A 115343-nucleotide genomic window follows, 5' to 3' on the forward strand; every position below is an offset into this window, starting at 1 on the left:
CCGTGCCTGGTCAGGCCGGACGCCCGTTACCGGGGCCCGGAGAACCAGCTGTACCGGGTGGAGGTCCACCAGGGCGGGTCGGCGGAGGACGCCACGTTCAAGTGGTCGCGGGAGAACGGCTCGGTGGCCTTCGCGGTCGACGGGCTCGACGGTACGTGGGTGGAGCTGGCCTCGCTCGGCGGTGACGACAAGCTGGACGTGAACGTGGGCGACTGGGTCGAGTTCGCCGACACCGGCTACGTCAGCCGCGGGGAGCCGCTGCCGCTGCTGCGGGTCGAGGAGGTCGACCTGCCGGGGCGGCGGGTGCGGCTGTCGGCGGAGCCGGACCCGTCGGTGGGCCGGCGCCCCGAGCTGCAGCCGTTCCTGCGGCGCTGGGACCACCGGGCGGTGAGCGGCCGTACGCACAAGGGCGCGCCGAAGCCGCGGGGCGGGGCGCTGCGGATCGAGGAGGGCCGCTGGCTGCCGCTGGAGGACGGCGTCGAGGTCTGGTTCGAGCCGGGCCGGACGTACCGTTCCGGCGACTTCTGGACCGTCGCCGCGCGGACGGCGACGGGTGATGTGGAGTGGCCGACGGACGCGGCCCGCCGGCCGCTGCTCCGGGCCGCGAGCGGGATCCAGGTCCACTACGCGCCGCTGGCCTGGGTGTTCGGCGAGGGCTCGGTCTCGGATCTGCGCCTGGCGTTCGGGCCGCTGTCCGGTCCGGTCCCGGCGGCGAAGGAGGAGGAGCTGGCGGCGGAGGCCGAGGCCGAGGCGGAGGCGAGGGCCGCCGAGACGTCCGGTGCGCCGTCCGGTCCGTCCGCGCAGGGCGAGAACTGACGGACCCGGCCCGAACCGACCCGAACCGGAAAGGAGCACCACGATGGCAACTCCGCTGTCCGCCTCCCAGCTGCTCAAGGTCCTTCGTGACGAGGGCCTGAAGGTCGTGGAGCACCGCGACTGGCGTACGCACAACCGCAATCACAAGGGCCCGTGGGGGCCGGTGCACGGGGTGATGATCCACCACACCGTCACCTCCGGCACCCAGAACTCCGTCAATATCTGCTACAACGGCCATTCCAGCCTGCCGGGGCCGCTGTGCCATGGAGTGATCGCCAAGGACGGTTCGGTGCACCTGGTCGGCAACGGGCGGGCCAATCACGCGGGGCTCGGCGACGACGACGTCCTCCGCGCGGTGATCGACGAGCGGGCGTCGCTGCCCGCCGACAACGAGGCCAACACCGACGGCAACCGGTACTTCTACGGCTTCGAGTGCGTCAACCTCGGCAACGGCACCGACCCGTGGCCGGCCGCCCAGCTGGAGGCGATCGAGAAGGCGGCGGCCGCGCTCTGCCGGGCGCACGGCTGGTCGCACCGCTCGGTGATCGGGCACAAGGAGTGGCAGCCGGGGAAGATCGACCCGCGCGGGTTCACCATGGACTCGATGCGGAGCCGGATCGGACAGCGGCTCGGGAGAAAGCCGGACGGTCCGGCGAAGCCGCCCGCGCCGAAGCCCCCGTCGTCGTACGAGCCGTTCCCCGGTGCCGCGTACTTCGCGCCGGGCCGGCGCAGCCCGGTCATCACGGCGATGGGCAAGCGGCTGGTGGCGGAGGGGTGCGGACGGTACGAGGTCGGCCCCGGCCCGGAGTGGAGCGAGGCCGACCGGAAGTCGTACGCCGCCTGGCAGCGCAAGCTCGGGTACGCGGGGAGCGACGCCGACGGCATCCCGGGCAAGACGAGCTGGGACAAGCTGAAGGTGCCGAACGTCTGACCCTCCGCTGGTCGGGGCGCCCGCCGACAGGTGGGCCATGCGCCTGCCGCTGCCGGTCAGCACCCTGGCCGGCGGCTCGGCGCCGCCCTGGCGGTCGTGGCGGTGTCCGGGACCGGGGCCGCCGCGTACCACCCGGAGGGCTTCACCGCCGCGGCCCTGGTGGTCCCGGCCGCCGGGGCGGGCGGCCCGGACCACTGCACGGTCGCGCCATGCATTGCATAACCATGCAGAACCTGGCAAACTTACCCATACCGCTTTGTATGAGGAGTTTCACCGCATGGCCCACGAAGCCGACCCGACTACTCCCACCCCGGCACTCCGGATAAACATCGCCCTGGCCCGCGACTGCCACGACTGTGGCGAGTGGGGCACCGTGATCAACGCCCACGGCCAGGACGAACCGTGCCCGACCTGCCAGAAGCCGGGCCGGACGTGACCGCCCTGGGAACTACGAGCTCCGCCCGCAGCGTTGACCGGGCGGTGAAGAGGCGGCCGAGCGGCGCGAGTTGGGGCGCACCCATGTCGTGCCCCCGCGCGAGGGGGCACGAGCCGCTCCTGAACTCCCCTTCCAGCCACGCTGGTTGAGCGTTGCCCACAGGGGCGCAACGCACCGGAAACCCGGCTCCCGCCGCCCATGTCCGCTGCGGCGACGGCAGGTTCGGCCGGTTCGGCGGGGCATGCCCGCATCATGGCGCGGACGTGATTATTTCACGCACATCGCGTGACAGCCGGTGGTGTTCCCGATGGCACAACTCTGCAATCGTCGCTGCTGAGGCGGTGCCACAGCGACATCGGAACGGACCTTCCCTCCGCATCTGCGCCGCACAGGTGACACCACCCGGTTCAGGGGCCGACCGGTCCCGGGGACGGGAGGAACAGGTGGACAAGCGCTACGAGGCGTACTGCCTCATGGACGCCGACTTCTACGACACACCGGGCCTCGTGCACGGCGGTGACACCGCCTTCGCACAGGCCCGGCGTCCGGCACCCGGCACCTGGCGCCGCTCCGAGGTCGACGACTGGATCGTGCTCCGTCCCGACGACGTCCCCCTCCCCCTCCAGGGCTGGAAGATCCACGTGTCGGCGTGCCTCGACAACGCGGCGCGGACCCTCACCGACGTCTGGGACTACTGCGTCCCGCGCCGGATCACCTTCAAGTTCCTGCCCAGCCAGGACGTACTGCTGCTGGCCAACGCCAAGTACGCGCACCGCGGGTCGAGCGGCAAGTTCGTGACGATCTACCCGGCCGACGAGGCCGCGCTGGAGCGGGTGCTCACCGAGCTGGGCACGGTGCTCGCCGGGCGCCCCGGGCCGTACATCCTCAGCGATCTTCGCTGGGGAAAGGGCCCGCTGTACGTCCGGTACGGCGCCTTCGCCGAGCGGTACTGCGTCTCGCCCGACGGTGAGGTGGAGCTCGCGATCGAGGACGGCGAGGGCCGGCTGGTGCCGGACGTCCGGGGGCCGACGTTCCAGGTGCCCGAGTGGGTGGAGCTGCCCGGTTTCCTCGCCCCGCACCTGGCCGCGCGGGGTGGCGGGGCCATGCTCGCGGACCTGCCGTACCGCTTCGAGAGCGCCCTGCACTTCTCCAACGGCGGTGGCCTCTACGCCGGCGAGGACCTGCGCACCGGGGAGCGGGTGGTGCTGAAGGAGGCCCGGCCGTACGCAGGGCTGACGGCCGACGGGCGGGACGCGGTCGCCCGGCTGCGCAACGAGAAGGAGATGCTGGAGCGGCTGAGCGGCCTGGACTGCGTACCGGCACTCCACGACCACTTCGTACGGGCCGAGCACCACTTCCTCGTCGAGGAGTTCGTCGAGGGAACGGAGCTGGAGCACCTCTTCGTCGACCGGTACCCCCTCGTCATGTCGCAGCCCGATGCGGCGGCTCCGGCCGGCTACACCTCCTGGGCCATGGACCTGTACGACCGGGTACGGCGGGCCGTCACGGCGGTCCACGACCGTGGCGTGGTCATCGGTGACGTACAGCCGTCGAACATCATGGTCCGCCCCGACGGCCGTATCGTCCTGATCGACTTCGAGGGCGCGACGGACGTGGCGGAGGAGCGGCGGCAGGTGCTCGGCGCCGAGGGGTTCACCGCACCGAGGGAGCGGCGCGGCTTCGCCGTCGACGACTACGCCCTCGCCTGCCTCAAGCTCTACCTCTTCATGCCCCTGACCGGCCTGTTCCTCCTGGAACCCGGCAAGGCGGCACACCTCGCCCGGAAAGCGGCGCGCGCGTTCCCGGTCCCCCGCGGCTTCTTCGACGACGCGGTACGCACCATCACGGGTGACGGCGGGCCGTCAGTGGGCCCGGAACCGCGGCTGCGGCCGGATCGCGGCGGCTGGGCCGAGGCCCGTGCGTCACTGGCGGGCGCGATCCTCGCGGAGGCCACGCCCCACCGGGACGACCGGCTCTTCCCCGGCGACATCGAGCAGTTCGACACACCGGGCGGCGGTCTGGGCGTGGCGTACGGTGCGGCCGGGGTGCTGTACGCGCTCGACGTGACCGGCGCCGGCCGCCACCCCGAGCACGAGGAGTGGCTGATCCGGCGCGCCCTGCGCCCGCAGCCCGGGACCCGTCTCGGCTTCTACGAGGGCCTGCACGGTGTGGCGTACGTACTCGACCACCTCGGCCACCGGCACGAGGCGCTGAAGATCCTCGACCTGTGCGCGGGTGAACGCTGGCAGGAACTCGGCCTGGACCTGAAGGGCGGCCTGTCGGGCATCGGCCTGAGCCTGCTCCACTTCGCGTCGGTCACCGCAGACCCCGCCCTCCACGACGCCGCCGTGCAGGCGGTGGAGGCCGTCGCCGACCGGCTCGGCCCGGCCGACGCCGTACCTGAGACCAGCGGCGGGCAGAACCCGTACGCCGGTCTGCTGCGCGGCTCCTCCGGCCCCGCGCTGCTCTTCCTCCGCTGGTACGACCGCACGGGTGAACCGGCGCTCCTCGACCTCGCCGCGACAGCCCTCCGGCAGGACCTGCGCCGGTGCCTCGTGCGCGAGGAGGGCGACATGGAGGTCAACGAGGGCTGGCGGACGATGCCGTACCTCGCCGACGGCAGTGTCGGCATCGGCCTCGTCGTCGACGACTACCTCGCCCACCGCCACGACGACCGGTTCGCCAAGGCCTCGGCCGCGATCCGCAAGGCCGCCGAGGGCGGGTTCTACATGGAGCCGGGCCTCTTCGACGGCCTGGCCGGGATGATCCTCCACCTCAGCCGCGCGCACCCGCCCGGTACGGCGGCCGCACACGACCCGGTCGTCGCCGAGCAGATCCGGCGGCTGGCGCGGTACGCCGTGGTGCGCCGCGGCCGCCTGATGTTCCCGGGCGAGCAGTTGCTGCGGCTCTCCCTCGACCTGGCCACCGGCAGCGCCGGGGTGCTGCTGGCGCTCGGCGCCGCGCTCCACGACGAGCCCGTGCACCTGCCGTTCCTGGAACGGCCCACCAGCCACGAAGGTCCCCGTCCCCACGGAGTAGCAGAACGGAGGTGAGACAACATGACGATCCTTGACCTGCAGGGCATGGAAACCAGCCACCACGGCAAGCCCAGGAGGAGTGGCGCCAGCAAGTACTGCGGCGGCGCCAGCAGGCTCAGTGTGTTGCTCTGCTGAACCACCACCGGGGCGAGGACGCCCACGGCGTCCCCGCCCGTCTCGCATGTGCAGGCGCATGTGCAGGCGCATGTGTCACGGGAGACGCCCATGGACCGACGTGCCGCGGACCGGCTGCTGTGGACGGCAGCGCGGCGGGGCGGGCCCTGGGTGGCGGTCATGCTGGCGACCGCGCTGCTGCTCGCCGGTGTGTACACGGTGCTGCCGACCCTCATGGGCCGGACGCTCGACGCCGTGCTCAGCGGGGGTGACACCGCTCTGTGGCTGTCCCTGAGCGTCGCGGCGATCTGCCTGCTGATGGTGTGCGACATCGTCGACGACCTCGCGGGCAAGCTGGCCGAGGCGCGGTCCGTCGCCTGGCTGCGCCACACCCTGCTGCGCAACGTCCTGGGCCTCGGTCCCCGCGCCACCCGCCGCTTCACGGCCGGGGACCTGGTGAGCCGGCTGGTCGGCAACACCGCCCGGACCGGTCAGGTGGCGTCGACCCTGGTGTGGGCGGTCATGGACCTGGTGCCGCCGCTCGGCGCGATCGTCGCGCTGGCGCTCATCGACCCCTGGCTGTGCCTCACCTTCCTGGTGGGGCTGCCCATCGTGCTGTCCCTGGTGCGCACCTTCATCCGCGACGCCTCCGACATCAACGAGCGCTACTTCGACGCGCAGGGCCGGGTGGCCGCCCGGCTCGTCGACGCCCTGGCCGGCATCCGGACCATCGCCGCGGCCGGGACCCTGGACCGCGAGGAGCGCCGCGTGCTCGGTCCGCTGCCGGAGCTGCGCCGGCACGGGTCGGGGATGTGGCGGGCCCTCGCGCGGGTGTCGTCGCGGGAGGCGCTGGCCATCCCGCTGCTGGAGGTCGCCGTGCTCGCGGTCGCCGGGCTGGAGCTCGCGCGCGGGCGGATCACCCCGGGGCAGGTCCTGGCGGCCGGCGAGTACGTGGCTCTGGCCACCGGTATCAGTGGCCTGGTGTCGTCGGCGAGCCGGCTCGCCCTGGCCCGGGCGACCGCGAGCCGCGTCGCCGAGGTGCTCGCCGAGCCCCCGGTGCCGTACGGGGGCGAGAGGCTGCCCGACGGGCCGGGACGGCTGGAGTTCCGGGGCGTCACCGTACGCGGGCCGGGTGGCGCCGCCGTCCTGGAGGACCTGTGGCTGACCGTCCCGGGAGGGGCGCTGGTCGCGGTCGCGGGGCGCTCGGGATCGGGCAAGTCCGTGCTGGCCGCGCTGGCCGGGCGGCTCATCGACCCCGACGAGGGCGAGGTGCTGCTGGACGGTGTGCCGCTGCGCCGCCTCGACCGGTCCGCGCTGCGGCGGGCGGTGGCGTACGGCTTCGAACGGCCGGTGCTGCTGGGTGAGACGTTCGCGGACGCGATCGCCTTCGGGCCGGGGCGGGCGGACGGCGCGGAGGAGGTGTCGCGGCAGGCCGCGGCGGCGCGGGCGGACGCGTTCATCCGGCGGATGCCGGAGGGGTACGGGACGCGGCTCGCCGACGCGCCGATCTCGGGGGGCGAGGCGCAGCGGGTGGGGCTGGCGCGGGCGTTCGTCCAGTTCGTGCCGACGGGCCGGCTGCTGGTGCTGGACGACGTGGCCGCCAGTCTCGACACCGTGACGGAGCACCACATCAGCCGGGTGCTCACCGGCACCGGCGCCCTGGCGGGCCGTACCCGCCTGGTGGTCACGCACCGGGCCTCCACGGCCGCCCGGGCGGACCTCGTCGTCTTGCTGGACGGCGGCGGCGTACGCGCCCGCGGCACGCACCGCGACCTGTGGTCGGACCCCGCGTACCGGGCCGCGTTCCAGCCGGTGGACCCGGACGCGGCGGGCGGCGGGTCGCCCGCCGGGCTGCGCGAGGGGGCCGCGGCGGCGGTCCAGGACCCGCCGTGACCGGCCGGGCGGGAGAGCTGCTGCTGTCGTCGCTGCGCAGGCGGCGCGGGGCGTTCGTACGGCTCACCGGTTGGTCGCTGCTGCAGGGCGTGCCCGCGTTCCTCTCCGGGTGGGCGGTCGCCCGTGCGGTCGACGACGGCTTCCTCGCCGGCCGGACCGGGACGGGCCTCGCCTGGCTGGGGGCGCTGGCGGCCGCCGTCGTGGTCGGGGCCTGGGCGACACACCACGCCACGCTGGGGCTGTCCGCCCTCGTCGAGCCGCTCCGGGACGAGCTGGTCACCCTCGTGACCTCGGGCACGCTGCACCGGTCCGCCCAGGTGGGCCGGCCGGCCGACACGGCGGGCGTGGCCCGCCTGACCGAGCACGTGGAGATCGCCAGGGAGGCGTACGGGGCGGTCGTCGTCTTCGTACAGGGGTTCGTCGTCACGGCGGTGGGCGTGCTGCTGGGGCTGGCCACGCTGGACCCGGCCCTGCTGCTGTTCGTGGTGCCGCCGCTGCTCGCCGGACTCGGGCTGTTCGCCGGGGCGTTGCGGGCGCTGGCCGCGCGGCAGCGGGCCGTGGTGCTGGCCGACGAGGGGACGGCCGAGAGCGTCGGCACGCTGACCGGCGGGCTGCGGGACGTGGTGGCGTGCGGCGCCGAGGATCTCGTACGGGAGCGGACGGGCGCCCGCATCGACGCCGCCGCCCGCGCCACCCGGGCGCTGGCCCGGGCGACCGCCCTGCGCACCGCGTCCCTGGGCATCGGCGGCTGGCTGCCCCTGGTCCTCCTCCTGGCCGGCGCACCGTGGCTCGTCCAGCGGGGCGTGACGGCGGGAGCGGTACTGGGCGCGGTGACGTACGTCTCCCAGGGCCTCCAGCCCGCGCTGCAGGGCCTCGTCCAGGGCGTCGGCGGCAGCGGCCTGTGGCTGCTGGTGACGATCGGCCGCATCGCGGAGGTGGCCGGCCCCACCGCTCCGGTACCTGCGGGCGGCGGCCCGGCGGGTGGCGGCCCGGCGGCCCCGGCGGGTGACAGCCTGGCGACCCCGGCGGGTGACGGCCCGGCGGCCCGGGAGCGAGGCGGCCCGGAGGGTGTCGGCCCGGTGGCCACGGCGGGTGACGGGCAACGGAAGCCGGCGGGTGGCGTGCCCGCGAACCCGGCATGCGGCAGCCGGAGGGGCCCGGCAGGTGACGCGCCGACAAAGGCGGCGGGTGACGGCTTCGCCGACCCGGCACGTGGCGGGCTCGTGAGGGCCGGCGGCCTCGGGGCGGGGGCCCCCGGCGGGCGGGCGGCTCACCGGCCGCGTGGCGCACGGGTGGAGCTGGACGGGGTGACCTTCCGGTACGCGCGGTCCGCCGAGCCGGTGATCAACGGGCTGGACCTGGTGCTGCGACCGGGGGAGCACCTGGCCGTCGTGGGGCCGAGCGGGGCGGGGAAGTCGACGTTCGCCGCGCTGGTGGCGGGCGTGCTCGAACCGGGCGCCGGGCAGGTCCGCCTCGACGGCGTACCGGTCCGGAGCCTGGCCACCGACGGGCTCGCCCGGCGGCGGGTGCTGATCCCGCAGGAGGCGTACGTGTTCGCCGGGACGCTCTGGGAGAACCTCACGTATCTGGAGCCCGGTGCCGCCCCGGAGGCGGTCGACGCGGCCGTGGACACCGTCGGCGCGCGGCCGCTCGTGGAACGGCTGGGCGGCTACGACGCGCCCGCCGATCCGCGGGAGCTGTCGGCCGGTGAACGTCAGCTGCTGGCCCTCGTACGCGCGTACCTCCCGCCCGCGGGGCTGGTCCTGCTGGACGAGGCTACGTGCCACCTCGACCCGGGGGCCGAGCGTCGCGCGGAGGAGGCGTTCGCGCGCCGTGCGGGCACGCTGGTCGTGTGCGCGCACCGGATCAGCTCGGCGCTGCGGGCGGACCGCGTCCTGGTGCTGGACGGCGCGCGGGCCGGCTTCGGTACGCACGAGGAGCTGATGGCGGGCTCCGCCCTCTACCGGGACCTCGTCGGGCACTGGGAGGTCACAGCCAGCCCGACTCCCGGGCGATCCTGATGGCGTCGATCCGGTTCCGCGCGCCGATCTTGCGGGTGATCGCCGACAGGTGGTTGCGCACCGTGCCCACGGACAGCGACAGCCGGTCGGCGATCTCCGTTCCCGGGGTGCCGTCGGCGGCGAGCCGCAGGACCTCCCGCTCGCGTGGCGTCAGGGGGTTCTCCACGGCGTCGAGCACTTGCAGCGCCAGCTCGGGGTCGATGTACCGCTGTCCGCCGACCACCTTGCGGATGCCGTCGAGGAGCCGGTCAGGGGGGCCGTCCTTCCCGATGAGGCCGGGGGGCCGCAGGGCGAGCACCCGCCGCAGTCTCTCGAGCGTCGGCGCCCCCGCCACCAGCAGCGTGCGGCACTCGGGGAGCCGTTCGCACAGCTCACCCGCCGTGGCGAGAGCCTGGTCCTGGTGGGCGTCGACGTCGATGACGACCACGTCGGGCCGGTACGACAGCGCCCGCGCGAGGATCCGGCCGTTTCCGCCGGACTCCGCGACGACCTCCATGTCGTCCTCGTGCGTCAGGAGAGCGGCGAGCGCCCCGCGCAGCAGCCCGTTTTCCTCGACGAGAAGAACACGGATCACTGGCACTCCCTGCGGTGGGACCGGTAGGACCTGCCCTACGACGGATTATCCCCGCTCGTGCCGGGACGTGCCCGGTCAGTAGTTCCGCCACTCGTGGCGGGTGTACTCCAGCACCGCCGGGTCCATCAGCGTGCTGGCCCGTACGTCCTGGGGGCGCCGGTCCACCGGGAAGACGGTGGCGGCCGCGAGGACGTCGTCGTCCAGGAACCGCAGCGGCGGGGCGCCGGCCGCCAGGCGCAGGGCGGGCGGTGGGCCGTCGGCGCCGGGGGTGGCGAGGATGAAGCCCCAGTTGCCGAAGCTGGGGACGTCGACCTGGTACGGGGTGGTCGCGTAGCCGGCCTCGCGGATGGTGGCGGCGATGGACCAGTACGACTTGGGCGCGAAGAACGGCGAGCCGCCCTGCACCATGACCCGGCTGTCGGGGTTCAGGACGCGGCCCAGCAGGTGGTAGAACTCCACGCTGTAGAGCTTGGCCAGAGCGGCGGTGTCGGGGTCGGGGAAGTCGATGAGGACCGCGTCGTAGCGCCGGGTGGCGTCCCGCAGCCAGGTGAAGGCGTCGGCGTGGACGACGGTGACGCGCGGGTCGGACAGCGCGTGGTCGTTGAGGTCGAGCAGCGGGGCGAAGGTGCGGGCCAGCCGCGTCACCGCCGGGTCGAGATCGACCAGGGTCACCGTGTCGACGTCGTCGTACCGCAGGACCTCCCGGAGGGCGAGCGCGTCGCCGCCGCCGAGGATCAGTACGGAGGACCGCTCGCCCGACAGGGCGGGGTGGACGAGCGCCTCGTGGTAGCGGTACTCGTCCACGGAGGAGAACTGCAGGTCGCCGTTGAGGAAGAGCCGGGTGTCGGGCTCCCCGGTGAAGGCGGTGGACCGGGTGACGACGATGTCCTGGTACGGCGTGGTCTCGGCGTGGACGATCGGGTCCCGGTAGAGCTGCTGCCGGGCCGTGACCTCGATGTCGTCCGCCAGGACGTACACCGTGCCCAGTGCGGCGAGGACCCCGGCCGCGCCGGCCAGCAGCGCGTTGCGCACCGCCGGGCGGGTCTCGCGGCGGAAGATCCACAGGACGACGACGACCCCCGCCACGGCGTTGACCGCGCCCACCACCAGCGCGCCCTTGAGCTGGCCGAAGGCGGGCAGGAGCAGCAGCGGGAAGCACAGGCCGCCGACGAGCGCGCCGACGTAGTCCGCGGCGAACATGTCGGCCACGGCGCTGCCGGCCTCCTGACGCCTGATCCGCTGGAGCAGCGTCATCAGCAGTGGGATCTCGGCGCCGACGAGGAGGCCGACGACGAACGAGACGACCACCATGGCGGGCATGTAGAGACGCAGCCAGGCGAACGCCACGTACAGGATGAGCACCGAGAGGCCGCCGACGAGCGCGAGCAGGATCTCGACGAGGGCGAAGGCCCCGACCGCGCGCCGTTGCAGGGGCTTGGCGGCCAGGGACCCGATGCCCATGGCGAAGACCATGACGGAGATGACCACGGAGGTCTGCATCACGGAGTTGCCGATGAGGTAACTGCCCAGCGCCGTCAGCGCCAGTTCGTAGACCAGGCCGCAGGCCGCGCAGATGAACACCGCGAGCAGCAGCAGGAAGCGTGTCCCGCGTGCGTGGGCCCTCGGCGGTCGGGGGGTGGCGGCCTCAGTGGTGGGGTCCAGGACGGTGGTGCTCATGGTGTGGGTGGTGCCGTTCAGGAAACGGCGGCGCCGACCATGAAGGCCGTGCCGAGGTACATCGCTGCCTGGACCCAGGCGGCGGGGTGGGGGCTGGTGCCGTTGTCGTCGAGCACGGCGTGGCCGAGGCGGCCGGGGGTCAGCAGGCCGACGACGACGGAGATCAGCGTCATCACGGCGACGCCGGCGAGGCCGTACAGCAAGGTGCTGAACAGTCCCTCGGCGAGACCCTGCTCGGACTCGCTGGCCCGGATGGACTGCTCGATGACCAGGCCGATGGCGATCGTCTGGCCGGCGAGGAGCACGGCGGCGCCGCGGTTGCGCTCGGTCCACACCACATGGACGAGCTTGCCGGGGGTGACGAGGTCGAGTGCGATGAAGCCGACCGCCATCACGACGAAGCCGACGAGGCCGTAGAGCAGGGCGGTGCCTGCCGACTCGAAGATCTCTGCCACGGTGTGCCTTTCGGAGGGAGAAGTGAGCGTGATCGTGAGCGGGTGCGGGTTCGGCGGGTCACTTCCCGGAGCCGGGGCCGCCACCGCGGAACGCGGCGCTGTCCGGGTCCGGCCACACGGAGCCGATGTGGGTGCGCCAGCGGTGGTAGCCGCTGCGGTAGTCCGCGATCTCGATCACGCTGCCGCGACCGCTGCTGTGCGGGCTGATCGCGACGATGTCGTCGCGGTAGCGGAGGAACTGTTTGTCGCCGTCGGTGAGGCGGTCGACGGCCGAGGTGTTGCCGTCGATCTCCTCGGCGACCCGTGACGTCGGGTCGGTCCTGTCGACGTAGCCGGCGCCGCTGGAGGAGTACTCGCTGCGGATCCAGCCGGACGGTACGGCGTTGCCGTCGTCGTCCGGTTCGTCGGCACAGGCGGCGAGGGCCGCCGTGGCGAGGATCAGCGCGCTGATGCGTCGGGCGGTCTTCATCGGGCCTCCAGCCGGGTGTGCGTCGCCACGATCCGGCGGCTCTGCGGGTAGGTGTGCCAGGTGCGCCAGCTCAGCCCGGCGCTCTCCGGCTCGACGGTCAGCGCGGTGACCGCTTCGGGTGAGCCGGGGAAGATGCCGTACAGGGCCTGGGGATGGTCCTCCGCGCGGTCGCGGATCCGGGCGACCCGGGCGCTGAACTCCTGGGGGCGGAAGCGCCGGACGTGGGCGCGGAAACCGTAGGTCCAGTCGTCGAAGTCCTGCGTGGCCGCCTCCGGGAGGCCGCCCTCGACGCCGGGCAGGCAGGCGACGGTTTCCCGCACGGGCCCCGCGAACACCTGGTGGGAGGCGCCCAGGAGCCTGAGCTGTACGTCGAGCCCGGCGACGGTGAGGTCGCGTACGGCGAGTGCCTCGTGCGCGGGGCGTCCCAGCACGAACGACAGCTGGTCTGCGTCGGTGTCCTGGTACGGGGTCGTCAGCGCTATGCCGCTCATCGGGCGCCGCCCGGACCTCTGACCAGTACCGTGCCGAGGACGGCAGGCTCGACTCTCAACGATGTTCCCCCGACTGCGAATGTGCTTGGAGCGCGGCTGAGTATGGCACAAGCGGAAAACGCGCCACCTCCGGGGTGTCAGCCCTCGCCGCGGTGGGAGTGGTGGCCGGAGTCGCGGTCGGAGCCGGGCCACACGTAGGGCAGGTCGTCCGGGACGCCGGCGAAGCGCGCGGCGTAGAAGCCGGGGTCCTTGCGCAGCAGGGCCGACTGGTGGCTGCGGTGGAAGTGGGGGTCGCCCAGCCAGGGCGGCAGCTCGTCGTCCTCGGCGAGTTCGGCCTGCGGGCGGACGGGCGCGCCGGGGCGTACGGCGTGGAAGCCGGCGAGCAGGGAGGCGGCGCAGGTGTCGCGGTGCCCCTTGGCGGTCCAGGCCCCGCACACCTCCAGTCCGTAGCGGACCAGGGCCTCCTCGTAGCCGGTCCACATCCGTACGGCCGGATGGCGCCGCCAGCCGTAGCCCGGCACGGTCAGCCCGCGCAGCACCTGGAGCGCCTCGACCCGCTGTTTGCCGAGGCGGCGCGGGTCGAGGACCTCGGCGCACTCCGAGAACCGCGGGAACGGCAGGAAGGTCTGCACACCCCTGTGTCTACCGCCCCCGGGCCGTCTCCGCACGCCGGCCCATGAGCGACGCGTCCGGCCGGGGCAACGCCCGCTGGGGTCAGCCACTCACCGGCCCCCAACTCCGTTGCCCGGCACTGCACATGCTCTGCGCCTCGACGTGATGAACGTCGAAAGAAAGGGCGTGGCCCGACGACGTCGCCCTGGTGCGCCGGCTCGGCACCGCGCGTTCGGCGAGGGCGGCGATGGTGAGGGAGGGGTTGGCGCCGCCGGCGTTCCCGGGGATCAGGGACCCGTCGAGGACGTAGAGCCCCTTCACGCCGTGGATCCGGCCTTCGAGGTCCGTGGTGCGGCCGATGACGCAGCCGCCCAGGGGGTGCCCGGTGAACGGGTGCGGCGTGACCGTGACGGGGAGGGTGCCCGGGTTGGCCTCGATGACGCGGGAGCTGCGCTCCAGCGCGGACCTTGCCGCCACCCCGGACTTCTCGGTCGACCAGTCGGCGAAGCATGTCGCAGGTGAACTCGTCGGTGCCGAGCACGGCCCCGCCCGTGGTGAGGCGGCGGACCTCCGCCCGGCGGCGTCCGTCGCGGCGCCGGCCGATGGACCGCACCTCGTGCAGGGGACGCAGCTGTACGTGTCCGGTGGCGAGCGCCTCGGGCAGGTAGCCGCGGGTCAGCGGCTTCTTGGCGCCGTTGGCGCAGCCGAAGTCGGATTCGCCGACGGCCGCGGAGAGCGGGGCGGCGTGGGCGAGTTCGCGCCGGACGACGTCCCAGTCGAACGTCGAGTCCAGGGGGAAGGTCCGCAAGCCCGCGGTGGCCAGGTGCTCGTCCCACGTCCGGGAGTGGGTGAACGGCAGGGACCGGTAGACGTCCCGCGGCATCGGGGAGGCGCCCAGCATGCGGCGCACCGTGGGGAACCACCCTCGGGTGAACTCCTCGTAGTGCAGGCCGGCCGGGTAGAGCCGTTCGAAGTACCGCCTGGGCTGGGCCACCGTGACACCGGTGTAGACGATGGACCCGCCGCCGACCCCCGCCCCGCGGGCGATGTCGAGCCCCCGCTCCTCGGACACCTCCATCACCCCGGGCGCGGGTCGGACGGGCGTGGGCAACGGCCCCCGCCAGCGTGTGGTGCGGCGGAACCAGAACATGGTGTCGGTGACACCGTTCATCGACCCGAAGTGTGCCTGCGCGGAGCGACGGGTCACTCACGGCCGCGCTCCACCACCAGGGTGTCCACCCCCGCCTGCCCGAGCCGCAGCGCGGCCACCGAACCGCCGAACCCGGAACCGATCACCAGCGCCCGGAAGTGCGTCCGCGACGCGGCGGCCGCGAACGTACGGCTGCCGGCCCCGCCCAGCACCGCCGCGCCGGGACCGGCCAGTGTCGCCTGGCCCGCCAGGCCCAGGATTTCGTCGACGGTGGATGGGCATGGGCCACTCCTGCGCGGGTTCGGGTCGTGCCGCTCTCATGTGCGGCGGCGTCATGCGGCGAAGCGACGGCCCCCTTTCGCCGGACACGCGCTTGCGTGGGGAAGCCGTCGAGGCCCGCCGGTGCGGGGAGTTCCGGTCAGATCACCCTGCGCTCCTCGAGCGGCGCGGCGTGGAACGCCGGGCCTCGTTCGCTCGGGAGCCGCGGCGTGTGGTTGACCAGCCGTGCCGAGTTGCCGACGACAGCGATGCTGCTGGTGTTGTGCAGCAGGGCGGCCACGACGGGGTTGATGGACCCGCCGGCACCGGCGCCCAGACCGATCAGGTTGACACCGATGGCGAGGCCGTAGTTCTGCCGGACGACGCGCAGAGTGTGGCGGCTGAGTTCCACGACGGCGGCGACCTGCCGCAGATCGTTGCCCGCGAGCGCGATGTCGGCGGTTTCCAGCGCCACGTGGGAGGAGTGCGCGCCCATCGCGATGCCGACGTCCGCCAGGGCCAGGGCGGGTGCGTCGTTGGTGCCGTCGCCGACCATGGCCACCAGGTGGCCCTCGTCCTGCAGGTCGCGGATCAGCTGGAGCTTGCCCTCGGGCAGGGCGTGGGCGTGCACCTCGGTGATGCCGAGGGCGTCGGCGACCGACTGGGCCGTTTCCGGGGAGTCACCGGTCATCAGGATGATGCGCTGGACCCCGAGGTCCTGGAGTTGCCGGACGACGGTCTCGGCTCCGCCGCGTACGGCGTCGGAGAGGCCGAGCATGCCGATCAGGTCGTCGTCGTGGGCCAGGCAGATGACGGTCTCGCCCTGCGCGCGCAGGTTGTCCGTCCACTGCCGGGCCCGCTCGGGCAGTTCCATGCCGTGCTGGCGCAGCAGCGCGGGGCTGCCGACGAGGAGGCGGCTGCCGTCGAGTTCGGCCCGCATGCCCATGCCCAGGACGACCTCGCACGCCTGGTGGATGGGGACGTGCAGGTGCTGCTCCTCGGTACGGCGGACGATGGCCTCGGCGAGCGGGTGGCGGGCGTGCAGCTCCCCCGACGCGGCGAGGCTGAGCACCTCGTCCGCGGTGAACCGCTCGTGGAAGGTGACCACGCTGGTGACCAGCGGGCGGCCCAGGGTGAGCGTGCCGGTCTTGTCGAAGACCACGGCGGTGACTCGTCCGACGCCTTCCAGGTGGGTGCCGCCCTTGATGAGGGTGCCGTGGCGGGCTCCGTTGCCGATGGCCGCGCTGATCGCCGTGGGGGTGGCCAGTCCGGCGGCGCACGGGCAGGCGATGAGCAGCATGGTCATCGCGCGCCGCGGGTCGCGGGTGAGCGCGTACGTGCCGGCTGCCAGCGCGAAGGAGACGGGGACGAAGCGGCGGGTGAAGCGGGTGGCCACGGTCTGGATCGGTGCCCGGTCGGCCTGGGCTTCTTCGACCCGTCCGATGATGCGGCCGACCGTGGTGTCCCGGCCGACGGCGGTCGCGCGGATGGTGAGGGAGCCGTTGGTGACGATGGTGCCGGCGTAGACCTCGGCTCCTTCCTGCACGTAGACCGGAAGGGCCTCACCGGTGATCGCGGCCTGGTCCACCAGCGCCGCGCCGGTGGCGGCGGTGCCGTCGACCGGGATCCTGTGGTGTTCGTAGACCGCGACGAGGTCGCCCGGTTCCACGTCCTCGAGGGCCACCTCGATCTCGACACCGTCCCGTACGAGCCAGACCCGCTCCTCGCCGACGCTCAGCAGTTCCTCGATGGCGCGGCGGGTCCGGCGCAGCGTGAGGGTCTGCAGGAACTCGCCGATGTTCAGCAGCCAGAGCACGGTCAGTGCCACCACGTTCTCGCGTAGGACGAGCGAGATCAGGGTCGCGGCGCTGACGAGGGTGTCCGTACCGGGATAGCGGCGGCCCAGGACGGTGTGCAGCGCCCCGCGGAAGAAGGGCAGGCCGCTGAAGACGGTGGCGACGCGCAGGAAGCCGAGCGGGGCGCCCGCCGTCCATGGCGGGCGGCGCAGCAGGAGCCGGTGCACGGCTACGAGGGCGAGTACCGCGCCACCGACGACCAGCCGGGCGACCTCGCCCGTGGAGGAGTCGGGTGTGCCACGGGTCGCCTTGGCCACGGCGGACGGTGGTGGCGCCTCCTCCAGAGCCGCTACGAGCCCGTCCACACGCAGGCGGTCGGGGGCGACCCAGACCACCACGCTCCCTGTACGGGGGAAGATCCGCAGCGCGCGGAAACCGTCCAGGTCGGCGAGCCGGTCATCGACCAGCCCCGCACAGCCGGGCCGGGCCCGCAGCCACGGCACGGTCAGGCGTACCCGGCCCGCGGCGACGGAACGTACGACGATGCCGGCCATGATCAGTGGGCGTGGTCGTGGTCGTGGGGATGGCCGTCGACATGGACCGCGGACGGCGGCGGTGCCTCCTCGCCCAGGGAGGACCGGGCCTCGGCCAGCATGTCGCCCGCCTTGAGACGGGCCTCCTCGGTGGCGGAGCCCAGCCACCGGCCCGCCACGATTCCGCCCGCGATGCCGCCGACGAGCGCCTTGCGGGCGGCGGGCCGGACCGCCGGTGCGGCTTTGGCCGCCCCTCGGAAGATCAGTCCTCCGACCACGCCGGAGACGGCGAAGTGTGCCACGCGCCCCGCGGTGGCACCGACCAGAGCAGCGGGATGCATCGGGCGCTCCTTCACAGCGACGCGCCCCCATCGCCCAACCTGAGTCCATTGTCCCCTGCCGGAGGACGATCGTGAAGTCCCCGGCCGGCCGCCGGGGGGAAGGTCGGTGCGCGGCGGGGCGTGCCTCCGGCGGACGCCGTCGGCTCCACCGGGGCCCCGCGCGGCCGCCGTGGGCCGGACCACCCGGCTTGCGGGTGGCCGGCCCCGTCCGGCGGCCGCCCGGTGGCCGCTCGCACGGGCCGACGGCTTGGGCGGTGGCGGTCCGGACCCGGGCGGTTCCGCCCGTCAGTGCGCCCGGGGAGTTCCCGCGACGGCCCTCACCGCGTCCGACAGGATGGCCAGCCCCTCGGTGAGCTCGTCATCGGTGCTGGTCAGCGGAGGCAGCAGTTTCACCACCTCGTCCGACGAGCCCGACGTCTCCACGAGCAGTCCACGGGTGAACGCGGCGCTGCTCACGCGCGCTGCCAGGGTGTGGTCCTCGAAGGCCAGGCCCCACACGAGGCCGCGGCCGCGGGCTCGGGCCGCCACTCCGGAGGCCGACAGCTGTGCGGCCAGGTCCGTCAGGTGTGCTTCGAGCACCTCGCCCTTGCCGGCGGTCTGCTTCTCCAGCGTGCTGTCGGCCCAGAACGTCCGCAGTGCGGCCGCCGCCGTCACGAAGGCGGCGTTGTTGCCGCGGAAGGTTCCGTTGTGCTCGCCCGGGCTCCATACGTCCAGCTCGCCGCGGAACAGGGTGAGCGCCATGGGCAGTCCGTATCCGCTGATGGACTTGGACAGGCAGACGATGTCCGGGATGATGCCCGCGGCTTCGAAGCTGAAGAACGGGCCGGTGCGCCCGCACCCCATCTGTACGTCGTCCACGATGAGAAGGATGTCGTGCTGCCGGCACAGATCGGCGAGCGCCGCCAGCCACTCCGCGCCGGCGACGTTGACCCCGCCCTCTCCCTGCACCGTTTCCACTATCACGGCGGCGGGCAGGTCGAGCCCGCTGCTGGAGTCGCCGAGCATCTCCCGCAGCAGGTCGATCCCGGACAGGGACGGGTCGCCGAACCCCTCGAAGGGGACGCGGTACACGTGTCCCAGGGGCACTCCGCCTCCGGCACGCTTGGCGGCGTTGCCGGTGACGGCCAGGGAGCCCAGCGACATCCCGTGGAACGCCTTGGTGAAGGCCACCACCGTTTCCCGGCCGGTGACCTTGCGGGCCAGCTTCAGCGCGGCCTCGACGCTGTTCGTACCGGTCGGGCCGGTGAACTGCACCTTGTAGTCGAGGTTGCGCGGTACGAGCACGAGGTCGTGCAGCGCCCGCAGAAGCTCGGCCTTGGCGTCCGTCGTCATGTCGAGGCTGTGGACGATGCCGTCGTCCTGGATGTAGGACAGCAACGCGTCTTTGAGGACGGGGTGGTTGTGACCGTAGTTGAGGGAACCGGCACCGGCGAAGAAGTCCAGGTAGGAGCGGCCCTCCCGGTCCTGGAGACGGCTGCCGCTGGCATGGGTGAAGACGGTCGGCCAACTGCGGGAGTAGCTGCGGACCTCGGACTCGATGGTCATGGGGTCGAAGTCGGTGTATGGGGGGTTCACCATGCCTCCTAGGCAGGTTGACGGGAGGTGGAGTCGGGCCGCGAGCCGTCGGCGGACACTTTCGCCGCGAGCTGGCAGCGGGGCACCAGGTAGAAGAGACCGCCGGCGGTGATGACGAGCACGACGGCGCACATCGCCCAGGGCAGTGAGGTTCCGTGGCTGTAGGCGAACACGCCGGCCGCCGGGCCGATGGACATGCCGGTGGTCTGGCACAGACCGAGGAAGGACAGGTACTTGGAAGCAGCCCCGTCGGGCGCCACCTCGGTCGAGAACGCCGCGGCGACCGGGGCCACCAGGATTTCGCCCAGGGTCCAGATGAGGACTCCGGCGATCAGCACGCCGAGGCTTATCCCGAAGAGGTTCACCGCGTAGCCGCCGCAGACGCACACCGCGCCGAAGACCACGGTCGTACGGCGGGCCCAGCGCGAGGAGTACCGGCTCAACGGTATTTCCACCAGGATCACGAGGACGGCGTTCAGCGTGAGCAGCCAGCCGTAGAGCTTCTGGTCGTGGTCCGAGTCGTGGATGGCCAGTGCCAGCGACCCGGTCTGCTGGGCGTAGACGAGGGAGATCAGGCCGAACAGCACCGCGGCACCGATGAAGCCGCGGTTCATGCGCACGGCCGGCCCGGTTCCCCGCCGCTTGCCCTCGCCGTCCGGGACGGCGGCCGCCCGGCCCAGACGCCGGGGCAGTGCGAGCAGCAGCAGTGTCGCCGCCGTCGCGGCGATGCCGTTGCCGACCAGCAGCGCCGTCATGGACCAGTCCATGAGGAAGGCGCCGAGCAGCGGGCCGACCGTGACTCCCAGGTTCATCGCGAGGCGGTAGACGGCGAACATGCCGACGCGCCGGTCGTCGCTCGCCTCGACGCCCACGACCGTCTGCGCGGCCGGCCCGTACGCCTGCACACCGGCGTTGAGCAGACACGAGACCACGACCGTCAGCGCGAATTGCTCCACCACGGCCGACGCGAAGGCGCACAGCGCGGTGAGCGTGCTGGACAGCAGGAGCGCGCCCCGCAGCCCCAGCCAGTCGGAGAGCTTGCCCGCGACGCCCGCGCCGGCCATGCCCGCCACCGCCACGGCCACCAGGGCGAAGGTGATGTGGCCCGGCTCGTACCCCCGGTCGGTGAGGATCAGCGTGAGGAACAGGGTGAAGAAGCCACCCAGGCGGTTGATGAAGACACCGAGCGAGACGATGGCGATGGCTCGGGTGACCCCGCCGAAGTAACTGCGGAAAAGTCGCGTCATATGTCAGCCAAGGAGAAGGAGTCGGATGGGTTCGACCACTGCCGCGAGCGCCACCACGAGCGGCCAGGCGAGCCAGCGCGTGACGTTGCCGATCCGGCGGAACGCGGCGACCGCGCCCATGACGTAGCCGACGGTCGCGGCGCAGGCGGGAAGCAGGAGCAGCCAGACCACCGAGCCGGGCAGGGCGCCGGCCGTGGCGAAGGCCGCGCAGAGCAGGCCGACGACCGCGAGCTGCCGCCGCCGCGCGCCGGGGTCGGTGGAGCCCGTCACACGGGCCACGATCCGCCCGGCCGCACGGATGTTGGTGAAGCAGTACGAGGTGATGACGGCGAGCAGGGCCGTGGACAGGGCGTAGCGCAGCCACCCCGGCGGTGTTCCCTCCGGTCGCCCGGCGGCCGCCCCGTACAGCCATGCCAGGGGCAGGTAGACGGCCGCCACCGCCGACGCGCCCAGCGCGACCCCCGCCAGCGTCACCCCGGGCCCCGCCTTCGTGCGCGGGACCAGGTCCGTGACCGATTCCCAGCCGACGCCCGCGAAGTACAGCACCAGCAGCGCGATCCCGGCCGCCGCCGCGGCGCCGGGCACCGAGGCCGGCGTGAGCGCGCTCCCCGGTGCCGCCGCGGGCCAGGCGGCCGCGGCGCACGCGAAGGCGAGGAGGCCCACGACCGGCAGGCGCAGGCGCAGCAGGGCCGGCGGCGTGGGCACGTCCAGCAGCGCGAGGACGAAGCCCACCCCCAGCACGCCGAAGGCGACGACCGGGCCCAGCCAGGCAGCGGCGTGACCGTCCTCCGCCACGGCCGCCACGACGCTCTGCGCGGCGAACCAGGCCAGAGCGGCCTGGCCGGCGGAGAAACCAATCGTGTACGCCAGGTCGACGCACCGCTGCGACGTACGGCCGAGGACCGACCCCACCGCCGCGGCCAGCGGCATGGGCGGCAGGCCGGTGCGCGCCAGCAGCGTCAGGAGCAGGGCGACCGCGGCGCCCAGCGCCACGTGCGCCCCCCAGAGCAGCGGAGCGCTCGGGCCGGCCAGCCCGTGGACGACGGCCGGCATGACGAGCATGCCGGCGCCGGCGACGCCCTGGAACACCCCGGCGGCGAGACGGGGCGCGGGGTGCCGCGGCCGGGTTCCGCCGTCGGTGTCCCCTGCCGTGCCGGCGCCCGGAACCCGCTGGGTGTCGGCGGTCATCGGGCGCGCTTGCGCAACCTGTCGAGGAGGACGCCGGCGCGCAGGGACAGCAGGCTGAACGAACCGGCGTCGCCGATGCCGTGGGAGGACTCGCACAGCCCGTTCAGGTACAGGTCGGGCGTGTCGGCGTCCATCGGCGTCAGGAGGTAGTCCGCGCTGATGTCCAGGTAGCCGTCCTCGTCGAAGACGAAGGAGTCGGCGATGCCCTCCATGAGCGGCGGTACGCGCTCCTGGTGCGGGCCGGGGCCCAGGTCGCGGAAGCCGGTGGCGAGCACCACGACATCGGCGCGTACGTCCTCGGTCTCCCCGGTGTTCAGCTCCTTGACCTGCAGGCGGACACCGTCCGGGCCGTCCTGCACCGCCATGGTCTGGCGGTTGCCCCGGACGAAGACCCGCTGGTCGCCGTCGAGCTTCTGCTCGTAGATCAGGGCGTACAGCTCGTGCAGTACGTCTCCGTCGGCGGCCGAGTAGTTGGTGAGGCGCATGTAGTCGTCCAGCACCTTCTTCCGGTGCCTCGGCGCCTGGTAGTAGTACTGGGTGAACTCGGGGAAGTACCCCTCCTCGCTGAAGGGGCTGGTGTCCTTCAGCCGCAGCCCGTACGGGCGTACATAGGTGGTGACCGTCGCGTCGGGGAAACGCCGTGACAGGTCGAGGGTCAGCTCGACGGCGCTCTGGCTGCCGCCGATGACGGCCACCTCCTTCGGCGGCCACTGGCCCTCGCCCCGCTCCGCCGCTTCCCGCAGCGCGTCGAGGGCGGGCAGGTAGCGCGTCAGGTGGAACACCCGGGGCGACTCGACGCGGTCGAACGGTTCGGGGACGAAGGCGGAGCGGCCCGGGCCGAGTACCAGGGCGTGGGCGTGGCGGACGACGCCGTCGGACCCGGTCACCCGGTATACGTTGCGGCCCTCGTCGCCCGGGACGATGGCGATGTCGGTCGCGGCGACGTTGTATTCGACGACGTCGTCGAAGTACCGGGCCACCCAGGAGATGTACCGGGTGTACTCCTTGCGCAGCGGGAACTCCATGGGGAGGTTCAGGAACTCGAGGAGCCTGCCCTCCTCGTGGAGGTAGTTGACGAAGCTGTACCGGCTGCGCGGGTTGCGCAGGGACACGAGGTCGCGTATCGGGTTGTTCTGGATGTCGGAACCGTCGAGCAGCATGGCGCTCTGCCAGGCGACCTCCGGCTTGGCCTCCAGGAAGGAGACGCTGAGACCGGCGTTCTCCTCCTGCAGCGCGATGGCCAGGGCGAGGTTGGCGGGACCGAAGCCGATCCCGAGCACGTCATAGTGTTCCGGTTGTTCGGAACGCGCCGGAGTCGTCGTCACTTTTCCCCCTTGGGTCGGGCGTTGATGGTGTGCGAGTAGTGGATCCAGGTCGACGACGCGCCCGGTTCTCCGGCGTCCTGGAGGAAACGGTCGTACAACGTCCGCGCCCGGTGGTTGTCGGGCGCGGTTTCCCATACGAGGGACCCGTACCCGCGCTCGCCGGCCGCGTCGGCGGCCGCGCGCAGCAGCGCGGCACCGACCTGATTCCCGCGGTGGCCGGGCCGTACGTAGAGGTCGTTCAGCAGGGCGACCACCGTGGCGCGGGTGGACACGCGGACCCAGTAGAGGGTCGCGAAGCCAACCGCCTGGCCTGTTTCGTCGTCCGAGGCCAGGAGCTGGAGCCCCTGGGCGGGGTCGGCGAGCAGGTCGCCGAAGAACGCCCTGTTGCGGGCGTCGTCCGGCGCGCAGCCGTAGAAGTTCTGGTAGTCGGCGATCAGCGGGAGCACCGCCTCGAACGTCGATTCATCGACGTGGCTGATGCGATAGGGCATGTCTTGCTGCCTCTTACTCTGTGTTGCCCAGGGGCGTGCCCCGGTGGGTACGGCGTGCGGGGCCGGCGGGCCGGCCCCCGGCGCCTCGGCCCGTGGTTCAGGACGGCGACTCGGCCGGGTCGCCTTCGAGTACGACGGCCTGCTCCAGGGCGTCGAGGCGGCTCGCCACCTCGTCCTGGTCGCCGCCTTCCGCGATCAGGTAGGCGTAGCGGGACACGTAGTCACCCGGAGGCGGCTGCAGGGTCGCGCCGGGGAGGGCCAGGGGTTCGGCTTCCAGGAGGTGGGGGTGGTCGGCGGCGGACGGCAGGGAGACGCCCGTCATGGTGGTCGGCTCGGTGGGGCAGCAGAAGCGGATTCCCACCGTGCGGGGGTTCTCGGGCTCGGCCGTCGGCCGGTCCTGCCGTACGCCCAGGGCCACCTCCGCCGCGATCCGGCCGAGGTCGACACCGCCGGCGAGCCAGCCGAGTTTCGGGATGAGGTCCCCGCCCGGGCGGCCGTTGATCTCGATGACGACCGGGCCCCGCGGCGTGAACTTGATCTCCGCGTGGGTCATGCCGTGGTGGAAGCCCAGCGCCTTGTGGGCCCTTTGCAGCAGGTCGGAGATGTCGGGGTCGTGGAGGTAGGGGTCGTCCGGGGAGACGATGTGGCCGGTCTCGATGAAGAACGGCGGTTGCCCGATCTTCTTGCGGGCGACGATGTGGGCGGTGAACGCACCGTCCACCACCGACCCGTCGACGCTGATCTCCGGCCCGTCGAGGAACTCTTCGACGACGATGTCGGGGTACAGCTGGATCCCGGGGTACGTCGAGGCCGCCACCGTGATCCGGTACGCCTCGTCCGTCTCCTCGGGCCCGGTCACCTTGATGACCCCGGAACTGGCGCCCATGGAGCGCGGCTTGAGCACCAGGGGGTAGCCGAACTCCTCGCCCACCGCCCGCAGTTCCTCGGCGGAGGTGACGCTGGTGTGCCGGGGCTGCAGCAGTCCGGCGTCCGTCATGAGCCGTCGGCTGAGCTTCTTGTCCCGGCACGCCGAGATGGCGTCGACGGACGCGCCCGGCACTCCGAGGGCGGCGATGAGGTGCGCCGAGGGCAGCAGGAGGCCTTCGTCCGGTGCGAGGACCCCGATGATGTCGCGCTCCGCGGCGACCTGGCGGGCGGCGGCGACGAGGTCGTCCGGGGTACGCCCGCTCAGCACCGTGCTGCCGGTGGCGTACGGGGCCTGCCAGGTGAGCTCGTCCGTCTCCAGCAGCCACAGGGGGCAGGCGCGGGCGGCTCCGGCGAGCAGGTGTTCACGGTAGGGGCGGCTGTCCCGGTCCTTCTGGCTGCCGATGCCGACGACCAGCAGCACTCCCTCCTGCCCGCTCATGCGAGGTCCTTGGTGGCGGCGCGGCCGATGCCGGACAGCTTGGTGGGGCTGCCGTCCGGGGTGAAGGGGTGGTGGAACGTGAAGGACTCCGGGGTCGGGCCGTGGTCGTGGAGGTGCTCGATCCGGCGGCAGGCGTCCTCCCAGGTCGGTACGGTGTCGTCGCCGACCCACCACATGGCGTAGGAGGGGCACTCCGGCTTGACGAACCACTCGTGGCGCTTGCGCAGGGCGTCGCGGTGGACGCCCGAGTAGGAGAAGGAGAAGACGGACTCGATGTCCTTCCACAGGGACAGCGTGGACGCCCGGCTGTCGGTACCGGCGGTGCGGCCGCCGGTGTAGAAGCGCGGGACGGCGAACCGGCCCCACTGTCCCCAGTCACGTTCGAAGTTGGTGAGGTCCTCCCGGTCGTCGACCGCCACCGCCCGGTCGATGAACCCCGGGCTCAGCTCGGCTTCTCGGAAGGTGGACGGTGTCCGGTCGTCGAATTCCTGGACGACCGGGTGGCCGTAGGGCTCCTTCAGGATGTTGAAGGTGGTGAAGGCGATACGGGGCATTTCTCTACTCTTTCGGTGCGTCGACAGAAGAGTCGTCGGCGACGTCACGGGCGAAGTCACGGACGAGGGCGATGACGTCCCGCGGTTTCTCGAACAGTGCGAAGTGGCCTGCGTCGATCTCCGCGTAGCGGCTGTGCGGGATGGCGTCGTGCAGGGCGCGCGCGTAACCGACCGGGACGATCTGGTCCTGGGTGCAGCCGATCACCAGCGTCGGGACGGTGATCCGCGGCAGGAGGCCGCGGATGTCCACGCGCGTGTTCAGATCGATGTGCCGGACGATCCCGGGTGGCACCCGCTCCTCGGCCACGAGTTCTTCGATCCCGGCGGTGCCCAGCCGGTTCAGGTGCTCCGTGGTCCAGCCGCTGAGGTGCAGGAACCGGGCGAAGGCGTCGTGGTCGAGCGCTTCGAGGCGACGCCACAGGTCGAACGCGTGGCGCTGACGGTCGTCGGTGACCGCCCACCCGGCGAGGAGCACCAGGCCCCGCACCAGGCCGGGGTGGGCGGCGGCAGTGGCCGCGGCCACCACCGCCCCCAGCGAATAGCCCATCACGACGGCCGGTCCGGCACCGGCGTCCCGCACCGCCGCGGCGGTCTGTTCGGCGAGCAACTCGACCGTCAGCGGGTCTCCTGGGTCCTTGGTGCCACCGGCTCCGGACAGGCAGGGCCGCACGACGGTGTGCCGGTCGGTGAACGCGTCCAGCACGTGCCCGAAGGTGGATTCGGGCGAGCCGCCGGTGCCGTGCACCAGAGCGAGGCAGGGGCCGGTACCGGCGACGGTGTAGTCGACCGGACAGCCGGAGGTCGTGACCGTTGGCAAGGCGTACAGCTTTCAGGAGAGGAGGGTGAGGGGGGTTGTCCGGCTACGCGTCCACAGGGCGGAAGAACACCGGTACGCGGTCGGCGATACGCCCGCCGGCCGGCAGGAAACGCCCGGTGCCCACCGGCCACGGCGGAGTGCCGCGGAAGGCGTCGGCCGGGGCGATGCCCAGCCGGTCGAGCAGTGAGGAGGACCACGCCGGTGTGATCGCCCAGGCCGCCGCGGCGAACCGGGCCAGCAGCTCCAGGTGGGTGGCGAGCCGGCTCTCGTACGCCGCGCGGTCTCCCGACCGTGCGGCCTCCAGCCCGGGCAGGTCGGCGACGGCTTCCGAGACGGCGCCGGCGAGCAGCGTGGCCGCGCGCTGGGGCGAGAAGTGTTCGGGCGCCAGGGCGTCGGCCACGGCGTCGGCCACCTTCGCCGTCGTACCGCCGAGCGGCCCCGTGGTCCAGTCCGCCGCCGGTACGACGCCGCCCATGTCCTCGCGTACCAGCCGCACCACGGTCTCGACCCACTGCTCCAGGCCGTTGACCAGAACCCGGTCGACGGTGTCCTGGAACTCCTTCATCGCGAAATTGGTCTGCGAGAGCTCGGGGCCCGTCAGGCACAGGTGCATACGGAGCGCGTCCGCCGACACCTGGGTCAGGAACTCGCTGCCCCAGATGGCGTGGTTGCGGCTGGTGGAGAACTTGTCGCCCTCCAGCCGGTAGAACTCGTTGGTCACCACCTGTGCGGGCAGTGTCAGGCCGCCGTGCGCCAGCAGGAGGGCCGGCCACAGCACCGCGTGGCTGAAGCTGCAGTCGAACCCGATGAAGTTGATCACTTCGGTGGCGGGGTCGCTCCACAGCCGCTCCCACAGCTCCGGCTCCCCCTCGGCACGGGTGAGGCCGGCGGTCGCCGCCACATAACCGAAGATCCCACTGAACCAGGTGTCCAGGATGTGACCCTCCCAGCCCGGCAGCGGCACGGGGATGCCGTAACCGTCCTCACGGCTCACCGGCGTCAGCGGGAGGGGCCCGGAGAGCAGCGTTTCGAGGTAGGCCTTCAGCCGGGGACGCCACTCCGCCTTGCTCTGCGCCTGGGCGTAGTACTCCGTCAGGGCGTCGCGCATCGCCTCGAGCGGGAAGGAGATGCGGCGCAGTGTGCGGAGCTCGGGGGCGGTCCAGCACCGGGTGCAGCGGGGGGCGGCCAGCCCGGCGGGCTCCTGGGGCAGCCCGCACTCCTCGCAGTAGACGCCGTCCGACGGGGCGGCGCAGAACTGGCACTCGCCGCGGACCTCCGCCTCGTACAGATGGCGGTCGCAGTCGGCGCAGTGGAAGACGGGCAGCTCGTGGACTTCGAAGGCGCCCTTGTCCCACAGCTCCAGGAAGAACCGCTGGACTATGTCGGTGTGCAGCTGTTCGCGCAGGGGACGGGTGAAGTAGTCGTGCCGCATCCCGGCCATGGCGAGGGTGTTCTCCATGCGCCGGCCGAAGACGTGAGCCGTCTCGTACGCGCTCTTGCCGCCGAGCTCCTCGCCCCTGCGGGGTACGTAGCAGGAGTGCTCGTCGGAGTAGCCGACGTACCGCACGTCGTGGCCGCGCTGTACGAGGTGGCGGCGCATCACGTCGGCGCCGAGGAACGGGCCGGAGAGGTGTCCGAGGTGCAGGTCACCGTTGGGGTTCGGTGGTGCGCTGGTCACCACGAAAGAGCGGCTCTCGACGTCAAGGGCGTTCATGTACGGGCACTCCTGTTGGTGCGTGATGGTGGTGTGGCGCCGCGCTTCGGCATCTTCTGCGGCGCCGGCGCGGCGGCCTGGCCCGAGGGGGCCGGGTCCGGGGACGCCGCTGCGGAGACGGCCTCGCCGGTCGTCGACGTGGGGTCTGGCGTGATGTGACATTCCCTGGCGCTGCCCGAGACGCGGCTGTGCGGCGGCACGTCCACGGCCACCACGGCACCGGCACCGATCCTGGACGCCGTACCGACGGTGACGGGCCCGAGGACGCTGGCACCGACGCCGACGATCACCTTGTCCTCCAGCCGTGGATGCCGGCGGGTGCCCGGCGGACGCTTGAAGTCGCGCCACCAGCCCACCGATCCCAGGGTCACCTGGTGGTAGAGCATCACGTCCTCGCCGATGACCACGTCCTCACCGATCACCACGGAGGCCCCGTGGTCGATGAAGAACCGGCGTCCGATGACGGCTCCGGGATGGATCTCGATCCCGCTGACGAACCGTGCCAGCATCGAGACGGCCCGCGCCGTCACCCGGAATCCGCGGTGGTAGAACCAGTGGGAGACGCGGTGGGCCCACAGGGCGTGGATGTGCGGGTAGAGGAGTACCTCGCGTGCGCTGCGGGCCGCGGGGTCCTTCTCCATCACCACGGAGATGTCCTCCCGCATGTGCGCGAGAACGGCCCGGAGCCCGCGTCTGGTTCTGCCGGAAGGTATCGGACCGTCCGACTTACATGCGCTCATAGGTGAAGTCCCCCACTACAGGTCGGCCGGCGACGAACCGACCCGGACGGTACGGCGTGAGCAGAGGCTCTTCGGCTCGCCCGGCCACCCCCGCACCCCCCAGGAGCTCGGCGGCCACCAGCTCCCCCACGGCTGGAGCGGTCTTGAAGCCGCCGCCGCTGAATCCGGTGGCGAGGTAGAGCCCGTCCGGCCCGGCGGGCCCGATGAGCGGTCTCCTGTCGGGTGTGTAGCCGTCGAACCCGGCTTTGCTGCCCAGTAGTTCCGCACCGCCGACGGCCTTCACGCGGGTGGCGACGGCGTCCTTGGCGGCGGACACCTCGTCCGGGGTGAGGGGTTCGACGTCGGTGCCCAGGCTCACAGCGGGATGGCTGGGTACGCCGAAGTAGAGGCCGTCGTTCCCGGACGGGCGGAAGTACGTGCCCGTGGTGTCGTCGATGCAGGTGGGCAACCCCGCGCCCGAGTTCCCGGCCCCGGGTACGGCGGCGAGCGCGAGCCCGATGCGGCGCGGTGCCACCTCGACGGTGACGCCCACGGCTCCGGCCAGGTCGCGACCGCTCCAGGCTCCGGAGGCGAGCACCACCACTGGCGCGGACACCTCTCCGAGGTTGGTCTCGACGCCGCTGATCCGGTCGCCGGTGGTGAGCAGCCGTCGTACGCACATCCCGTCGGCGACCCTGGCACCGCGGCGACGCGCGGCCGCGAGCAGCGTACCGGCCGCGGCGACGGGGTCCGCGTACCCGCCCTCGGGCTCGTATGCCGCCGCTCCGACGCCGTCCACGCCGAGCCCGGGATAGAGCTCCGTGAGATCGACGGGGTCGATCAGCTCGCTGCGCCCGCCCGACTCCTCGACCGCCGCTGAGTTCCGGCGCAGGCTTTCGGCGTACTTCTCGGCGACGAGCATCACGAAACCCGTCCGGCGGTAACCGCATTCGCCGCCCACGGTGTCCTGCCAGTTCTGGAAGACCGGCAGGCTCCGGGCGGCCAGACGGGTGTCGCAGTGTGCCGTGTGGTGCAGCCGCAGGAGCCCGCCGGACCGGGACGTCGCGCCCTGGCCGGGCGCGATGCCCTGTTCGCACAGCAGGACGTCGGCAGAGCCGGCGGCGGCGAGGTGGTGGGCAATGCTCGCACCCACCACCCCGCCTCCGACGACAACGACATCGGCGCGCATCTGGGAGCTCGGACTCACGCCGAGGCTTCCTCGGCAGCGGCTCGCTTCGCCTCGGCCTCCGCACCGCCCCACCAAATGGTGAGGAAGATCAGCGGCTTGTCGGTGTCGTTGGTGAGGGTGTGATCCTTGAAGGGGGTGATGAAGATCGTGTCACCCTTGCTCACACGACGCTCCTCGTCACCGATGCGCATCACACCGGTGCCCTCGAAGATGAAGAACATTTCGTTCTCGTCGTGATTGTGGCTGGTGGAGGTCTCCCCTTCGGGAACCGACACCCAGGCCCCGCCCCAGAAGGGCTCCGGCACACCGGGCCAGGGGAAAAGCCGGCGGCCCGCAACGTTGTATTCCGCTTCGAAGACCATGTCGTCCGGCGTCCAACTGAACGCGTGCATGCCTGCTTGCTCCCTCTTTTGGTGGTGAATGGACGGGGCGTCATGAGCGACCGAGCCGGGGCGTCCGGCTGGGGCAGTTACCGTCCGGGAAATGATCTTGCCGCCCGCACAACACGCAGCGCAAGAGGTGAATCGCTCCGCTTGCCATTGAATGCCCGTTTCAGTCCCGCGTCGGCGGGGCGTGAACTATCCCACAGCGAGCGCTGATTGACTGGCAGTCAGATGAGTTCGCGCGTCTGTCGGCTACGACGCCACGATCGGCGTCCACGTGAAGGCGACCGCGTCGCCCGGCTTCAGGTGGAACTGGCAGCCGCCGACCGGGATGGACGTGCCGTTGACCGAGATGTTCCAGTAGGCGGAGGACGAATCGAGCTTGACGCCCTTGATGGTGTCGACGAAGTAGTCGTCGAAGCTGGGGTACCAGACACCGTCCCAGGTGAAGCCGTGGGCACGTGCGGCGCTGTCCAGGGCCGCGGTCGGCGTCGCGCCCGGCGTGGAATTCGCTCCCCCGTTGGTGCCGTCGCACTTGTGCGTCCCGCCGGTGGCGGTGGTCACGTCGTGGCCCTTGGTGATGACGCCGCCCGAGAAGAGCTTGCCATCGGGCCCCTGCACCTTCAGGGCCACCAGGATGGGCCGATTGACAGCCGCCGCATCCGCATGGGCGACAGCGGGGGCCGCGGTGACGGTCAGGCCAATCGCGGCCGCCGATATCACAACGCGGCGAATCAGCGTGCTTCGCATCGATGTCTGCCTTTCTGAAGTGCCGAAGACTGTCTCGTTACCCGTACGGTTCGCGCCACGGCCTCAGCCGCTGACACCTGTTCCGGTGTGGCGGCTGCGGCCGAGCGGTGATGAGGCATGCCGGGACAGAACAGCAGGGAGAGGTGACAACCGCGTGAAATCACAGCGTCCACAGCGCGACCGCGCTGCTCACTGCTGACGGTCAGCGCCAAAACGGCTTTCGCCGGCCTCCCCCTCCAGTCACGCACACGCTAATCCCCCGGCCCCGTACGGGGTTTGAGATGCGATCATATGCCGGGCGCACAGGCGAACCAAGAGGATGGAGTCACTCCGGTTGTGTGGCCGAAGAGACCCCCCGCGAACCGTGTCGACGTCCTCGTCGATCACCGCTCTCCGCGTGCCGGGCGCCCAACGACTTCATGTAAATGCGTTACGCCGCAAAGGAATTCGCCTTTTCACCGAAGAAGAGAAGGTGGAACGCGGGTAATTACCGCCATCACAGGGCGTGAGCCGGTCGCCACGGCGTTCCGTCCGGGCCCCCGCCGGGGCCCGATGTGCGGACCGCGCGCTCGGCCGGCCCGTGCCGGAGGTGATCCGCGAACACCGCGCCGTACTCGCCGATGCCGTGCAAAACTTGCTTCATGGGGGACGTGAGACTCACCTTCGACGATGGTTCCGAAGTACGCCTGCACCTCGCGCCCGGCGGCGACATGCCCGCCGGCGCCGACGACGAGCTGGACCTTCCGGCGGGCTTCGGCACCGCCCGGCCGGTGAGCGCGGACGGGCGCGCCGCGCAGGCGCTGACGCGGGGCGGCGAGGCGCTGACGGCGGCGCTGCGGCCGCTCGGGGGCGTGCTCGGCGGGATCCACCGCAGCTTCGCGCAGTTCGCCCAGCGCCCGGACGAGGTGACGGTCGAGTTCGGCGTCACGCTGGGAAGTGATCTGAGCCTGGGCGTCTTCTCCGGGAAGGGCGAGGCCAGCTTCACCGTCTCGGCGACCTGGAATCTCGCGGCGGAGGGGCAGGCCGCGCAGGACGCCCCGGCCGTGGAACCCCCCGCCGTCGTGCCCGGCCGGGTGAACGGCTCCTGACACCGTGCGGCCGCTGGTGGACCCGGACCGGGACGACGCCCCGCTGCACCGGGCGTTCGTGTCGGTGCTCGGCGAGGCCCGGCCGGTCGGCGCCGGTGTCCTGATCGCCCCGCGACTGGTCCTGACCTGCGCCCATGTCGTCAACAGCGCGCTCGGCCTGCACCGTTTCACCATGCCGGCGCCCTCGCGCGGGCAGCCGGTCACGCTGCGGCTGCCGCATGCCGACCGGGACCGCGCGCTGACCGGCCGGGTCGTCGAGGAGATGTGGGTACCGCCGCGCTCCCGCCCCGCGCCCGGCCGGCCCTCTCCGCCGCCCCCGGGCACCCTGCCGTACTACGGCGATCTGGCGGTGATCGAGCTCGACACCGACGCCCCGCCGGGCGCCGAACCCGCCCCCTTCCTCCCCCACCGGGACGGCAACGAGGTGGTGGCGCAGTGGGCGAGCGGCCATGCCCTGACCACGCTGCGCGCGATGCCGCGCGTGTCGGCCCATCCGTGGATCGCTCTCGACGTGCTCGGCGGCAGGGTGACAGAGGGGTTCAGCGGGGGCCCGCTGTGGGACCGGGACCGTCAGGCCGTGGTCGGTCTGGTCGTCGCCGCGCACGAAACCGGGCACTCCGCGGGGCGGCACCAGGGGCCGCCCGCCGCCATGTACGCGATCGGCCTGTCGTCCATCGAGGCCGAGCTGCCCGGCCTGCCGCCCGTCGCGGTCCCCGCCGCCGGGCGCGGCCGCCAGCAACTCCTCGCCGTGCTGGAGCAGTTGCTGCCGTCCCGTCAGTCGGTCAGGGAGTGCGAGGAGCGGCTCGCCGCACGGCTCGGCAGGCGGTCGGCGGGCGCGGCCGCCGACGTCGAGCGCCTCGCCGGGACGGCCATGGGGGTACGACGCGGGGTGCCCGAGCTGGTCGACCTCGTGCACGACCAGCTGGCCGAGTGCCGGCCGGGCGCCCTCGCGGAGCCGGGCGGCCGGGAGCAGCTGCTGCGGATCGCCCGCATCGTCAGCCCGCGCGAGCAGCTCTCGCTGGGCCGCCGGCGGAATCTGACCGCGCTGCTCTCCCAGTGCCGGGTCACGGACCCCGCCGCGCTGCTGCGCGCGGTGCTGCCGTACGCCGAGCGGCTGCCGGCTCCGTCCGACCTCGCGCAGGCCATGGACGTCCTGGAGGGGTACGACGCCCCGCCGGGCCAGCCCATGCCCCCCTTGCTGCAGGGCGTCGTCCGTGTCGCTGTCGAGGAACGGGCGGCGGCGGGCGCGGGCGGGGAGCATCTCGCGGACGACCTGGACGCGTGGGTGCGCTCCACGGCGCCACGGCTGGGCGTGGCGCCTGCCGCGGTCGACCAGTTCCGGGCGGACGCCTCCGCCGCCCATGCCGCGGCGGCCACCTGCACGCAGGTCGCCGCCGCGCCCCGGGTGCAGGTCGAGCTGCTGCCCGTGGCGCCCGGGCATCTGTTCACGTACCAGATCTGGGTGTGGAGCGAGGACGGCCGGCACGAGGTGGTGCTGACCGAGGACACCGAAGTCACCAGCCACCAGGTCGTGGAGGCGATCCGACGGGTTCTCCGTACGGAAGTGCGGGAGCATCCGGAAACGGCGCTCGTGGAGTTCTTCGTCGCGCATGCCTGGCTGCGGCTCGACGTGGACACGTGGGAGTTCCCGGGCGACGCCGACGACATCGGCTTCCACCCCGGCGTGACGCGGCGCGTGGTGCTGCGCAGTTCGGAGCGGACGAGGGAGACGTACGCGGGGTGGAAGCGCCGCAGCAGCGCCCTGGCGGCCTCGCCCCGGCTCCTGCTCGACGAGCGGTGTGCGAACCCGACCGTCGCCCTGGCCCGCCTGGAGGCGAGCCCGCAGGCGGGAATCGTCGTGGTGTGCTGCGACCGGCAGCAGCAGGGGCGGGTGCTGCGCCAGTGCATCCAGGCCGGGGTGCACACGGTGCTGTGGCACCGCGAGGACCACAGCGGGGAGACCGCCAGTGACCTGCTGGCGCTGGTGGAGGGCGTCGACCACGCCCATATCCCCGAGGCTGTCCGCCTGGAGCGGGCCAAGGCGCTGGCCGACCCGGACTGTGCCACGCACCGCGGGCGCCGCCTGTCGCTGCTGCACGACGGCCCCGACCACCGGCCACCGCCGCTCGCGCCGGACGCGTGGGCCCTCACCCAGCCATGAGCCCGCCGCGCAGTGAGACCGTTCCCGCCATCCCCGACAAGGAGACCGCGCCCGTGCCCGACCCGCACGCCACCGAGCCCGCCGACCTTGAGGGCAACAGCGCGCCCCCGGAGCACTGGTGGGCGTTCCGGGGTCCGGCCGAGCTGCCGGAGCCGCCGCCGTGGCGGCGCTTCCCCGCCTCACGCCGCCGCCCCCAGGCACAGCGCTACCTCATGAGCACCGACGAGATCTCCGTCGTCAACGCCGCGCTGCACCTGCGTCGACCGCTGCTCGTGACGGGGCGGCCGGGTACCGGCAAGAGCTCGCTGGCGCGGGCCCTCGCCGAGGACCTCGGACTCGGCGACGTACTGCGCTGGTCGGTCAACAGCCGCTCGACGCTCGCGGACGCCCTGTACCGGTACGACGCCGTGGGGCGGCTGCGCGAGGCCTCGCTGCAGCGGGAGCGGGAGCCGCTGCGCGGTCCCGCGCGCAGGCTGAGGAAGCGTACCGCCGGCAACAGCTCGGACATCGGGAACTATCTGCGCCTGGGCCCACTCGGCACGGCGCTCGCCGCCACCGGCCGGCCGCGTGTCCTGCTCGTCGACGAGCTCGACAAGTCCGACATCGACCTGCCCAACGACCTGCTGGTGGTGCTGGAGGAGGGCGAGTTCGAGATTCCCGAGCTGGCGCGGCTGCCCGAGCACCAGCAGACCGCGGACGTCCTGGTCACCGGCAGCCGGGAGCGCATCCGGGTGCAGCGCGGGGTGGTGTCCTGCGCGCACTTCCCCGTCGTGGTGATGACCAGCAACGGCGAGCGCGAGTTCCCGCCCGCCTTCCTGCGCCGGTGCGTACGGCTCGATCTGCGCGACCCGGACGAGGCGAAGCTGCGCGACATCGTCCGGCAGAACCTCGGCGAGGAGGCCCTCGCCGATTCCGACGACCTGATCGAGGCGTTCCTGCGCAAGGCCGCCGTGCAGAGCCTGGCCACGGACCAGCTGCTCGCGGCCATCCATCTCCGGGGCACCGGCGCCGACTTGAGCCGCGAGGAGCTGCTCGGCGCGGTCATGCACCGGCTGGACGAAGCGTTCCCCGCATGATCGAGCGGCTGCGGCGGGTCCTCGACGGGATGGGCTACGAGCTCGGCGGTCCCGAGCTCCTCGACATCCTGTGGCTGGCCCGTGCCATGGACGGCGGCGCGACGCGGGAGGGGGACGGCGCCCCGGCGCCCACCGGCGGGGGGCGGGGTGGGCAGCCGGGTCCGGAACCCATGGGCGGGGACGGCCCGTTGACCGCCGTACCGCCTTCCGAGCCCCTCGACTCCGCTCTCCCGGACCGCTCCCGGCAGCCCGCCGGGGGGCGGCCGGCGCGCTCGCACGCCCTGTTCACCGCCGACGGGGCCGAGGGCCCGGCGGCCGGCCCCCGCGCCCGCGCCGTCCGCGCCCCCGGCCCGCGCGCCCTGCCGGGCATGCAGGGCCTGGCCCGTGCGCTGCGCCCACTGCGCCGCCACCGCGACCACCGGCTCCGTACGGTCGCGGACATCGAGGCCACGGTGCGGGTCACCGCCGAGTCGGGGGTCCTCGATGTGATCGACCGGCCGGAGCAGGAGCTGCGGCACACGGCCGTGCTGCTCGTGGACGACGCGCCGTCGATGCGGGTGTGGCAGCCGCTGGTACGGGACGTACGGCGCCTGCTGGAACGTGGTGGTGTCTTCCGGTCGGTGCACGTCCACCGGTTCGACCTGCGCGAGGGGCACCGGCCGGCCACCACTCCGCGTACCGAATCGCCCCTCACCTTCCTGGTGACGGACGGCGTGGACGCCGCGTGGCGGGAGTCCGCGGCGGCGCGCTTCCTCACGGCGTGGGAACGGTGCGGCCCGTTGGTGGTCCTGTCGCCGCTGCCGCGCCGCCTGTGGCGCGGCACCGCGTTCGACGCGCGGCCCCACCTCCTGGTCGCCGGCCGCCCGTTCGCGCGCAACGGGGAACTGGGCGTGCTCGACCCCCTCGACGGCGCCACCGCCGAACGGCCCGCGGGCCGGCTGCCGGTGCCGGTGGCCGCGCTCTCGCCCGCCTCGCTGGGGACGTGGGCGCGGCTGCTGACCCGGCCGGGGGCGCCGCGGTTGCTGGACACCGTGCTGGTCGCCGACACGCCGCCCGTCACCGCCGCCGAGGGTGACACACCGCCGCGCACTCCGGAGCAGCTCCTCGAACGTTTCCGGGCGTCCTTCTCGCCGGACGCCTACCGGCTGGCCGTGCGGCTCTCCGCGATCAGGCCGCTGAGCGCCCCCGTCATCCAGCTGGTCCGCATCGCGACCCTGCCCGGTACCACATCGGCCGTCGTCGCGGAGGTGCTTCTGGGCGGGCTGCTCCAGCCGCTGGACGGCGGGGAGTCGCCGGGCCGCCTCCTGCCGAGGGTGGCGGGGGGCGACGCCGGTGACCTCCTGTACGACTTCAGGCCCGGCGTCCGTGAACTCCTGGCCGGGGGGCTCAGCACCGAGCAGTCGCTCGACGTGGTCGACGCGGTCGGCCAGGCCCTCGAACCGTATCTGGGCCGCATGCCCGACTTCGCCGCACTGCTCGCCGACCCGCACGGCAGCGCGCGGCTCACACAGGGGACGACGGCGTTCGCGGTGCTGGTGAGTCCCGTGCTGGACCGGCTGTACGGGGCGCCGGTGGACGTGGCCGGCGACACCGTCGCGACGCAGCGGCGCGGCGTCGCCGCCGCGCCGTTGCGGTTCACCGTGTTCGGGCCGGAGCTGGCGCGGCGGGGCGACGAGGCGGTGCCCATGGGGCCACTGCGGCAACGGGCCGTCCTGGTGGCGCTGCTGCTGCGGGAAGGCCGGCGGGCGACGCTCGAGGAGCTGATCGACGCGCTGTGGGGCGAGGACGCCCCGCCGTCCGCCTCCCCCACCGTGCAGGCCTACCTCTCCCGCCTGCGCCGTACCCTCGCACCCTCGGGGTTCGTCATCGACCGTACGCCGGGCGGCTACCGGCTGATGGCCGAACAGGCGGACGGTGCCGTCCCGTTGGACCTCACGGAGGCCGAGGGACTGCACGCGGCAGCACGGTCGGCGCAGTCGTCCGGCGATCTCGCGGGCGCCCGGCGCCTCCTCGGCGAGGCGGTGGAGCTGCTGCGGGGGCACCCCCTCGACGGCGTACCGGGCCCGTACGCCGAGACTCAGCGCACCCGCCTGGAGGAGTGGCGGCTCACGCTCGTCGAGTCCCGTATCGAACTCGACCTGACGCTCGAAGGCCACGCCGAGGTGATCCCGGAACTCACCGCCCTGACCGCCGCACATCCGCTGCGCGAGCAGTTCCGCGCCCTGCTGATGACGGCCTTCTACCAGGCCGGGCAGCAGGTCCGGGCATTGCAGGTGTACGCGGACACCCGCCGGCTCCTCCGCGACGAACTCGGCCTCGAACCGGGCCCCGAGCTCCGGCAACTGCACCAGCGCATCGTCGACGGCGTGCGCCCCGAGGACCTGCGGGTGAGCCGGCGTGCCCTGGTCACCCCACCACCCCCGGCGACCACACCGGCCGGGCCACCGTCCGAAGGGCTCCACTTCGGCGTGCTCGGCCCCGTACGGGCCTGGCGCGGCTCCGTAGCCCTCCCTTCGGGTTCACCACAGCAGCGGGCCCTGCTGGCCGTCCTGCTGCTGCGCGAGGGCCGAACGACCACCGCGGCCGAAATCATCGACGCCATCTGGGGCCGCGATGCCCCCTCCCAAGCCCTCGCGGCCGTGCGCACCTACGCCTCCCGGCTGCGCAAGGTCCTGGACCCGGGAGTCCTGGTCAGTGAATCCGGCGGGTACTTCATCCGTGTCGGCCACGACGCACTCGACCTCCACGTGGCGCATGCCCTCGCCTCACACGCGGAGGACGCCCGGGAGGCCGGTGATCCGCGGCGGGCGCGGGAGCTGCTCAACCAGTGCCTCGGCCTGTGGGACGGCGAGTCGCTCGCCGGCGTGCCCGGGCCGTACGCCGAGGCCCACCGCTCCCGCCTGGAGGAGTGGCGTCTCGAACTTCTGGAGACACGGCTCGACCTGGACCTTGAGGCGGGGGGACACGCCGAGGCGGTCTCCGAACTGACCGCGCTCACCGCCCGGCACCCGCTGCGCGAGCGCCTGCGCGAACTGCTGATGCTGGCGCTGTACCGCTCGGGCCGGCAGGCCGAGGCCCTCGCGGTGTACGCGGACACGCGCCGCCTGCTCGCCGACGAGCTCGGTGTCGACCCGCTCCCCGAACTGTCGGCGCTCCAGCAGCGCATCCTCCGGGCCGACGCGGATCTGATGACCACGACGGCGGCCGCACCGGAACGACCGGCCACCCCGGCTCGCCCGAGCCACCTTCCGGCGACGGTCCCCGACTTCACCGGCCGAAGCTCCTTCCTGCAAGAACTGGCCGACCGGTTGACGAGCGCCGCCGAGGCCGAGGGCTCCGTCGCGGCCATCTCCTCACTGGCGGGCATCGGCGGGGTCGGCAAGACGACCCTCGCCGTCCATGTCGCCCACCAGGTCCGCCCGCACTTCCCCGACGGCCAGTTGTACATGGATCTCCAGGGGGCCGGTCACCGGGCCGCGGAGCCGGAGACCGTCCTCGGCGCCTTCCTGCGAAGTCTGGGCACGCCCGACTCGGCCATCCCCGACACCCTCGAAGAGAGGTCGGCCCTCTACCGCGCGACCCTGCACGGTCGCCGCGTCCTGGTCGTGCTCGACAACGCCCGCAGCGCCGCCCAGGTCCGCCCGCTGCTGCCCGGCACGGCCGGCTGTGCCACCCTCATCACCAGCCGCGTCCGCATGGTCGATCTGGCCGGTGCTCATCTGATCGACCTCGATGTGATGTCCCCGGAGGAAGCCCTCCAGCTCTTCACCCGTATCGTCGGCGAGCAGCGGGTCGGGGCCGAGCGGGCGGCTGCCCTGGACGTGGTCGCGTCGTGCGGCTTCCTGCCGCTGGCCATCCGCATCGCGGCCTCGCGCCTGGCGGCGCGCCGCACCTGGACCGTCTCCGTACTGGCGGCCAAACTCGCGGACGAGCGCCGGAGGCTGGACGAACTCCAGGCCGGCGATCTGGCGGTCAAGGCCACCTTCGAACTCGGCTACGCCCAACTGGAACCCGTCCAGGCCCGCGCCTTCCGCCTCCTGGGCCTCGCCGACGGCCCGGACATCTCCCTGGCCGCCGCGGCCGCCGTCCTCGGTCTGTCCGACCACGAGGCCGAAGACCTGCTGGAGTCACTGGTCGACGCCAGCCTCCTGGAGTCGGCCGCACCAGGGCGCTACCGCTACCACGACCTCCTCCGCCTCTACGCGCGCGCGTGCGCCGAACGGGCCGACAACCCCCCGGGCGAAGGCGAGACGGCCCTCTCCCGCCTGCTCGACTTCTACCTGTCCACGGCGGCCGGGGTGTACGCGATCCAGCACCCGGGCGACCGGCTGGTCGACCACCTGGAGCCGACGACGCACCCGGGTCTGTCCTTCGCCGACGAGGGCGCGGCACTGGACTGGCTGTTCACCGAGGCCGACTGTCTGCTCGCCACGGTCCGTCGCGCCACGAGCCCCTCGTTCCTGCGCCGGGCGGTGGACACGTCGTGGGCATGTCTGGCGCTGGCCGAGTCGGGCGCCGCCTCGGCACCGTACGAGAGAGTGGTGAGAGGTCTGAGCGAGGCCGCCCTGCAGGCGGGGGACGCACAGGCCGAGGGCCGGGCCCTGCTGTGCCTGGCCCAGGCCGAGCTCGTCGCGGGACGGTTCCACGAGGCCGACACCGCGGCGACCGGTGCGGCGGAGGCGGCCCGGGTGTCCGGGGACGTGCCGGCCGCCGGCTGGTCGGCGGACCTCCGTGGCACGATCGCCCTCCACCACAACCGGGCGGAGGACGCCGAGGCGTACTACTCGGTCGCCCTCGACTCCTTCCGGGCCGACGGCGACCGTCCCGGTGAGGCGAGGGTGCTCTGCGACCTCTCCCGCGTCCATCTGGCGCGGGGCCGGACCTCCGAGGCGCTCCGCCTGGCCCGGCAGGGTGTCGCCCTCTACGACCTCCTCGGCACCTCCCTGCGCGGTGCGAACGCCCGCTACGCCCTGGGCCTCGCACTCACGCAGGCCGCTCGGTACGACGAGGCCACGACGGTCCTCCGGCAGGCCCGGGACATCTTCCACAACGGCCGCCAACGGATGTGGGAGGGGCTCTCCTTCTACCGTCTCGCCGAGGTCGACCTGGCCGCCCACCGCCCGGCGCAGGCCGCGGCCCATGCCGAGCAGGCGCTGTCCCTTCTCCGGGGGCTCGGCGGGGAGTGGCGGCGCGCCAACGTGGTCGTGGTCCTTGGACGCGCGCTCCACGCCCTCGGCCAGAACGACCGCGCCCGCGCCTGCTGGCAGGAGGCGCTGACCGTCTACGAGGAGCTGGGCTCCGCCGAGGCCGGCGAGCTGCGCGACCTGCTGGCGAATGCCGCGACCGGCTTCCGGAGCACCTAGCACGTAGCCCACGCGGGTCGCCCGTATGCGGTGTTTACGGCGTATGCGGGTCTCTCGCTCGATCCGGTTCGGCTCGCCTCGGCCACGAGACAGCCCATTGTCCATCGCCGTCATGGAGCTCAATGGACAACCTGATCACCGCCCTCACCCCCGGCGCCCTGGACGCCCACCTGTCCGACGGGCTGTTCTGGGGAGCGCTGCTGGGCGGCTTTGCCGTGCCTTCGTGATCACGACGCCGCTGAACAAGTGGATGAGCGACCGCGGCAAAGGGCACGCCGTCGTCCACGCCTGCCACTGACGTCGGACGTCCCGCCGCGGTACGGGTGGCGAAGGCCGGGGGAACAGCGGCGTATTGAGCGCGCCCGGCGAATGCACCACGTGGGTGACGGGCGGACGGGAGAGGCGTGGGAAAGGGGAGTACCCACTCCTTTCCACTCTCAACGTATAGCGCACCGGGGGGCTTGCGGCAAGACCCGGTTCGTGGCGCAGAATCTCCGGCCTGAGCCAGGACCAATGGACATGGGGGAGTCACGACATGCGTGTGTTGTTGTCGACGTACGGGTCGCGCGGGGACGTCGAACCACTGGTGGGGCTCGCGGTGCGGTTGCGGGCACTCGGCGCGGAGGTGCGGGTGTGCGCGCCGCCCGACGAGGACTTCGCGCAGCGGCTGACCGGTGTCGGTGTGCCGCTCGTGCCCTTCGGCCGGTCGGCGCGCGCGCTGACGACCGCGGCGCCGCCGCCGTCGTCCCTGCCCCGGTACGCGGCCGAGTTGATCGCCGGTCAGTTGGACGCGGTCACCGCGGCGGCCGAGGGATGCGACGTGCTGGTGGCGGCCGGTGTGATGCCGGCCGCGGCCGGCGCGCGGTCGGTGGCCGAGAAGCTGGGCATCCGTTATGTGTACGCGACCTTCCAGCAGCTCACCCTGCCGTCGCCGCACCACCCGCCGTTGGCGTATCCGGGCCGGCCGTTCCCGCCGGGGGTGACCGACAACCGGAGGCTGTGGGACCTGGACGCCCACAGCATCGACGTGCTGTTCGGTGAGGCGCTCAACACCGCCCGGGCGTCCATCGGTCTGCCACCGGTGCACAACGTGCGCGACTACGTCATGGGCGACCGGCCGTGGCTGGCGACGGACCCGGCCCTGGACCCGTGGCAGGAGACGCCGGACCTCGACGTCGTACAGACCGGAGCGTGGATCCTGCCGGACGAGCGCCCGCTCCCGGCCGAGTTGTCGGCGTTCCTGGACGCCGGCGCACCACCGGTGTACGCGGGCTTCGGCAGCATGCCCATGCGTGCCGCGAAGGACGTCGCCCAGGTGACCGTCGAGGCGATCCGCGCACAGGGCCGCCGGGCACTGGTCGGGCGCGGCTGGGCGGACCTGGGCCCGATCGACGACCGGGACGACTGCTTCGTCGTCGGCGAGGTCAACCACCAGGCACTGTTCGGCCGGGTGGCCGCCGTCGTCCACCACGGTGGTGCCGGTACGACGACGGCCGCCGCCCGCGCCGGCGCGCCCCAGGTGGTGGTGCCCCAGGCGGTGGACCAGCCGTACTGGGCCGGCCGGGTGGCCGAACTGGGCATCGGCACGGCACACGACGGTCCGACCCCGACCACCGAGTCCCTGTCCGCCGCACTCACGTCGGCCCTGACGCCCGGAACCCGGGACCGGGCGAGGGCCGTGGCCGGCACGATCCGCGCCGACGGCGCGGCGGTGGCGGCGAGGCTGCTGCTCGACACGGTCGGCCGGGAACGGCCGCCGGTGTCCGCGTGAACCACCCGGAATCGTCGAGCCGGGACCCGGAACACCAGAACCCGCACACCAGTGGCGACCTGAACCGACAACGGCCGCGGGCCCGACACCTTGCTGCGCGCGCCATGGTCGCGAGCGACCTCAGATCGGAGCCGATGACATGAACACCCTGACCACCAGCGCGTTCGACCTTCCCGACCACCTCTCCCCCAAGGCCGACCCGGCGCTGATCGCCGGCGACGAGCAGCACTTCGCGGCCGTCGCGGAGAGCCTCGAGCAGGCGATCGCCGAACTGTCCGATCGCCTCGATGCCGAGCGCATGGCACCCGGCGGCATCGGCCGGGAGGCGATGGAGCGGGACGTGGAGATCCACCGGCTGACCGGTCGCCTGCGCGCGTTGCGCCGTTTCGGTCTGGACCTGTGCCTCGGACACATGGTCGGCGCGGACGACCCCGAGCCCGTGTACGTCGGACGACTTGGCCTCACCGACAGCGCGGGGCGCCGGCTGCTGCTCGACTGGCGCTCCCCCGCGGCCGAGCCGTTCTTCGCGGCGACCCACGCCAGCCCGATGGGTCTGGCGAGCCGCCGCCGATACCGCTGGACCGGCGGCCGGGTCAGCGACTACTGGGACGAGGTGTTCACCGCCGACGGGCTCGAAGGGCATGCCGCGCTCGACGACCAGTCCGCCTTCATCGCCAGTCTGGGCAGCAACTGGTCCGCCCGGATGCGAGACGTGCTCGCCACCGTCCAGGCCGACCAGGACGCCATCATCCGGGCGGGATCCCGCGGCGCTCTCGTCGTCGACGGCGGTCCGGGTACGGGGAAGACGGTCGTCGCTCTGCACCGCTCCGCGTACCTCCTCCACTCCGACCCCCGCCTCGGGCACCGTCGGGGCGGCGTGCTGTTCGTCGGCCCGCACCGGCCCTACCTGGACTACGTCGCCGACGTCCTGCCCAGCCTCGGAGAGGAGGGCGTGCAGACGTGCATCCTGCGGGACCTCGTCGCCGAGGGAGCCGGAGCGGCGGTCGAGACCGACCCGGACGTGGCCCGCCTGAAGTCGTCCGTGACCATGGTGAAGGCGATCGAGACGGCCGTCCGGTTCTACGAAGAGCCGCCCACCGAGGGGATGACGGTCACCACCGACTGGGCGGACATCCACCTGGGCGCCGATGACTGGGCCGAGGCGTTCGAAGCACCGGAACCGGGGACTCCGCACAACGAGGCGCGCGACCAGATCTGGGAGGAACTGGTCACGATCCTGATGGGCAAGCTCGACGGCGACGTACCGCCCGATCTCTTCCGAACGTCGCTGCTGCAGGACGAAGAGCTGACCCGGACCCTCCACCGCGCGTGGCCGCTGCTCGAAGCGGCCGACCTCGTCGGAGATCTGTGGTCGGTACCCGCCTACCTGCGGAAGTGCGCTCCCTGGCTCGGCCCCGATGACGTGCGGAAGCTGCGGCGCGCGGACGCCCAGGCCTGGACGGTGTCCGACCTGCCGCTCCTGGACGCGGCACGGCAGCGGCTCGGCGACCCGGAGGCGTCACGGCGCAAGCGCCGGCACGACGCCGCTCTCGCCGCCGAACGCGAGCGCATGGCCGGCGTCATCGACAACGTACTGGCGGCCGATGACGACGGTGAAGGAGCGGTGACGATGCTGCGCGGACAGGACCTGCGGGACAGCCTGATCGACGAGTCCGCGCTGCCCGGCGCCGACCCGGACCGGCTCGCCGGCCCGTTCGCGCACATCGTCGTGGACGAGGCTCAGGAACTGACCGACGCGGAGTGGCAGATGCTGCTGCTGCGCTGTCCGTCCCGCAGCTTCACCATCATCGGGGACCGAGCCCAGGCCAGGCACGGATTCAGGGAGTCGTGGCGGGAACGGCTCGGGCGGATCGGGCTCGACCGGATCACCGTGGCCTCCCTGAGCATCAACTACCGGACACCGGAGCAGGTCATGGCGGAAGCCGAGCCGGCCATCCGCGCGGTGCTCCCGGACGCCAATGTGCCGGTCTCCATCCGCAGCGGTGACGTCCCCGTCGTACACGGATCCGTTTCGGACCTCGGCTCGATCCTCGGCACCTGGCGCGCCGCGCACGCCGACGGGATCGCCTGCGTCATCGGCGATCCGACGTTCCGGGCGACGTCCCGCGTCCGGTCGCTGACCCCCGAGCTGGCGAAGGGGCTCGAGTTCGACCTGGTCGTCCTCATCGACCCGGAGGCGTTCGGCACGGGTGTCGAAGGAGCGGTGGACCGCTATGTCGCGATGACCCGAGCGACCAGGCAACTCGTCATCCTCACATCCGGATGATCAGGAGCGTTGTTGCTGCGGCAGCGAGCGCCGTGCACGGACGGGAGAAAGGAAGGCGGGCAGGAACGCCGTAGCCAGGAAGGCACCACCCACCCACAGGGTGGTACGCACGGTGGTCAGTTCGCCGATCAGGCCGGCCACGGCGGCACCGATGGCGAGTGCGCCGGTGAGCAGGAAGCGGAAGGTGGCGTTCATCCGGCCGAGGAGGTGGTCCGGAGTCATGTGCTGGCGCAGGCTCACACCGAGTACGTTGTCCATGCCCGTCTTGAACAGGGCCGGCAGCCAGCCCGTCCCCGCCAGCCACAGCCAGGGACCGTGGTCGACGAGCGGTACGAGCAGTCCCGCGGGCGCCAGGCACAGGCCGACGATGCCGAGAGCACGACCGTGGCCGAGGCGCGTGGCAACGGGGCGGGCCCAGCGGGCGCCGAGGAGGAGGCCGGCTCCACCCGCAGCCCAGAAGAGGCCCAGTACGCCGGCCGGGTAGTGGAGTTGGCGGACGAACAGCACGGGAAGCATGGTGTTGATGATCTGGGAGCCGAGGTTGCTGAGGGCCGCGGTGACGGCGAGGGCCTTGAGCTCCCGGTTGCCGAAGACGTGTCGTAGTCCCTCGGCGATCTGAGCCGACAACCGGGCGGGCTTTCCGAGGAGAGCCGGGGTCGGTACGGGTGTGCGGTGCACGGCGGTGAGCCGCAGAGCGGAGGCCAGACAGGCCGCCGCCGCGCACGCCACGGCCACGGGCGCCGTGAGCAGTTGGACGAGCCCTCCGCCCGCGCCCCGTCCGGCGACATTGCCGGCGGCGATGAGGCTCACCACCGCGGCGTTCGCCCGTACGAGGCCGTCGCGGCCGACCAGGTGCGGCAGTACGCTCTGCGAGCCGACGTCGAAGAACACGGTGGCGCAGCCGGTCAGCAGCACGACCACGTAAAGGTGGCCGAGCGTGAGGGTGTCCAGCCACCAGCTTCAGGGGGATCGAGGCGAACAACGCGGCTCTGGTCAGATCCGCGGTGATCAGCACGCCGCGATGGCGCATCCGGTCCACCCAGGCCCCGGCCGGGAGGCCGGGGCCAGGAAGGCGGCGGTGCTCAGCGCGGCGAGTGCGCCGACCTGGCCGGGAGTGGCGTCGAGCGCGGACACGGCTATGAGCGGGACGGCGACGTACCCGGTGTTGGTGCCGAACTGGCTGAGGAGGGTCGCGGTGAACAACGTACGGAAGTCGCGTATGCGCCAGAGGGAGTCGGGTTGTTGGGATTCTTCCGCCCGCGACCGGCGGGCGTGTCGGCACCAGCGGTGTCGCATCGCGCTCACTTCCCCGGAGCCTCGAGCGCCGGTGTGCCGGCCCGGTGCGAGGGCGACGGCGGACGTTTGCGCCATCGCGTCGCCGCGACGCCGGCGAGCACGACGGCCGCCCCCACGATGACCCGCGGCCCGAGCTCCTCGTCGAGGACGATCGCCCCCAGCCCCACCGAGACGACCGGCAGGAGGTACCCGACGGTGGCCGTGCTGGTGGCTCCCTCGTCCGCGATGAGCCGGTAGCTGAGGTAGAAGGTGAATCCGGTGCTGCAGATCCCGAGGACGGCGACGGCCATTACGCCCCGCACGTCGAGGTCGACGGGCGTCACGCCGTCGACCAGCACGGCGGGCGCGGCGAGTGCCGTGGCGGCGACGAGCTGCGCGGCCGAGAGAGCAAGGGGGTCGGTGCCGCGCCGGTCAGCCCGCTCCCCATGTAGGCGAAGCCGACGGCATAGCTCGCCGACGCGCCGAGCAGGGCCAACGCGCCGCCGCCCAGGAGTCCGGTGGTCTGGGCATACGGGTCGACCTCAGGATGACCGACCCTCAGGACCCGCTGCCCGAGGTGACGGAAGGCCGGGCCGACCTTGCCGTGGTGGTCCGGCCACGCGGCCGGCTCCACGAGGGCATTCACTTCGTCCATCTGCTCGACGACCCCTACCGCGCCATCCTGCCCACAGGGCACCGGCTCGCCGCGAAACGCGTGCTGGACCTGACCGACCTCGCCGGCGAGCCGTGGGTCCGCGGCGACGGGCCCGGCCCCTGCCTGGACGCCGTGGTCGAAGGCTGCGCCGCGGCGGGCTTCAGCCCGGACTTCGTGGTGGAGAGCGAGGACTACGCGACGGCACAGGGCTTCGTGGCCGCCGGCCTCGGCATCAGCCTCATCCCGGCCATGGGGCTGACGAACCGTCACCCGGGTGTCGTCGTACGCAAGGTGCGCAAGCCGGAACCGATCAGGGTGATTCACGCGGCGGTGCGGGAGACGTCCCTGGACAGGCCCGCGCTCCGCGGACTGCTCGCCGCACTCGGGGACGTGCCCATGCGCAGCCGGCCTCGCACATCCGGACTCGGCCCCGATGCGCGAACCGCTCCGGCGTAGGCTTCGCTCAGCACGGACGCGGCAGGGGGCGGAGCACATGACGGCTGAGAGAGCACCAAGGTGGGGGTCGACCCTCGATTCTGTCGTGGTGTACGCGCAGGGCGCGGTCTGCCGCCGCCTGGCCCGGGGCAGTGTGCCGCCGGACGGCCGGGTGCGGGTGACGGGACTGCCCCGCTCGGTGGACCCCGGCTCACTGCGTGCCCGGGTCCTGAGCGCCCCCGGGGTGCGCGTCACCGAGGCCCGAGTGGATGTCGAGGCCGAGCCGCTCGACACCGGCACGCCCGACGCGTTGCGGCGCGAGGTCGAGCGGCTGAGCGACGAGTACGCGGCGGCGCAGGGACGCCGGGACCGGCAGCTGGGCCTGATCGAGGAGGTCCGGGCCCTGCGTCCGGTCCCGTCGGCCCGCAAGCGCGAGGACCCGCACCGCCGCACCCCGGTCGACGCGTGGCTGGAGCTCGCCGACTTCGTCGACGAGCGGCTGACGGGACTGCACACGCGCCTCGTCGAGCTGGAGGAGGCGCTGCGCCGCGTCGAGCACGAGTTCACCGTCGCCACGGACAGGCTCTCCCGCGCCTCCACCGACGCACCGTCGGCGCACGTGGACACCACGGTCTCCGCGGTGCTGACCCTCGACGGCACCGGTGACGCGGAGACGGTGGTGGAGGGGGAGGTGGAGCTGGAGCTGGAGTACGGGGTGCCGGGCGCCGTCTGGGTGCCTGCGTACCGTCTCACCCACCGTCAGGGTGACGACACCGGCCATCTGGTGCTGCGCGCCTCGGTCGCGCAGCGCACCGGCGAGGACTGGAGCGGCGTACGCATCGGCCTGGCGACCGCCGACCTGCGGCGCCGCACCGACCTGCCGAGGCTCCGCTCCCTCCGGATCGGACGCCGACAGCCCGCCCCCGCGCCTTCCGGCTGGCGCGAGCCCCCGGCCGGGCTCGCCGACCTGTTCACCGGGTACGACGCCGCCGGCCCTCGCCCTGCCGCGACGGCCGCACCGGTGGCTGTCGGGGCCGGCTCCGCGTCCGGTCCCCTTCCGCCACCGCCGCCGGCACCACTCGGCTACGGCGGGCCGGCCACCGCACACCCGGTGCCCGGCGGCGCGGACGGAGCCGCCCCGGACGACCGCGCGCAGCCGGTTCGGTCACGACCGGGCGGCAGGCCGCGTACCGGCGGCAGGTCCTTCGCGGGGTCTCCCGGCGCCATGGCGCCCGCCGCTCCTGGCCGGGCCGCGCCGCCACCGCCACCGTCTTCGTCACCGCCACCGTCTTCGTCACCGGCACCGGCACCGGCGGTCGGCCCGCCGCAGCCGAGCGGCGCCGAGCTCGACTACGCCGCCCTCGTCCTGTGCGGCCCCGACGAGCAGGGCGGCCGCAGAGGAAGGCTGTTCCCCGGCTCTCCCTTCGACGCGGTGGCGGCCGAGTACCGCCGCCGCGCCGAAGCGGTGGCCGCGCTGCCGCTGCCCGGACACGCCGTGCGGCCCCGCGAGTCGGCGGGCTCCTTCGACCACCGCTTCGATGCCACCGCCCGCGCCGACATCCCGTCGGACGGCACCTGGCACACCATCAGCGTCGGCGAGATCCCGGTGGGGCTGCGCACCGAGTACCTCTGCGTGCCGTCCATGGAGCAGACCGTGTACGCGACGCTGGTGCTCTCCAACGCCACCGACCAGGCTCTGCTGGCCGGCCCGGTGGAGGTCACCGTCGACGACGACTTCCTGCTGACCGCCGCACTGCCCACGCTGGCCCCCGGCGGTGTCCGCCGGGTGGGGCTCGGGCCGGCCGAGGGCGTCCGGGTGACCCGCCGTACGAACCTGCGGGAGTCGGCCTCGGGCCTGCGCGGCAACACCACCGTGCTCGACCACCGCGTCCACGTGGAGCTGGCCAACCGGCTCGCGAGGCCCGTCACCGTCGAAGTCCACGAGCGGGTGCCGGTCACCTCCGAACCGGACGTCCGCATCGAGGAGCGGGCCGACTGGACGGCACCCGAGGACGGTGCCGGCCCCGAGGACCATGCCCCCGGCACCCGCGTCTGGCGGGTGAACCTGCCCGCCGGCGGCACCGCCGCCCTCGACGGCGGCTACGAGATCCGCATCCCGGCCGGCAAGGCCCTGGTCGGCGGCAACCGCAGGAGCTGACGCACGCCATGTCCACGGCACCCAAGCCGATCGCCCTTCCCCCGATCGCCCTCCCCGTCACCGCCGTCACCTGCCTGGAGGATCGCGCCCACGTCGAGCGCGCCGTCGTACTGGACCTGGAGGCCGGGGTCCAGCGGCTGCGTCTCGGGCCGGTCAGTGCGCTGGCCGTCGACCGTACGCTCCATGCCGAGCTGACCGCCGATCACTCCGCGTCCGTGCTGGACGTACGGATCGTCCGCACCTGGACCCCGCGCGGGCCGCTGCCGTCCGCCGAGGACGACTCCGCCCTGCGCCTCCGCGTGCACGCCCTCGAAGAGGAGCGGCTGGCCCTGGGGCAGCGGCGCGATCGCCTGCAGGCCCGCCTCGGCCTGCTCGGCCGCCTCGCCACCGATCTGCTGCGGGAGATCGGCGAAGGCGCCGGCTCCGGGGAGACCGAAGGGCCCCGCTGGGCCCGCGAACTGGACCGGGTGGACGACGAGCGCGATGCGTACGGCGAGCGGCTCCGCGCCGTGGAGGCCCGGCTGGCCGCCCTCGCCGTCGAGCTCGGGGAGGCTCAGCGCGCCATGGACCTCACCGAGGAGGAGCCCGCCGAGCTGGTCGCCCATATCGAGCTGACCGTGCGGGCCGCGGTCGCCGGGCCGGTTCGGCTGCGCCTGAGCCACCTCACCCCGTGTGCGCTGTGGCGGCCCGCCTACCGGGCCGTGCTCGACGGGGACTCCCTGACGCTGGAGACCGACGCGATGGTCTGGCAACGCACCGGCGAGGACTGGTCGGACGTACGGCTGACGCTGTCGACGGCCCGGTCGGCGACGGCCACCGAGCCACCGCGGCTGACCGAGGACCGGCTGACGCTCAAGGACCGCACTGCCGCCGAGCGCCGCACGGTCGACGTCGAGCTGCGCGAGGAGGAGATCGGGGACCTCGGCCCCGCCCCGGTGCTCGGCCTGCCGGGGGTGGACGACGGCGGAGAGGCGCGCGTGCTGCACTCCCCCGCGCCGGTGTCCGTGCCCGGAGACGGCCGCGCCCACCGGGTGCCGCTCTCCGCCTTCACCACGGCCGCGAGCAGCGAGTACGCCTGCTCACCCGAGCTGTCCCCGCTGGTCACCCAGGTGGTGCGGTTCGACAACCGGTCCGGCCACGCGCTGCTCGCCGGCCCTGTGGACCTGGTCCGCGGCAGCGGATTCAGCGGCCGCGGCACGCTGGACTTCACCGTTCCCGGCGCCTCCGTCGAGCTCGCCTTCGGCAGCTGCGACGACCACCGGGTGGTCCGGCACGCCGAGGAGTCCCGCGATTCCTCCGGGCTCACGCAGCGGACCGTGGTCACTCGCACGGTCCGGCTGCATCTGTCCCGGTTCTCCGCCCCCGGGGAGCACGACGAACGGGTGGTCGTCCTCCGGGAGCGCATCCCGGTCTCCGAGGTCTCGGCGGTGGAGGTACGCCTGCGCAAGGAAGCCTGCTCCCCGGCACCGGACGTGGTCGACGAGGAAGGCATCGCCCGCTGGGAGGTCCCCCTCCCGCCCGGCGGCCGCCGGGCGGTCACCCTGGTCTACGAACTGTCGGCGAGCTCCAAGGTCTCCGGAATCTGAGCCCCGTGGTCCGCTGATCGTGTGCTGGTGGATGGCCGGGTCCGTCGGGTGACGGGCCCGGCCTTCGCGGTCGCCGGGTCGGTCAGACGCGGTCGGCCGCAATCAGGAGGTACTGGAAGGAGCCGTCCCTGTAGGAGTTGATGAACGCCTCCTCGATGCCGGTGACCAGGGAAGACGTGGCCCGCAGCTCCCAGTAGGGCAGGGTCGCGGCCGTCAGGTCGACGACTGCCTGCGGTACGAGACGGTTGTCGGCCATGGCGCGCAGGTACTCCCGACGGGAGTGGATGTTGCACTCGAAGTGCGCGTTGATCTGGGAGACCCACTTCGAGGGCTGGCCATAACGCGGGTTCCAGCAGCCGGTGATGGTCACATAGCGGCCGCCGACCGCGAGGATGCGGGAGTGCTCGGCGAAGAGGTCGTGCAGGTCGACGTACATGCTCGACTCGTTGTTCCACGAGGCCGCGGCCTGGCCGGTCTCGAAGGGCGTGGCGAGCATGTTGCATACGCGGGCGCGGACATGGTCCGCGATGCCCAGTTCGTGGGCGCGCCGGTTGGCGAAGTCGGCCTGCTTGGCCGAGAGGGTGACGCCCTCGACCTTGCATCCGAATCGCTGGTGGGCCATGACCATGGAACCGCCGCGGCCGCAGCCGGCGTCCACGAGCGTGTCGTCACGCCCGATGGAGCCGAGGTGGCCCAGGAGGACTTCGGCCTGTGCCGACTCCAGGCGGTGGAGCTCGGCGATCAGCTTCTTCTCGTACTCGCTGTCCTCGGGGTCCCCGAGGGAGGCGTGGTCGACGTCGCCGATGCCGTAGTGGTGGTGGTACAGCCCGTCGACGTCACCGAGACGCAGGTTCACGGGCCTGGCCTCCTGGTCCCAGTAGCGGGCGATGTCACCCTGGTAGGGCGACGCCGGGGCGGGGAGGAACGCGGAGGTGCCGTTGACGGTGTTGAGTTCGGTGCTGGTCACAGATAATTCCTTCTCACCAGAAATCGGGCAGGCTGTATCGGTAGGTGTTGGTCTGGTGCCAGTAGTGGTTGCCGTCGACCCACACGGCCACTCCGCGCAGGAAGCGCAGCACGCTCGGGACGGGGCAGGCGGCGGCCAGGGCGGCGGCCTCGGCTTCGAAGGCGTGCATGAGGTCGTTGTGGACCTCGACGGCCTTCAGGTAGGCGTCCCGTTCTGAGCGGTCCTCGCGTTCGGCGATCACCACGGGCAGGTTCAGGTGCCGGCCGGGGCTGTCGAGCTCCTTGGTGTACGAGTACAGGTCGTTGACGATGGTGGTGGCGTTTCCGGCGAGCGCGATGACCCGCTGCATGGCGGGCTGGGCGTGCAGGTCGGCCGGCAGTTCGTACCCTCCGACGGCGTCGGTGATGGTGGGGCAGGGGCGGAAGTTGTTGAACTGGCGCATCGCCAGGTACTCCCACACCTCGGGGACGTGATCCGTCTCGGCCCACGCGGCCTCGGCGAGGTAGCCCATGTGCAGACGGGCCATGTCGTGCCGGAACCGGTCGGCCTGGGAGGGGGTGGCCAGCTCGGCGAAGTACTCCATGGCGGACCGGTAGGCGCGCCGGGGGGCGTCCGAGTGGAGCGACTCCGCCCACTCCGGCTCGTACTCCTTCGTCGTGTGCAGCGGGTCGAGAGCCGTGTGGGCCAGCAGGAGACGACCACCGAGACCGATGGGTGAACCGCCGTGGTCCTCGCAGTAGCAGTCGTCGACCGCGTTCTCGGCGACCATCAGCCGCGCGGCCATCATCAGGTGCTCGATGGTGGGGGCGTCCGGGTGGCAGGCGACCATGTAGCGGCCGACGGAGAAGCCGTCGAACTGGTCCTCCCACTCGGGGGGGTACGCCTGGACCTCGTCCACCGCCCATGCCTTGATCCTGCGGCTGACCTCCGCGACCCGCACGGCGTCGGGCTCCGGCACCGGGTGGTGGTAGAGGCCCGGGATCGGTTCGCCCTCCGCCGCCTCGGGAGCCGGAGGCCCCGGTGGCTCCTCGCGCGGGGCGAGGTGCAGGCCCGCCGTGCCCAGACCGCTGGGGCCGCGGAGGATCCTGTCCAGCGCGGGATTCGGCTGAACCGCTGTGGCAATGCACTCCGGCTCGTGCTGAGCGGGTACGGATACGGGTACGGAGGCCGGGCCGGGCAGGGTGGGTGGTGCGTCGGCGGTGTGAGCCTGTTCGAGGACGTGGTTGGCGAAGCGGGCCGCAGCGGCAAGCAGGCTCGACTGCAGAGGGGAGAGCCCAGGATCGGGCATCCGTAACTCCTTGGTGAGGTGGGGGGCTGCCCCGGGTCCGGGCATGCTGGGACGGACCCGGGAGGGTCAGGAGCCGTCGTGGCCGTCGAACGGCGCCCCTAGTCTGGCCTTCGAGCGATCTGCACGTTTTCCAACACGCCGAGCGCGTCGGGCACCAGGATGGCGGCGGAGTAGTACGTGGTGACCAGGTACGAGATGATCGCCTGCTCGCTGATGCCCATGAAGCGCACCGACAGGCCCGGCTCGTACTCCTCCGGCAGGCCGGTCTGACGCAGACCGATGACGCCCTGGTTGTCCTCGCCCGTTCGCATGGCGAGGATCGAGCTGGTGTTCTCCTTGCTGATGGGGATCTTGTTGCAGGGCAGGATCGGAACCCCGCGCCAGGCCGGGACGTGCTGCCCCCCGACGTCGACGTGATCCGGGTAGATCCCGCGGGCGTTCCACTCCCGCCCGATCGCCGCGATCGCCCTGGGGTGGGCGAGGAACAGCTTGGTGCCGCGGCGGCGGCAGAGCAGCTCGTCGAGGTCGTCCGGGGTGGGCGGGCCGGAGTGGGGCTGGATCCGCTGCTTGAAGGCGGCGTTGTGGAGCAGACCGAACTCCCGGTTGTTGATCAGTTCATGTTCCTGGCGCTCGCGCAGCGCCTCGATGGTGAGCCTGAGCTGCTCCTCTGTCTGGTTCATCGGTCCGTTGTAGAGGTCGGCGACCCTCGTGTGGACCCGCAGAACGGTCTGCGCGACGGAGAGTTCGTACTCGCGCGGGTTGAGTTCGTAGTCGACGAAGGCGCCCGGCAGCTCGACTTCACCGGTGTGGCCGGCCGACATCGCGATCTCGGCCTCGCCGTGACGGTTCTGCCGCTGATGGGGCAGCGAGCTGAACCGCTCAATGTGGGCCTGAAGGCTGGGCGCCGCGGACAGCACGGCGGCGAAGTCGGCGCGGGAGAGGGTGAGCAGGGTGCCGGCGGTCTCGGCGGTGGCGGTGCAGTCCCATGTGGCGTCGGCGTCCAGGAGGGCGTTCTCACCGAACCGGTCGCCGTCGGCAAGTACGGCGACGGTGACCTCGTCGCCGTACTTGCCGACGGAGGTCTGGTTGATCCGGCCGTGGGCGATCAGGTGGATCCGCTCGACGGGGGTGCCTCGCTCGGCCAGCACCTCACCGGCCCGGAAGTCGCGCTGGACGCACCGGTCGGCGATCGCGGTCAGCACCTCCACGTCGTCGAAGCCGCGCAGCAGGGCCAGTTCGCCGAGCTCACGGGGGATCACCCGGACGTCGGCGCCGTCCTGGACGAACTCGATGTGCCCGTCGCCGACGGTGTAGGTCAGCCGGCGGTTCACCCGGTAGGTGCCGCCCTTGGTCTCCACCCAAGGCAGCATCCGCAGCAGCCAGCGAGAGGTGATCTCCTGCATCTGCGGGGCGGACTTGGTCGTGGTGGCAAGGTTGCGGGCAGCCGCGGTGCTCAGGCTGGACTGCTGGGGCGGCTCGGTCGGTACTGCCGGGCTGGTCTCAACGGTCATCGGGCGAGCTCTCCTTGGCAATGGTGGTGATCGGCGTGCGCGCGCCGACCCGTGAAAGAGGAGAAAGAGAAGTGATCCGTGGGATCCGTCCAGATCCCCGGGAACACTAACGGCCGGTACGCCCCGCTCGCCCGATGAGGCCGTTGGCATTACCTCGATGCAGTGATCTTGGTTCACACGGGTTTATCCGACCGACCGACGACATCCGGACAGAGCACCCGCCGCCCTCTCCCTGCACGGGCGCACGTGAGGTGACCACCCATCAGCCGGCAGCTGGAGGTCACCGGCACCTTCCGGTACGCCCATAGGACCCGGGCGGTGTGGCCAGGGCGGGAGCCCACAAGAGGGGGCCGCGCCACGGCCGCCCAGCGGGAACAGGCCGGCAACAACTGACCGCCGGCGAGGGCCGTGAGGAAGCACTTCAAACGGACGGCGGCCACCCGGGGCACCGGCCGGGTCGTCCCGCACCGCCCCGGACGCGGCCAGGCCGGACTACGAACGCGTGATCGCTTGCTCGAGCAGGCCCTGAAGAGCGCGCTGCTGCTCAGGGGTAAGGCCGGCCAGCGGTGAGTCCTGGGCGAGGAGTTCGAGGAGCCGTTCTCGGAGGGCGCTGCCCGCTGCGGTGAGGACGAGGTGCTTCGCGCGCCGGTCGGTGGGGTGCGCGCGGCGCTCGACCAGGCCCTGCTTCTCCAGTTTGTCGACGACGAAGGTGGCGTTGGAGGGCTCGCAGCTCATGCGTTCGGCGAGCTCTCGCATGGTCATCGGCCCGGTCATCTCCCGCAGCGCGGTCGCCTGGGCCGGGGTGAGGCCCAGGGCGACGGCGCGTTCGCGTACGTGGTCGGCGATCTGCTGGGCCAGTCCGTTCACCAGCCCGCACAGCTCCCGCTCGGCGATGGCGTGCGAGTCCGAGGGCGTCGTCATGCACCCACCCTAGCAAGTCCATCAAGCCAATATATTTCAAGCTTGCATAGTTCTGGCTTGATGCTTATTGTGGTGAACGTCGCCTCCACGAGGACATGCGACGACCCGACACCGAAGAAGGAGAGACGGACCATGACGTACTCCGCGACAGACCGGGATGAGCGACTGCGGCGGCCTGCGGGTATCCGTTCGATGCAACTGGGCGACACGAGGATGTCCTATGTGCCGGACGGGGCGGTGCAGCTCAGGCCGCGCCACCTGCTCCCCGACACCACTGGCGACGTGTGGGCCGCCCACCCCGAGTTCCTGGACGACTCCGGCTTCCTCGTGGCGAGCATCGGCAGCCTGCTGGTGGAGAACGCCGGCCGCGCCCTGCTGATCGACGCGGGGTTCGGGCCCCGGTCACTGCCGGCCGATCCGGACGGCCCGCGCGGCGCGATCCACGGGGGCGCGCTCATGGACAGTCTGGCCGAACTGGGCCGCCGACCGGAGCAGATCGAGGCAGTGGCCTTCACCCACCTGCACCCCGATCACATCGGCTGGGCCCTCGCGTTCCCCCAGGCCGACTACCTTGTGTCCGAGCCGGAGTGGGCCCAGCGCGACGTCCTGGCAGCGGACAGCATGACCAAGGAGGTAGCCGGCCTGGCGCCGCGCGTCCGTACGGTGACGGACGGGCAGGAGATCTTCCCGGGTGTACGCATGCGGATCACCGCCGGTCATACGGCCGGGCATGCCGAGTACACCATCACCTCAGGGGGCCGACGGCTGATCGCGTTCGGCGACGCGCTGCACTCGCCGCTCCAGATCGACCACCCCGAATGGTCCTCGGCCTTCGATCACGATCCCGCCCGGTCCGCCGACCACCGCCACCAACTGGTCGCCGAGTTGGAAGAGCCCCACACGATCGGCTTCGGTATCCACTTCGCCGACGTGGTGTTCGGGCACGTTCGGCGGGACGACGACGGCCCCGCCTGGCGCCCCCTGGATGCCTGACCCGCCTGGGGCGACAGCCGGCTGAGGGCGTACCGGCGAAGTGAATCCACCACCCTGAACGCTTCGCCGATCGGCACGATGTCCTGGTTCGGGTATCCGTCCTGCTGCCTGCCGGCGAGGACGAACCCCTCGCCCTGTCCGTGGGCTCCCAGCTCACACAAGCCGCCTGCCCCGGACTCAGCCGTACCGATCACGACGTCAGAGCCACATGACGGACCGTCACGCAAGGTCGCGGCTACCGCCTGCTCGCGGCTACCGCGACGGTGCCGCTGAGGGCGGCGAGTGCCACACACAACGGCGAGTACAGGAAAGTGTTCAGCCGCTGGAATTCGATGGCGGCTCCGGAGTTCATGAAGTATCCACCCAGGCCGCGGGTGAGCAGAACCACCGCCAGGCCGTACATGCCCACCAACCTCAGCCATGCCGGGCCTATCCCCGGGATGGACTCATTGACCATGAGGGTGAGCACAGCGCCACCGATCAGTGCCAGCCCCACCAGCACGGTGCTCGGTACCGGCGGCATCACGCCGTCGTCGCTGCCACCAATCGTCTTGGTGAATGTCATCACGTCTTTGAACGGCCAAGGTGAGAACACCCAGATGAAGTGCAACACCCCGATTGCCGTCAGGGCGATCGCCAAGGCCATGGGGGCCACGGTGCGGACCATATCCTGTTCCTCCAACTCAATGACAGAGCGTGAGCGAAACCAGTACGGCGACAGCACTGCCACCTCCACACGCAGTGGGCCGGACACTCATCTCTCGCGTCGCGCCACGCTGCAACGCGGCGCATTCATTGCTGAGGGAAGAGAACGCACGGGCCGCCTTCGCGTGCATGATGTTACGCGGCGGGGGTGAGGGACCCGCGGGCGCGGGGTGCCAAGTGGCTCCCATCGCTGTCCGGCAGCAAGTCGATGGGCGACCGGGCGAGTTGACGCCAACCGGCGGGGCCGGCTGCGGCGGGGCCTCTTCGGGGCTGTTGCTCACAGGGCAAAGCCGCGCGGGACGGCCGCCGCCAACTCACCACCGGCCGGCCCCCCATCGGCGCCGACGAGCGACTGGGACGCCACCGCTGGGTCGTGGAGCGAACAGTGCCCTGACCGGCCGGCTGCCACCACCGCCTCGCTCTATGACGCCGTTTGCAGCGCCTCACTCCTCGGGCAGCTGGGAGGCGCTGCCCTCCAACGGGACGCGAATCCTCTCCCCCGAACGATCGATGTGGCCAGCCGGATCACGCCGCAGGCGAACTGGACGGTTTCGCGCAGTGTCGCGCTGCGGCGGAGGGCCGGCCCAGGGCCGGTGTGCCTTGAGCGCAGCGGCCGGGTGGGCGGCGTGGCGGTGCCCACCCGGCGGCCGTGCCTCAGAGCCGGGTCTCGGGGCTGTCCAGGTCCGGCAGGTCGGTGGTGGGGATCGGCTCCCTGACGTCGACGGCGTTGGCTCCGATCTCGACGGTCATACGGTCCAGACCCATGTGGAGCGGGCCGGCGTAACCGGCCTTTCGCGTACGGGACATGATGACGTCGTCGCCTGCCTTGCCGTGCAGGCCCTTCTTGGCGATGTGCGAGAAGACGGCGACCTGCGGTCGGGCCTCGGAGAACACCCGCGCGGCCTGCTCCGGGGTGGTGAGTTTCTCCTCGACGGCCTTGAGCTTGCCCGACCTGGTCAGCTCCTCGTCGAAGGCGATGACGTTGTGAATGAGGACGTCCACGCCCTTGCCGTGCTCGACGACGTTCCGGTGGTAGGTGGTGTCCCCGGAGAGCAGCACGGACTTGCCCGCGTGATCGAAGCGGTAGCCGTAGGCAGGGTTGCCGTCCTTGTGCTCGACCGTGAAGGCGGTGACCTTGATGCCGCCCTTGTCGTACACGACCCCGGGCCGTATCTCGTGGACGCGGATGTCCAGGTATTCCTCCTTGAAGAGGTCGTTCGAGCGGTGCTCCAGGTCATGGGCGTACATCGCCCGCATGCCGGTGACCATCCCCGCGGTCCCCGGAGGCCCCCAGATCTCCAGTCGCTCGGTCCGCCCGAGCATGAACCACGGGTTGAGCCAGAGGGTCGGCAGGTCCTCGTAGTGGTCGTTGTGGAGGTGGGTCAGGAAGACCTTGGTGACGCCCTTCGGGTTGACCCGCGACTCGTACATGTTCTGGGTCGCCCCGCGCCCCACGTCGAAGAGCAGCCGCCGGCCTCCGGCCTCGACGAGGGTGGACATGCCCTTGCGCGTGGTCGACATCTCCGGTCCCCCGGTGCCGAGGAGGTAGACCTTCACGACCGGGGGCTTCCCCTGTGCCGCGGTTGCCCGGGCGGCCGGTACGGGCTGCTCCTTGGAGCCGTTCGACGTACAGCCAAGGAGGCCCAGGGACAGGGCTGCCGCTCCTCCGAGCAGAGGGCGCCGGGCGATCGCGGAGTGGGGGGCGGATCCGGAACCGACGGTCGTGGGTTCCGCCTTCTTGGTACTGCGCAGGAAGCTCATGATCGTTCCTTGGGGAGGCAGGTGAGCGGCGGCGGGGGGCGGCTCAAGTAGAGCAATGTGCGATTCCGGGGGACATCAACGGTTCGTACGAGACCGGGGACCGAATCCCGACCGCTCGTCGTCGGTTCCCACAGCGACGTCGTACGTCGGTCGTCAGCTTCGGCCGGCCGAGCACCGGGGACTGTCGAGGGCAGGGCGAGCACCCGGGCCGCTGCGCTCGTGCGCTGAAGTACGGCTGGGCTCAGGCCGCTTTCATGGCCCGGCCCTTCAGGTAGGAGGAGACGGCACCGTGGCGGCGCGTGTTCGGCCTCAACTGACCGCAGTGGCCCTTACGCCGCGCACCCGTCGCCGTACGAAGGCGGTCAAGCGTCCTTCCGCCCCAGTGTTCCAGCGCCCCACATCGCGCACCCGGCAGGCAAGGACGACGTCCCACTCCGCCCCGCCGGGTCCTGTCCGGGCCATGTGTGCGGCGCCGAAACGGCTGGTTTCGCGCCGGCAGAGATCAGCCGGCTGTGAACGGTTCCGTTGCAGTGTCGGCTTCCTGGGTGGCTGCCCAGGAGGCGAGGAGGCGGAGGCGCTCCTCGGAGGTGGAGCCTGGTTCGGCGGTGTAGATGGTGAGGGTGAGCCCGGGTTCGGCGGCCATTTCCAGGCCCTCGAAGGCGAGGGTGAGTTCACCGACGGCCGAGTGGTGGAAGCGTTTCGTGCCGGTGCCGTGATGGCGGACGTCGTGGGCGCCCCAGCGGGTGCGGAACTCATTGCTGCGGGTGGACAGCTCCCCGACCAGGTCGTGCAGGTCCTTGTCGTGAGGGTTACGGCCGGCCTCGGTGCGCAGGATGGCGACGGCGACGTCGGCGAAGGTCTCCCAGTCGGGGTAGAAACGGCGCGAGGCAGGGTCGAGGAAGTTGAAACGGGCAAGGTTCGCCTGATGGGAGGGCGTGGCGTAGACATCGTGGTAAAAGGCGCGGGCCAGCTGGTTGGCGGCGAGGATGTCCATGCGTCCGTTGCGGACGAAGGCCGGTCCGGCGGTGATGGCGTCCAGGGTCCATTGCAGGCTGCGGTGTGGCTTCCATTGCCGAGTGGTGCGGCGCCGGGGGTGGGTGAGGGCGCCGGAGCCGTCGGCGGCCTGGGCCAGATTCAGCAGGTGGGCGCGTTCGGCGTCGTCGAGCTGGAGGGCGCGGGCGACGGCTTCGAGGACGGCCGGGGAGACTCCGGCGAGGTTGCCGCGCTCCAACTTGGCGTAGTACTCCACGCTCATGTCGGCGAGCGCGGCGACCTCGCTCCTGCGCAGGCCGGGCACACGCCGCCGGCTGCCGGACGGTAGCCCCGCCTTCTCCGGGGTGATCTTTGCACGCCGCGAGGTGAGGAACTCGCGGGCCTCTTCACGGTTGTCCACGTCATCGACCGTACGCCCTGTGCCGGGGCGTGGGGGTGTACTGCCAGTACACCCCTCGCCAGTGACTCGCTGCCCGCGCGAGATGCCGGTTACCTGGAAGCCGTAGCCCCAGCCATCCGGCCGCCGAACGCGACCGGCCCCCACAGGTAAGGAGCAGCCCCTATGCGTCGTGTCGTGATGTACGTCCCCGGCGACTTCCGGGTGGAGGAGCGCGAGGACCCGAGGATCCTGCGACCGAAGGACGCCGTCATCCGGCTGCGGCGACCTGCGTGTGCGGCTCGGACCTGTGGCCCTGTCGCGGAGCCGAGCCCATCGACGGCCCCTCCCCGATCGGCCATGAGTATGGGGGCGCCGTGGAGGAGTTCGGTTGTCGGCGCGGGCCCCCGCCTGGGGCTCGCGGCCGCCCGCCGCTTCGGAACCGCGGGCCACGGCGTCGCGCCCCTCTCCCGTTCCGCCGGGAAGCGGGAGGCCGACGACCTCGACGCGCCGCTGTGCTTCGCGGTCAAAGTCCCGGTCACGTGCGTGAACGCGGTCCTGCCCAGGATGGGGCGCTCGGGCGCGGCACCCTGCTGTTCGTCAACGGCGGCAGCGCGGTGCGCCCGCACCCCAGCGCGCTGGCCCCTCGATCACGCCAGCTGTTCACCCCCGGAGCGATCCGCCCTGACGCCGAGCACAGCAGTCCCGCCGTTCGGGCCGAGCGCCTGTACGCCCCGCACACCGAGCGCACCGGCTTCCGGCACCACGCCGAACCGCTGCCGGAGTGACGCCCATTGGATGCCCCTCATGAAATCCGCACTCCGCCGAGCCCTGGTCCGCACCGCCCCGGCAGCCGTTCTGCTGCTGGCCGTGACCGCCTGCTCGAACGACTCACCACACGGCGCTTCGCCGTTCACGCCACCCTCCTCGTCGGCGGGGCGGCAGGAGACACCCGCATCCGCCATCCCGTCCGGCTCCGACAGGAACACCCCCATGGACATCCGGGTCACCCTCGACGGCCGCCCCGTCGACGCCACCCTGAACGACAGCCCTGCCGCCCGCGACCTCGCCTCTCTGCTCCCGCTCACCCTGGACCTGGAGGACTTCCACGGCACGGAGAGGATCGGCTACCCGCCACGCAAGCTGAGCACCGCGGGTGCGCCCGAACCCACCGCGCCGAGGGCCGGCGACCTCGCCTACTACGCGCCCTGGGGCAACCTCGCCCTCTTCTACCGCGGCGGTCCCGCCGCCTCCGCCGACCTTCTCGTCCTCGGCCACATCGACGCCGACACCGACCAGCTCGCCGGGGCCGACCGCATCACCATTGAAGCCGCCTCCTGACCCCGCCCACCCCTCACACGGAAAGACGTCTTCGCATGCCTTCCGTATCCGGGACCGGCCCCGGCAGGCTGCCCTTCGTCCTCCGGGTGCTCGCCACCGGCACGTTCCTGATGGGAACAACCGAGTTCGTCATCGCCGGAATCCTGCCCGAGATGGCCTCTGACCTCGGCGTCAGCGTCTCCCCCGCCGGCCTGCTGATCACCGCCTTCGCCCTCGGCATGATCGTCGGCGGACCGACCATGGCCCTTGCCACCCTGCGCCTGCCCCAGCGCCACACCCTGATCGGCGCCTTGGCCGTCTTCGGGCCCGGCCACGTCGTCGCCGCGCTCAGCACCTCCTTCACCGTCGTCCTCGCCGCCCGCGTCGTCACCCAGCACACCGACGCCACCGGGCAGCGGAAGGTGGCCGGCACGCCGATGACGTCCACGCGCTGACGCCCTGTTCCGCATCGCACACCTCTCGTTGGGAGAGACCGTCATGAACCCCACGTACGACTTCACCGGGCAGGTCGCCTTCGTCACCGGTGCCGGCTCCGGGATGGGCCTGGCCACCGCCCGCGCCTTCGCCCGGGCCGGGGCCGCGGTCGGCCTCGCCGACATCGACGAGAACGCCGTGAGCGTGGCCGGCAGACAGCTCACCGACGAAGGCCACCAGGCCCTCGCTCTGGTCTGCGACGTCACCGACGAGGACCAGGTCGCCGCCGCGGTGGACCGTACCGTCGCCACCTTCGGCCGGCTCGACATGGCCTACAACAACGCGGGCATCCAGATCCCGCCCGCCGACGCTGCCGATGAACCGGCGGAGCAGTTCGACCGCGTCCATGCCATCAATCTGCGAGGGATCTGGGCGAGCATGAAGCACGAACTGCGCCACATGCGCGCCCAGCGCAGCGGCGCCATCGTCAACTGTTCCTCACTCGGCGGGCTCGTCGGACTGCCCGGTCGTGCCTCCTACCATTCCTCCAAGCACGGCGTGATCGGCCTGACCACCAGCGCCGCCCTCGAGTACGCCCCGCGCGGCATCCGCATCAACGCCGTCTGTCCCGGCACCATCGACACCCCCATGGTCAGCGACATGATCGCCAAGGGAGAACTGGACCGCGCCGAGGCCGAGGCCAACCAGCCCATCAACCGGCTCGGCACCGCCGACGAGATCGCCCAGGCCGTCCTGTGGCTGTGCAGCCCAGGAGCAGGCTTCGTCGTCGGCGTCGCACTCCCCGTCGACGGCGGCTACACCGCCCGCTGACCACCCCCGCGCCCGTCGACACCAGCGCCGGCGCCCTGGTGCACGGCCTGCACACCCTCGGCGCCAAGAAGATCGCGCTCGTCGCCCCGTACATGCGGCCGCTGACGAAGACGGTGGTGGATACCTGACCCACGAGGGCATCGACGTGCTCGACTACGAAGCCCTCGAAATCCCCGACACCCTCGCCGTCGCCGCGCACGACCCCGCCGCACTGACCGGCATCGCCCTCGGTCTGAAGTACACCGACGCGGACGCCGTCGTCCTGTCCGCCTGCGTCCAGATGCCCTCCCTCGGCGCGATCGAGGAGGCCGAACAACTCCTGGGCGGACCGATCGTCTCCGCGGCCGTGTGCACCGCGCACCAGATGCTGCGCACCCTCGGCCTGCCGGCCATCCCCCCCGGGGGGGGGCCACCTGCTGTCGGGCGCGTACGCCGGCACGCCCCTGCCTTCACGGGAGACCACCGCCGCATGACCTGCCCGACCGGCTGCTCGGTAGGATCGCCACCGCACACGACGGAAGTCGATCATGTCGGACAGCCCCATCAGGCCCAGCTCCTTGATCAACACGGTCTACGGAGCCTTCCTGCGCCGTGCCGGGGGACGGATCTCCATCGCCGACCTGATCGTCCTGATGGGCGAGCTCGACGTGGACGGTCCGGCGGTACGCTCGGCGATCTCCCGGCTGAAGAAGCGGGGCATCATCGAACCCGAGCGACGCGACGGCGCCAACGGCCATCGCCTGAGCCCGGCCGTCCACCCCGTCTACGACGAGGGCGATCGCCGCATCTTCGGCAGGCGGTGTCATCGGCCAAGCGGCCTCGCCGTCACCGTTCACCAACGTGCCCTCCGTACACCAGGAAACGCGAAGCACACCATCCCAAGCGCCGGGATCAGCGGGCCCACCGCAGGCGCCGTGGCAGCGCCGGCGGCAGGCCCACAGCGTTCGACAGACTGCTGCGAACCATCAACGCGCTCAAGGGCTTCCGGACCTGTGGCGACACGGCTCGACAAGCGGGCCAACGTCTTTCACGGCACCGTGGTCGTCGCAGCACCACGCCCGGCGAGACTCCGGCCCACCCAGGAGCCTGTCGTACCCGGCCTCACCGGACGAGTCCGATGGCCTCAATCTCGATCATCCACTCGGGGTCGGCGAGTGAGGAGACCTCCACGAACGACTCCGCGAGGTGGGGCTTGTCCGGGAAGTGTTCCGCGCGCAGCTCGGCGAAGACGTTCTGCTGCGCGATGTCGGTGACGAACACCGTCGCCTTGACCACGTCAGCGAGGCTGGAGCCCGCGTTCGTCAGGACCGTCGACAGATTCGCGAGGGCCTGACGGGCTTGCGCCTCGAAGTCCCCGGCGCCGACCGTGGCCCCCTGGGCATCAATCGGCGCCTGCCCCGAGGTGAAGACCAGGTTCCCGACCCGGATGCCGAGCGAGATACCGGCCGACTCGTACCAGTCGGGATCCGCGGAGACGCGCACACGCTCGGCGGCAGGCTGTGTAAAGGACATGCTGCTGACTCTCCCTCAAACGACACACGGGGCCGGGGAACGGCGATCGCCCCCGACATGATCCACATACGACAGCCACCAGATCCCGAGATCCATTCCCGACGGCTCGCACGTGCCGGTGGTCGGGGTCCCGCACCGTTCCCGTTCGTGACCCCCGGCAGCGAACAGGACGGGCGCCGCTCCGCCGAGAACACCGCGATGGTGGCGAAGAAGCCGGCCGGGCAGCCGTTTCATGAAGCGCCCATGTCGGACAAGCGACAAGAGTTCCGGTGAGGTTTAGGAAAAGTTAAGTAAACAATTCTGTCGGGGTGTTGCGGAAGACGACGCGACCCATTGACGAGTTCTGGGAGGGCGGCCAATGTCAAGAGCGATAACCCGCCCAGTCCATGACCGCGACAGGTGGAATCCCCATGAGAAGAATTCGCCACCGTCTTGCCTCGGCCTTTGCTGCGCTGGCCGCTGGTGCAGCCATGTCCGTATGGCCGGCCGCCGAACCGGCGCAGGCGTTTCCCGCGACCCCCAAGCAGACGGTGCTGAACTATCTGCGTTCCATTTCCGGGAATCACATCGTCTCCGGCCAGCACAACAAGGAGCCCGCCTCCTCGCCCGGGCAGTACACGCAACAGGTGAAGGACGTCACCGGGCAGTACCCCGGTCTGTGGGGCGGGGACCTGATGTTCGCCGCCGCGGACGTGGCCAACCGCCAGCGCGTGGTGGACCAGGCGAAGACCGAGTGGGCGAACGGCTCGCTGACCACCCTGACCTGGCATGTCTGCCCGCCGACCGGCGGAAGCAGCTGCGCGTTCGAGGGCGGTGTGAAGTCGAACCTGTCGGACGCGCAGTTCTCGCAGATCCTCACCGAAGGCAGCACGCTGAACAACGCGTGGAAGCGGCGCCTCGACGAGGCCGTCCCCTACCTGCGACAGCTGAAGGACGCGGGCGTTCCTGTCCTCTTCCGTCCGTTGCACGAGATGAACGAATCATGGAACTGGTGGGGTAACCGGCCCGGAGCGAACGGCAGTGCGCGCCTCTACCAGATCACCCGGGACCATCTCGCCGGAACCAGAGGACTGGACAATCTGATCTGGGTGTGGAACGTGCAGGACAATCCGGCCGGTGGGTGGAGTAACTACTACCCTGGCGCTCCATACGTGGACGTCGTCTCGTTGGACGTCTGGTACAAGAGCCACCCCAGCCCCGCCGACTACCAGCAGATGCGGAACATCGCTGGGTCCAAGCCCATGGCCCTCGCGGAGATGGGCAAGATGCCGACCGCTTCGCTGCTGGAGAGTCAGCCTCGGTGGACGTGGTTCATGATGTGGTCCGAGCATCTGCGCGGAAACAACACCAACGCCGAAATACAGGCGGCGTACTTCCACCCCCGCGTACTGAACCAGGGCGAGGTCACTCTCTCTTCCGGCAGGGCCGTCGGAGCGATCACGGGGTCCGGCGCGAAGCGCGCGGACATGCGGGCTTCGGGCACCGCCAACGACACCGCCGTGCAGTTGTACACCTGCGCCACAGGGGTCGCCCAGACCTGGACCGTCGCGGGCGACGGCACGGCGTCCGCCGACGGCACACGGCTCCAGATCCGCAATCGCACCGGTGGTTAGCAGTTGCGGTCCGGGGTCGGCCAGGCACACGGCTTCGGCGCCCAGTTCGACGCGCGAGAGGGCGAACTCCCTGGCGTGGGCGGGAGACCGCACCTCGTGGGGGACTCCGGTGGGCGTGGGCCGTATGACGGACGGCCGTACAGGGGTGAGGTCGACGACGTCGACGAGAAGCGCGGCGTCGACGTGCTTGTCGGTCAGGCCGCAGCGCAGCACGTTGTCGGAGTTGGCCGTGATCTCCACACCCGTCTCCCGCAGATAGGCATGCGGCACGCCCGCCCCCGGATACAGCGCCTCGCCGCGTCGAGGCGGACACGGTTGAGCAGCAGTGCCGCGGGCAGGCCCGGGGGCACCGGGGAAGTCGTCCGCCACAGCGGCGTACGAGGCGGCGGCGGTGCCCCACGGGTTCCGGCCCTGGAACGCGGTCAGGCGGGGCAGGGCGGCGGACACGGCCCGTACGAGACGCTCCGGGGCGCCGAGGGCCGCGCGGGGACCGGTCCGGCGGTTCGCCGTCAGTCGGTGGTGTCCCGCGGGGGCGCGCTGCTGCCGCGCGGCAGCAGTACGGGGGTCGCCACTGGGCCGGACGACGGGTTGCGGCGGTGGACGACGTCGAACAGCCGACGGGTCACGTCGGCGCCGAAGCCGAACACGTCGTGGCTCATGGCCGACAGGGTCGGGTGCGTGAGCTGGCACAACTGCGAGTCGTCCCAGGCGATCAGGCTTATGTCCCTCGGTACGCTCAGGCCCATCTCGGCGGCCACCGACAGACCCGCGACCGCCATGATGTCGTTGTCGTAGACGATCGCCGTGGGTCGTTGTGGGGAGGTGAGCAGCGAGCGGGTGGCCCGGGCGCCCTGCTCACCGGAGTAGTCGGTGGTGACGCTGCGGGCCGGATCCAGCCCGAGCTCCGCCACGATCGCGTTCAGCGCTTCGGTACGGATCATGGTGTGCCCGAGCGCCGCATGGCCGCCCACCCGTGCTATCCGCCGGTGCCCGAGGGCGGCGAGGTAGCGGACCGCCTCGTGCACGGCGGCCGCGTCGTCGGTCCACACCGAGGTGAAGCAGCCGGTCAGGGACGGATGGCCGACCGCGACGGCCGGCAGCCCGATCGCCGCCAGTTCGGTGATCCGGGGATCGTTCCGCTGGATGTCGACCAGAATGGAGCCCGCTGTCCGGCGCGCCTGCCACCACGCGCGGTGGACGGCGATCTCCTGCCTCGTGTCCCGTACGAGGTGCAGCAGCAGCGAGCACTCGTGCTCTTCCAGGACGGACTCGACCCCGGAGATGAACTCCATGTAGAACGGCTCGAGTCCGAGCTGCCGCGCGGGGCGGGCGACGACCAGGCCGACGGTGTCCGCCGCGCCGGTCGCCGAGCCGGACAGCTTCTTCGCGGCCTGGTTCGGCACCCAGCCCAGCTCGGCGACCGCCGCCATGATGCGTTCACGCGTGGCCTCCGAGACACCGGGGCGGTTGTTGAAGGCCAGGGACACCGCACCTCGGGACACCCCAGCCCGGGCCGCCACATCTCTGATCGTGACGCGCCCGGACCGGCGTGCCCGGGCCTCACTCACCGATGGCTCCGCGGCCGTTGACGCAGAACAGTGCCGCGCGGGCGGCCTCCGCGCCGGGCCGGGACCAGCCGGTGACCCGCCAGGTGGCGCTCTCGTCGGGCAGCAGCGTCACCCGCCCGTGGTCGGTGCGGGCGTCGGCGTCCAGCCGGTCGGCCTGGAGCAGAAGGTCCCGTACGACGCCGGCGGCGGTGACCGCGACCGTCGCGCCGCCCTCGCCGTCCTCGGTCACGCGGACGTCGTAGGAGGCGACCGGGTAGGCGAACTCACGGTCCGCGCCGGCGAAGTGCACCGCCCGCAAGCTGTCCGCGTCGGCGTCGGCGACCAGGAACTCCCGGCGCGCGTCGCCGAACTCCGTGACCGAGTCCGGGAGCCGCTCCAGTGCCACACTGCGCCCCGCGGCCTTGAGCGCCACCTCGGCGCGGGCCAGCACCGTGCCGTCCGCGCCCACCCGGCGGACCGTGACGGTGGTGTCCCAGGTCGCCGCGGCCTGGTTGCAGCCCGCGAGCACCAGGTCGCCGTCGCGGTCCTGGATGGTCAGCAGCCGGTCGGCGTACAGCCGGCGCATCTCGAAGTAGAGCGGCTTGAGCCGGGCGTCGCCGTCGATCGCCGCCCAGGACGTGACCGGCCAGCAGTCGTTGAGCTGCCACAGCACCGTGCCGGCGCAGCGCGGCCAGTGGGAGCGCCAGTGCTCGACACCGGCGGCGACGGCACGCGCCTGGTTGAGCTGGGTCAGGTAGTGCCAGGTGTCGAAGTCGCCGGGCGCCGCGAAGTGCGGGGCGAGTCCCCGGTTCAGCTTGCCGTTGCCGTCCTCCGCCTTCTGGTGGTGCAGCATGCCGGGGGAGTCGGCGGCCAGCGGGCGTTCGGACAGGGCGCGTTCCAGCGTGGCGTACGCGGGCGGTGCCTGCCAGCCGAACTCGGCGACGAAGCGCGGCACCGTGGCGAGGTAGTCGCCGTGGTCACGGCGGTTCCACACCTCCCACGAATGCGCGGTGCCGTGGTCGGGGTCGTTCGGCGGGTGGTCCCATGACCCCGACCAGGGGCTGCCCGCCCAGTACGGGCGGGTCGGGTCCGTCTGCGCCACGACGCGGGGCAGCAGGCCCAGGTAGTAGCCCTCGCCCCAGGAGTCGCCGGCGAGCGCCTGCTCCCACTCCCAGTCGGCGAAGCCCCACAGGTTCTCGTTGTTGCCGTTCCACAGGACCAGCGACGGGTGGGACATCAGCCGGGCCACGTTCTCCCGGGCCTCGGCCTCGATCTCCGAGCGCAGCGGCTGCTCCTCCGGGTAGGCGGCGCAGGCGAACAGGAAGTCCTGCCAGGCCATCAGGCCCAGCTCGTCGCAGGCCTCGTAGAACGCACGGTCCTCGTAGATGCCGCCGCCCCACACCCGCACCAGGTCCACGCCCGCCTCGGCGGCCTGGGTGAGGCGGGCGCGGTAGCGGTCGGCCGTGACCCGGGTGGGGAAGGTGTCGTCGGGGATCCAGTTCACCCCCCGGGCGAAGACCGGGACGCCGTTGACGACCAGGGTGAAGGCGCTTCCGTACGCGTCGGCGGATGTGTCGAGCTCGATCGTACGGAAGCCGATGCGCCGCTCCCAGGTGTCGAGGGCCCTGCCGCCGTCCTCGTCGCTCAGCATGACCGTGCACCCGTACAGCGACTGGTCGCCGTAGCCGCGCGGCCACCACAGCGCCGCGTCCGGGACCCGGACGGTCACCGTGGCGGTGTCCGCCCCGGGTGCGACGGTGACGTCCGAGGAGGCGTCGCCGACAGCGGCCACCAGCCGCAGTGACCGGTCCCGACCGGTCGCCGTACGGTCCAGGTCTACGAGGATCTCGACGACGCCGGTCCCGTCGCCGGCGACGGTGACCTGCGGACGGACCGTGGCCAGGCGGGCCGTGGACCACTGCTCGAGCCGCGCCTCGCGCCACACACCGGCCGTCACCAGCGTCGGGCCCCAGTCCCAGCCGAACGAACAGGCCATCTTGCGGACGTAGTTGAACGGCTCAGGGTAGGAGTTGGGCCGCTCCCCCAGCGCCGCCCGGACCGCCTCGGCCTCGGTGTAGGCGGAGGTGAAGGCGACATCGAGCGGCGCCGGTCCGTCCGCCAGCAGATCGGTGACGTCGAACCGGTAGGAGCGGTGCATGTTGCGGGTACGGCCCAGCAGCCGGCCGGCGACGTGGATGGCGGCGACCGTATCGAGACCGTCGAAGACCAGGTCAGCCCGCTCGAAGGTGCCATCGCGCTGGGGCAGTTGGGCCGCGTACGTCCAGTCGGCACGGCCCACCCAGCCGGCCTCCGTCTCGTTGCGGTCGAGATACGGGTCGGCCAGCAGGCCCGCCGCCATCAGGTCGGTGTGGACGCAGCCGGGCACCTGGGCCGGTACGGCGGTCCCGGCCAGCCCCGGGGGCGCGTCCTCGGGGGTGCCACGGTCGGTGTTCAGGCGCAGCGTCCAACCCTGGGAGAGCGGCGTGCGGACCTTCATGCGGACTCCTTGTGGGACGTGGTGCGGGGCGCGGTGGGCGGGCGGGTCATTTGGTGGAACCGGCCGCGAAGCCGCTGTAGATGAAGCGCTGCAGCGCCAGGAAGACGATCAGGGTGGGCACGATCACCAGGATCGTGCCGGCGGAGATGGTCTCCCAGTGGGCGCCGAAGGGTCCTTTGAACCGGAACAGGGCGGTGGAGATGGTGCCGAGTTCGGGGTCGGGCATGTAGAGGAAGGGCACGTAGAAGTCGTTGTAGATCGCGATGCCCTTGACGATGACGACGGTGGCGATGGCCGGCCGCAGCATCGGAAGGATGATCTTCCGGTAGATCGTCCAGGAGTTGGCGCCGTCGATGCGTGCGGCCTCGTCCAGGGAGATGGGGATGGACCGGATGAACTGCAGGAAGATGTAGATGGAGACGATGTCGGTGCCGGTGTAGAGCAGGATCGGCGCCCAGCGGCTGTTGAAGGCGCCCAGATCGTCGATCACCTGGAAGGTGGCGACCTGGGTGGTGACGCCGGGCACCAGCGTGGCCAGCAGGAAGAGACCCATCACCGGTTTCTTGAGACGGAACTGGAAGCGGTCGATGGCGTAGGCGGTCATCGAGCCGATCAGTACGGTCCCGGCGGTGGAGACCACGAGGATCAGCGTCGTGTTGCCGAACGCCCTCAGCATCGCGCCCTGTTCGAAGGCGGTGGCGTAGTTGGCGAAGTTGAACCAGTCGCCGGGCAGGGACAGCGGCCCGCCGTTCGCCACCTCCGACTCGGTCTTGAGCGAGGTCAGCAGCACGACGACGAGGGGCACCACGACCACGGCCGAAGCCAGCAGCAGGGACACATACGTGAGGGCGACGGCACTCCGGGAAAGCGTGGTGCGGTCTGTACGGATTCGGCGCCGGACGGGGGTGGGGGTGTCGGTGGTCACGAGAGCTCCACCCTCTCCTCGGGGACCAGCCGGCGCTGGACCCAGGTGATCAGCAGAATCAGGATCAGCAGAACGACGGCCGAGGCCGAGGCCAGGCCGACCTTGTCGAACTGGAACGCGAGTTTGACCGTCTGGATGACGAACGTCTCCGTGCCGTTGGCGCCTCCCGTCATGATGTACGGGATCTCGAAGACGGCCAGTGAGCCGGACACGGCGAGAACGAAGCTCAGGCTGATGATCGGCTTGATACTGGGCGCGATGATGTGCCGGAACTGCTGCCAGCGGTTCGCACCGTCCAGCTCCGCCGCCTCGTACAGGTGCGGGGGAATCGACTGGATCGCGCCGAGGAACAGCACCATGTTCAGGCCCATGAAGCGCCATACCGACACCCCGGCGAGTGAGGGGTTGGCCAGGTCCGGATCGCCCAGCCACAGGTGCTCGCCCTCCACGCCGACCAGGCGCAGCAGTGTGTCGAGGGTGCCGTCGGGCTGGAAGAAGTACAGGAACACGAATCCGACGGCCACCCCGTTGATCAGGTAGGGGAAGAACAGCAGACCCTTGAACAGGTTGCGGAACCGGGTGTTGAGGCTGAGCACCGTCGCGAAGTACAGGGCCACCGCGATCTGGACGAACGAGGCCGCCAGGTAGAAGCCGCTGACGAGGAACACCTCGAACCGTGCGGGCCGCGTGAGCAGGTCGGTGTAGTTCTCCCCGCCCACGGAGGAGCATGTGGGGCTGATGCCGTCCCAGTCCGTGAAGCTGTAGCCGATCATGTCGGCCACCGGGACGTATGTGAACATCACCATCAGCGTCAGAGGTGCGGCAAGGTACAGCCAGGGGGTCAGGGCGGCGCCACGGCGCCGTTTGCCGGCGCGGGGCTGACCGGCGGCGGCCTCGGGAGGGGGAGCGCTTCGCCGGCCGGCGGCCGGCGCTGCGGCGCGGGTCTTCTGGGCAGCGGTCATCTCGTGGTTCCTCGTGGTGGGTTCCCGGGTCGGGCGTGCTTCGGGGCGGCGGCACGGCGAGCGGGTCGCGCGCTGCAGCGCGGCCAGGGAGGGCACGCCGATTGCGATCGCGGTGTCACCGTGCCGCGCGACGGTCAGCCGCCGAGGGTCTGATGCGCCTCGGCCCACTTGCCGTTCAGCTCGCCGAAGTAGCTGTCCATGTTCCCGTCGGCCGCACCGCGGGCGACGTCCACCAGCTTCTGCCGGTAGTCCTGCGCCGTGATGCCGATCTCCGACGCCTTGTTGATCGCGTTGACCTGGACGATGTTCTTCTGGTGCTGCGGAATCAGCGTGACATCGTTGTCGACGAATGCTTTGAGCGTGTCGGGCAGCGGGGCACCCTTCACCGAGGAAATGGAACCCTCGGAAGCCGACTGACCGGACTTGGTGATGTACCAGTCGATCCACGCACGGGCGGCGGCCTTCGCGTCGGAATGGACGTTGACCGCGTACTGGTAGTCAGGGCGCAGTACGGAGCAGAACTTACCGTCCTTCTGTGCGGGGAACGGCATGAACCCGATGTCGTCGGGGTTCTCGCCGGCCGCCTCCGCCGCGGCCCGCATCTGGGAGATCGCCCAGGAGCCCAGCCACATCGAGGCGACCTTGCCGGTCCCGATCTGTGACTTGGAGTTCTCCCAGTTGGTCGTGGTGGGGTCCGGTTCGGCGAGCTTCTTCTCGACGATCGTGTAGAGCAGCCTGTCGATCGTGTACAGGTCCGAGCCCTTGGTCCAGGGCTTCTCGGTCGTCGCCAGCGCGTCGTAGGCGCCGGGGTCGCAGTCGGGCGAGCCGATGGCGTTCGTCCAGTTGGTGAGCGGCCAGCCGTCCTTGTAGTTCGTGTAGTACGGGACCGCGCCGGTTTTCGTCTTGATCGTCTCCAGGTCCGCGACGAACTCCTCGGGCGTGGCGGGCCAGTCGCTGATACCGGCCTTCGCCCAGACCGCCTTGTTGTAGACGAACCCGTTGGCCACACCGATGTTCGCCAGACCGTAGACCTTGCCGTCCACGGTGGCGTGGTCGGTGTAGTCGAACTTCGCCGACAGGTCGCCGGCCTTGCCCAGCGGGGCGAAGAAGGTGGGGTACTGCTGCACGGAGAGGGAGTTGGGGATCAGCAGGACGTCACCGTAGTTCTCGGTGTTCATCCGGATCTTGGTCTCGCCCTCGTAGTCGGTCAGGCCCTCGAACGTGACCTTCACGCCCGGATAGACCATGTTGAACTCGGCGGCGTACTTCTTCAGTGTGCCGTCGGATATCTGGTCGGTCCGGTTGGTCAGCACCGTGATCTCGCCCGACACCTTCGCCGGATCTCTCGGAGGGGCGGCGATCTCGCCGCTGGGGCCTTCCCTCTGACCACTACACCCTGTAGCAACGACCATGGCCGCAGCCACGAATACCACCCAGTTTCTCCGCATCCCCGCCACTCCTCGCTACGTCATCGCGCCGCGCCAGGCCGAGAGGCGCCGCGCCGGCTCCCGTGGTCCCGGCCTGACGAGCGCTCAACGTAGACGCAAACTCGCAGCCATGTCCATAGACCGGTCCACGTTGATTTCCCGCATTTTCACCGCCCTGATCAGGCACTTTACTAAACGTTGACTAAATGGAATGGGAGCTGGAGGCATTGTTCCAGGTGGGGGTCGACACGGTTTGGACAACGTTGTCGAGAACGGGACGGATGCGGTGTCCTCCCCGTCCCAGCCCTGTCCAGGCGGTGTCCACCACTTTCCGGAGGGCCATCACCCTGAGTAGCCACCAGGCCGCTGCCCCGCCCATGGACGCCGATGATCCGCTAAGAGCCCGCCCAAGCGGTTGAACCCGGTGCGTTGGGGTGCGGGTATTCCCCAACGCGCTACCGCTCGCAGCGCGTATGTCCTTGGCCTATGCCCAGTGACATGCCGGAATGGCCAGTGCCTCGCAGGATTCGATCGGAAAAAGGCGTGGCGCAGAGCGTGCCGGAAGCCCGGCCGCCTCCCGGTTTCCTCGTGGTGAAGGACGGACCCCCATGCACGCACAACCCGGCATCGATGAGCCCGGTGCGGGTCAGGACGAGCCGGTCGCGGTCGTCGGAGCCGCCTGCCGGTTCCCCGGTGAGGTCCGCTCCCTCACCTCGCTGTGGCGGTTGTTGATGGCGCGTCGGGAGACGGTGCGCGAGGTGCCCGGTGAGCGGTGGGAGTAGGCGGAGCTGGCCGGCCTTCCGGCTCAGGTCGCGGCCCGGCTGCGCTACGGCTGCTTCCTGGACGACGACGTGTACGCGTACGAGCCGGAGTTCTTCGGGATCAACGCGCAGGAGGCACCCTGGGTGGATCCGGAGCACCGGTTGCTGTCCGAAGTGGTCTGGGAGGCCATCGAGCACGCCGGGATTCCGGCCCAGCGGCTGTCGGGCACGCCGACGGGCATGTTCTTCGGGGTGTACCAGAAGGACTACATGCTGCGTGTGCAGCGGCCTCTCGAAGAGGTCAACGCCTATGCGATGTACACCGGTTTCGACAGCATCGGTCCCGGCCGCGTGGGGTTCATGCTGAACCTCAGGGGTCCTCAGGTCGTCGTGGAGAGCGCCTGCGCTTCCGGACTGGTCGCCGTGCACTCCGCCTGCCAGAGTCTGCGGACCGGCGAGTCGGACGTCGCCCTGGCCGGGGCCGCCATGCTGACCCTGGGGCCCGAGGGGGTCATCGCCCCCGCGCTGTGGGGCGTGTTCTCCCCCACCGGCCGCTGCCACGCCTTCGACGCCGCCGCCGACGGTTACGTACGCGGAGAGGGCTGCGGCGTCGTCGTACTCAAGCGTCTTTCGGACGCGGTACGGGACGGGGACCGGGTGCTCGCGCTGCTGCGCGGCACGGCGGTCAACCAGAACGGGCGGGGCACCCGGCTGAGCGCGCCCTCGGAGCCCGCGCAGATCGACCTCTACCGTCTGGCGCTGGAGCGCGCGGGTGTCGAGGCCGGTGACGTCGGCATGGTGGAGGCGCACGGCCCGGGCACGGCGGTGGGCGACCCCATCGAGTTCGCGGCGGTGGCCGCGGTCTACGGCAAGGGCCGCGACCGGTGCGCGCTGGGTTCGGTGAAGACGAACATCGGCCACACCGAACCGGTGTCGGGCGTGGCGGGTCTGCTGAAGGCCATCGCGTCCCTGCGCCACGGCATGGTGCCGGCCAGCCTGCACTTCCGGGACTGGAACCCGCAGATCGACGCCGGCGGCACCCGGCTGTTCGTGCCCACCGACACGACCGAGTGGCCGGTGCGGGACGGATCCCGGCTGGCCGCGGTGTCCTCCTTCGGTATCAGCGGCACCAACGTGCACGTCGTGCTGGAGCAGCCTCCCGCGCCCTCCCCCGCCCGGCGCACCGCCCCTCCGGTGACGCCCGGCGGCTCCCGCCAGCCCCGGGGCGACGAAGCGCCGCGCGTGTTCCCGCTGTCCGCCGGCACACCCGTGGCCCTGCGGTCCGCGGCCGGCCGCCTGGCCCAGTGGCTGAGGGCAGAGGGGTCACAGGTCCCGCTGGGCGATGTGGCGCACACGCTGGGCGTGCGTCGCTCCCCCGCCCGGGAGCGGGCCGCCGTCGTCGCCGCCGAGCGGCCGGAGCTGGTGGCACGGCTGGAGGAACTGGCGGCCGGGACCGCGCCTTCCGCCGGGGTGGCGACCGGCAGGGCGGTGCCGGACGCCGGACAGGGCGTGGTGTGGGTCTTCTCGGGGCACGGCTCGCAGTGGGCGGGTATGTGCCGGCAACTGCTGGATCATGACAGGGAGTTCACCCGGGTCATCGACGAACTCGAACCGCTGGTGGCCGAGGAGTCCGGCTTCTCGCTGCGTCAGACCCTGCGCCGCCCCGAGGTGGTGACCGGGTTCGACCGGGTACAGCCGGTGATCTTCGCCATCCAGTTGGGTCTGGCGGCGATGTGGCGGTCCCACGGCGTCGAACCGGCGGCCGTGATCGGCCACTCCATGGGAGAGGTGGCCGCCGCCGTGGCCGCGGGCGCGTTGAGCGTACGGGACGGAGTACGGGTCATCTGCCGACGGTCGCGCCTGATCCTGCGGACCGCCGGGCAGGGCCTGATGGCCTCGGTCGCCCTGAGCCGTACCGAGGTCGAACGGCTGCTGGCGGAAGAGGACGTGCGGGGGGGTGACCGTCGCGGTCGTCGCATCGCCGGAGAACACCGTCATCGGCGGGGACGCCGACCGTATCCGCCGTCTCGCCGAGGAGTGGGACGCCCGCGGCGTGGGAATCCGCGTGATCGAGGTGGACGTCGCCTCGCACACCGCCCACATGGACCCGATCCTGCCCGACCTCGCCGACGCGCTCGGCGACGTCACCGGCAGGCAGCCGACAGCGGTCTTCTACAGCACCGTCACCGACGACCCGCGCGAGCACGCCGCCTTCGACGCCGCCTACTGGTCGGACAACCTCCGCCGGGTGGTGCGCTTCGCCGACGCGGTGCGGGCCGCGGCCGAGGACGGTCACCGGCTGTTCGTGGAGATCGGCCCCCATCCGGTGCTGGCCGGTCCGGTGCAGGCCACGCTCGCCGCGCACGGCCACACCGACACCGCGGTCGTGCCGTCCCTGCTGCGCGACACCGACGACGCGCTGGCGTTCCACACCCACGTGGCGGCGCTGCACTGCGCCGGGCACCCGCTGGACTGGGCCGGCCGCTACGGAGACGGCGCCCTGGCCGACGTACCGCCGACCACCTGGGAGCGCACGCGGTACGTCGTCGATCCGTCCCCGCTGCGGCAGTCGTCCGGGGCTCACTCCTCGCCCGCCGCGCACCCGCTCACCGGACCGCACACCGCGGACCCCGACGGCGAGGGCCGCCACCTGTGGCAGACCCGCATCACCCCGACGACGCTGCCCTGGCTGGACGCGCACCGCGTCGACGACGTCGTCGTGGTGCCCGGTGCCGCCCTGTGCGAAATGGCCGTCGCCGCCGCCGCCGACCTGTACGCCACCGGCCCGGAACGCCTGCGGGTCACCGGCATCGACCTGGAACGGCTGCTGCTGCCGGCGTCCGACGGCACTTCCGTCACCGCCACCGCCGAGACGGCCGGCCCCGGCACGGCGCGCTGGCGGGTGGTCAGTACGGCTTCCGACGGTACGTCCGTCCAGCACGCCCAGGCGGGCCTGCACCTCCTGCCCGAAGGCGGGCCCCTCCCGCAGGGATGTGATCCGCAGCACCTGCTGGCGGAGTTCCCCCATGCCGTGGACGCGTCGGCCATCTACCGCCAGCTGCGGGAGGAGCGCGGCGTGCACCACGGCCCGCCGTTCCTCGGCCTGCAGGCCCTGTACGCGGACGGGACACCGGCGGACCGTGCGGGCACCCGCCTCCTGGCCCGTCTTCGGGTACCCGACGGAGGCCGGGCGGGGGCGCAGGCGCTCCACTGCCATCCCGTCGCGCTGGACACCTGCCTGCAGGCCGTCGGGGGCGCCGTACTGCGCACCGGCGCCGTGCCCGCCGGCGGCATCCTGCCCCGGCGCATCGAGGCGCTGCGGCTGTACGGAGCGGTCCCGCTCAGCGGCTACTGCCTGGTCACACTCCGGCTGTTGGACGGCGACCGGTACACGGCGGACTTCCGGCTGTGGGCCGACGACGGGGCCGTGGTCGCCGACGCCACCGGGGTGGAGTTCCGCCACGTACCCGCCGAGAGCGCCGAGGAGCGCTTCGCCAGCCGTCTGCTCCGGGGGTCCTGGGAGCCCTGCGAGCGCCCAGCCCCGCAACCGGCGACCGGTAGCTGGATCCTCTTGGCGGAACCGGGGCGCGAGACGTACGCGACCGAGCTGGGCGAGGCCCTGGCGGATCGGGGCGTGGCGGTGGACGTCCGTACACTCACCCCGGCGGACGGCACCGCGCCTGTCATGCCGGCGCCGCAGGCGGTGGTGTACCTGCCGGCGTCCGGGGGTGCGTCGCCCGATCGCCGGGCCCGGGAGCAGGTCGCCCGCCTGGTGGAAACGGCCCGCGCGCTGGCGCAGACCGCGGACGGCGAAGCGGCGCCGCGTCTGTGGACCGTCACCGCCGCCGCGCAACAGGTCACACCCGAGGACCGGCCGGACCTGGGACAAGCCGGTCTGCGCGGGCTGGTACGGGTCCTGAGCTACGAGCACCCCGAACTGCGGCCCAGCGTCCTGGACATCGACCCGCGGACACCGGTCATGGACGTGGCCGCCGAGCTGCTGTCCTGCCCCGCCGAGCAGGACGAGATCGCCTACCGGCACGGGACACGTCACCTGGCGCGGCTGCGCAACGCCCCGCTGGACGAGCGGGAGCGCCGCCGGACCACCGTCGACCGCGCCCGCGCCCGGGTGGCCCTGCACCTCGCGCGCCCCGGTGACCTGGACTCCTTCGAGCTCGTCGCCCAGTCCCGCCGCCGGCCCGGGCCGGGCGAGGTGGAGGTCCGGACCGACGCCACCAGCGTCAACTTCATCAACGTGCTCCAGGCCATGGGCGTCTACCAGCGATTCAGCGCGGGTGAGGAGCGCCCGGACGTCTGCGCGTTCGACGGCGCGGGCGTCATCACCGCCGTCGGCGACGGCGTCCGGGACGTACGGGAGGGCGACCGGGTCGCCGCGATGTTCGTGGAGGGGGCCCAGTCCGCCGTCATGTCCTCCTTCGCGACCGTACGCGCCGACTGCCTCCTCCCGGTGCCGGACGGGGTGAGCACGCAGGACGCGGCCGGCCTCCCGTGCGCCTACCTGACCGCCTGGTACGCCCTGCGGCACCTGGCCCGGCTCCGGCGCGGGGAGAAGGTGCTCATCCACTCGGCGAGCGGCGGCACCGGTCTGGCCGCGCTGAACCTGGCGCGGGCCTGCGGCGCGGAAGTGCTGGCCACCGCGGGCAGCGAGGCCAAGCGGGCGTACCTGCGTGGCCTGGGCGTCCGGCACGTCATGGACTCCCGGACCCTGGACTTCGCCGACCAGGTGCGCGACCTCACCGGCGGCCGCGGCGTCGACGTCGTACTCAACTCCCTCACCGGTCCCGCCCAGTCCGCCGGTCTCGACCTGCTGGCGCACCGGGGCCGGTTCCTCGAACTCGGCAAGCGGGACATCTACGCCAACACCCGTCTGGGTCTGCTGCCCTTCCGCCGCAACGTCACCTTCGCCGGCGTCGACGTGCTGATGATGATGCAGCAGGACCCGGAACTGCTCGCCGAGGGCTACCGCGACCTGACCGGCATGCTCGCGGACGGCACCCTTCCGCTGCTGCCCGTCACCGAACACCCCGTCACCGAGGCGGCCTCGGCCTTCCACACCATGGCCTCCGCCCGGCACACCGGCAAACTCGTCCTCACCTGGCCCGCCGAGGGCACCGACACCCTGCCCGTGCGACCGGAGGACGTCCCCGTCGTACGGCCCGACGCGAGCTACCTGGTCACCGGCGGGCTCGGCGGACTGGGGCTCCTGGTCGCCCGGTGGCTGGCCGAACGAGGCGCCGCGGCCGTCGTGCTCACCTCCCGCGGCGCCCCCACCCCGGCCACCCGAACCGCCCTCGACGCCATCACCGCCGGCTTCGGCACCCGCGTCGAGGTCGTGCGCGGGGACCTCGCCGAGCCGGGCGTCGCCGACACCCTCGTACGGGCCGCCCTGGACACGGGCCACCCGCTGCGCGGCGTCGTCCACGCCGCGGCCGTCGTCGAGGACGCCACCGTCGCCAACCTCTCGCCCGCCCTCCTGGAGAAGGTCTGGCGCCCCAAGGCGACCGGTGCCTGGTTGCTCCACCACGCCACGGGCGGCCAGGTGCTGGACTGGTGGGTCACCTTCTCCTCCGCCGCCTCCCTCCTCGGCAACCCCGGGCAGGGCGCCTACGCGGCCGCCAACGCCTGGCTGGACGAGTTCACCTCCTGGCGCCGGGCCCAGGGGCTGCCGGCCACCTGCGTCAACTGGGGGCCGTGGGCGGAAGTGGGCCGCGGCGCCGGGATGGCGGAACGCGGCTACGCCATGATCACGCCTGCGGAGGGCATCGCCGCCCTGGAGCGCATCCTCGCCCACGACCGCGACCGCACCGCTTACACGCCCGTCGACCTGGCGCGGTGGCTGGAGTCCTGCCCCGCCACCGCCCGCACCGCCTTCTTCGCCGAACTGGCCGCTTCGGCAGCGGGCGCGGACTCCGCCGGCACTCGCAGTGCCCTGCTGGAATCCCTGCGGGAGACGGACTGTCCCCAGCAGCGTCAGCGGATCCTCCAGCCCCAGGTCGTCGAGCACATCGCCGCGGTGCTGCGGCTGGGAACCGACCGGTTCGACGCCAACACGTCCCTGGTCACCCTCGGCCTGGACTCGCTCATGGCCATCGCCCTGCGCAACCGCCTGCAACGCGAACTGACCCTCGACATCCCGACCACGGTGATGTGGACCCACCCGACGGCCTCCGCGCTCACCCGCTACCTCCTGGCCCGCCTCGACCCCGAACAGCGCCAGGACGCCGCGCGTCCCGGGACGGAACCGGCCGCCGCCTCGTCGGCCGTCCCCAGCTGACGATCCCCCACCCGCCCAGTTCCGCCCGAAGCTAGGTGACCTTCGTATGCCCCCTCCCTCACCTCCTCCTCCCGCCCCCATCCGCACGCCCGGCAGCACCTGGGACGTGATCGTCATCGGCGCCGGACCGGCCGGCGCCACCGCCGCCCGCGTCGCCGCCGAGAACGGCTGTGAGACGCTGCTGCTGGAGCGCGCCGCCATCCCCCGCTACAAGACCTGCGGCGGCGGCCTCATCGGAGCGTCCCTCGCCGCCCTGCCTCCCGGCCTGCCGCTGAAGGTCTACGACACCGCCCGGCAGTTCACCTTCGCCCTCAACGGCCGCGGAGAACGCACGCTCGCCTCCGGTTCCCCGACCATCGCCATGGTCTACCGCAGCGAACTCGACGCGGCGCTGACCGAAGCCGCCGCGGCGGCGGGAGCGACGGTCCGGGACAGCACCGCGCTGTCCGCCCTGGAGCAACAGGGCGACACCGTCACGGTGACGACCAACCGCGGTGACACGCTCCGCGCCCGGGCCGTCGTCGGCGCCGACGGCAGCGCCGGCAGAGTCGCCCGGTACGTGGGAGTGCGGTGCGCCCAGGTCGACCTCGCCCTGGAGGCGGAAGTGCCCGTCGACGAACGGACGGCCGACCGATGGCGGGGCCGTGTCCTGATGGAGTGGGGTCCGCTGCCGGGCTCCTTCGGCTGGGTCTTCCCCAAAGGGGACGTCTGCACCGCCGGGGTGGTGGCCGCCCGTGGCAACCCCGCCGCCCTGCGCGCCTACAAGGACGACTTCCTCGCACGCCACGGACTTCTCGGCCCCCGCCCCCTCCACGACACCGGCCACCTGACCCGGTGCCGCCGCCCCGACTCCCCCCTGGCCCGCGGGCGCGTGCTCGTCGCCGGTGACGCCGCCGCTCTCGTCGACCACTGGTCCCGGGAAGGCATCTCCTACGCGCTGCGCTCAGGAGACCTCGCGGGTCACGCCGCCGCCCGTCTCGTCACCGCCGCCGGCGAGGCGGAGGCGAACACCGCCGCCGGCGAGGCGGAGGCGAACACCGCCGCCGGCCACTACGGACGGCAGGTCGACGACGTCCTCGGCGTCGAAATGCGCGCCAGCGGCACGCTGATGAACCTCTTCACCCGCAACCCCGGCCTCGTCCACACCGCCCTGACCCGCCTGCCTCCGGCATGGCGCCGTCTCGACGCCTACATCGCCGGCCGCACCAGCGTCGCCGGGATCATGACCACACCGATCGCGCGCGCCGCCGCCGCGCTGGGAACCCGACTTCCGCCCCGGCCTGCCACCACACTCGGGCCACTCCCGGACCAACACGCCACCAGGCCACCCGCAGCGACCTCCTGCCCATAGCGCACTGTGCCGCACGGGCGCTGCGGCCGGCCGGCTGCCGCTCCCGCGACAACATCCGCCACAGCCGCTCCCTCCCCGCGACACTGAGCGACGCGAAGCCGGCCACGGCACTCGAGAACGACCGACTCACACCGCCGGCCGGGCACCACACTCGGCCCGGCCACACGGATGGGTGACTCCGCTCGGTGCGCGGCCAAGACCGAAGCCAGGAGAGCTTCCTTGATCCGCCGCGCATGTGCCGTGGCCCTCGTGCTCACGACGACGATCGCTCCCGCGGTGGCGGCCCAACCGGACGTCGCCGCGGAACCATCCGACGGAAGCTCGGGTCGCGCGGATCGCCGCACTCACCGACGCCGGCGTTCCCGTCGCCGCCCTGGCCTGCCACGGCTGCGGCCAAGTCCGTCCGCTCACCGCCCCGGGTCGCCGTTTACGGCCGCGTCGCGGCAGAGCCGGCGTGGCGGAATGGACGGGCCCGATTGCGGCGTGGTGCGCGGCGGTCCGCCCTCCGGGCACGGAACGAGGGTGTTCACGTCTCTCCGGCCGATCACCGTGAAAGGAAGACTCACCATCGTGGGCACGGGCGGGGTCAGCCAAGAGCGGAGCTCGTAAGGTCGAGCACCAGCCGGTTCCCCCAGTCATTGGTGAACACCGTGCTCGTACCCTCGTAGTGCACTCCGACGAACGGGTTGGAGTGGAACATCACGGCGACCCACTGCAACGAGCGGTCGGTGTTGAGACGGGCGAGGTAGCCGATGTTGCCCATCCCGCCGCCCCCGCCGGACATCCACCCTGCTCCATCCGGTAGCGGGCTCTCGAAGTAGGTGTCCACCCCGTCGACGCCGTGCTCCTCAATGGCCTGGGCCACATCGAATGGTCCTCCGATACGGAAGGGGACCGGCTGACCAGCATCAGGGTGGTACGCCCCCGGACCCTCGACATGCAACTCCAAGCCAGTGTCGTCCGCCCGGTACAGCCCGTCGTGAAACGGCATCTCCCCGGCCTTCCAGACTCCTTCGACCATTCCCGTAGCCCATCCCACCGTCAACCATTAAGAGTCAGTTCCGAAGTCTGGCTGCACGCAAGAAAGAGGGTGTTCAAGATCCGGTTGTGACAACCGACCTGAGCACCCTCTTGACCGCACTCTACGTGAAGATCGACGACGAGATCCGAGGAACCCGGTGCGTCGGCGGACCACCGCTACAACAAGCGGCTGCGGGCAGCGCTCCCACTGGTCAAGCGGGCCATCCGGCTCCTCGCCGCGGACACCGCCTTCTGTTCGACAATTTTCGGGATCGACCAGCGGCTGGGCGCGTTCGCGCATCGAGTGCCTTTCCGGCACGTGGCCGTGGGACCGAGACCTTGCGGCAGGTGTGTGGCCCGACATGCCAGGGGAAGCCTGTGAGGCGATGCGTATGTGATGCGTATGTGAGGGGACTCTGTGGCGGACGTCGACGTCGTGGTTGTGGGCGCGGGGGTGCTGGGCAGGTCGATCGCGTACGCGCTGGCGTGTGCCGAGCCGGAGCTGCGGATCGTGGTGTCGGGGCAGCGCGGTCCCGGCGCCTCGGAGGCAGCCGGCGCCATGCTCGGAGTGTTGGGCGAGGTGACGGCGTCCGGTCTGCGGACCCGGCACGGTGAACTGCGCCTGACGATGGCTGTGGAAGCCGCCGCTCGATGGCCCGCCTGGCGCGAGGGCATACGGGAACGGGCCGGGGCCGCAGCGCCGGCGGACGGGTACGGGGCGGGGACGTACATCCTGGTGAACGCGGCGTCCGGACCGCTGGACGAGTCGGCGCTCGAGGCCATGCGTGTGGCCGGCGCCCGCTACGGGCTCCCCGTCGAGGAAAGCGCCGCCTCTGCCATCCCTGCGTACCGGCCGCTGGTCAACGACCGGGCGCTGCGGGCCGTCTTCCTGCCCCAGGAAAGGTTCCTGGACGCACGGCGCTGGCTGCAGGCTCTGGACGCGGCGCTCCGGGCGCTGCCGAACGTGCACCACACCGGGGCCGGCCGGCTTCGCGCCCTGGGTAGCGCGTACGAACTCATCACCCGCAAGGGTAAGTTCAGGGCGAGCCGGGTGGTCGTGGCGGCCGGTGCGTGGTCCGGCGCACTCCTGGACCGTGTCGACCCGGAACTGCCCGTCCTGCCGGTGGTCGCGGCCGAAGGCACCGCCGTCGCCCTCCGCCCCACCGGCCCCGTGCCCCCGGTGGTGTTACGCACGCCCAACCGCGCGTACGCCTGCGGGCTCCACGCCGTCCCACAGGCCGACGGCACCTGGTACCTCGGTGCCTCCGCAGCACCGGTCCTTCGGCCCGGCGACGCACCGACCGCCGGTGCGCTGCGCTTCCTCCTCGACGCGAGTCTCGGCCAACTGCACCACGGTCTGACGGGCGCCAGGATCGACCGGGTCCACCACGGCAACCGCCCGGTGGGACTCGACGGACACCCGCTCCTGGGGAACGCGGGGCGCCCGGGCCTGTGGGTGGCCACCGGCACGCACCGCGACGGCCTGCACGCCTCCCCGCTGATCGCCCAGGAGCTCGCCACCGAGATCCTCCACGGCACCCCGAGCCCCTGGCTCGTCCCCTGGCAGCCAGGCCGGAAGCCGATCGCCGACCGGACGGCCGCCGACGCCATCGAGGAGGCAGCGGCTCATCACGCCGCCCTCGCTGCCGAGTCCCGCATGCGCCCGCCCCTCACCGGCGACTGGCCCGGCCTGCTCACCGACGCCTACCGGCAGCTCATGGAGCAGACGTACGCACGCATGCCGGACGGCTACGTCCTCCCCCCAGAACTCGCGCCGCTCGGCTACGAACACGGACCCGCACTCGCGAAACTCGTCCAGAGCCACCTCGACCGCCTGGCGGTCCGGGAAAGCCCCGGCCGGTGAACGCCTCCCGAGCCAGCCGGCTCTCCTGACAGAGCGGTGCCTTCTCGGCCGGCCGGAGTATGCCTCTCACCAGCGGTGCCACCGCCTCAAGGCGGACACGGTCGCACCAGGGTCGCCCGAGGAACAGCAGGCCCACTACGAGGCGGGCGCGTGCTGGGCAAGCCCCCGGTCGGCAAGCGTCTGACGCGTTACGAGATCACCGGTCACTACTTCTACGTCCTCGCCGACGGCGCCGCCGTCGGCACCTACATCCATCTGGCCCGGGCCGAGATACTTGCCGCCACTGCGGCACTCAGCCAGGGCAGGCCGCTGCTGTGGCTCGTCCACCAGGGCCGCTGCCTGGAGGCGAAGTGCCTCGTCGGCGTGGTCGTCGCCACCGATGATGAACACCTCACCGGCACCGACCGGGTCGCGGAGTGCCTCCCCGCTTCCCCCTGGGCCCGAAAACCCAAGCGTCACACGCGTATCCAACGTCGGCGTGTCGGCCACCAGTGGATCGGTGGGCGTCCGGGCCGAACGAGGATCCGTGGGCCCTACATGCGACGTCGAGCGCTCCATCTCGGGGTTTCGGCATCGTCTCAAACACGCGTGTTCGATATCGGGGTCCACGTCGTTGACCTCGGTGTCGTCACGCACACGCACAGAGATCAGGGATGGAGGACCGCAGTTGAGCACAGCGGGCACACGCGAGTCCAAGCAGGACGCCAAAGTTCCTCATTGGCCGCCGGCGAAGACCCAGGGCGAGCCGGTGAACCGCTCACCGGCCGAGAAACGCCGGAGCTCGCCCCGGCCGAGGTGCTGCTCGAAGGGTCGGACTGTGGTGAGCCTGCCTCCGCGAGCCGGCCGGCGAACCGCCACCGGCCCCATTCGGCCGCCACGCCTTTGCATCCCCGCTGCGGCGCCCTGTCCTGGACGCTGACCGACTCCTCGCACACCGGTACGGGGGCGACCGGCGAGCTTGACCCGCTCTTCAAGAAAGGCGACAGCCATGCACACTGATCCCGCCACGGCCACCAGCACCGCCGTGATCCTCACCAACAGCCGCGGACAGTACCTGCTGCACCTGCGGGATGCGAACAAGCCGATCTGCGATCCGGGCACATGGTCGCTGATCGGGGGAGGTCCCGAGGGACAGGAGACGCCGGACGAGGCGATCGTCCGCGAGCTCCACGAGGAGGCCGGACTCGTCATCCCCGGCCTGGCGCTCTTCACCACGGTGGGTGCCTCGGGCCCCCACGTCACCGAGGGCCGGATCCAGGTCTACGAGGGCCGGTGGGACGGCGACGCCGACCGGTTGCCCGTCACCGAAGGCATCATGTTCCGCTGGTTCGACGTGGACACCATGGCCCACCTCTCCATGTGCCCATGGGCGTACGAGGCGATCCTCGCCCACCATGCGAAGAACCCCCTCTCCGCGATCTCGCCGGTACCCGAGCAGCGGCCCGGGGCATCGCAGGGCGGCGCGGGGGCCGTGAGGAACGTGATCGGCGCCCACCTCTATCTGGAGCGCGACGGACGCACCCTGCTCGGACTGCGCCATCCCGACGTCGCGTTCGCCGCCGAGGAATGGCACGCGCTCGCCGGACATGTCGAGAGGGAGTCGGTCCGCTCCTGCCTGGTAAGGGAGGCCGCCGAGGAGGCGGGCCTCGTCATCAGACCGGAGGACTTGGACCTGGTGCACACCGTCCACCTTCGCGACGACGCAGGCACCGAGCCCCGCATCCAGCTCTTCTTCCGGGCGACGGCGTGGTGCGGAGAGCCGGAGGTACGCGAACCGGACCGGTGCGTCCGCTGGGAGTGGTGGCCGCTCGACGGCCTGCCGGAGCCGATGGTGCCCTACACCCGTACGGCCATCAACGGTATCCGCGCCGGCCGCTCGTACTCCGAGATGGGATGGACGTGAACGTCGAACCGCCTGCCGTGCCCACCCGCTCCGACGAACCGTGCAGCGGCCCAGACCCCTCGGGCGAGGCGCTGTTCGGTACGGCGGCCGGCGAGTGTGCCCGCTACCGCCCAGGCATGCCGGACGCCGCCGTCCGCCTGCTCGACGCCGCCCTGCCCGGAGTGCCCGCGCCGGTCCTGTCGGACCCAGGAACCGGCACCGGCCAGGTGCCGCTCGCGCTGCTGCCCGCCGTGCCACGCCTGACGCACGTGGACCTCGTCCTCGACCGGGCGATGAACGAGCTGGAACCGCTTCTCAAAAAATGCACCGTCTCCGCGTACGCCGGCGAGGCCCACACCTTCGCCCCCCGGAAGCCGGAGCGGCGCCCTGGCCTGGTCACCTGCTGCCGGGCGTTCCACTGGATGGACCGCCCAGGGGTCCTGGCCATGGCCGACCGGGTGACCTCGCCGCACGCCGCTGTTGTGATCACGGGCGACGGGAGCCTCTGGACCCGCGACGCCGAGTGGACCATCGCGTTGCGCGAGCTGATCCAGACCCACCTCGGTCCCGGCCGCCATGCGGGCACCCGCGGCACCTACATCGAGCCCGACCGCACCTACGAGGACGACCTCACCGCCTCGGCGTTCAGCGACGTGAGCAAGCACCGCTTCCCCATCGCCCACGCCTGGACACCCGACCGCGTCGTCGGCCATCTCCGCAACACGAGCTTCGCCCTGCCCCACCTCTTCGCCGACCGGCATAAGGCATTCGAGGCAGAGGCCCGCCAACTGCTCGACACGTACGACCGCGGCGGGACACTGCGTGAAGAAGCGGTGTTCACCGTCCTGTTGGCCCGCCGGCCCAAGGCCGCGTCGTGAGCGCCCCGCAGCGGCACCGGGAGCCGGTCGACGTCCATCTGATCCTGCGCCGTGACGGCGCCGCCGGCCCCGAGGTCCTGCTGTCCCGCCGCGCCGGGGGCGTCTACGCCTCGGGCATGTGGCACCTGCCCTCCGGACACCTCGACGGCCCGCACGAGGACGTCATCACCGCGCTGATCCGCGAGGCGTACGAGGAGACCGGCGTCGTCATCGACCCGGCGGAGGTCCGCTTCGCGGTCACCGTGCACCACCGCAGCCCCGGTGGCGGGGCCAGGACCGGGATGTTCTTCGAGGTCCGCACCTGGCAGGGTACCCCCGGCATCCGGGAGGCGGCCGTCTGTGACGCGATGGGCTGGTTCGGCTTCGACGCTCTGCCGGAGCCGATGGTCGCCTACTGCCGGGCCGGCCTGGACACTTACCGGGCCGGCCGGGTGATGGCCGTGCACTTCCAGCAGCCCGGCGACCCGATCGCCTACGACCCGGCCCTCGACCGGTGCCACCCCGTCCCCGCCGCCGGCACCGTCGGGCCGGATTCTTCGGTACGGGAGTTCACCGAGCGGGCTGTCGGGCGCATCACCAACTGGACGGACGTCTCCTGGGCGCGCGAGGGCAGCCGGGTGTGGCGAGCTCGCGCCGAGGACGGGGTGTGGTTCGTCAAGGTCCACCAGAACGCGCGCTTCCACCAGCGGGAGGTATCCGCGTACCGCAGCTGGGTCCCGGACCTGGGTGCAGCCGCGCCCCGCCTGGTGGCCGCGGACGGCGCACTGCGAGCCGTCGTCATCACCGCGGTACCCGGCCGCTCCCTGCACGGCACCGTCCACCCGCCCGCAGAACAGCGGCGGATCTTCCATCGCATCGGGCAGCTCGCGGCGTCGATCCACCGCAGCGTCCCGGCCCGGCCGGCCACCGGCGACACCCTGCCCCTGGGGAAGTGGGAGCGGCACCTCGACGCCGCTCGCCCTCACCTCGCTCGCGAAGACGAGGAGTTCATCCGGGCGATGGCGGCGAAGGGCACAGGGTTGCCGGCCCTGGAGACAGGGCCCACGCACGGCGACTTCCAGCTACGGAATCTGCGCTGGGACGAGGCCACCGGAACCCTGTACGTGATCGACTTCGAGCGCAGTGAAGAAGGCCCGGCCGTGCGGGACTTCGTGCGCCTGTCCGACGCCTGGGCCGGTCGGCCGGACCTGTATGAGGCCGTGATGGACGGCTACGGCCGCCCGTTCACGCCGGGCGAGGAGGACCACCTCGCCGTTCTGGCCGTACTGGACGCCCTCTCCGCCATCCAGTACGGCGCCGCCCGCGGCGACCCGGAACTCGTCGAACGCGGCCACCGCACCCTGGGCCGCCTCCGCACCACGGGCCGCCCGTGACCAGCACATCGTCCACCGCATCACACCAGTTGAGGGGCAGCACCGTGGGATACACCCGCCGCAAGGAGTGGCAGCAGCACTACGCCGACGGAAAGAGCTTTCGGCAGCTGGGCGAGGCCGAGCGAGCCCTGCTCGCCGAACACGCCCCCGCCCCGGACGGTGGCGGGCAGGCCCTCGACGTGGGTTGCGGCACCGGGGAACTGGCCGCCTACCTTGTGTCCCTCGGCTACGTGGTGGACGCCATCGACTTCGCCGCCAGCGCGACGGCGACCCCGAAGAAGATCACCAGGGCGACGATGTTCTTCGGGTCGGCGATCGTGATCCGGGGTCACTTCTCGAAGCGGTATCCCATGCCCGGCACGGTGATGAGGTGCCGGGGGTGGGAGGGGTCGCTCTCGAGTTTGCGTCTGAGCTGGGCCATGTAGACACGCAGATAGTTCGTCTGCGTGCCGTAGGAGGGGCCCCAGACCTCCTGGAGCAACTGCTTCTGGGTGGTCAGCCGGTCCTGGTTGCGGATCAGCACCTCCAGCAGATGCCACTCGGTCGGGGTGAGGCGTACGTCGTGTCCGCCGCGCCTGACCTTCTTGGCCAGCAGGTCGACGGTGAAGTCCCCGGCGGTGACGATCGCCACATCGTCGGCGGCGGGCCCCGCGGTGTCGTGCCGGCGCACGGCGGCCCGGAGGCGGGCGAGCAGCTCGTCCATGCTGAAGGGCTTGGTGATGTAGTCGTCGGCGCCCGCGTCGAGCGCCTCGACCTTCTCGTCGGAGGTGCTGCGGGCGGACACGACCAGGATCGGCACCCGGGACCAGCCGCGCAGGCCGCTGATCACGTCGATGCCGTCCATGTCCGGCAGCCCGAGGTCCAGCAGGACGACGTCCGGGGGCGCGGCGGCGGCGAGCCGCAGGGCCGTCGCCCCGTCGGGCGCGGCGTCCACCTCGTACGTGCGTGCCTTGAGGTTGATGACGAGCGCCCGCACGAGCTGCGGTTCGTCCTCGACCACCAGCACCCGGGTCATCGGCATGCCGCCTTTCTCGATGTACGGGAACGACCGTGCGGCCATGGGCGGGGCCGGGCGGCTCCCGCCCGTGGCGCGGTCACTTCCGGGTGAGTTCCTTCAGGGCGATGTTCAGCTTCAGGACGTTGACCCGGGGCTCGCCCATGAAGCCCAGGATGCGCTCCTCGGTGTGGTCGGCGACCAGTTGTTCCACCCGGGCGACGTCGAGGTTGTTGCGTTCGGCGACCCGGTGGGCCTGGAGCTTCGCGTACTGCGGTGAGATGTGGGGGTCCAGGCCGGAGCCGGAGGAGGTGACGGCGTCGGCGGGCACGTCCGATGGCTTGACCTTGTACGTCGCCGTGGAGTTGTCCCGTACGACGGCGGCCTTGGCGTCCTCGACCCACGTGATCAGCTCGGCGTTGTCACCGGAGCGGTTGGTCGCGCCGGAGAGGATCAGCTTGTACTGGGTGTTGACGGTGTTGGTCCCAAGGCCGTTGGACGGGCGTGGCTGGAACCACTTCAGGTCGGGGGACGGGGTCTCCTGACCGGCCTTCAGCGGCAGGTCGTAGCGTTGTCCGATGAGTTCGGAGCCGACGACCTTGCCGTCCCCGTCCGTGATCTCGGAGCCATTGGCCTGGTGGGGGAAGGCTGCCTGGGCGACGCCGGTGACGACCAGGGGGTAGATGACGCCGGTCACCAGCGTCAGGACGAGCAGGGCCCGAAGTCCGGCCCCAATGAGCCGCGCGGTGTTGTTCATGGTGGTCGTCAGCCGATTCCAGGGATGAGGGAGAGGAGCAGGTCGATGAGTTTGATGCCGATGAACGGGGCGACCAGGCCGCCGAGTCCGTAGATCCCGAGGTTGCGGCGCAGCATCCGGTCGGCGCTCATCGGTCGGTACTGGACGCCTTTGAGGGCGAGTGGTACGAGAGCGATGATGATCAGCGCGTTGAAGACGACCGCGGACAGTATCGCGGACTGCGGCGAGGCGAGGTCCATGATGTTGAGCTTGTCCAGGCCGGGGTGGGCGACAGCGAACATCGCCGGGATGATCGCGAAGTACTTCGCGACGTCGTTGGCGATGGAGAAGGTGGTCAAGGCGCCTCGGGTGATGAGGAGTTGCTTGCCGATCTCGACGATCTCGATGAGCTTGGTCGGGTTGGAGTCGAGGTCGACCATGTTCCCGGCCTCCTTGGCGGCGGAGGTGCCGGTGTTCATCGCCACGCCCACGTCGGCCTGAGCGAGCGCCGGGGCGTCGTTGGTGCCGTCACCGGTCATCGCGACGAGCTTGCCGCCCGCCTGCTCCCGCTTGATGAGCGCCATCTTGTCCTCGGGCGTGGCCTCGGCGAGGAAGTCGTCCACGCCGGCCTCGTCCGCGATGGCCTTGGCCGTCAGCGGATTGTCACCGGTGATCATGACGGTCTTGATGCCCATGCGGCGCAGCTCCTCGAACCGCTCCCGCATGCCCTCCTTGACGACGTCCTTCAGGTGGATGACGCCCAGAACGCGCGCGCCCTCGCCGTCCTCCACAGCCACCAGCAGCGGCGTGCCACCAGCTGCCGAAATCCGGTCCGTGAGTGCCTGCGCGTCCTCGGCGACACGTCCGCCCCGCTCCTTCACCCAGGCCACGACCGAACCGGTCGCGCCCTTGCGTACCTTGCGCCCGTCGATGTCCACACCCGACATACGGGTCTGGGCCGTGAAGGCCACCCACTCGGCGTGCTCCAACTCCCCCTGGTGGCGCTCGCGCAGGCCGTACTGCTCCTTGGCGAGGACGGCGACGGAGCGGCCCTCGGGGGTCTCGTCGGCCAGCGACGAGAGCTGAGAGGCGTCCGCCAGTTCAGCGGCTGTGGTCCCCTTGACGGGGACGAACTCGGCGGCTTGCCGGTTGCCGAGGGTGATGGTGCCGGTCTTGTCGAGCAGCAGGGTCGACACATCGCCGGCCGCCTCCACCGCCCGGCCCGACATGGCGAGGACGTTGCGCTGGACGAGACGGTCCATGCCCGCGATGCCGATCGCGGACAGCAGGGCGCCGATGGTGGTCGGGATCAGGCAGACCAGCAGGGCGATCAGCACGATCAACGTCTGCTCGGCGCCCGCGTAGGTGGCGAAAGGCTGGAGGGTGACCACCGCGAGCAGGAAGACGACCGTGAGGGAGGCGAGCAGGATGTTGAGCGCGATCTCGTTGGGCGTCTTCTGCCGGGCGGCGCCCTCGACGAGGTTGATCATTCGGTCGATGAAGGTCTCACCGGGCTTGGTGGTGATCTTGACGACGATCCGGTCGGAGAGGACCTTCGTTCCACCGGTGACTGCGCTGCGGTCGCCGCCGGACTCGCGGATGACCGGCGCCGACTCGCCGGTGATGGCCGACTCGTCGACCGACGCCACGCCCTCGACGACGTCCCCGTCGCCGGGGATGATGTCGCCGGCCTCGCATACGACCAGGTCACCGACGCGCAGGTTCGTGCCCGGCACCTGCTCCTCGGCCCCATCGGCCAGACGGCGGGCCACCGTGTCCGTCTTCGCCTTGCGCAGGGTGTCCGCCTGCGCCTTGCCCCGGCCCTCGGCCACCGCCTCCGCCAGGTTGGCGAAGATCGTGGTCAGCCACAGCCAGCCGGCGATGGCCCAGCCGAACCAGTCGGTCGGGTCGGTGAGCGCAAGGGCAGTGGTCAGCACCGAGCCGACCAGCACCACGAACATGACGGGGGACTTGATCATCACCCGTGGGTCGAGCTTCCGCAGGGCGTCCGGGAAGGACTTCACCAACTGCTGGGGGTCGAACAGGCCCCCTCCGACGTGCCCGCTCTCCGGCTTGTGACCAGTGGGCACGTCATGGTGCGGCGCCGGGGTCGCGGTGGCGGTGGGCATGGAGTCGTTCTTCTTTACGTCGATGGTCATGACGCCAGTCCTTCGGCCAGCGGACCCAGCGCGAGCGCCGGGAAGTAGGTCAGACCGGTGATGATCACGATGGTGCCGACAAGCAACCCGGTGAACAGCGGCTTTTCGGTGCGCAGGGTTCCGGCGGTCTTCGGTACGGGGGTCTGTTCGGCGAGCGAGCCGGCCAGCGCGAGGACGAACACCATCGGCACGAACCGGCCGAGCAGCATCGCCAGCCCGATGGTGGTGTTGAACCACGGGGTGTCGGCGTTCAGGCCGGCGAAGGCGGAGCCGTTGTTGTTGGCACCTGAGGTGTAGGCGTACAGGACCTCCGAGAAGCCGTGCGCGCCGCTGTTCGTCATCGAGTCGGCCGGTCCCGGCAGGGCCATGGCGGCGGCGGTGAAGCCGAGCACCAGCGCGGGGGTGACGAGGATGTAGCAGGCGGCGAGCTTGATCTCGCGGGTGGAGATCTTCTTGCCGAGGTACTCGGGGGTGCGGCCGACCATCAGGCCCGCGATGAACACCGCGATGATCGCCATGATCAGCATGCCGTACAGGCCCGAGCCGACACCGCCGGGCGCGATCTCGCCCAGCATCATGCCGAGCATGGTGATCCCGCCGCCGAGTCCGGTGTACGAGGAGTGGAAGGAGTCCACCGCGCCGGTCGAGGTGAGGGTGGTCGACACCGCGAAGATCGACGAGGCGCCGATCCCGAAGCGCGTCTCCTTGCCCTCCATCGCTCCGCCCGCGGCCTCGAACGCCGGGCCGTGCCCGGCGAGTTCCGTGGCCCACATCAGCAGCACGAAGCCGACCCAGATGGTCGCCATCGTGCCGAGGATCGCGTACCCCTGCCGGATGCTGCCGACCATCCGCCCGAAGGTGCGGGTCAGCGAGAAGGGGATAAGGAGGATCAGGAAAATCTCGAAGAGGTTGGTGAAGGCGTTGGGATTCTCGAAGGGGTGGGCTGAGTTGGCGTTGAAGTAACCGCCGCCGTTGGTACCCAGCTCCTTGATGACCTCCTGCGAGGCCACCGCACCGCCGTTCCACTGCTGCGAGCCGCCCATGCTGTGCCCGTTCAGGAATTGCCCGACCTCATGGATGCCGGCGAAGTTCTGGATGGCGCCGCAGGCCACCAGGACGAGCGCGCCGATGACGGCGAGGGGCAGGAGGACGCGGACGACACCCCGGACCAAGTCGGCCCAGAAGTTGCCCAGCTCACCGGTGCGGGAGCGGGCGAAGCCCCGTACGAGCGCCACCGCGACCGCCATGCCGACCGCGGCGGACACGAAGTTCTGCACGGCCAGGCCACCGGTCTGGACGACGTGGCCCATGGCCTGCTCGCCGTAGTACGACTGCCAGTTGGTGTTCGACACGAACGACGCGGCGGTGTTGAACGCCTGGTCCGGATCGATCGACCGGAAGCCCAGAGAACCGGGCAGGGAGCCCTGCACCCGCTGCAGCAGGAACAGGAAGAGCACGCTCACCGCCGAGAAGGCGAGGACGCCGCGCAGGTAGGCGGGCCAGCGCATTTCGACGGTGGGGTTGGCGCCGATGGCCCGGTAGATCCACTTCTCCACCCTCAGATGCCGGTCGGAGGAGTAGACCTTGGCCATGTGGTCGCCGAGCGGACGGTATGCCAGTGCCAGGGCGGCGATCAGCGCCAGCAGTTGGAGCACACCGGCGAGGAAGGGGCTCATGTCGGTGCTCAGAACCTCTCCGGCTTGACGAGGGCGAGGATCAGATAACCCAGCAGGGCGGCGGCCACGAGCAGGCCGACGACGTTCTCGGCAGTCACAGCTTCGCCACCCCCTTGGCGATGAGAGCCACCAGCGCGAACACCGCGACCGTGGTGACGACGAAGGCCACGTCGGCCATCGCGAACTCCTGAGAGATTCGTTGAAAGGTGAAAACGGACTCCCAGAGCAAAGCGCGATTTTGAGCCGCTGCGATCGTTCTTGACGGGGTCCTTACGACCTCTCACGGCCTTCTAACGGCTTTCTGACGTCGCGGACCGGACCGATCCCCTGGCGGTCTCTACTGCTTTTCGATCAGGAACGAGGCACTTTAACGTCGCGTTGACAACCGTTGCGCCTTTTCTGATGGAACATTGACGCCGCGCTGAAGTCTCCGTATGAGAGCCGCAAATACGGGGCGGCTCACGGGATGTGGCGCCCCGCCGGGATCTACAGTGCAACCGCGGCCGCCGGACGCGGATGTCCGCGGCAAGGTGCGCCTCCGGATCCACCCGTTCATCCGGTCGCGCTCGCGCCCTCCGGCGGCCGCCTCCCCGGCGGCCGAAGCACGCAGCAGGCGTACTCACCGCCAGGCCGCCGGACCACGCGCCGCCCCGCCGGCGCCGGGGCCCAGGCACCGGCGGGGCCCGGCGGCGGCTCCAGGGAACAGCCCACCCCTTGCCGACCCCCGCCAGCTCTCGGCGCTCGTCCACCCCCTCGGTCTTCACCTGGGTGATCAGCTGCTGGCTCTGGCTGACCGTCATCTCCGCCAACCTCGCCGAGGCCGTCGCCGAGGGGCGTGGCAAGGCCCAGGCGGAGCAGGCCGGCGCTGAACCCCGGGGCCACCCCTCCCGGGCGCGCCCGTGCGCCGGCTCGTGGCAGGCCGCCTGAGGTCAGTCGAGCCGGAAGCGGAGCCGGCAGATCACCGCGTCCGTGTCCCTACGGACCGCGTGGGAGACGATCGCGCCCCGCTGGTTCTGCAGCAGCCGCTGCCACAGGCGGGCCGGTTCCGCCTCCGGGATCAGGACCGTGATCCGGGCGTCTGGGTACGCGTGCGCCAGATGCCGTACGTACGCGGCGATGGGGCGGCCCAGACTGCGGCGCGCGGAGGACAGCCGTATCAGCTCGACGCCCGGGTCCCACAGCGCCCAGTCACGCTCCAGCGCCTCGCTCTGCGCGCGGTCGTCCGGGCCGGGGTGGCAGACCGTCACCGCACGGACGTCGTCGCCCAGGGAGACGGCGGCGGTGAGCGCCTCGGTGGTGAGGCGGGTGAGGGAGGAGACCGGGACGACGACCAAGGAGCGGCGGCGTTGCGGTGGGTCGGGGATACGGCCCAGACCGAGCCGCTCGCCGATCCTCCCGTACGCGCGGTGAACGCGCTCGAAGACGAGGACCAGCGCCGGCAGGGCGACGATGACGAGCCAGGCGCCGTCGTGGAACTTCGTGGCGGCGACGACGATCGCGCCGGCGCCGGTGAGCACGGCGCCCAGGCCATTGAGCGATGCCCGGCCTGCCCACTTCGGTCCTCGTACCCGGCGCCAGTGGATCACCATGCCGGTCTGGGCGATGGTGAATCCGACGAAGACACCGATCGCGAAGAGCGGGACGAGCGTGTTGGTGTCGCCACCGGAGAACACCAGCAGCAACGCGGAGACGACCGCCAGGGCGAGGACACCGTGACGGTGGACCTGGCGGTCGGCCTTGAGGGCGAAGACGTGCGGTACGTAGTTGTCCCGGGCCAGCAGGCCCAGGAGGACCGGCAGGCCGCCGAAGGAGGTGTTCGCGGACAGGGCCAGCAGCACCATGGTGGCGACCTGGACGACGTAGAAGCCGGCGTTGTGCCCGAGGGACGCGTCCGCCAGCTGGGCCAGCACGGTGACTCCTTCGACCGGCTGGAGCTCGAAGCGCGCGATGAGGACCGACAGCCCGATCAGCATGAGGCCCAGCAGCGCGCCGAGCGCGACCTCGGCGTGCTGGGCACGGCGTACGGCCGGGGCGCGGAAGGCGGGCACGGCGTTGGCGATCGCCTCGACGCCGGTCAGCGCCGAGCACCCCGACGCGAACGCCTTCAGCAGGAGCAGCGCGCCCACCGTGGTGGCGTTGTCGGCGACGACGGACACATGGCTGGCTGCCGCCTCCGCCGACGCCGGGGCGTCCCGCGAGAACCCGACGATGGTGAGGGCGAGGATCGCGCCGATGAAGACGGCTGTCGGGACGATGAAGGCCCGCGCGGAATCGACGATCCCCCGCAGATTGACGACCGTGATGACGACCAGCACGGCAAGGCAGAGCGCCAGTCGGTCGTCGTACAGCCCGGGGAACGCGGAGGTCAGCGCGGCGACACCGGCGGTGACGGCCACGGCGACGTTCAGGACGTAGTCCAGGACCAGGGAAGCGGCGGCCACCAGGCTCGTACGACGGCCCAGGTGCGCCCGGGCGACGGCGTAACTGCCGCCGCCGTCGGGGAAGGCGGCGATGACCTGGCGGTACGAGGCGACCAGCAGGGCCAGGAGCGCGGCGATGAGGAGGGTGACCGGCACGGTGAAGCCGAGGCCGTGTCCGCCTGCCGTGGCGAGGACGAGCACGATCGCCTCGGGTCCGTACGCGACGGATGCCATGGCGTCGAGGGACAGTGCGGCCAGCCCGGTGACGGCGGTGAGTTTGTGGCGGGCGCCGGGATCGGGGGGCTCCTCTACGCCGGTTGCGGCGCCGTTTTCCGAGGTCAGAGTGGTCATGCGGATCAGCGTGCGGGCGCGAGCGCGGGGCCGGGAACGGCGCTGGCGAGTCCTTGGCACGGAACGTCGATTTCTTCACGCCTCTTTGACGGGCGCGCGGCCCGGCCGTCAAAGAGGCGCTCACCCTCTGTCAGATACGCGTCAGGCCGGGGTGGTGGGCCCTCGGGAGGTCCACCGCGGCGGGCATGGGCTTCCCCGGCGCCTCGGGAGCAGCGAGGCGGACGGTCAGCGGACGGTGGCGGCGTCGGTGCCGGCGGGCGCGGCGACGCGTACGGGCGCGGCTGTCTTCTCCAGCACCTCGTCCGCGGTGACTCCGGGGGCGCTCTCCACCAGCACCAGGCCGTCCGGTGTGATGTCGAGGACGCCGAGGTCGGTGATGACGCGGTGGACGCATGCCTTGCCGGTGAGCGGCAGGGTGCAGTCGGTGACGATCTTGGGGTTGCCGTCCTTGGCGGTGTGCTCCATCAGCACGATGACGCGGCGGGCGCCGTGGACGAGGTCCATCGCGCCACCCATGCCCTTGATCATCTTGCCGGGGATCATCCAGTTGGCGAGGTCGCCCGAGGCCGACACCTGCATGGCGCCGAGGACGGCGGTGTCGATATGGCCGCCGCGGATCATGCCGAACGAGAGGGGAGAGTCGAAGAAGGACGCTCCGGGCAGCACGGTGACGGTCTCCTTGCCCGCGTTGATCAGGTCCGGATCGATGTCGGTCTCGTACGGGTAGGGCCCGGTGCCGAGGATGCCGTTCTCCGAGTGGAGGACGACGTGAACGCCCTGTGGGAGATGGCTAGGAATCAGGGTGGGCAGGCCGATGCCGAGGTTGACGTAGGAGCCGTGGTGAAGTTCGGCGGCCGCGCGGGCGGCCATGTCGTCGCGGGTCCAGCTCATGAGCGTACGGTCCTCTTCTCTGTCTGCTTGTCGATGGCCTGAGCCGGGGTGAGCGCGAGGACGCGCTGCACGAAGATGCCGGGCACGTGCACCCGGTCTGGATCGAGCGTGCCCGGGTCGACGAGCTCTTCGACCTCGGCGATGGTGATCCGCCCCGCCATCGCGGCCGGCGGGTTGAAGTTGGCGGCGGCCTTGCGGAAGACGAGGTTGCCGTGCCGGTCACCGCGCCAGGCCCGGACGAGCGCGAAGTCGGTGGTGATGCCGTGCTCCAGGACGCAACAGCGGCCGTCGAAGTCCCGTACCTCCTTCGAGGGCGACGCCACCGCGACGCTGCCGTCGGGCGCGTACCGCCAGGGCAGGCCGCCCTCGGCCACCTGTGTGCCCACGCCCGACGGAGTGTAGAACGCCGGGATGCCGCAGCCGCCCGCCCTTAGCCGCTCCGCGAGCGTGCCCTGCGGGACGAGCTCCACCTCCAGCTCCCCGGACAGGTACTGGCGGGCGAACTCCTTGTTCTCCCCCACGTACGAGCCGGTCACGCGCGCGATGCGCCCGTCGGCCAGCAGCACTCCCAGGCCCCGGCCGTCGACCCCGCAGTTGTTGGACACGACCTTCAGACCGGTGGCGCCCTGGGCGTGCAGCGCCTGGATCAGTACCTCCGGTACGCCGCTGAGGCCGAAGCCGCCGACGGCGAGGGACGCGCCGTCCCGGATGTCGGCGACCGCCTCGGCGGCGCTCGCACAGACTTTGTCCATGGGTGTCGCAGTGTCCTTTCAGGGTTGCTGTCGCTGAAGCGCGTCGGAGAGGGATTTGGCACCGCCGTGGGCGGTGTGGCCGCCGTCGACGGGGATCTCGGCGCCGCTGATGAACGACGCGGCGTCCGACAGGAGGAACACCACGAGGGGTGTGATCTCGTCGACGGTGCCGGTACGGCCGAGCGGCGTCTCGCGTATCTGCGCCTCGCGGAAGGCGGGGGCGGCCGAGGCGGTCATCTCGGTCTCGATGAAGCCGGGATGGATCGTGTTGACGCGGATGCCACGTGGGCCGAGTTCCGTGCAGGCGGTCTTCGACAGTCCGCGCAGGGCCCATTTGGAGGCGGTGTACGCGACCGGGTAGTGGCCGGTGAGGGCCGCGGCGGAGCCGACGTTCACGATCGACGAGCCCGGTGGCATCAGGGGCGCGAGGTGCTGGATGCCGAGGAGCGGGCCGGTGACATTGACCGCGTGGACGCGGGCGAAGTCGTCGGCGGTGACCTCGTCGAGGCGGGCGCGCCAGGTGACGCCGGCGTTGTTGACCAGGCCATGGATGTGGCCGTGCCGGGTGCGCAGTTCGGCGGCGAGGGCGGCCCAGTCCGTTTCGCTGGTGACGTCGAGGCGGCGGCAGCCGGGGGCGTGGGTCACGTCGGTGGCGACGACGGTGGCGCCCGCCTCCGCCAGGGCCTCGGCCTCGGCGGCGCCTTGGCCCCGGGCGGCGCCGGTGACGACCACGACCTTGCCGGTGAGTGATGTCACGGGCGGGCCCGGGGACGTTTGCGGGCGGTGGGCAGCGGGATCGGGTCCGCGCCGGGTACGACGGTGTTGGAGACGGTGCCGATGCCTTCGACGGTGAGCGTGACGGTGTCGCCGGGACGCAGCGGCGGCGGTGTCTGTCCGCCTCGTACGCCCCAGAGTTCGGCGAGGGAGCCGCCGTTTCCGCAGGTGCCCGAGCCGAGGACGTCACCGGGCATGACATACGTACCGCGCGAGGCGTACGCGACCATCTCCTCGAAGGTCCAGCTCATGTTGGACAGCAGGTCCTTGCCGACCACCTCGCCGTTCACCTCGGCGGTCAGAGCCAGGCGCAGGAAGCCGTCGGTGTCGCGGTAGGGCTCCAGTTCGTCGGCCGTGACGAGGACGGGGCCGAGTGTGGTGGCGCTGTCCTTGCCCTTGCAGGGCCCGAGGCCCACCGTCATCTCGACGGACTGGAGGTCACGGGCCGACCAGTCGTTGAAGATCGTGTACCCGATGATGTGGTCGCGCGCCTGCTCGGGGGTGAGATCACGGCCCTCGCGCCCGATGACGGCGGCCACTTCGAGCTCGAAGTCCAGCACCGACGAGCCGGGCGGCATCGGCACGTCGTCGTACGGGCCGATGACCGCGTACGGGTTGGTGAAGTAGAAGGTCGGAGCCTCGTACCACTGGTCCGGCACGCCGGCGGTGCCGTCGACGGAGCGGCGTACACCCTCCACGTGCTCCTCGAAGGCGACGAAGTCCCGTACGGCCGGTGGCTGGAGAGGCGGAAGCAGTGTCACGTCCCGCAGCTGCGGTCCGGCGGGTACGTCAAGAGTCGCGGCGCCCGCTTCACGGAGACGGCCCGTGCGGAGCAGGTCGAGGAGCGAGTCGTGGCCGGGGACGGGGTAGAGGTGGCCGTCGTCCTCGACGACGCCGAGACGCCGGCGGCCGAGATGTTCGTAGCTGGCGAAGCGCATGAGGGACTCCAGGGGTTGGGGGGCCGGGGGCGCGGCGGGCAGTCAGGGCGTTGACATGGGGTGCCGCGCCCCCGGGGTTCAGGGCGGGGTCAGACCGGCGGGGCGACGAACACGCCGCGGTCGACGTCGTTGAAGGACTCCTTCGCCACCAGCTCGTTCATCGGGTTGGCGGTTCCCCACTGGTCGGTGACCTCGGGCTGGGAGAAGTCGTAGACGTGCGGGTGCCAGGTGTCCTCGTCCAGCTCTTCCAGCTCGGTGGTGTACTCGACGGTGTTGCCGTGCGGGTCGAGGAAGTACGTGAAGGTGTTGTCGCCCGCCATGTGCCGTCCCGGGCCCCAGATCTTGCGGAACCCGGCGCGCATTACCCGGCCGGAGCCGCGCATGTACTCGTCGATGCCGCGCATCTCGAAGGAAACGTGGTGCAGGGAGGTGTGCGGGCCCTGGGCGATGGCCATGGAGTGGTGCTGGGAGCTGATCCGCATGAAGTGCATGACCTCGCCCATGTGCGGGGAGCTGAGGGTGTCGCTCAGCGCGAAGCCGAGGAACTGCTCGTACCAGGCCCTGGTCCGGTTCAGGTCCGGGGAGTTGAGCACGACGTGGGAGAGGCGGACCGGGATCGCTTCCTTCTCCTCTACCCGGCGGTGCCGGCGGGCCTCGACGTCGGCGGAGACCTCGATGGTGCGGCCGTCGACGTCGAAGAAGCGGAAGCCGTAACCGCCGCCCGGGGTGTCGACCTTCCCCGGCCGGGAGATCAGCTGGACGCCTCCGGCGAGGAGCCGTTCGGCGAGGGTGTCGACGTCGGCCGGGGAGGCGGCGCCGTACGAGACCAGGTCGAGGCGCTTCTCGTCGGCCTTGCGCAGCCGGACGACGTAACTCTCGGGCGAGCCCTCGGCGGCGAGGAAGGAGATGCCGGAGTCCTCGGCGACCTTGGTCAGGCCCCAGACACCCGCGTAGAAGTCGAGCTGCTTGTCGTAGTCGGGCACGGCGAGGTCGACGTGCCGCAGATGGGTGAGCAGACGCATGTCAGTCCTTCCGGAGGATCGGGCGGAGGAGGGCCGCGGCGTTGGCTCCGCGTACGGCGTGGAAGTCGGCATCGGGCAGTCCGGCGGCGCGCAGGGCGCCCACCGGATCGTCGGTGCCCATGTCGAAGGGGAAGTCGGAGCCCAGCAGGACGCGGTCCGGCCCGGCCACGCGCACCAGCTCCCGCAGGACGGCCGGGTCGTGCACCAGCGAGTCGAACCACAGGCGCTTCAGGTAGCTGCTCGGCTCCTGCGCGCAGCCGCGCGCGTCGGGGCGGGCACGCCAGGCGTGATCGGAGCGGCCGATGTGGGTGGGGAGATAGCCGCCCCCGTGCGCGGCTATCAGCTTCAGGCCCGGGTGCCGGTCGAGGACGCCCGAGAAGATCAGGTGGGAGAGGGCGACGGCGTTCTCGGTGGGCTGGCCGACGGTGTTGGACAGGTACCAGCGGTCGAGGCGCTCGTCGAGGGTGCAGCCGAAGGGGTGCAGGAAGACGACCGCTCCGGTGTCGGCGGCGCGGGCCCACAGCGGTTCGTACGCCGGGTCGGACAGTTCGCGGCCGGGGGCGTGGGAGGAGATCTCGATGCCCACCAGGCCCTGGTCGAGGGCGTGTTCGAGGGCCTCGGCGGCGAGCTTCGGGTGCTGGAGCGGGGCCAGGCCGAGGCCGTACAGCCGCTCCGGCGCCTGGGCGCAGTGCGCGGCGGTGCCGGTGTTGGCCAACTCGTAGACGGCTCGGGCGAGTTCCTCGTCGGCCCAGTAGTGGTAGTGCGACGGGGAGGGGGAGACGAGCTGGATGTCGACCCCCGCCGCGTCCATGGCGGCCAGCCGCTCGGTCGCGTCCGTGAGCAGCGGGATACGGCTGCGGACCATGGGGCCGTTGACGGCCAGGGCCTCGCGGCCGTTGCGGCGGGCGTCGAGGGCGCGGGCCCCGTCCAGGGCGGGGTGTCCGGCCACGGCCTGGTCCACCTGTGGGAGCAGGAGGTGGGCGTGGACGTCGACGGTGGGGGAGGTGGTCACGGCTGCTCCTTGAGGGCCGTCATCGTGCGCCCGATCAGCCCGGGCACGTCCGCGTCGCGTACCCCGTCCAGCAGCCACTGGCCGAGCTGCACCGAGGCGTCGACGACCGTCCGTACGCGGGGCAGGCGGCGGGCGTGGTAGTCGGTGAACAGCCGGTCGTCCCAGTCGGCGCGGGTGGTCAGCAGCTCGGCCAGGACCGAGACGTCCTCCAGGGACATGGCGGCGCCCTGCGCGAGGGTCGGGGGGCAGCAGTGCGCCGCGTCGCCGACGAGCACGACCCGGCCCCGGTGCCACGGCCCCTCGACCAGCAGCCGGTCGAACCAGGTGTAGTTGACCTGTGCGGAGTCGGTGATCGAGGCCCCGATCTCCTCCCACGCCCCTCCGTATCCGGCGGCCAGGGCCCGCATCTCCTCGGCGTACGCGGACGGGGACAGGGTGGCGCGGTCGCGGTTGCGCTCCACCAGATAGGCGTAGACGGTGTCCTCGCTCGTCGGGCAGTACCCGGCGATGAAACAAGGGCCGCCGTAGGCGATCTCGGTGCGTTCCACGTGCCGGGGGCGGGGCGCGGGGGTGCGCCAGATCGCCATGCCGGTGGGTGTGGGCCTGTCCTCCATGCCGACCAGCGAGCGGGTGGTGGAGTTCAGGCCGTCCGCGGCGACCACCAGGTCGTAGCGGCCTTCGCCGCCGTCCGAGAAGCGGACGTCGACGCCGCCCTCGTCCTGGTGCAGGGAGGTGACGGTCGTGCCGAGCCGGACCTGGGCGCCGGAGGCCCGTACCGCGTCGATGAGGAGGCGTTGCAGTTGGGGGCGCCGCATGCCGACGGTGGCCGGCAGGTCGTCGCCGCCGGTGCGGATGTCCTTCTGTACGTGCAGGACGGTGCCGTCGCCGGCGATGATGCCGAGCTCGTGGAAGGGGAATCCGAGGTCGCGGACCTGGTCCCAGACGCCGATCTCGCGCAGGACGCGCAGGGCGTTGCCCTGGAGGGTGATGCCGGAGCCCGCGGTGGCGTTCCAGTCGGCCTTGGCCTCGACCAGGTCGACGGCGACGCCGGCGCGTCTGAGCAGGACGGTGAGGCCGTTTCCGGCGGTGCCTCCGCCGACGACGAGGACGGTACGGGTGTGGCTCATGTTCGGGTTCCTCCCCTGGCTGGGTGGCTACTTCACGGCGATCGGGTTGACCGGTGAGCCGACGGCTCCGGTGACGGGCAGGGGGGCGGCGGTGAGCCAGAACTCGTACACGCCGTCGTGGGCGCAGTCCTCGGCGAGCGCGTCCGGGTCCCACATCTCGCCGATGAGCAGGCCCATGTTGGGGATGGCGACCTGGTGCAGCGGCTGGAAGGCGTGGTCGAACTCGTTGGGCCGGACCTCGAAGCCCCACGTGTCGGTGGCGATCGCGGCGATCTCCGTGCGGTGCAGCCAGCTCGCGGTGGTGAAGGACAGGCCGGGTGACGCGCCGCCCGCGTACTCGCCCCAGCCCTCGCGGCGGGCGCGGGTGAGCCGTCCGGTGCGTACGACGACGATGTCACCCCGGCCCACCCGCAGGCCGTGCGCCTCGGCGGTGGCGGTCAGGTGCTGCTCGGTGATGGCGAACCCGTCGGGCAGTTCGCCGTTCTCGCCGATGACCCGGCCGACGTCGAGGAGTACGCCGCGCCCGGCGACGTACGGGGCCATGTGCTCGATGCCGGTGACCTGGTCGCCGTCGGAGGTGACCGTCTTCGCGGCGTCCCGGCCGTTCCACGCCTTGCCGTGGTCGAAGATGTGCCCGAGCCCGTCCCACTGGGTGGAGCACTGCAGCGGCATGGCGATCACGTCGTCGGCGCCGCCCAGGCCGTGCGGGAAGCCCTGGTTGCCGAGGGCCGCGTCCGTACCGGTGTCCAGCATCGTGTGCACCGGGTTGGTGCGGCGGCGCCAGCCCTTCTGCGGGCCGTCCATGTCGAACCGCTGCGACAGGGAGAAGCTCGCCCCTCGGCGTACGAGCGCGGCGCCCTCGCGACGCTTGCCCTCGTCCAGGAAGTTGAGCGTGCCCAGCACGTCGTCCGCGCCCCAACGCCCCCAGTTGGAGTACGCCTTGGCGGCCTCGGCTATCGCGCCCTCGGGATCGGTGCGGTCGATCACGACGCCTCCTCAGCGACGCAGCGGGTGCGCTGCGTACCGAGTCCGGTGATCGTGCCCTCCATGACGTCGCCGTCCCGCAACAGTCGGCCCCAGTGCATGCCGTTGCCGGCCGGGCTGCCTGTCAGCACCAGGTCGCCGGGCAGGAGCCGAGCGGTCTGGGAGGCGTACGAGATCAGGCGCGCGACACCGAAGATCATGTCCTTCGTGGACTCGTCCTGCATGGTCTCGCCGTTCAGCTTCAGCGTGACGTGGAGGTCGGCGGGGTTGGCGAGGGACTCGGCCGGGACCAGGTAGGGGCCGAGCGGGGTGAAGCCGGGGGCGTTCTTGGAGCGCAGCCAGTCGGTGCCGATGGCGGGCATGTCCCGGCGGAAGACGGAGGCGCGGTCGGTCAGGTCGTTGGCGATGGTGTAGCCGGCGACGTGCTCCAGCGCCTCCTCGACCGGGACCCGGTAGGCGGGCTTGGAGATGACGGCTGCCAGCTCCAGCTCCCAGTCCGGCTTCTCGCACCAGTCGGGCAGGACCACGTCGTCGTACGGACCGGTGATCGCGCTGGGCAGTCCGATGAACACGTAGGGGAGGTCCTCGGCGGCGCGCCGGTCCATGATCTCCGCGATCTCGGCCCGTGCCTCGCCCTCCGTGCGCGGGTCGTCGGGCGAACGGTGCGCCATCTCCAGGTCGATGACGTGCTGCCGGTAGTTGGCGCCGGACTGGAAGACCTGCCGCGGCTCGACCGGGGCGTGCACATGCAGCTCGTCGAGCGGTCGCCGCTCCCCCGATCGGGAGGCGGCGAGGTCGCGCAGGCGTGGCAGCAGGGTGTCCCAGTGCTCCAGGAGCGTGACGACGGTCAGGTCCGGGTCGTCCAGCGCCGCGCGCAGGTCGAGCACCTCGCCCTCGGGCGCGACCAGGCCCGGGTAGGCGGGGGTGCCGGATCCGCGGACGGAGAACGTACCGAGGGCGAAGGGACCGGAGAAGAGGGCGGCAGATGCTGCGGGTTTCACGAAGATGTCCTCCCGATTGCGATGGGACTAATCTGGCCCGGGCACTATGGATAAGGGAAATAGATTCGCTGGATGCATCCCATCCATGCCGTGGATGTACGGCGACCATCGCACCTGGGGAAGCACGCACCATGAACCTGGCCAGCCTGGACCTCAACCTCGTCATTGCTCTGCGGGCCCTTCTCGAGGAGCGCAGCGTCACGCGTGCCGGGCAGCGCGTCGGGCTGAGCCAGCCCGCCATGAGCGCCGCCCTGGCCCGGTTGCGCCGTCACTTCGACGACGACCTGCTCTCCCGCATCGGCAGCCGGTACGAACTCACCGCCCTGGGGCAGGTCCTCCTGGACCGCAGCGCCACCGCCTGCGATCTGCTGGAACGCGTCTTCACCAGTCAGGCCGACTTCGATCCGGCCCATGAGGCCCACACGTTCACCCTCATCGCCTCCGACTACGCCGTGGCGGTCTTCGGCGCCGAGCTGGCCCGCACGATCCACGCCGAGGCCCCGGGCATCCGTCTGCGCTTCCAGCAGACGCCCACGGACGTCACCGAGAACACCGGGACGCTGCTGAGCACGGTCGACGGACTGTTCATGCCACACGGCGTCATCAGCGGCTTCCCCACGGTCGAGCTGTACGGCGACCGCTGGGTCTTCCTCGTCTCGGAGGACCATCCCGACGTGGGCGAACGGCTTGCGCTCGACGACCTGCGCCGTCTGCCGTGGGTGACGTACCAGCGCACGTACGACGCGCCCGCGGTCCGGCAGCTCGGCATGCTGGGCATCGAACCGAGGACGGAGGTCTCCGTCGACAGCTTCCAGGCGCTGCCCTGGCTCGTCGCCGGGACCCGCCGCATCGCCCTCATCCAGGAACTCCTCGCCGACCGGCTGCGTGGCGTGGCTCCCGTACGCGTAATGGAGTGCCCCTACGAAGCCGTACCCGTGCAGGAGGCCCTGTGGTGGCATCCCGTGCACACGCACGACGCCGCCCACATCTGGCTCCGCGAGACAGCCCAGCGGGTCGCGCTGTCCGCGTTCTCGTCCCCGGCTCATCCACGGCCCGAATGACGCTCATCAGGGATATCGATGGAGCAGGGGCTAGGCGGCACTGACGGCCTCGCCCATAGTCGTGGCAGTTGCCGAGGCCCGCTCCTTGACGGGCCGTTTCCCCGAGGTCCGTGGCGTTGCGTGTCCTGGTCGAGGGGAGGCCGTCTTCCTCCTGTCGCCGCCATGTGGAGCCTCGTATGCCCGAACCGGTTTCCCCCTCCCCGTCCCCCGCCCCGTCCGCCGTCGTGGACGCCGACACGCCGGGCGCCGACACTCCGGGCGCCGCGGCGCCTTCCGGTGCGGCGCATCGGCTGCGCGTAACGCTGCTGATGGCCGGCAGCTGTCTGCCGATCCTGGGCGCGGTCCTCATCGCTCCGGTGCTGCCGAGGATGCAGGACCACTTCGACGGTGTGGCCGGTGCGAAAGCGCTGGTTCCCGTCGCACTGACGATCCCGGCCCTCGCGCTCGCCCTGCTCGCCCCTTTCGCCGGCGTGATCGTGGACCGGCTGGGCCGCAAACGGCTGCTGGTCGTCGCGACCGTGCTGTACGCCGTCTTCGGCACCGCCCCGCTGTGGCTCGATTCCCTTGGGGCGATCGTCGCGAGCCGGGCGCTGGTCGGTGTCGTCGAAGCGGCGATCATGACCTGCTGTACCACGCTGATCGGCGACTACTACAGCGGGCGCACGCGTGATCGCTACCTCGCTCTGCAGACGATGTGCGCCTCCGCCTCCGCGACGGCCTTCTTCGTACTCGGCGGAGTGGTGGGTTCGGCCGGCTGGCGGGCCCCGTTCTGGATCTACGCCGTCAGCCTGCTGATCGCTCCCGCCATGGCCGCCTTCCTTCCCAGGCCGAAGTCCGGCGGTGAGGCGGCTTCCGCCGGTGCGTCGCAGCGGCCGGCTCCGTTTCCTGCACGGCGGCTGGCGGGGATCTGCGGGCTGACCGTCTTCGGCGCCATGGTCTTCTACACCGTTCCGGTCGAAATGGCCTATCTGATGGACGACTTGGGGGTGGAATCCACGGGTGTCATCGGGGCGGCCACCGCGATCGCGAGCGCCGCGACCGTGACCGGCTCCCTCGCCTTCACCAGGTTCTCCGGCACACCGGCGCGCAGGCTCCCCGCCGTATTCGCGCTGTGCGCGGCCGGGTTCGTGGTGATGGCCCTCGCCGGCAACCCCGCTGTTCTGGTCGTCGGGGCCGTCCTCAACTGCCTCGGTACAGGCATCCTCCTGCCCTCCCTTCTCACCCTGGCCATGTCCAAGCTCGATTACGCGGACCGCGGCCGAGGCACTGGACTGTGGCTGGCCGCCTTCTTCGGGGGCGAGTTCGTGTGCCCGCTCGTACTGCTGGCCCTGGAGGGCGTCGTAGGCAGCCTGGCCGCGGCCGTCGGCGTCCTCGGCCTCACCTCGGCGGCAGTGGGCGGCGCGCTGCTGCTCTTCGTCCGTCGCGGGGCGGCGGCCGCGGGGAGTGCCCCGCAGACGTAGCCGGTCCGCTCGGCACGTCCCTCGTACCCAGCAGGTCCCTCATGTCCAGCGAGCAAGGAGTGTGTCCACTGTGTGTGATGTCGTCGCGCGGGTCCTCGGCCAAGGCGATGCCCTTCCGGAGTCCGGCCGCCGCCGGTTCCTGCAAGCCCTCGGAGCCACCGCGGCCGCGGGCGGACTGGTGGCGGCGGGCGCGCAGCATGCCGCGGCGCGATCCGTACAGCACCGCCCCGGAGCCGACGGGCACCGGACCCGGCTGGTGCTCCTGGGGACCGCGGGCGGGCCGGCCTGGATCGACGGAGCCCGGTGCGGCGTCTCCAGCGCCGTGGTCCACCGGGGCCGGGTCCACCTCGTGGACCTGGGGGCGGGTGCGCAGCAGCGCCTCGTGCAGAGCGGCCTCGGCGGGCGCAGCGGCCTCGGCTCCTCACTGTCGGCCGTGCGGGCCGTCTTCCTGACCCACCTGCACAGCGACCACGTCACCGACTGGCCCGCTCTCTACGCGACCGGGCCGATGAACATCGTGGGACGCGCCCTGCCCCCGATCGAGGTGTTCGGACCGGGAGACCGCGGCATCCTGCCGCGGGTGTTCCCCCCGGGCAGGCCCGCGCCGCCGGTGTTCAACCCCGAGGACCCCACACCGGGGATCTCCGCCATGACCGGCTACCTGCGGAAGGCGTTCGCGAACGACTTCAACGACCGGGCGCGGGACTCCAACTTCACCGGCCCGGACAGGCTGTTCTCCGTACACGACATCGACCTGACCGGCATCTGGGACATCGACCCGCAGGGCAAGCCGCCCAGGCTCAGGGCTCCCATCCCGGTGTGGGAGGACGACGATGTCCGGGTGACGGCCACGCTGGTCGACCACCACCCCACGGCACCCGCCTTCGCCTACCGGTTCGACACCCCGGACGGCTCGGTCGTGTTCTCCGGGGACACCGGCGTCAGTGACAACCTCATCGACCTTGCGCAGGACGCCGACTATCTGGTCCACGAGGTCATCGACCCCGTGTTCGTCGACCGGCTCGTCTCGACCCTGCCGGCGGAGATCGGCGATCCGCTGCGCGAGCACCTGCTCGCCGCCCATACGACCATCGAGCAGGTGGGCCGCGACGTGGCGGAGCCGGCCGGAGCCAGGAACCTGGTGCTCAACCACCTCGTTCCCGGCAACAACGCCACCCGCCGCTGGAAGGCGGCGCAGCGCGGCTACTCCGGCCGGCTCATCGTCGGCGAGGACCTGCTTCAGCTGCCCGTGGGCGGATCCTGACCGTCCTCAGTGTGGGGCAGCGGTCTGCGGGTTCCGTCGTACGCCGACCGAGGCGAGGACGGCACCGGCCACGCACAGTACGCCGGTGACGAGGGCGGCGGTGTGGACTCCGTTGACGAACGCCTGGCCGCTGCCCTCGACCACCGCGGCCTTGAGCCGCACGGGCATGTCGCCGCTGACCGGCGCGACGCCCATCGCCACCGCGTCCTTGGCCCCGTACAACCGCTCGGCCACGGGCGCGGGCACCCCGGCACCGGCCAGCTCGCCGGTCAGGGTGGAGCCGACCCGGCTGCTGATGAGGGAGACGAGTACGGAGGTGCCGAGCGCCCCGCCGACCTGGAGTGCCGTGGCCTGGAGGCCGCCCGCCACTCCGGCGTCCTTGACGGGCGCGTTGCCCACGATCGCGTCGGAGGAGGCGCCATCACCATGCCGAGGCCGAGGGCGATGAACGGCGGCCACATCGCGGCGTACGAGGAGTGCACGCCCCAGCCGAGCATCGCGAAGGACGCGGCACCCTGGAGCACCATGCCGAGCGGCATCGTCAGCCGGGCGCCGAACTTCTCGGTGAGCTTGGCGTCGCCCAGCGGTGAGGCGACGACGGAGGCGAGGCTGAGCGGCAGGGTGCGCACACCGGCCTCGACGGGAGTGAAGCCTCGTACGTTCTGGAGGTACAGCATCACGAAGAAGATCACACCGAGGAGGACGAAGAAGTTGACCGCGGTGATGATCGTGCCGATGGTCAGCGCCGGGCTGCGGAACAGCCGCATCGGGAGGAGAGGGTGCTCGACACGTGTCTCGCACCAGCCGAACACCAGCAGGATCACGATGGCGACGGCGAGCGTGCCCAGCGTCGAGCCCGAACTCCAGCCCCACGTCTCGCCCTTGACCACGCCGAAGACGACGACGAGCAGACCGACCGCCAGCAGGACGACACCGGGGACGTCGAAGCGGTGCCGGCCGCCGGAGTTCTTGCTCTGCGGCAGCGCGAGCGCGCTGAAGACGAGCGCGAGGACGCCGATCGGGGCGTTGATGTAGAAGACGGACTCCCGGGTGACGTGCTCGACGAGCAGCCCGCCGACGATGGGGCCGAGCGCGGTGGACACGGACGACACCATGGCCCAGATGCCGACCGCCAGGCCGAACTTCTCCGGCGGGAACACCGCCCGCAGCAGCCCGAGGGGGTTGGGCATCAACAGGGCGCCGAAAAAGCCCTGGACGGCGCGGAAGGCGATGACGCCCTCGATGGAGCCCGCCAGGCCGATGGCGACAGAGGCGAGGGTGAAGCCGGCGACGCCGATCAGGTAGTAGCTGCGCCGCCCGAAGCGGTCACCGAGCTTGCCGCCGAGGATCAGCGCGGCGGCCAGGGCGCGGCCACCTGCCCACGTGCAGCGGCGGGCGCTGTCCGGCTGCGACGGCCGCTCCGGTGCGTCAGCGGCGGACATAGCTGCCGGACGGCTCGCCCACCACGGCGCCGTCGCGGTAGGCGACGCGGCCGCCGACGATGGTGGTGACCGGCGAGCCGCGCAGCTCCACTCCGTCGAACGGGCAGTGGTCCTGGCCGGACAGCGGGAGGTCCGCGGACACGGTCTGCCGCTTGTCGGGATCGGCCACGACGATGGCCGCGTCGGCGCCGGCGTGGCCGGGTCGGCGACGCTACGACGGAACGGTCGCGCCGGAGTGCGACTCGTCCGGCTCGGGTTCCTGCAGCGGCTCGCCGAGCTGCTCGCGCAGGTAGTTCCAGACCACCGCGAGCAGCGCGGCCACCGGTACCGCGAGCAGGCTGCCCACGATGCCGGCCAGGCTGCCGCCCAGGGTGACCGCCAGGAGGACCACCGCCGCGTGCAGGCCGAGCCCGCGGCTCTGGATCATGGGTTGGAACACGTTGCCCTCGAGCTGCTGCACCACGACGATGATCGCCAGCACGATCAGCGCGTCCGTCAGACCGTTCGAGACCAGGGCGATGAGCACCGCGACCAGACCGGCGAAGAGGGCCCCGACGATCGGCACGAACGCGGACACGAAGGTGAGTACCGCGAGCGGCAGCACCAGCGGGACCTCCAGGACCCACAGACCGATGCCGATGAGAACGGCGTCGAGCAGACCGACGAACGCCTGGGAGCGCACGAACGCGCCGAGGGTCTCCCAGCAGCGGGCGGCCACGACCGGGACGTCCGTGGCGAGGCGACCGGGGAGCTGGCGGGTCAGCCATGGCAGGAACCGCGGGCCGTCCTTGAGGAAGAAGAACATCAGGAAGAGCGCCAGGACGGCGGTCACGACGCCGTTGACCACGGTGCTCACCCCGGTGACCACCGCGGTGACCATGCTGCCGATGCTGTCCTGGACACGGGCGACGGCCGTGTCCAAGGTACCGGTGATCTGGGCGTCGCCGATGTTCAACGGCGGCCCGGCGGCCCACTCGCGCAGCCTTTGAATGCCCTCGACCACGCCGTCGGCCAGCTCGCCGGACTGCGACGCCACCGGAACCGCGATCAGCGCCACGATGCCCGTGACCACGAGCAGGAACAGCACCGTCACCACCGACGCGGCCAGGGCCGCCGGCCACCCGCGGCGACGCAGGAAGCGGGCCAGGGGCCAGGTCAGTGTGGTGAGGAGCAAGCCCACTATGAGAGGCCAGACGACCGACCACATCCGCCCCAGCAGCCATAGGGCCGCCGAAGCCGCCAGGAGGACCAACAGCAATTCGACGGAGACACGTGCCGATGTGCGCAGCGCGGCGGCGGTTTTCGCGGAACTCAACCAAGCAGGCATGGCAGCACCTTATGTACTCCCGACGCGCCCTGCGGAACCCGCGCCGGCCTGCCCGGCCGCCGGAGCCGATGTGGGGCCTCCCGCTGCGGAAGGCCCCACATCACCGCGCCGGGATCCCCGGAGGCGTTGGCAGCGACAGTCGCAACCGCTGGCCGCCTCCCGCCGGGGCCCGGCAGGTGAGGTCCTTGGCCGGCAGCCTGCCGGTGGTCGGGTAGACCGTGGTGGTCTTGTCTGCGCAGGGCTTGGAACCGTAGATGCCGTGGCCCTCTCCCCTCAAGGAACACCATGCGCGAGCCCTTCATGGCCCGGCGCAGGCCCTGCCCGCTGGTCAGCGGGGTCTGGGAGTCCCACTCGTTGTGCAGGATGAGCGCGCCGACCTTGTTGTCCACCGTGGTGGCGGGCTCGCTGCCGTTCTCCCAGAACGCACACGGCTTGATGTGGGACGCGAAGTCGCCGTACAGCGGGTACCTGACCTTGCCGCGGATCGCGTCGCGGCGGTACTGCTCGGGGTCACGCGGCCATGCCCGGGTGTCGGCACACACGACGGCCCAGAAGCTCGCGTCCCCGTTGTCCGCCGGGACGGCGCGGGCGAACGCCGGCGGTACGGGGCTCGGCGACGAGCCGCGGTCCGGTGACGGGGCCGGCTTCTCGCCCGAGGCGGCCTTCTTCAGCTCGGCGGCCCTCTCGGCAGCGCTCTGCACGTAGAAGAAGACGGCCCGCTCTGCGCGGATGTCGTCACCGGTCATGGAAGTCCCGTCGAGGTCTATGGGCTTGCGGTCGGCTCGGGCGACCAGGTCCCAGAACCTCTTGCGGACCCTTGCCGGGGTGTCGCCCAGCCGGTACGTGGGGTGGCGCTGGGCGGTCCACTCGCTCCACCGCGTGAACGCGGGCTCCCGCTCCCTCTGCCCACCTGGATCATGCCCCGCCAGACGCGCTGGGGGTCGACGGCGCTGTCCAGTACGAGCCGGTCGGCCCGCCGGGGAACATCTGCGTGCAGACGGCTCCGAGGTAGGTTCCGTACGAGTACCCCAGGTAGGAGATCGTCTTCTCGCCCAGCACACCGCGGATGACGTCCATGCCGCGGGCCGTGTGCGGGTGGTGAGGTGGGGCAGAGCTGCCCCGCCCTTGGCCCGGCACTTGTCGGCCACCGTACGGGCCCACTTCACGTCCTTGGCGTACGTTGCGGCCTTGTACGGCCGCTGCCAGTCCCGTTCGTCGTCGGTCAGACCGCAGCCGACCGGCGTACTCCGGCCGACGCCCCGCGGATCGAAGCCGATGAGGTCGTTGCTTCTTCACGGCGGCGGGAAGCTCGGGCCCCAGGTACAGGGGCATGTCCAGGCCCTGTCCGCCAGGGCCTCCGGGGTTGAGCAGCGGCACACCGCGACGTTCTTCGGCGCTGCTCGCCTTCATCCGCGACACCGCGAGGTCGATCTGCTTGCCGCCGGGACGGCTCTAGTCGAGCGGGACCTTGAGGGTTGCGCATGGGAAAGCGGAGGGGCTCTGCGCATCACAGCGCTTCCAGCGGGGCTTCTGCTGCATACGTGAGTCCCGGCCTCCCCGGCGCCGCTGGTCACGACAGACAGATGCAGAACTCGTTGCCCTCGGGGTCCTGCCAGACCTGCCAGAGGTCCTCGTGCATCTCCCCCACCGCCGTGGCCCCCAGCGCCGCAGCACGGGCGACGGCCTCGGCGAAGTCGTCGGCGACCACGTCCACATGGACGCGGTTCTTGACGGTCTTGGGCTCCGTGACGCGCTGGAGGGCGAAGCCGCAGCCGAGACTGATCCAGTCCTCCTCACGACGGGTGATCTCCAGATCGAGCAACCCGCTCCAGAAGCGGGCAAGGCGATCGGGGTCCTTGGCGTCGATGACGATGCCGCTGAGGCGAATACCCATGCTGCGTACCTCGTGGTGGTGACGGACGACCAGGGCCGGACGTGCAGAGTATCGACGGCAGCGGAAGCGTGGCGTTCCGAAGTGGTCTTCGCCGACCGCTTCGTCGTTGAGGGCGCCCGACCTCGACGTCGAGGGCCACGACGCGTGGCGCGGCACAGTGTCACTCGCCGTGCGAGCAACTGTTCCGCCGGGTCGGGTTCGGTTTCCCTGACCAGGCCGACGGCGCTGCGGTGCAGGGCAGTGGGGTCGGTGATCCGCACCCGCGCCGCGTAGTGCGGTGAACGAAGCCATGAGGGGCGACCCAATGGCACACTTGTGCTCTCGGAGTGGTTGAGTACCTCTGGAGGGGGAGATCGTCTTGGATCCTGCTGTCGCGGCCGTCGCCGCCACCGCCGCGACCACGCTCGTCACCGCGATGACGACGGACGCGTGGGGGCACACCAAACAGGGCTTCATCCGCCTGCTCGGGCTGGGCCGAGCCGACGAAGGCACGGGTGCCGAGGCGGAGTTGGAACAGGCACGTGAAACCGTTCTCACCGCCTACGAGCGGGGCGACGAGTCGGCCCTGGGCGCGGCGCACGACGCCTGGGCGGCCCGGCTCGGGGCGGCCCTTGAGGCGAATGCCGACCGCTCGGCCGAGTACGAGGGGCTGTTGCGCGAGCTGATCGTCGGGCAGCCCGGCGCCGACGGTGAGATCCGCGCCCTCGGGGCGGCGCTGCGCAGGACGGGGACCGGGGGCGTCTACAGCCAGGTGATCCACAACGGTGGGGCGGGCGCGCAGGGTCCGGGGGCCGGCGTGACCGTCAACAACCACCATTATGCGCCCGGTGGTTCGCCGGCCCAGGCACCGATCGGTGAATCTTGACCGAGCCGCGCTACGAACAGCACCTCGCCGCCGGCGCGGCGGCGGCACAGGGCCCGAACGCGACCGCGACCGTCAACCACTACTACGGGACGCGGCTGCCCACGATCGAGGCGTTACCCGCCCCGGCCGCCCCGGACACCGCATGGCTGATGGCTCAGCCGAGCCGTCTCCTCGACGCGCGTAACCACGTCGTCCCCTTCATCGGGCGGGAGACCGAGCTTGAGCGGCTAGGGCAGTGGCGGGAGGCGCAGGACGCGCGGCTTTCGGTGCTGCTGCTCCACGCTCCCGGCGGCGCGGGCAAGACCCGGCTCGCCATGGAGTTCGCCGAACGATCCCGGAGCCCGGGCCTGCCGGCGGCCGAGCGGTGGCAGGTCCTGCAGGCGGGTTTCCGGGGCGGAGGATCGCCC

General features: G+C 71.6%; 98 protein-coding genes and 11 pseudogenes (2 of these 109 cut by a window edge). 44 read left to right on the forward strand and 65 right to left on the reverse strand.

What is annotated here, in order from left to right; all coding sequences use genetic code 11:
* The 7 genes from BKD26_RS05320 to BKD26_RS05340 form a co-directional block, all read left to right on the forward strand.
* Positions 1–816, forward strand: partial view of a DUF6519 domain-containing protein gene (locus tag BKD26_RS05320; RefSeq protein WP_084896327.1) — the 3' portion only. 714 nt of this gene lie to the left of the window's left edge; the window shows 816 of its 1530 coding nt (coding positions 715–1530); its start codon lies off the left edge, out of view; its stop codon occupies positions 814–816.
* 43 nt (positions 817–859) lie between these two features.
* Positions 860–1747: a peptidoglycan-binding protein gene (locus tag BKD26_RS05325; RefSeq protein ID WP_084896329.1), complete on the forward strand. Its 888-nt coding sequence runs from the start codon at positions 860–862 to the stop codon at positions 1745–1747.
* A 277-nt stretch (positions 1748–2024) separates the two neighbouring features.
* Complete coding sequence (locus tag BKD26_RS40110) at positions 2025–2183, forward strand: hypothetical protein (protein ID WP_179166426.1); 159 nt, start codon at positions 2025–2027, stop codon at positions 2181–2183.
* A 443-nt stretch (positions 2184–2626) separates the two neighbouring features.
* On the forward strand, positions 2627–5236 hold the full coding sequence (gene lanKC / locus BKD26_RS05330; protein ID WP_084896331.1) for a class III lanthionine synthetase LanKC: 2610 nt from the start codon (positions 2627–2629) through the stop codon (positions 5234–5236).
* 6 nt (positions 5237–5242) lie between these two features.
* The gene (locus BKD26_RS38955; protein ID WP_107417767.1) at positions 5243–5356 is read left to right on the forward strand and encodes a SapB/AmfS family lanthipeptide; all 114 of its coding nucleotides are present in this window, start codon (positions 5243–5245) and stop codon (positions 5354–5356) included.
* Between the two features lie 90 nt (positions 5357–5446).
* The gene (locus tag BKD26_RS05335; RefSeq protein ID WP_107417768.1) at positions 5447–7228 is read left to right on the forward strand and encodes an ABC transporter ATP-binding protein; all 1782 of its coding nucleotides are present in this window, start codon (positions 5447–5449) and stop codon (positions 7226–7228) included.
* Positions 7225–9249 carry an ABC transporter ATP-binding protein gene (locus BKD26_RS05340; protein WP_107417769.1) on the forward strand — a complete coding sequence of 675 codons (2025 nt, stop codon included), beginning with the start codon at positions 7225–7227 and terminating at the stop codon, positions 9247–9249. Before BKD26_RS05335 ends, BKD26_RS05340 begins: the two co-directional genes overlap by 4 nt.
* Here the strand turns inward: BKD26_RS05340 and BKD26_RS05345 are convergent.
* The 23 genes from BKD26_RS05345 to BKD26_RS05450 form a co-directional block, all read right to left on the reverse strand.
* Positions 9218–9823: a response regulator transcription factor gene (locus tag BKD26_RS05345; RefSeq protein ID WP_084896335.1), complete on the reverse strand. Its 606-nt coding sequence runs from the start codon at positions 9821–9823 to the stop codon at positions 9218–9220. The two genes, BKD26_RS05340 and BKD26_RS05345, sit on opposite strands and share 32 nt — an antisense overlap.
* A 75-nt stretch (positions 9824–9898) precedes the next feature.
* Positions 9899–11500, reverse strand: a complete 1602-nt coding sequence (locus tag BKD26_RS05350; RefSeq protein WP_084896337.1) for a polyamine aminopropyltransferase — start codon at positions 11498–11500, stop codon at positions 9899–9901.
* Positions 11501–11517: 17 nt separating this feature from the next.
* Positions 11518–11955: a DUF350 domain-containing protein gene (locus BKD26_RS05355; protein WP_084896339.1), complete on the reverse strand. Its 438-nt coding sequence runs from the start codon at positions 11953–11955 to the stop codon at positions 11518–11520.
* A 58-nt stretch (positions 11956–12013) separates the two neighbouring features.
* A complete protein-coding gene (locus tag BKD26_RS05360) occupies positions 12014–12424 on the reverse strand; it encodes a DUF4247 domain-containing protein (protein WP_084896341.1) in 411 nt (136 codons plus the stop codon).
* A complete protein-coding gene (locus tag BKD26_RS05365; protein ID WP_084896343.1) occupies positions 12421–12915 on the reverse strand; it encodes a DUF2617 family protein in 495 nt (164 codons plus the stop codon). Before BKD26_RS05365 ends, BKD26_RS05360 begins: the two co-directional genes overlap by 4 nt.
* 137 nt (positions 12916–13052) lie before the next feature.
* Positions 13053–13547, reverse strand: a complete 495-nt coding sequence (locus BKD26_RS05370) for an MSMEG_6728 family protein (RefSeq protein WP_084896345.1) — start codon at positions 13545–13547, stop codon at positions 13053–13055.
* An 82-nt stretch (positions 13548–13629) separates the two neighbouring features.
* Complete coding sequence (locus tag BKD26_RS42205; RefSeq protein WP_084896347.1) at positions 13630–14004, reverse strand: GMC oxidoreductase; 375 nt, start codon at positions 14002–14004, stop codon at positions 13630–13632.
* Between the two features lie 726 nt (positions 14005–14730).
* Positions 14731–14889 (reverse strand): NAD(P)-binding protein, encoded by a 159-nt coding sequence (locus tag BKD26_RS38960; protein ID WP_241518547.1) that lies wholly within the window; start codon positions 14887–14889, stop codon positions 14731–14733.
* Positions 14890–15095: 206 nt separating this feature from the next.
* A complete protein-coding gene (locus tag BKD26_RS05380; RefSeq protein WP_084896349.1) occupies positions 15096–17285 on the reverse strand; it encodes a cation-translocating P-type ATPase in 2190 nt (729 codons plus the stop codon).
* Between the two features lie 2 nt (positions 17286–17287).
* Complete coding sequence (locus BKD26_RS05385; RefSeq protein ID WP_084896351.1) at positions 17288–17605, reverse strand: DUF1490 family protein; 318 nt, start codon at positions 17603–17605, stop codon at positions 17288–17290.
* A gap of 285 nt (positions 17606–17890) precedes the next feature.
* On the reverse strand, positions 17891–19183 hold the full coding sequence (gene ectB / locus BKD26_RS05390) for a diaminobutyrate--2-oxoglutarate transaminase (RefSeq protein WP_084896353.1): 1293 nt from the start codon (positions 19181–19183) through the stop codon (positions 17891–17893).
* A 5-nt stretch (positions 19184–19188) separates the two neighbouring features.
* Positions 19189–20427: an MFS transporter gene (locus tag BKD26_RS05395; RefSeq protein ID WP_084896355.1), complete on the reverse strand. Its 1239-nt coding sequence runs from the start codon at positions 20425–20427 to the stop codon at positions 19189–19191.
* Between the two features lie 3 nt (positions 20428–20430).
* Positions 20431–21615 (reverse strand): amino acid:polyamine antiporter, encoded by a 1185-nt coding sequence (locus BKD26_RS05400; protein ID WP_107417771.1) that lies wholly within the window; start codon positions 21613–21615, stop codon positions 20431–20433.
* Complete coding sequence (locus tag BKD26_RS05405; protein WP_084896357.1) at positions 21612–22940, reverse strand: SidA/IucD/PvdA family monooxygenase; 1329 nt, start codon at positions 22938–22940, stop codon at positions 21612–21614. Before BKD26_RS05405 ends, BKD26_RS05400 begins: the two co-directional genes overlap by 4 nt.
* Positions 22937–23431: a GNAT family N-acetyltransferase gene (locus tag BKD26_RS05410; RefSeq protein ID WP_084896359.1), complete on the reverse strand. Its 495-nt coding sequence runs from the start codon at positions 23429–23431 to the stop codon at positions 22937–22939. Before BKD26_RS05410 ends, BKD26_RS05405 begins: the two co-directional genes overlap by 4 nt.
* A 97-nt stretch (positions 23432–23528) precedes the next feature.
* Positions 23529–24797, reverse strand: coding sequence for an ATP-grasp domain-containing protein (locus tag BKD26_RS05415; RefSeq protein WP_084896361.1), 1269 nt, complete (start codon positions 24795–24797; stop codon positions 23529–23531).
* Complete coding sequence (locus tag BKD26_RS05420; RefSeq protein WP_084896363.1) at positions 24794–25351, reverse strand: DUF3291 domain-containing protein; 558 nt, start codon at positions 25349–25351, stop codon at positions 24794–24796. Before BKD26_RS05420 ends, BKD26_RS05415 begins: the two co-directional genes overlap by 4 nt.
* Before the next feature lie 4 nt (positions 25352–25355).
* Positions 25356–26168, reverse strand: a complete 813-nt coding sequence (locus BKD26_RS05425; protein WP_084896365.1) for an alpha/beta hydrolase — start codon at positions 26166–26168, stop codon at positions 25356–25358.
* Positions 26169–26211: 43 nt separating this feature from the next.
* On the reverse strand, positions 26212–27882 hold the full coding sequence (locus tag BKD26_RS40115) for a class I tRNA ligase family protein (protein WP_179166427.1): 1671 nt from the start codon (positions 27880–27882) through the stop codon (positions 26212–26214).
* Complete coding sequence (epsC, locus tag BKD26_RS05435; RefSeq protein ID WP_206603675.1) at positions 27879–28547, reverse strand: serine O-acetyltransferase EpsC; 669 nt, start codon at positions 28545–28547, stop codon at positions 27879–27881. The genes BKD26_RS40115 and epsC overlap by 4 nt, the downstream gene beginning before the upstream one ends.
* Positions 28548–28608: 61 nt before the next feature.
* On the reverse strand, positions 28609–29808 hold the full coding sequence (locus tag BKD26_RS05440; RefSeq protein WP_143662614.1) for an FAD-binding oxidoreductase: 1200 nt from the start codon (positions 29806–29808) through the stop codon (positions 28609–28611).
* Positions 29805–30182 (reverse strand): cupin domain-containing protein, encoded by a 378-nt coding sequence (locus tag BKD26_RS05445; protein ID WP_073755839.1) that lies wholly within the window; start codon positions 30180–30182, stop codon positions 29805–29807. The genes BKD26_RS05440 and BKD26_RS05445 overlap by 4 nt, the downstream gene beginning before the upstream one ends.
* A gap of 243 nt (positions 30183–30425) precedes the next feature.
* On the reverse strand, positions 30426–30923 hold the full coding sequence (locus tag BKD26_RS05450; RefSeq protein WP_084896373.1) for a DUF4430 domain-containing protein: 498 nt from the start codon (positions 30921–30923) through the stop codon (positions 30426–30428).
* 641 nt (positions 30924–31564) lie between these two features.
* Between BKD26_RS05450 and BKD26_RS05455 the strand changes: the two genes are divergently transcribed.
* The 8 genes and pseudogenes from BKD26_RS05455 to helR all read left to right on the forward strand — a co-directional run bounded on the left by BKD26_RS05455 (position 31565) and on the right by helR (position 44669).
* Positions 31565–32011: a CU044_2847 family protein gene (locus BKD26_RS05455; RefSeq protein WP_084896375.1), complete on the forward strand. Its 447-nt coding sequence runs from the start codon at positions 31565–31567 to the stop codon at positions 32009–32011.
* 16 nt (positions 32012–32027) lie between these two features.
* Positions 32028–34172 (forward strand): trypsin-like peptidase domain-containing protein, encoded by a 2145-nt coding sequence (locus BKD26_RS05460; RefSeq protein WP_241518548.1) that lies wholly within the window; start codon positions 32028–32030, stop codon positions 34170–34172.
* Positions 34173–34225: 53 nt separating this feature from the next.
* Positions 34226–35248: a MoxR family ATPase gene (locus BKD26_RS05465; RefSeq protein ID WP_241518549.1), complete on the forward strand. Its 1023-nt coding sequence runs from the start codon at positions 34226–34228 to the stop codon at positions 35246–35248.
* Positions 35249–35277: 29 nt separating this feature from the next.
* A pseudogene (locus tag BKD26_RS41945) lies at positions 35278–37593 on the forward strand (AfsR/SARP family transcriptional regulator); the annotation flags it as partial.
* A gap of 57 nt (positions 37594–37650) precedes the next feature.
* Positions 37651–40611 (forward strand): AfsR/SARP family transcriptional regulator, encoded by a 2961-nt coding sequence (locus BKD26_RS41110; RefSeq protein WP_241518565.1) that lies wholly within the window; start codon positions 37651–37653, stop codon positions 40609–40611.
* A 97-nt stretch (positions 40612–40708) separates the two neighbouring features.
* Positions 40709–40909, forward strand: a pseudogene (locus BKD26_RS05475) (DUF4396 domain-containing protein); the annotation flags it as partial.
* Between the two features lie 237 nt (positions 40910–41146).
* Complete coding sequence (locus BKD26_RS05480) at positions 41147–42382, forward strand: glycosyltransferase (protein WP_084896383.1); 1236 nt, start codon at positions 41147–41149, stop codon at positions 42380–42382.
* A gap of 139 nt (positions 42383–42521) precedes the next feature.
* A complete protein-coding gene (helR, locus tag BKD26_RS05485; RefSeq protein WP_084896384.1) occupies positions 42522–44669 on the forward strand; it encodes an RNA polymerase recycling motor ATPase HelR in 2148 nt (715 codons plus the stop codon).
* Here helR and BKD26_RS05490 read toward each other — a convergent pair whose 3' ends face one another.
* From BKD26_RS05490 to BKD26_RS05495, 3 genes and pseudogenes are all read right to left on the reverse strand, one after another.
* Positions 44670–45590 (reverse strand): MFS transporter, encoded by a 921-nt coding sequence (locus BKD26_RS05490; RefSeq protein WP_347104294.1) that lies wholly within the window; start codon positions 45588–45590, stop codon positions 44670–44672.
* A gap of 87 nt (positions 45591–45677) precedes the next feature.
* A complete protein-coding gene (locus tag BKD26_RS42210; RefSeq protein WP_347104296.1) occupies positions 45678–45974 on the reverse strand; it encodes a hypothetical protein in 297 nt (98 codons plus the stop codon).
* Positions 45971–46309: pseudogene (locus BKD26_RS05495) on the reverse strand (DMT family transporter); the annotation flags it as partial. The pseudogene BKD26_RS05495 and the gene BKD26_RS42210, both read right to left, overlap by 4 nt.
* A gap of 8 nt (positions 46310–46317) precedes the next feature.
* Between BKD26_RS05495 and BKD26_RS05500 the strand changes: the two are divergent.
* Genes BKD26_RS05500 through BKD26_RS05510 form a run of 3 tightly spaced genes read left to right on the forward strand, consistent with a single transcriptional unit; the run spans position 46318 to position 50778 of the window.
* Entirely contained in the window at positions 46318–47055 is a 738-nt protein-coding gene (locus BKD26_RS05500) for a LysR substrate-binding domain-containing protein (protein WP_277622348.1), read from the forward strand.
* Between the two features lie 37 nt (positions 47056–47092).
* Complete coding sequence (locus BKD26_RS05505; RefSeq protein ID WP_084896388.1) at positions 47093–49192, forward strand: DUF4139 domain-containing protein; 2100 nt, start codon at positions 47093–47095, stop codon at positions 49190–49192.
* A gap of 8 nt (positions 49193–49200) precedes the next feature.
* Entirely contained in the window at positions 49201–50778 is a 1578-nt protein-coding gene (locus BKD26_RS05510; RefSeq protein WP_084896390.1) for a mucoidy inhibitor MuiA family protein, read from the forward strand.
* A gap of 82 nt (positions 50779–50860) precedes the next feature.
* Here the strand turns inward: BKD26_RS05510 and BKD26_RS05515 are convergent, their stop codons facing one another.
* The 4 genes from BKD26_RS05515 to BKD26_RS05530 all read right to left on the reverse strand — a co-directional run bounded on the left by BKD26_RS05515 (position 50861) and on the right by BKD26_RS05530 (position 55465).
* On the reverse strand, positions 50861–51745 hold the full coding sequence (locus tag BKD26_RS05515) for a geranyl diphosphate 2-C-methyltransferase (RefSeq protein WP_084896392.1): 885 nt from the start codon (positions 51743–51745) through the stop codon (positions 50861–50863).
* Between the two features lie 13 nt (positions 51746–51758).
* The gene (locus BKD26_RS05520; RefSeq protein WP_084896394.1) at positions 51759–53033 is read right to left on the reverse strand and encodes a family 2 encapsulin nanocompartment cargo protein terpene cyclase; all 1275 of its coding nucleotides are present in this window, start codon (positions 53031–53033) and stop codon (positions 51759–51761) included.
* A 98-nt stretch (positions 53034–53131) separates the two neighbouring features.
* On the reverse strand, positions 53132–54544 hold the full coding sequence (locus BKD26_RS05525) for a family 2B encapsulin nanocompartment shell protein (protein WP_084896396.1): 1413 nt from the start codon (positions 54542–54544) through the stop codon (positions 53132–53134).
* 492 nt (positions 54545–55036) lie between these two features.
* On the reverse strand, positions 55037–55465 hold the full coding sequence (locus BKD26_RS05530) for a MarR family transcriptional regulator (protein ID WP_084896398.1): 429 nt from the start codon (positions 55463–55465) through the stop codon (positions 55037–55039).
* Positions 55466–55597: 132 nt separating this feature from the next.
* On the opposite strand from BKD26_RS05530, the gene BKD26_RS05535 reads away from it, so the two are divergent.
* Complete coding sequence (locus BKD26_RS05535; protein WP_179166429.1) at positions 55598–56458, forward strand: MBL fold metallo-hydrolase; 861 nt, start codon at positions 55598–55600, stop codon at positions 56456–56458.
* Positions 56459–56693: 235 nt separating this feature from the next.
* Here BKD26_RS05535 and BKD26_RS05540 read toward each other — a convergent pair whose 3' ends face one another.
* The 3 genes from BKD26_RS05540 to BKD26_RS05550 all read right to left on the reverse strand — a co-directional run bounded on the left by BKD26_RS05540 (position 56694) and on the right by BKD26_RS05550 (position 60317).
* Positions 56694–57104 (reverse strand): DUF3995 domain-containing protein, encoded by a 411-nt coding sequence (locus BKD26_RS05540; RefSeq protein WP_241518550.1) that lies wholly within the window; start codon positions 57102–57104, stop codon positions 56694–56696.
* Positions 57105–57817: 713 nt separating this feature from the next.
* Positions 57818–58924 carry an MBL fold metallo-hydrolase gene (locus BKD26_RS05545; RefSeq protein WP_084896402.1) on the reverse strand — a complete coding sequence of 369 codons (1107 nt, stop codon included), beginning with the start codon at positions 58922–58924 and terminating at the stop codon, positions 57818–57820.
* Positions 58925–59426: 502 nt separating this feature from the next.
* The gene (locus BKD26_RS05550; RefSeq protein WP_084896403.1) at positions 59427–60317 is read right to left on the reverse strand and encodes a helix-turn-helix transcriptional regulator; all 891 of its coding nucleotides are present in this window, start codon (positions 60315–60317) and stop codon (positions 59427–59429) included.
* Positions 60318–60479: 162 nt separating this feature from the next.
* Between BKD26_RS05550 and BKD26_RS41115 the strand changes: the two are divergent.
* From BKD26_RS41115 to BKD26_RS41125, 7 genes and pseudogenes are all read left to right on the forward strand, one after another.
* A pseudogene (locus tag BKD26_RS41115) lies at positions 60480–60685 on the forward strand (alcohol dehydrogenase catalytic domain-containing protein); the annotation flags it as partial.
* Positions 60660–61081: pseudogene (locus tag BKD26_RS05560) on the forward strand (hypothetical protein). The pseudogenes BKD26_RS41115 and BKD26_RS05560, both read left to right, overlap by 26 nt.
* Before the next feature lie 19 nt (positions 61082–61100).
* On the forward strand, positions 61101–61634 hold the full coding sequence (locus BKD26_RS05565; RefSeq protein WP_084896405.1) for a cyclophilin-like fold protein: 534 nt from the start codon (positions 61101–61103) through the stop codon (positions 61632–61634).
* Positions 61635–61669: 35 nt separating this feature from the next.
* Entirely contained in the window at positions 61670–62068 is a 399-nt protein-coding gene (locus BKD26_RS05570; protein ID WP_241518551.1) for an MFS transporter, read from the forward strand.
* A 43-nt stretch (positions 62069–62111) separates the two neighbouring features.
* Positions 62112–62879, forward strand: a complete 768-nt coding sequence (locus BKD26_RS05575) for a glucose 1-dehydrogenase (protein WP_084896407.1) — start codon at positions 62112–62114, stop codon at positions 62877–62879.
* 527 nt (positions 62880–63406) lie between these two features.
* Positions 63407–63613: pseudogene (locus BKD26_RS41120) on the forward strand (PaaX family transcriptional regulator); the annotation flags it as partial.
* A 143-nt stretch (positions 63614–63756) separates the two neighbouring features.
* A pseudogene (locus BKD26_RS41125) lies at positions 63757–63937 on the forward strand (IS5/IS1182 family transposase); the annotation flags it as partial.
* A gap of 43 nt (positions 63938–63980) precedes the next feature.
* Here BKD26_RS41125 and BKD26_RS05590 read toward each other — a convergent pair.
* Positions 63981–64391 (reverse strand): RidA family protein, encoded by a 411-nt coding sequence (locus tag BKD26_RS05590; RefSeq protein WP_084896409.1) that lies wholly within the window; start codon positions 64389–64391, stop codon positions 63981–63983.
* Between the two features lie 147 nt (positions 64392–64538).
* Between BKD26_RS05590 and BKD26_RS41950 the strand changes: the two genes are divergently transcribed.
* Positions 64539–64664 carry a hypothetical protein gene (locus BKD26_RS41950; protein ID WP_277622349.1) on the forward strand — a complete coding sequence of 42 codons (126 nt, stop codon included), beginning with the start codon at positions 64539–64541 and terminating at the stop codon, positions 64662–64664.
* 197 nt (positions 64665–64861) lie between these two features.
* Positions 64862–66004: a glycosyl hydrolase gene (locus tag BKD26_RS05595; RefSeq protein ID WP_084896411.1), complete on the forward strand. Its 1143-nt coding sequence runs from the start codon at positions 64862–64864 to the stop codon at positions 66002–66004.
* Between the two features lie 509 nt (positions 66005–66513).
* Here BKD26_RS05595 and BKD26_RS05600 read toward each other — a convergent pair.
* The 5 genes from BKD26_RS05600 to BKD26_RS05620 all read right to left on the reverse strand — a co-directional run bounded on the left by BKD26_RS05600 (position 66514) and on the right by BKD26_RS05620 (position 73347).
* Positions 66514–67533, reverse strand: a complete 1020-nt coding sequence (locus BKD26_RS05600; RefSeq protein ID WP_277622354.1) for a LacI family DNA-binding transcriptional regulator — start codon at positions 67531–67533, stop codon at positions 66514–66516.
* Positions 67534–67564: 31 nt separating this feature from the next.
* Positions 67565–70048, reverse strand: coding sequence for a glycoside hydrolase family 2 protein (locus BKD26_RS05605; protein WP_084896415.1), 2484 nt, complete (start codon positions 70046–70048; stop codon positions 67565–67567).
* A gap of 46 nt (positions 70049–70094) precedes the next feature.
* Complete coding sequence (locus BKD26_RS05610; protein ID WP_241518566.1) at positions 70095–70937, reverse strand: carbohydrate ABC transporter permease; 843 nt, start codon at positions 70935–70937, stop codon at positions 70095–70097.
* A gap of 32 nt (positions 70938–70969) precedes the next feature.
* Positions 70970–71935: a sugar ABC transporter permease gene (locus BKD26_RS05615; RefSeq protein WP_084896419.1), complete on the reverse strand. Its 966-nt coding sequence runs from the start codon at positions 71933–71935 to the stop codon at positions 70970–70972.
* A 134-nt stretch (positions 71936–72069) separates the two neighbouring features.
* Positions 72070–73347 carry an extracellular solute-binding protein gene (locus tag BKD26_RS05620; RefSeq protein WP_107417779.1) on the reverse strand — a complete coding sequence of 426 codons (1278 nt, stop codon included), beginning with the start codon at positions 73345–73347 and terminating at the stop codon, positions 72070–72072.
* A 623-nt stretch (positions 73348–73970) separates the two neighbouring features.
* Between BKD26_RS05620 and BKD26_RS05630 the strand changes: the two are divergent.
* Positions 73971–74750 (forward strand): annotated as a pseudogene (locus BKD26_RS05630) (polyketide synthase); the annotation flags it as partial.
* Between the two features lie 236 nt (positions 74751–74986).
* Here the strand turns inward: BKD26_RS05630 and BKD26_RS41135 are convergent.
* Both BKD26_RS41135 and BKD26_RS41960 read right to left on the reverse strand, forming a co-directional pair.
* Complete coding sequence (locus tag BKD26_RS41135) at positions 74987–75253, reverse strand: hypothetical protein (protein ID WP_241518574.1); 267 nt, start codon at positions 75251–75253, stop codon at positions 74987–74989.
* 516 nt (positions 75254–75769) lie between these two features.
* Entirely contained in the window at positions 75770–75967 is a 198-nt protein-coding gene (locus BKD26_RS41960; protein WP_277622356.1) for a hypothetical protein, read from the reverse strand.
* A gap of 110 nt (positions 75968–76077) precedes the next feature.
* Here BKD26_RS41960 and BKD26_RS05645 point away from each other — a divergent pair.
* From BKD26_RS05645 to BKD26_RS05650, 3 genes and pseudogenes are all read left to right on the forward strand, one after another.
* A pseudogene (locus BKD26_RS05645) lies at positions 76078–79833 on the forward strand (SDR family NAD(P)-dependent oxidoreductase); the annotation flags it as partial.
* Between the two features lie 51 nt (positions 79834–79884).
* Entirely contained in the window at positions 79885–80418 is a 534-nt protein-coding gene (locus BKD26_RS41140; protein ID WP_241518567.1) for an acyl carrier protein, read from the forward strand.
* A gap of 46 nt (positions 80419–80464) precedes the next feature.
* On the forward strand, positions 80465–81769 hold the full coding sequence (locus BKD26_RS05650) for a geranylgeranyl reductase family protein (RefSeq protein ID WP_084896427.1): 1305 nt from the start codon (positions 80465–80467) through the stop codon (positions 81767–81769).
* Between the two features lie 586 nt (positions 81770–82355).
* Here BKD26_RS05650 and BKD26_RS41145 read toward each other — a convergent pair.
* Positions 82356–82634, reverse strand: a complete 279-nt coding sequence (locus BKD26_RS41145; RefSeq protein WP_241518553.1) for a hypothetical protein — start codon at positions 82632–82634, stop codon at positions 82356–82358.
* Positions 82635–83207: 573 nt separating this feature from the next.
* On the opposite strand from BKD26_RS41145, the gene BKD26_RS05660 reads away from it, so the two are divergent.
* From BKD26_RS05660 to BKD26_RS42215, 6 genes are all read left to right on the forward strand, one after another.
* Positions 83208–84653: an FAD-dependent oxidoreductase gene (locus tag BKD26_RS05660; protein WP_084896431.1), complete on the forward strand. Its 1446-nt coding sequence runs from the start codon at positions 83208–83210 to the stop codon at positions 84651–84653.
* A gap of 150 nt (positions 84654–84803) precedes the next feature.
* Positions 84804–85652 carry a hypothetical protein gene (locus BKD26_RS41150; RefSeq protein ID WP_084896433.1) on the forward strand — a complete coding sequence of 283 codons (849 nt, stop codon included), beginning with the start codon at positions 84804–84806 and terminating at the stop codon, positions 85650–85652.
* Positions 85642–86556 carry an NUDIX domain-containing protein gene (locus BKD26_RS05670; RefSeq protein WP_084896436.1) on the forward strand — a complete coding sequence of 305 codons (915 nt, stop codon included), beginning with the start codon at positions 85642–85644 and terminating at the stop codon, positions 86554–86556. The genes BKD26_RS41150 and BKD26_RS05670 overlap by 11 nt, the downstream gene beginning before the upstream one ends.
* Entirely contained in the window at positions 86553–87413 is an 861-nt protein-coding gene (locus BKD26_RS05675; protein WP_241518554.1) for a methyltransferase, read from the forward strand. Before BKD26_RS05670 ends, BKD26_RS05675 begins: the two co-directional genes overlap by 4 nt.
* Positions 87410–88786 (forward strand): phosphotransferase, encoded by a 1377-nt coding sequence (locus tag BKD26_RS05680; protein WP_084896440.1) that lies wholly within the window; start codon positions 87410–87412, stop codon positions 88784–88786. The genes BKD26_RS05675 and BKD26_RS05680 overlap by 4 nt, the downstream gene beginning before the upstream one ends.
* A 44-nt stretch (positions 88787–88830) precedes the next feature.
* Positions 88831–89211 (forward strand): class I SAM-dependent methyltransferase, encoded by a 381-nt coding sequence (locus tag BKD26_RS42215; protein WP_179166431.1) that lies wholly within the window; start codon positions 88831–88833, stop codon positions 89209–89211.
* Here BKD26_RS42215 and BKD26_RS05690 read toward each other — a convergent pair.
* From BKD26_RS05690 to BKD26_RS41965, 6 genes are all read right to left on the reverse strand, one after another.
* Entirely contained in the window at positions 89115–89801 is a 687-nt protein-coding gene (locus tag BKD26_RS05690; protein ID WP_084896985.1) for a response regulator, read from the reverse strand. The genes BKD26_RS42215 and BKD26_RS05690 overlap by 97 nt on opposite strands.
* A 79-nt stretch (positions 89802–89880) precedes the next feature.
* Positions 89881–90537, reverse strand: a complete 657-nt coding sequence (locus BKD26_RS05695) for a potassium-transporting ATPase subunit C (protein WP_084896442.1) — start codon at positions 90535–90537, stop codon at positions 89881–89883.
* An 8-nt stretch (positions 90538–90545) separates the two neighbouring features.
* Positions 90546–92675, reverse strand: coding sequence for a potassium-transporting ATPase subunit KdpB (gene kdpB, locus BKD26_RS05700; RefSeq protein WP_084896444.1), 2130 nt, complete (start codon positions 92673–92675; stop codon positions 90546–90548).
* A complete protein-coding gene (gene kdpA, locus BKD26_RS05705; protein ID WP_084896445.1) occupies positions 92672–94351 on the reverse strand; it encodes a potassium-transporting ATPase subunit KdpA in 1680 nt (559 codons plus the stop codon). The genes kdpB and kdpA overlap by 4 nt, the downstream gene beginning before the upstream one ends.
* 8 nt (positions 94352–94359) lie before the next feature.
* On the reverse strand, positions 94360–94449 hold the full coding sequence (gene kdpF, locus BKD26_RS05710; protein ID WP_073755792.1) for a K(+)-transporting ATPase subunit F: 90 nt from the start codon (positions 94447–94449) through the stop codon (positions 94360–94362).
* Positions 94446–94580 (reverse strand): hypothetical protein, encoded by a 135-nt coding sequence (locus tag BKD26_RS41965; protein WP_277622350.1) that lies wholly within the window; start codon positions 94578–94580, stop codon positions 94446–94448. Before BKD26_RS41965 ends, kdpF begins: the two co-directional genes overlap by 4 nt.
* A 485-nt stretch (positions 94581–95065) precedes the next feature.
* Here BKD26_RS41965 and BKD26_RS05715 point away from each other — a divergent pair, with 485 nt between their 5' ends.
* Entirely contained in the window at positions 95066–95278 is a 213-nt protein-coding gene (locus BKD26_RS05715) for a hypothetical protein (protein WP_084896447.1), read from the forward strand.
* 2 nt (positions 95279–95280) lie between these two features.
* On the opposite strand, the gene BKD26_RS05720 is transcribed toward BKD26_RS05715, so the two are convergent.
* From BKD26_RS05720 to BKD26_RS05765, 10 genes are all read right to left on the reverse strand, one after another.
* Complete coding sequence (locus tag BKD26_RS05720) at positions 95281–97122, reverse strand: APC family permease (protein ID WP_084896448.1); 1842 nt, start codon at positions 97120–97122, stop codon at positions 95281–95283.
* 225 nt (positions 97123–97347) lie between these two features.
* Positions 97348–98013, reverse strand: coding sequence for a CoA transferase subunit B (locus BKD26_RS05725; protein WP_084896450.1), 666 nt, complete (start codon positions 98011–98013; stop codon positions 97348–97350).
* The gene (locus BKD26_RS05730) at positions 98010–98765 is read right to left on the reverse strand and encodes a CoA transferase subunit A (protein WP_084896452.1); all 756 of its coding nucleotides are present in this window, start codon (positions 98763–98765) and stop codon (positions 98010–98012) included. Before BKD26_RS05730 ends, BKD26_RS05725 begins: the two co-directional genes overlap by 4 nt.
* Positions 98766–98783: 18 nt before the next feature.
* Positions 98784–99521 carry an SDR family oxidoreductase gene (locus tag BKD26_RS05735; RefSeq protein WP_084896454.1) on the reverse strand — a complete coding sequence of 246 codons (738 nt, stop codon included), beginning with the start codon at positions 99519–99521 and terminating at the stop codon, positions 98784–98786.
* Positions 99518–100477, reverse strand: a complete 960-nt coding sequence (locus BKD26_RS05740; RefSeq protein ID WP_084896456.1) for a fumarylacetoacetate hydrolase family protein — start codon at positions 100475–100477, stop codon at positions 99518–99520. The genes BKD26_RS05735 and BKD26_RS05740 overlap by 4 nt, the downstream gene beginning before the upstream one ends.
* 89 nt (positions 100478–100566) lie before the next feature.
* Positions 100567–101499 (reverse strand): VOC family protein, encoded by a 933-nt coding sequence (locus BKD26_RS05745; protein WP_084896458.1) that lies wholly within the window; start codon positions 101497–101499, stop codon positions 100567–100569.
* Between the two features lies 1 nt (position 101500).
* The gene (locus BKD26_RS05750; RefSeq protein WP_084896460.1) at positions 101501–102511 is read right to left on the reverse strand and encodes an amidohydrolase family protein; all 1011 of its coding nucleotides are present in this window, start codon (positions 102509–102511) and stop codon (positions 101501–101503) included.
* Entirely contained in the window at positions 102508–103638 is a 1131-nt protein-coding gene (locus BKD26_RS05755) for an FAD-dependent oxidoreductase (protein WP_084896461.1), read from the reverse strand. Before BKD26_RS05755 ends, BKD26_RS05750 begins: the two co-directional genes overlap by 4 nt.
* 27 nt (positions 103639–103665) lie before the next feature.
* Positions 103666–104625, reverse strand: coding sequence for a cyclase family protein (locus BKD26_RS05760; RefSeq protein WP_084896463.1), 960 nt, complete (start codon positions 104623–104625; stop codon positions 103666–103668).
* A complete protein-coding gene (locus BKD26_RS05765) occupies positions 104622–105623 on the reverse strand; it encodes a fumarylacetoacetate hydrolase family protein (protein WP_179166432.1) in 1002 nt (333 codons plus the stop codon). The genes BKD26_RS05760 and BKD26_RS05765 overlap by 4 nt, the downstream gene beginning before the upstream one ends.
* Positions 105624–105754: 131 nt before the next feature.
* On the opposite strand from BKD26_RS05765, the gene BKD26_RS05770 reads away from it, so the two are divergent.
* From BKD26_RS05770 to BKD26_RS05780, 3 genes are all read left to right on the forward strand, one after another.
* Positions 105755–106684 (forward strand): LysR family transcriptional regulator, encoded by a 930-nt coding sequence (locus BKD26_RS05770; protein WP_084896467.1) that lies wholly within the window; start codon positions 105755–105757, stop codon positions 106682–106684.
* Positions 106685–106860: 176 nt separating this feature from the next.
* Entirely contained in the window at positions 106861–108144 is a 1284-nt protein-coding gene (locus BKD26_RS05775; protein WP_084896469.1) for an MFS transporter, read from the forward strand.
* Positions 108145–108214: 70 nt separating this feature from the next.
* The gene (locus BKD26_RS05780; protein ID WP_084896471.1) at positions 108215–109408 is read left to right on the forward strand and encodes an MBL fold metallo-hydrolase; all 1194 of its coding nucleotides are present in this window, start codon (positions 108215–108217) and stop codon (positions 109406–109408) included.
* Between the two features lie 6 nt (positions 109409–109414).
* Here the strand turns inward: BKD26_RS05780 and BKD26_RS05785 are convergent.
* From BKD26_RS05785 to BKD26_RS05805, 7 genes and pseudogenes are all read right to left on the reverse strand, one after another.
* Positions 109415–110775: pseudogene (locus BKD26_RS05785) on the reverse strand (MFS transporter); the annotation flags it as partial.
* Between the two features lie 61 nt (positions 110776–110836).
* Positions 110837–111019 (reverse strand): hypothetical protein, encoded by a 183-nt coding sequence (locus BKD26_RS05790; protein ID WP_084896473.1) that lies wholly within the window; start codon positions 111017–111019, stop codon positions 110837–110839.
* A 42-nt stretch (positions 111020–111061) separates the two neighbouring features.
* Complete coding sequence (locus BKD26_RS05795; protein ID WP_084896475.1) at positions 111062–112177, reverse strand: AI-2E family transporter; 1116 nt, start codon at positions 112175–112177, stop codon at positions 111062–111064.
* A gap of 100 nt (positions 112178–112277) precedes the next feature.
* The gene (locus BKD26_RS42220; RefSeq protein ID WP_347104413.1) at positions 112278–112454 is read right to left on the reverse strand and encodes an alpha/beta hydrolase; all 177 of its coding nucleotides are present in this window, start codon (positions 112452–112454) and stop codon (positions 112278–112280) included.
* 46 nt (positions 112455–112500) lie between these two features.
* Positions 112501–112923 (reverse strand): annotated as a pseudogene (locus BKD26_RS42225) (alpha/beta hydrolase); the annotation flags it as partial.
* Positions 112924–113092: 169 nt separating this feature from the next.
* Entirely contained in the window at positions 113093–113254 is a 162-nt protein-coding gene (locus BKD26_RS42230; protein ID WP_347104308.1) for a hypothetical protein, read from the reverse strand.
* Between the two features lie 493 nt (positions 113255–113747).
* Positions 113748–114071 (reverse strand): VOC family protein, encoded by a 324-nt coding sequence (locus BKD26_RS05805; RefSeq protein WP_084896476.1) that lies wholly within the window; start codon positions 114069–114071, stop codon positions 113748–113750.
* 358 nt (positions 114072–114429) lie between these two features.
* On the opposite strand from BKD26_RS05805, the gene BKD26_RS05810 reads away from it, so the two are divergent.
* Complete coding sequence (locus BKD26_RS05810) at positions 114430–114936, forward strand: hypothetical protein (RefSeq protein ID WP_084896478.1); 507 nt, start codon at positions 114430–114432, stop codon at positions 114934–114936.
* Positions 114933–115343, forward strand: partial view of a tetratricopeptide repeat protein gene (locus BKD26_RS05815; RefSeq protein WP_084896480.1) — the start only. 4719 nt of this gene lie beyond the right edge of the window; the window shows 411 of its 5130 coding nt (coding positions 1–411); it begins with the start codon at positions 114933–114935; its stop codon lies off the right edge, out of view. Before BKD26_RS05810 ends, BKD26_RS05815 begins: the two co-directional genes overlap by 4 nt.

This window comes from Streptomyces sp. CB03238 (assembly GCF_002099185.1).
GTDB lineage: Bacteria > Actinomycetota > Actinomycetes > Streptomycetales > Streptomycetaceae > Streptomyces.

Bases quoted from the DNA above. Each gene is read 5' to 3' on its own strand.
- BKD26_RS05325 (WP_084896329.1), top strand. From the start codon at position 860: ATGGCAACTCCGCTGTCCGCCTCCCAGCTGCTCAAGGTCCTTCGTGAC.
- BKD26_RS40110 (WP_179166426.1), top strand. From the start codon at position 2,025: ATGGCCCACGAAGCCGACCCGACTACTCCCACCCCGGCACTCCGGATA.
- BKD26_RS38955 (WP_107417767.1), top strand. From the start codon at position 5,243: ATGACGATCCTTGACCTGCAGGGCATGGAAACCAGCCACCACGGCAAG.
- BKD26_RS05335 (WP_107417768.1), top strand. From the start codon at position 5,447: ATGGACCGACGTGCCGCGGACCGGCTGCTGTGGACGGCAGCGCGGCGG.
- BKD26_RS05350 (WP_084896337.1), bottom strand. From the start codon at position 11,500: ATGAGCACCACCGTCCTGGACCCCACCACTGAGGCCGCCACCCCCCGA.
- BKD26_RS05360 (WP_084896341.1), bottom strand. From the start codon at position 12,424: ATGAAGACCGCCCGACGCATCAGCGCGCTGATCCTCGCCACGGCGGCC.
- BKD26_RS05365 (WP_084896343.1), bottom strand. From the start codon at position 12,915: ATGAGCGGCATAGCGCTGACGACCCCGTACCAGGACACCGACGCAGAC.
- BKD26_RS05380 (WP_084896349.1), bottom strand. From the start codon at position 17,285: ATGGCCGGCATCGTCGTACGTTCCGTCGCCGCGGGCCGGGTACGCCTG.
- BKD26_RS05385 (WP_084896351.1), bottom strand. From the start codon at position 17,605: ATGCATCCCGCTGCTCTGGTCGGTGCCACCGCGGGGCGCGTGGCACAC.
- ectB (WP_084896353.1), bottom strand. From the start codon at position 19,183: ATGGTGAACCCCCCATACACCGACTTCGACCCCATGACCATCGAGTCC.
- BKD26_RS05395 (WP_084896355.1), bottom strand. From the start codon at position 20,427: ATGACGCGACTTTTCCGCAGTTACTTCGGCGGGGTCACCCGAGCCATC.
- BKD26_RS05400 (WP_107417771.1), bottom strand. From the start codon at position 21,615: ATGACCGCCGACACCCAGCGGGTTCCGGGCGCCGGCACGGCAGGGGAC.
- BKD26_RS05410 (WP_084896359.1), bottom strand. From the start codon at position 23,431: ATGCCCTATCGCATCAGCCACGTCGATGAATCGACGTTCGAGGCGGTG.
- BKD26_RS05415 (WP_084896361.1), bottom strand. From the start codon at position 24,797: ATGAGCGGGCAGGAGGGAGTGCTGCTGGTCGTCGGCATCGGCAGCCAG.
- BKD26_RS05420 (WP_084896363.1), bottom strand. From the start codon at position 25,351: ATGCCCCGTATCGCCTTCACCACCTTCAACATCCTGAAGGAGCCCTAC.
- BKD26_RS40115 (WP_179166427.1), bottom strand. From the start codon at position 27,882: ATGAACGCCCTTGACGTCGAGAGCCGCTCTTTCGTGGTGACCAGCGCA.
- epsC (WP_206603675.1), bottom strand. From the start codon at position 28,547: ATGCGGGAGGACATCTCCGTGGTGATGGAGAAGGACCCCGCGGCCCGC.
- BKD26_RS05445 (WP_073755839.1), bottom strand. From the start codon at position 30,182: ATGCACGCGTTCAGTTGGACGCCGGACGACATGGTCTTCGAAGCGGAA.
- BKD26_RS05450 (WP_084896373.1), bottom strand. From the start codon at position 30,923: ATGCGAAGCACGCTGATTCGCCGCGTTGTGATATCGGCGGCCGCGATT.
- BKD26_RS05455 (WP_084896375.1), top strand. From the start codon at position 31,565: ATGGGGGACGTGAGACTCACCTTCGACGATGGTTCCGAAGTACGCCTG.
- BKD26_RS05480 (WP_084896383.1), top strand. From the start codon at position 41,147: ATGCGTGTGTTGTTGTCGACGTACGGGTCGCGCGGGGACGTCGAACCA.
- helR (WP_084896384.1), top strand. From the start codon at position 42,522: ATGAACACCCTGACCACCAGCGCGTTCGACCTTCCCGACCACCTCTCC.
- BKD26_RS05505 (WP_084896388.1), top strand. From the start codon at position 47,093: ATGACGGCTGAGAGAGCACCAAGGTGGGGGTCGACCCTCGATTCTGTC.
- BKD26_RS05510 (WP_084896390.1), top strand. From the start codon at position 49,201: ATGTCCACGGCACCCAAGCCGATCGCCCTTCCCCCGATCGCCCTCCCC.
- BKD26_RS05520 (WP_084896394.1), bottom strand. From the start codon at position 53,033: ATGCCCGATCCTGGGCTCTCCCCTCTGCAGTCGAGCCTGCTTGCCGCT.
- BKD26_RS05525 (WP_084896396.1), bottom strand. From the start codon at position 54,544: ATGACCGTTGAGACCAGCCCGGCAGTACCGACCGAGCCGCCCCAGCAG.
- BKD26_RS05530 (WP_084896398.1), bottom strand. From the start codon at position 55,465: ATGACGACGCCCTCGGACTCGCACGCCATCGCCGAGCGGGAGCTGTGC.
- BKD26_RS05535 (WP_179166429.1), top strand. From the start codon at position 55,598: ATGACGTACTCCGCGACAGACCGGGATGAGCGACTGCGGCGGCCTGCG.
- BKD26_RS05540 (WP_241518550.1), bottom strand. From the start codon at position 57,104: ATGGCCTTGGCGATCGCCCTGACGGCAATCGGGGTGTTGCACTTCATC.
- BKD26_RS05545 (WP_084896402.1), bottom strand. From the start codon at position 58,924: ATGAGCTTCCTGCGCAGTACCAAGAAGGCGGAACCCACGACCGTCGGT.
- BKD26_RS05565 (WP_084896405.1), top strand. From the start codon at position 61,101: ATGAAATCCGCACTCCGCCGAGCCCTGGTCCGCACCGCCCCGGCAGCC.
- BKD26_RS05570 (WP_241518551.1), top strand. From the start codon at position 61,670: ATGCCTTCCGTATCCGGGACCGGCCCCGGCAGGCTGCCCTTCGTCCTC.
- BKD26_RS05575 (WP_084896407.1), top strand. From the start codon at position 62,112: ATGAACCCCACGTACGACTTCACCGGGCAGGTCGCCTTCGTCACCGGT.
- BKD26_RS05590 (WP_084896409.1), bottom strand. From the start codon at position 64,391: ATGTCCTTTACACAGCCTGCCGCCGAGCGTGTGCGCGTCTCCGCGGAT.
- BKD26_RS05595 (WP_084896411.1), top strand. From the start codon at position 64,862: ATGTCCGTATGGCCGGCCGCCGAACCGGCGCAGGCGTTTCCCGCGACC.
- BKD26_RS05605 (WP_084896415.1), bottom strand. From the start codon at position 70,048: ATGAAGGTCCGCACGCCGCTCTCCCAGGGTTGGACGCTGCGCCTGAAC.
- BKD26_RS05615 (WP_084896419.1), bottom strand. From the start codon at position 71,935: ATGACCGCTGCCCAGAAGACCCGCGCCGCAGCGCCGGCCGCCGGCCGG.
- BKD26_RS05620 (WP_107417779.1), bottom strand. From the start codon at position 73,347: ATGGTCGTTGCTACAGGGTGTAGTGGTCAGAGGGAAGGCCCCAGCGGC.
- BKD26_RS41960 (WP_277622356.1), bottom strand. From the start codon at position 75,967: ATGACCCGTACTCCGTCCCGTACGCTCAACGCGCCCGCGGCCACGGCG.
- BKD26_RS41140 (WP_241518567.1), top strand. From the start codon at position 79,885: ATGATCACGCCTGCGGAGGGCATCGCCGCCCTGGAGCGCATCCTCGCC.
- BKD26_RS05650 (WP_084896427.1), top strand. From the start codon at position 80,465: ATGCCCCCTCCCTCACCTCCTCCTCCCGCCCCCATCCGCACGCCCGGC.
- BKD26_RS05670 (WP_084896436.1), top strand. From the start codon at position 85,642: ATGCACACTGATCCCGCCACGGCCACCAGCACCGCCGTGATCCTCACC.
- BKD26_RS05690 (WP_084896985.1), bottom strand. From the start codon at position 89,801: ATGACCCGGGTGCTGGTGGTCGAGGACGAACCGCAGCTCGTGCGGGCG.
- BKD26_RS05695 (WP_084896442.1), bottom strand. From the start codon at position 90,537: ATGAACAACACCGCGCGGCTCATTGGGGCCGGACTTCGGGCCCTGCTC.
- kdpB (WP_084896444.1), bottom strand. From the start codon at position 92,675: ATGACCATCGACGTAAAGAAGAACGACTCCATGCCCACCGCCACCGCG.
- kdpA (WP_084896445.1), bottom strand. From the start codon at position 94,351: ATGAGCCCCTTCCTCGCCGGTGTGCTCCAACTGCTGGCGCTGATCGCC.
- BKD26_RS05720 (WP_084896448.1), bottom strand. From the start codon at position 97,122: ATGACCACTCTGACCTCGGAAAACGGCGCCGCAACCGGCGTAGAGGAG.
- BKD26_RS05725 (WP_084896450.1), bottom strand. From the start codon at position 98,013: ATGAGCTGGACCCGCGACGACATGGCCGCCCGCGCGGCCGCCGAACTT.
- BKD26_RS05730 (WP_084896452.1), bottom strand. From the start codon at position 98,765: ATGGACAAAGTCTGTGCGAGCGCCGCCGAGGCGGTCGCCGACATCCGG.
- BKD26_RS05740 (WP_084896456.1), bottom strand. From the start codon at position 100,477: ATGCGCTTCGCCAGCTACGAACATCTCGGCCGCCGGCGTCTCGGCGTC.
- BKD26_RS05745 (WP_084896458.1), bottom strand. From the start codon at position 101,499: ATGCGTCTGCTCACCCATCTGCGGCACGTCGACCTCGCCGTGCCCGAC.
- BKD26_RS05755 (WP_084896461.1), bottom strand. From the start codon at position 103,638: ATGAGCCACACCCGTACCGTCCTCGTCGTCGGCGGAGGCACCGCCGGA.
- BKD26_RS05770 (WP_084896467.1), top strand. From the start codon at position 105,755: ATGAACCTGGCCAGCCTGGACCTCAACCTCGTCATTGCTCTGCGGGCC.
- BKD26_RS05775 (WP_084896469.1), top strand. From the start codon at position 106,861: ATGCCCGAACCGGTTTCCCCCTCCCCGTCCCCCGCCCCGTCCGCCGTC.
- BKD26_RS05795 (WP_084896475.1), bottom strand. From the start codon at position 112,177: ATGCCTGCTTGGTTGAGTTCCGCGAAAACCGCCGCCGCGCTGCGCACA.
- BKD26_RS42230 (WP_347104308.1), bottom strand. From the start codon at position 113,254: ATGGACGTCATCCGCGGTGTGCTGGGCGAGAAGACGATCTCCTACCTG.
- BKD26_RS05805 (WP_084896476.1), bottom strand. From the start codon at position 114,071: ATGGGTATTCGCCTCAGCGGCATCGTCATCGACGCCAAGGACCCCGAT.